Origin of the sequence: Staphylococcus cohnii species complex 1663, from assembly GCF_041008415.1 — a bacterium.
GTDB classification, from domain to species: Bacteria; Bacillota; Bacilli; order Staphylococcales; family Staphylococcaceae; genus Staphylococcus; species Staphylococcus ureilyticus.
Genome location: NZ_JBFDVL010000006.1, coordinates 115,343 through 230,685 on the forward strand (window position 1 = coordinate 115,343; position 115,343 = coordinate 230,685).

106 protein-coding genes, 1 pseudogene and 1 riboswitch (2 of these 108 running past the window's edge) are annotated in these 115,343 nt (G+C 33.0%); of the genes and pseudogenes, 70 read left to right on the plus strand and 37 right to left on the minus strand.

All coding sequences use genetic code 11. The features are described from left to right. The 4 genes from AB1J10_RS09005 to AB1J10_RS09020 all read left to right on the plus strand — a co-directional run. On the plus strand, positions 1 to 990 hold the 3' portion of the coding sequence (locus AB1J10_RS09005; RefSeq protein ID WP_107365282.1) for a BglG family transcription antiterminator. It extends 873 nt beyond the left edge of the window; 990 of the gene's 1,863 nt are visible here — the last part of the coding sequence; the start codon falls outside the window, past its left edge; it ends in the stop codon at positions 988 to 990. Positions 991 to 1,068: 78 nt separating this feature from the next. Then, entirely contained in the window at positions 1,069 to 3,018 is a 1,950-nt protein-coding gene (locus AB1J10_RS09010; protein ID WP_107365283.1) for a fructose-specific PTS transporter subunit EIIC, read from the plus strand. Between the two features lie 16 nt (positions 3,019 to 3,034). After that, positions 3,035 to 3,970, plus strand: a complete 936-nt coding sequence (gene manA / locus AB1J10_RS09015; RefSeq protein WP_107365284.1) for a mannose-6-phosphate isomerase, class I — start codon at positions 3,035 to 3,037, stop codon at positions 3,968 to 3,970. Positions 3,971 to 4,076: 106 nt separating this feature from the next. Next, positions 4,077 to 4,973: an ROK family protein gene (locus AB1J10_RS09020; RefSeq protein ID WP_064209203.1), complete on the plus strand. Its 897-nt coding sequence runs from the start codon at positions 4,077 to 4,079 to the stop codon at positions 4,971 to 4,973. 100 nt (positions 4,974 to 5,073) lie between these two features. On the opposite strand, the gene AB1J10_RS09025 is transcribed toward AB1J10_RS09020, so the two are convergent. From AB1J10_RS09025 to AB1J10_RS09045, 5 genes are all read right to left on the minus strand, one after another. Beyond that, positions 5,074 to 5,532, minus strand: coding sequence for a threonine/serine exporter family protein (locus AB1J10_RS09025; protein ID WP_046206676.1), 459 nt, complete (start codon positions 5,530 to 5,532; stop codon positions 5,074 to 5,076). A gap of 11 nt (positions 5,533 to 5,543) precedes the next feature. After that, complete coding sequence (locus AB1J10_RS09030) at positions 5,544 to 6,296, minus strand: threonine/serine exporter family protein (protein WP_064209204.1); 753 nt, start codon at positions 6,294 to 6,296, stop codon at positions 5,544 to 5,546. 481 nt (positions 6,297 to 6,777) lie between these two features. Next, positions 6,778 to 8,058 (minus strand): homocysteine synthase, encoded by a 1,281-nt coding sequence (locus tag AB1J10_RS09035; protein ID WP_107365285.1) that lies wholly within the window; start codon positions 8,056 to 8,058, stop codon positions 6,778 to 6,780. A gap of 221 nt (positions 8,059 to 8,279) precedes the next feature. Next, positions 8,280 to 9,524, minus strand: a complete 1,245-nt coding sequence (locus tag AB1J10_RS09040; protein WP_046206679.1) for an MFS transporter — start codon at positions 9,522 to 9,524, stop codon at positions 8,280 to 8,282. A 100-nt stretch (positions 9,525 to 9,624) separates the two neighbouring features. Continuing rightward, entirely contained in the window at positions 9,625 to 10,182 is a 558-nt protein-coding gene (locus AB1J10_RS09045; protein WP_019468982.1) for a TetR/AcrR family transcriptional regulator, read from the minus strand. Between the two features lie 171 nt (positions 10,183 to 10,353). On the opposite strand from AB1J10_RS09045, the gene AB1J10_RS09050 reads away from it, so the two are divergent. From AB1J10_RS09050 to AB1J10_RS09060, 3 genes are read left to right on the plus strand one after another with little or no spacing between them, the layout of a single operon-like run. Continuing rightward, positions 10,354 to 11,058: an ABC transporter ATP-binding protein gene (locus AB1J10_RS09050; RefSeq protein WP_107365287.1), complete on the plus strand. Its 705-nt coding sequence runs from the start codon at positions 10,354 to 10,356 to the stop codon at positions 11,056 to 11,058. A 2-nt stretch (positions 11,059 to 11,060) separates the two neighbouring features. Further along, positions 11,061 to 12,206: an ABC transporter permease gene (locus AB1J10_RS09055; RefSeq protein ID WP_107391250.1), complete on the plus strand. Its 1,146-nt coding sequence runs from the start codon at positions 11,061 to 11,063 to the stop codon at positions 12,204 to 12,206. Between the two features lie 18 nt (positions 12,207 to 12,224). Further along, a complete protein-coding gene (locus tag AB1J10_RS09060; protein WP_046206683.1) occupies positions 12,225 to 12,872 on the plus strand; it encodes a TetR/AcrR family transcriptional regulator in 648 nt (215 codons plus the stop codon). 76 nt (positions 12,873 to 12,948) lie between these two features. Here the strand turns inward: AB1J10_RS09060 and AB1J10_RS09065 are convergent, their stop codons facing one another. After that, a complete protein-coding gene (locus tag AB1J10_RS09065; protein ID WP_046206684.1) occupies positions 12,949 to 13,419 on the minus strand; it encodes a thioesterase family protein in 471 nt (156 codons plus the stop codon). A gap of 441 nt (positions 13,420 to 13,860) precedes the next feature. Here AB1J10_RS09065 and AB1J10_RS09070 point away from each other — a divergent pair, with 441 nt between their 5' ends. Together AB1J10_RS09070 and AB1J10_RS09075 are read left to right on the plus strand one after the other, a co-directional pair. Beyond that, complete coding sequence (locus tag AB1J10_RS09070; protein WP_046206685.1) at positions 13,861 to 14,952, plus strand: YkvI family membrane protein; 1,092 nt, start codon at positions 13,861 to 13,863, stop codon at positions 14,950 to 14,952. Positions 14,953 to 15,056: 104 nt separating this feature from the next. Continuing rightward, positions 15,057 to 15,263: a hypothetical protein gene (locus AB1J10_RS09075; RefSeq protein ID WP_046206686.1), complete on the plus strand. Its 207-nt coding sequence runs from the start codon at positions 15,057 to 15,059 to the stop codon at positions 15,261 to 15,263. 324 nt (positions 15,264 to 15,587) lie between these two features. On the opposite strand, the gene AB1J10_RS09080 is transcribed toward AB1J10_RS09075, so the two are convergent. From AB1J10_RS09080 to AB1J10_RS09110, 7 genes are read right to left on the minus strand one after another with little or no spacing between them, the layout of a single operon-like run. Then, positions 15,588 to 16,430, minus strand: a complete 843-nt coding sequence (locus tag AB1J10_RS09080; protein ID WP_107365290.1) for an urease accessory protein UreD — start codon at positions 16,428 to 16,430, stop codon at positions 15,588 to 15,590. Then, a complete protein-coding gene (gene ureG, locus AB1J10_RS09085) occupies positions 16,430 to 17,044 on the minus strand; it encodes an urease accessory protein UreG (RefSeq protein WP_046206688.1) in 615 nt (204 codons plus the stop codon). The genes AB1J10_RS09080 and ureG overlap by 1 nt, the downstream gene beginning before the upstream one ends. Before the next feature lie 13 nt (positions 17,045 to 17,057). Beyond that, positions 17,058 to 17,747, minus strand: a complete 690-nt coding sequence (locus tag AB1J10_RS09090; RefSeq protein WP_046206689.1) for an urease accessory protein UreF — start codon at positions 17,745 to 17,747, stop codon at positions 17,058 to 17,060. Then, on the minus strand, positions 17,740 to 18,192 hold the full coding sequence (gene ureE / locus AB1J10_RS09095) for an urease accessory protein UreE (protein ID WP_064209209.1): 453 nt from the start codon (positions 18,190 to 18,192) through the stop codon (positions 17,740 to 17,742). Before ureE ends, AB1J10_RS09090 begins: the two co-directional genes overlap by 8 nt. Before the next feature lie 11 nt (positions 18,193 to 18,203). Further along, positions 18,204 to 19,919, minus strand: coding sequence for an urease subunit alpha (gene ureC, locus AB1J10_RS09100; protein WP_369003104.1), 1,716 nt, complete (start codon positions 19,917 to 19,919; stop codon positions 18,204 to 18,206). Then, positions 19,916 to 20,329, minus strand: a complete 414-nt coding sequence (locus AB1J10_RS09105; RefSeq protein ID WP_070658020.1) for an urease subunit beta — start codon at positions 20,327 to 20,329, stop codon at positions 19,916 to 19,918. Before AB1J10_RS09105 ends, ureC begins: the two co-directional genes overlap by 4 nt. Positions 20,330 to 20,342: 13 nt before the next feature. After that, positions 20,343 to 20,645 carry an urease subunit gamma gene (locus AB1J10_RS09110; RefSeq protein WP_046206693.1) on the minus strand — a complete coding sequence of 101 codons (303 nt, stop codon included), beginning with the start codon at positions 20,643 to 20,645 and terminating at the stop codon, positions 20,343 to 20,345. A gap of 211 nt (positions 20,646 to 20,856) precedes the next feature. On the opposite strand from AB1J10_RS09110, the gene yut reads away from it, so the two are divergent. From yut to AB1J10_RS09160, 10 genes are all read left to right on the plus strand, one after another. Beyond that, a complete protein-coding gene (gene yut, locus AB1J10_RS09115; RefSeq protein ID WP_064209211.1) occupies positions 20,857 to 21,756 on the plus strand; it encodes an urea transporter in 900 nt (299 codons plus the stop codon). 114 nt (positions 21,757 to 21,870) lie between these two features. Then, the gene (gene nikA, locus AB1J10_RS09120; RefSeq protein WP_107365293.1) at positions 21,871 to 23,349 is read left to right on the plus strand and encodes a nickel ABC transporter substrate-binding protein; all 1,479 of its coding nucleotides are present in this window, start codon (positions 21,871 to 21,873) and stop codon (positions 23,347 to 23,349) included. Continuing rightward, entirely contained in the window at positions 23,346 to 24,326 is a 981-nt protein-coding gene (gene nikB, locus AB1J10_RS09125; RefSeq protein WP_107365294.1) for a nickel ABC transporter permease, read from the plus strand. The genes nikA and nikB overlap by 4 nt, the downstream gene beginning before the upstream one ends. Continuing rightward, complete coding sequence (gene nikC, locus AB1J10_RS09130) at positions 24,323 to 25,144, plus strand: nickel transporter permease (RefSeq protein WP_046206697.1); 822 nt, start codon at positions 24,323 to 24,325, stop codon at positions 25,142 to 25,144. Before nikB ends, nikC begins: the two co-directional genes overlap by 4 nt. Then, positions 25,137 to 25,922: an ATP-binding cassette domain-containing protein gene (locus AB1J10_RS09135; protein ID WP_107365295.1), complete on the plus strand. Its 786-nt coding sequence runs from the start codon at positions 25,137 to 25,139 to the stop codon at positions 25,920 to 25,922. The genes nikC and AB1J10_RS09135 overlap by 8 nt, the downstream gene beginning before the upstream one ends. Beyond that, the gene (locus tag AB1J10_RS09140) at positions 25,915 to 26,607 is read left to right on the plus strand and encodes an ABC transporter ATP-binding protein (RefSeq protein ID WP_064209216.1); all 693 of its coding nucleotides are present in this window, start codon (positions 25,915 to 25,917) and stop codon (positions 26,605 to 26,607) included. Before AB1J10_RS09135 ends, AB1J10_RS09140 begins: the two co-directional genes overlap by 8 nt. A 119-nt stretch (positions 26,608 to 26,726) precedes the next feature. Further along, a complete protein-coding gene (locus tag AB1J10_RS09145) occupies positions 26,727 to 27,641 on the plus strand; it encodes an ABC transporter substrate-binding protein (protein WP_046206700.1) in 915 nt (304 codons plus the stop codon). Positions 27,642 to 28,136: 495 nt separating this feature from the next. Then, positions 28,137 to 28,550: a MarR family winged helix-turn-helix transcriptional regulator gene (locus AB1J10_RS09150; protein WP_064209217.1), complete on the plus strand. Its 414-nt coding sequence runs from the start codon at positions 28,137 to 28,139 to the stop codon at positions 28,548 to 28,550. A 139-nt stretch (positions 28,551 to 28,689) separates the two neighbouring features. Then, positions 28,690 to 29,070 (plus strand): VOC family protein, encoded by a 381-nt coding sequence (locus AB1J10_RS09155; protein WP_064209218.1) that lies wholly within the window; start codon positions 28,690 to 28,692, stop codon positions 29,068 to 29,070. Between the two features lie 58 nt (positions 29,071 to 29,128). Next, a complete protein-coding gene (locus AB1J10_RS09160; RefSeq protein ID WP_107391249.1) occupies positions 29,129 to 29,950 on the plus strand; it encodes a Cof-type HAD-IIB family hydrolase in 822 nt (273 codons plus the stop codon). 89 nt (positions 29,951 to 30,039) lie between these two features. On the opposite strand, the gene AB1J10_RS09165 is transcribed toward AB1J10_RS09160, so the two are convergent. Together AB1J10_RS09165 and AB1J10_RS09170 are read right to left on the minus strand one after the other, a co-directional pair. Continuing rightward, complete coding sequence (locus tag AB1J10_RS09165) at positions 30,040 to 30,462, minus strand: universal stress protein (RefSeq protein WP_070037261.1); 423 nt, start codon at positions 30,460 to 30,462, stop codon at positions 30,040 to 30,042. Positions 30,463 to 30,568: 106 nt separating this feature from the next. Further along, positions 30,569 to 31,633 (minus strand): quinone-dependent dihydroorotate dehydrogenase, encoded by a 1,065-nt coding sequence (locus AB1J10_RS09170; RefSeq protein ID WP_107365297.1) that lies wholly within the window; start codon positions 31,631 to 31,633, stop codon positions 30,569 to 30,571. A 205-nt stretch (positions 31,634 to 31,838) separates the two neighbouring features. Here AB1J10_RS09170 and AB1J10_RS09175 point away from each other — a divergent pair, with 205 nt between their 5' ends. Continuing rightward, complete coding sequence (locus tag AB1J10_RS09175; RefSeq protein ID WP_070658013.1) at positions 31,839 to 32,696, plus strand: fructosamine kinase family protein; 858 nt, start codon at positions 31,839 to 31,841, stop codon at positions 32,694 to 32,696. Positions 32,697 to 32,907: 211 nt separating this feature from the next. On the opposite strand, the gene AB1J10_RS09180 is transcribed toward AB1J10_RS09175, so the two are convergent. Together AB1J10_RS09180 and AB1J10_RS09185 are read right to left on the minus strand one after the other, a co-directional pair. Further along, positions 32,908 to 33,141, minus strand: coding sequence for a DUF896 domain-containing protein (locus AB1J10_RS09180; protein WP_046206707.1), 234 nt, complete (start codon positions 33,139 to 33,141; stop codon positions 32,908 to 32,910). Further along, positions 33,125 to 34,096: an LLM class oxidoreductase gene (locus AB1J10_RS09185; protein ID WP_046206708.1), complete on the minus strand. Its 972-nt coding sequence runs from the start codon at positions 34,094 to 34,096 to the stop codon at positions 33,125 to 33,127. Before AB1J10_RS09185 ends, AB1J10_RS09180 begins: the two co-directional genes overlap by 17 nt. A gap of 303 nt (positions 34,097 to 34,399) precedes the next feature. On the opposite strand from AB1J10_RS09185, the gene AB1J10_RS09190 reads away from it, so the two are divergent. Further along, positions 34,400 to 35,167, plus strand: a complete 768-nt coding sequence (locus AB1J10_RS09190) for a trypsin-like serine peptidase (RefSeq protein ID WP_080937841.1) — start codon at positions 34,400 to 34,402, stop codon at positions 35,165 to 35,167. A 125-nt stretch (positions 35,168 to 35,292) separates the two neighbouring features. On the opposite strand, the gene AB1J10_RS09195 is transcribed toward AB1J10_RS09190, so the two are convergent. From AB1J10_RS09195 to AB1J10_RS09205, 3 genes are all read right to left on the minus strand, one after another. Continuing rightward, positions 35,293 to 35,862 (minus strand): TetR/AcrR family transcriptional regulator, encoded by a 570-nt coding sequence (locus AB1J10_RS09195; RefSeq protein WP_103161494.1) that lies wholly within the window; start codon positions 35,860 to 35,862, stop codon positions 35,293 to 35,295. A gap of 88 nt (positions 35,863 to 35,950) precedes the next feature. Continuing rightward, positions 35,951 to 36,487, minus strand: a complete 537-nt coding sequence (locus AB1J10_RS09200) for a multidrug resistance efflux transporter family protein (protein WP_239991574.1) — start codon at positions 36,485 to 36,487, stop codon at positions 35,951 to 35,953. Between the two features lie 14 nt (positions 36,488 to 36,501). Then, positions 36,502 to 36,915, minus strand: a complete 414-nt coding sequence (locus AB1J10_RS09205) for a multidrug resistance efflux transporter family protein (RefSeq protein ID WP_239991575.1) — start codon at positions 36,913 to 36,915, stop codon at positions 36,502 to 36,504. Positions 36,916 to 37,221: 306 nt separating this feature from the next. On the opposite strand from AB1J10_RS09205, the gene AB1J10_RS09210 reads away from it, so the two are divergent. Beyond that, on the plus strand, positions 37,222 to 38,160 hold the full coding sequence (locus tag AB1J10_RS09210) for a nucleoside hydrolase (RefSeq protein ID WP_204985094.1): 939 nt from the start codon (positions 37,222 to 37,224) through the stop codon (positions 38,158 to 38,160). A 391-nt stretch (positions 38,161 to 38,551) separates the two neighbouring features. Continuing rightward, the gene (locus AB1J10_RS09215) at positions 38,552 to 39,109 is read left to right on the plus strand and encodes a M23 family metallopeptidase (RefSeq protein ID WP_369003106.1); all 558 of its coding nucleotides are present in this window, start codon (positions 38,552 to 38,554) and stop codon (positions 39,107 to 39,109) included. A 139-nt stretch (positions 39,110 to 39,248) separates the two neighbouring features. Here AB1J10_RS09215 and AB1J10_RS09220 read toward each other — a convergent pair whose 3' ends face one another. Next, complete coding sequence (locus tag AB1J10_RS09220; protein ID WP_046206712.1) at positions 39,249 to 39,914, minus strand: DNA-3-methyladenine glycosylase family protein; 666 nt, start codon at positions 39,912 to 39,914, stop codon at positions 39,249 to 39,251. A 12-nt stretch (positions 39,915 to 39,926) separates the two neighbouring features. Further along, positions 39,927 to 40,280, minus strand: coding sequence for a DUF488 domain-containing protein (locus tag AB1J10_RS09225; RefSeq protein ID WP_107365370.1), 354 nt, complete (start codon positions 40,278 to 40,280; stop codon positions 39,927 to 39,929). A 142-nt stretch (positions 40,281 to 40,422) separates the two neighbouring features. On the opposite strand from AB1J10_RS09225, the gene AB1J10_RS09230 reads away from it, so the two are divergent. From AB1J10_RS09230 to AB1J10_RS09250, 5 genes are all read left to right on the plus strand, one after another. After that, on the plus strand, positions 40,423 to 40,854 hold the full coding sequence (locus AB1J10_RS09230) for a 6-pyruvoyl trahydropterin synthase family protein (protein ID WP_046206714.1): 432 nt from the start codon (positions 40,423 to 40,425) through the stop codon (positions 40,852 to 40,854). A 315-nt stretch (positions 40,855 to 41,169) separates the two neighbouring features. Beyond that, on the plus strand, positions 41,170 to 42,213 hold the full coding sequence (locus AB1J10_RS09235) for a PTS transporter subunit IIC (RefSeq protein ID WP_046206715.1): 1,044 nt from the start codon (positions 41,170 to 41,172) through the stop codon (positions 42,211 to 42,213). A 512-nt stretch (positions 42,214 to 42,725) separates the two neighbouring features. After that, complete coding sequence (locus AB1J10_RS09240) at positions 42,726 to 43,466, plus strand: hypothetical protein (RefSeq protein WP_064209228.1); 741 nt, start codon at positions 42,726 to 42,728, stop codon at positions 43,464 to 43,466. Positions 43,467 to 43,592: 126 nt separating this feature from the next. Next, positions 43,593 to 43,705: riboswitch (SAM riboswitch) on the plus strand. Between the two features lie 62 nt (positions 43,706 to 43,767). Continuing rightward, positions 43,768 to 44,931, plus strand: coding sequence for an aminotransferase class I/II-fold pyridoxal phosphate-dependent enzyme (locus tag AB1J10_RS09245; RefSeq protein WP_070658009.1), 1,164 nt, complete (start codon positions 43,768 to 43,770; stop codon positions 44,929 to 44,931). 14 nt (positions 44,932 to 44,945) lie between these two features. Next, on the plus strand, positions 44,946 to 45,944 hold the full coding sequence (locus AB1J10_RS09250) for a D-lactate dehydrogenase (protein WP_046206718.1): 999 nt from the start codon (positions 44,946 to 44,948) through the stop codon (positions 45,942 to 45,944). Between the two features lie 68 nt (positions 45,945 to 46,012). On the opposite strand, the gene copZ is transcribed toward AB1J10_RS09250, so the two are convergent. The 3 genes from copZ to AB1J10_RS09265 form a co-directional block, all read right to left on the minus strand. Beyond that, positions 46,013 to 46,219 carry a copper chaperone CopZ gene (copZ, locus tag AB1J10_RS09255; protein ID WP_046206719.1) on the minus strand — a complete coding sequence of 69 codons (207 nt, stop codon included), beginning with the start codon at positions 46,217 to 46,219 and terminating at the stop codon, positions 46,013 to 46,015. A 56-nt stretch (positions 46,220 to 46,275) separates the two neighbouring features. Next, a complete protein-coding gene (locus AB1J10_RS09260) occupies positions 46,276 to 48,660 on the minus strand; it encodes a heavy metal translocating P-type ATPase (RefSeq protein WP_107365372.1) in 2,385 nt (794 codons plus the stop codon). Positions 48,661 to 48,836: 176 nt separating this feature from the next. Continuing rightward, entirely contained in the window at positions 48,837 to 50,291 is a 1,455-nt protein-coding gene (locus tag AB1J10_RS09265) for a SulP family inorganic anion transporter (RefSeq protein WP_107365373.1), read from the minus strand. A gap of 235 nt (positions 50,292 to 50,526) precedes the next feature. Here AB1J10_RS09265 and AB1J10_RS09270 point away from each other — a divergent pair, with 235 nt between their 5' ends. From AB1J10_RS09270 to AB1J10_RS09280, 3 genes are all read left to right on the plus strand, one after another. Further along, a complete protein-coding gene (locus AB1J10_RS09270) occupies positions 50,527 to 51,288 on the plus strand; it encodes an ABC transporter ATP-binding protein (RefSeq protein ID WP_046206722.1) in 762 nt (253 codons plus the stop codon). Further along, positions 51,278 to 53,164 carry an FtsX-like permease family protein gene (locus tag AB1J10_RS09275; protein ID WP_107365374.1) on the plus strand — a complete coding sequence of 629 codons (1,887 nt, stop codon included), beginning with the start codon at positions 51,278 to 51,280 and terminating at the stop codon, positions 53,162 to 53,164. The genes AB1J10_RS09270 and AB1J10_RS09275 overlap by 11 nt, the downstream gene beginning before the upstream one ends. Positions 53,165 to 53,337: 173 nt before the next feature. Further along, a complete protein-coding gene (locus AB1J10_RS09280; RefSeq protein WP_046206724.1) occupies positions 53,338 to 54,207 on the plus strand; it encodes an SDR family oxidoreductase in 870 nt (289 codons plus the stop codon). Positions 54,208 to 54,693: 486 nt separating this feature from the next. On the opposite strand, the gene AB1J10_RS09285 is transcribed toward AB1J10_RS09280, so the two are convergent. Together AB1J10_RS09285 and AB1J10_RS09290 are read right to left on the minus strand one after the other, a co-directional pair. Further along, entirely contained in the window at positions 54,694 to 54,900 is a 207-nt protein-coding gene (locus AB1J10_RS09285) for a hypothetical protein (protein WP_019469992.1), read from the minus strand. A gap of 151 nt (positions 54,901 to 55,051) precedes the next feature. Then, positions 55,052 to 56,473: an SLC13 family permease gene (locus AB1J10_RS09290; RefSeq protein ID WP_064209234.1), complete on the minus strand. Its 1,422-nt coding sequence runs from the start codon at positions 56,471 to 56,473 to the stop codon at positions 55,052 to 55,054. 152 nt (positions 56,474 to 56,625) lie between these two features. Between AB1J10_RS09290 and AB1J10_RS09295 the strand changes: the two genes are divergently transcribed. From AB1J10_RS09295 to AB1J10_RS09305, 3 genes are all read left to right on the plus strand, one after another. Beyond that, entirely contained in the window at positions 56,626 to 57,822 is a 1,197-nt protein-coding gene (locus AB1J10_RS09295; RefSeq protein ID WP_064209235.1) for a DUF819 family protein, read from the plus strand. Positions 57,823 to 57,905: 83 nt separating this feature from the next. Then, positions 57,906 to 58,478, plus strand: coding sequence for a sugar O-acetyltransferase (locus AB1J10_RS09300; RefSeq protein ID WP_107365375.1), 573 nt, complete (start codon positions 57,906 to 57,908; stop codon positions 58,476 to 58,478). Positions 58,479 to 58,855: 377 nt separating this feature from the next. Beyond that, positions 58,856 to 59,872: a PTS sugar transporter subunit IIC gene (locus AB1J10_RS09305; protein ID WP_064209237.1), complete on the plus strand. Its 1,017-nt coding sequence runs from the start codon at positions 58,856 to 58,858 to the stop codon at positions 59,870 to 59,872. Between the two features lie 190 nt (positions 59,873 to 60,062). Here the strand turns inward: AB1J10_RS09305 and AB1J10_RS09310 are convergent, their stop codons facing one another. Together AB1J10_RS09310 and AB1J10_RS09315 are read right to left on the minus strand one after the other, a co-directional pair. After that, positions 60,063 to 60,848: a putative hydro-lyase gene (locus tag AB1J10_RS09310; RefSeq protein WP_070658003.1), complete on the minus strand. Its 786-nt coding sequence runs from the start codon at positions 60,846 to 60,848 to the stop codon at positions 60,063 to 60,065. Positions 60,849 to 61,072: 224 nt separating this feature from the next. Continuing rightward, a complete protein-coding gene (locus tag AB1J10_RS09315) occupies positions 61,073 to 62,764 on the minus strand; it encodes a BCCT family transporter (RefSeq protein ID WP_107365376.1) in 1,692 nt (563 codons plus the stop codon). Between the two features lie 172 nt (positions 62,765 to 62,936). On the opposite strand from AB1J10_RS09315, the gene AB1J10_RS09320 reads away from it, so the two are divergent. Continuing rightward, complete coding sequence (locus tag AB1J10_RS09320) at positions 62,937 to 63,374, plus strand: DUF4064 domain-containing protein (RefSeq protein WP_046206732.1); 438 nt, start codon at positions 62,937 to 62,939, stop codon at positions 63,372 to 63,374. A gap of 336 nt (positions 63,375 to 63,710) precedes the next feature. After that, positions 63,711 to 65,255, plus strand: a complete 1,545-nt coding sequence (pruA, locus tag AB1J10_RS09325) for an L-glutamate gamma-semialdehyde dehydrogenase (protein ID WP_046206733.1) — start codon at positions 63,711 to 63,713, stop codon at positions 65,253 to 65,255. Positions 65,256 to 65,363: 108 nt separating this feature from the next. On the opposite strand, the gene AB1J10_RS09330 is transcribed toward pruA, so the two are convergent. Further along, the gene (locus AB1J10_RS09330; RefSeq protein ID WP_107365377.1) at positions 65,364 to 65,918 is read right to left on the minus strand and encodes a TetR/AcrR family transcriptional regulator; all 555 of its coding nucleotides are present in this window, start codon (positions 65,916 to 65,918) and stop codon (positions 65,364 to 65,366) included. A 148-nt stretch (positions 65,919 to 66,066) separates the two neighbouring features. Here AB1J10_RS09330 and AB1J10_RS09335 point away from each other — a divergent pair, with 148 nt between their 5' ends. From AB1J10_RS09335 to AB1J10_RS09375, 9 genes are all read left to right on the plus strand, one after another. Further along, positions 66,067 to 68,604 carry an MMPL family transporter gene (locus AB1J10_RS09335; protein WP_107365378.1) on the plus strand — a complete coding sequence of 846 codons (2,538 nt, stop codon included), beginning with the start codon at positions 66,067 to 66,069 and terminating at the stop codon, positions 68,602 to 68,604. 356 nt (positions 68,605 to 68,960) lie between these two features. Continuing rightward, a complete protein-coding gene (gene aryK / locus AB1J10_RS09340) occupies positions 68,961 to 71,243 on the plus strand; it encodes a transcriptional regulator AryK (RefSeq protein WP_107391247.1) in 2,283 nt (760 codons plus the stop codon). A 335-nt stretch (positions 71,244 to 71,578) separates the two neighbouring features. Continuing rightward, positions 71,579 to 72,976, plus strand: coding sequence for an MFS transporter (locus tag AB1J10_RS09345; protein ID WP_064209245.1), 1,398 nt, complete (start codon positions 71,579 to 71,581; stop codon positions 72,974 to 72,976). 76 nt (positions 72,977 to 73,052) lie between these two features. Continuing rightward, the gene (locus AB1J10_RS09350) at positions 73,053 to 74,228 is read left to right on the plus strand and encodes a M20 family metallopeptidase (RefSeq protein ID WP_064209399.1); all 1,176 of its coding nucleotides are present in this window, start codon (positions 73,053 to 73,055) and stop codon (positions 74,226 to 74,228) included. Positions 74,229 to 74,552: 324 nt separating this feature from the next. Beyond that, positions 74,553 to 75,017 (plus strand): hypothetical protein, encoded by a 465-nt coding sequence (locus tag AB1J10_RS09355; protein WP_064209246.1) that lies wholly within the window; start codon positions 74,553 to 74,555, stop codon positions 75,015 to 75,017. 45 nt (positions 75,018 to 75,062) lie between these two features. Beyond that, on the plus strand, positions 75,063 to 75,755 hold the full coding sequence (locus AB1J10_RS09360; RefSeq protein WP_107365916.1) for an alpha/beta hydrolase: 693 nt from the start codon (positions 75,063 to 75,065) through the stop codon (positions 75,753 to 75,755). 214 nt (positions 75,756 to 75,969) lie between these two features. Then, positions 75,970 to 77,355, plus strand: coding sequence for an MFS transporter (locus tag AB1J10_RS09365; protein ID WP_046206740.1), 1,386 nt, complete (start codon positions 75,970 to 75,972; stop codon positions 77,353 to 77,355). Between the two features lie 271 nt (positions 77,356 to 77,626). Continuing rightward, a complete protein-coding gene (locus AB1J10_RS09370; RefSeq protein ID WP_107365914.1) occupies positions 77,627 to 78,160 on the plus strand; it encodes a methylated-DNA--[protein]-cysteine S-methyltransferase in 534 nt (177 codons plus the stop codon). A 165-nt stretch (positions 78,161 to 78,325) separates the two neighbouring features. Next, the gene (locus tag AB1J10_RS09375) at positions 78,326 to 79,885 is read left to right on the plus strand and encodes a BCCT family transporter (protein WP_046206742.1); all 1,560 of its coding nucleotides are present in this window, start codon (positions 78,326 to 78,328) and stop codon (positions 79,883 to 79,885) included. Between the two features lie 236 nt (positions 79,886 to 80,121). On the opposite strand, the gene AB1J10_RS09380 is transcribed toward AB1J10_RS09375, so the two are convergent. Further along, on the minus strand, positions 80,122 to 81,294 hold the full coding sequence (locus AB1J10_RS09380) for a hydroxymethylglutaryl-CoA synthase (RefSeq protein WP_046206743.1): 1,173 nt from the start codon (positions 81,292 to 81,294) through the stop codon (positions 80,122 to 80,124). A gap of 102 nt (positions 81,295 to 81,396) precedes the next feature. On the opposite strand from AB1J10_RS09380, the gene AB1J10_RS09385 reads away from it, so the two are divergent. The 15 genes from AB1J10_RS09385 (at position 81,397) to AB1J10_RS09455 (ending at position 97,876) form a co-directional block, all read left to right on the plus strand. After that, the gene (locus AB1J10_RS09385) at positions 81,397 to 82,551 is read left to right on the plus strand and encodes a thiolase family protein (protein ID WP_046206744.1); all 1,155 of its coding nucleotides are present in this window, start codon (positions 81,397 to 81,399) and stop codon (positions 82,549 to 82,551) included. Then, on the plus strand, positions 82,551 to 83,831 hold the full coding sequence (locus tag AB1J10_RS09390; RefSeq protein ID WP_046206745.1) for a hydroxymethylglutaryl-CoA reductase, degradative: 1,281 nt from the start codon (positions 82,551 to 82,553) through the stop codon (positions 83,829 to 83,831). The genes AB1J10_RS09385 and AB1J10_RS09390 overlap by 1 nt, the downstream gene beginning before the upstream one ends. A 196-nt stretch (positions 83,832 to 84,027) precedes the next feature. Next, positions 84,028 to 85,002, plus strand: a complete 975-nt coding sequence (locus AB1J10_RS09395) for an SMP-30/gluconolactonase/LRE family protein (protein WP_107365785.1) — start codon at positions 84,028 to 84,030, stop codon at positions 85,000 to 85,002. A 426-nt stretch (positions 85,003 to 85,428) separates the two neighbouring features. Beyond that, on the plus strand, positions 85,429 to 86,889 hold the full coding sequence (gene nhaC / locus AB1J10_RS09400; RefSeq protein WP_081338766.1) for a Na+/H+ antiporter NhaC: 1,461 nt from the start codon (positions 85,429 to 85,431) through the stop codon (positions 86,887 to 86,889). 246 nt (positions 86,890 to 87,135) lie between these two features. Continuing rightward, positions 87,136 to 88,011, plus strand: a complete 876-nt coding sequence (gene cidR, locus AB1J10_RS09405; protein WP_046206747.1) for a cidABC operon transcriptional activator CidR — start codon at positions 87,136 to 87,138, stop codon at positions 88,009 to 88,011. A gap of 422 nt (positions 88,012 to 88,433) precedes the next feature. After that, complete coding sequence (locus AB1J10_RS09410) at positions 88,434 to 88,820, plus strand: CidA/LrgA family protein (protein WP_046206748.1); 387 nt, start codon at positions 88,434 to 88,436, stop codon at positions 88,818 to 88,820. Then, positions 88,821 to 89,507 carry an LrgB family protein gene (locus AB1J10_RS09415; RefSeq protein WP_046206749.1) on the plus strand — a complete coding sequence of 229 codons (687 nt, stop codon included), beginning with the start codon at positions 88,821 to 88,823 and terminating at the stop codon, positions 89,505 to 89,507. An 81-nt stretch (positions 89,508 to 89,588) separates the two neighbouring features. Next, positions 89,589 to 91,331, plus strand: coding sequence for a pyruvate oxidase (locus AB1J10_RS09420; protein ID WP_046206750.1), 1,743 nt, complete (start codon positions 89,589 to 89,591; stop codon positions 91,329 to 91,331). 464 nt (positions 91,332 to 91,795) lie between these two features. After that, entirely contained in the window at positions 91,796 to 93,190 is a 1,395-nt protein-coding gene (locus AB1J10_RS09425; protein ID WP_070037329.1) for a YfcC family protein, read from the plus strand. A 184-nt stretch (positions 93,191 to 93,374) separates the two neighbouring features. Then, a complete protein-coding gene (locus AB1J10_RS09430; protein ID WP_070037332.1) occupies positions 93,375 to 93,938 on the plus strand; it encodes a GNAT family N-acetyltransferase in 564 nt (187 codons plus the stop codon). A 145-nt stretch (positions 93,939 to 94,083) separates the two neighbouring features. After that, a complete protein-coding gene (locus tag AB1J10_RS09435; RefSeq protein WP_046206753.1) occupies positions 94,084 to 94,599 on the plus strand; it encodes a VOC family protein in 516 nt (171 codons plus the stop codon). 28 nt (positions 94,600 to 94,627) lie between these two features. Then, positions 94,628 to 95,611 carry a D-cysteine desulfhydrase family protein gene (locus AB1J10_RS09440; protein WP_107365442.1) on the plus strand — a complete coding sequence of 328 codons (984 nt, stop codon included), beginning with the start codon at positions 94,628 to 94,630 and terminating at the stop codon, positions 95,609 to 95,611. 115 nt (positions 95,612 to 95,726) lie between these two features. Continuing rightward, positions 95,727 to 96,056: a thioredoxin family protein gene (locus AB1J10_RS09445; protein WP_073344240.1), complete on the plus strand. Its 330-nt coding sequence runs from the start codon at positions 95,727 to 95,729 to the stop codon at positions 96,054 to 96,056. A gap of 225 nt (positions 96,057 to 96,281) precedes the next feature. Next, positions 96,282 to 96,803 carry a GNAT family N-acetyltransferase gene (locus AB1J10_RS09450; RefSeq protein ID WP_046206756.1) on the plus strand — a complete coding sequence of 174 codons (522 nt, stop codon included), beginning with the start codon at positions 96,282 to 96,284 and terminating at the stop codon, positions 96,801 to 96,803. Positions 96,804 to 96,907: 104 nt separating this feature from the next. Then, positions 96,908 to 97,876, plus strand: coding sequence for an alpha/beta hydrolase fold domain-containing protein (locus AB1J10_RS09455; RefSeq protein WP_107365443.1), 969 nt, complete (start codon positions 96,908 to 96,910; stop codon positions 97,874 to 97,876). A 10-nt stretch (positions 97,877 to 97,886) separates the two neighbouring features. Here the strand turns inward: AB1J10_RS09455 and AB1J10_RS12640 are convergent. The 3 genes and pseudogenes from AB1J10_RS12640 to AB1J10_RS09465 all read right to left on the minus strand — a co-directional run. Continuing rightward, positions 97,887 to 98,072: pseudogene (locus tag AB1J10_RS12640) on the minus strand (IS5/IS1182 family transposase); the annotation flags it as partial. A 324-nt stretch (positions 98,073 to 98,396) separates the two neighbouring features. Beyond that, positions 98,397 to 99,554 carry an ArgE/DapE family deacylase gene (locus AB1J10_RS09460; RefSeq protein WP_064209257.1) on the minus strand — a complete coding sequence of 386 codons (1,158 nt, stop codon included), beginning with the start codon at positions 99,552 to 99,554 and terminating at the stop codon, positions 98,397 to 98,399. Positions 99,555 to 99,696: 142 nt separating this feature from the next. Next, a complete protein-coding gene (locus AB1J10_RS09465) occupies positions 99,697 to 100,029 on the minus strand; it encodes a hypothetical protein (protein WP_107365444.1) in 333 nt (110 codons plus the stop codon). A gap of 425 nt (positions 100,030 to 100,454) precedes the next feature. Between AB1J10_RS09465 and pgsB the strand changes: the two genes are divergently transcribed. Genes pgsB through AB1J10_RS09490 form a run of 5 tightly spaced genes read left to right on the plus strand, consistent with a single transcriptional unit; the run spans position 100,455 to position 104,894 of the window. After that, positions 100,455 to 101,612, plus strand: a complete 1,158-nt coding sequence (gene pgsB / locus AB1J10_RS09470) for a poly-gamma-glutamate synthase PgsB (protein ID WP_046206760.1) — start codon at positions 100,455 to 100,457, stop codon at positions 101,610 to 101,612. A 1-nt stretch (position 101,613) separates the two neighbouring features. After that, complete coding sequence (gene pgsC / locus AB1J10_RS09475; protein ID WP_046206761.1) at positions 101,614 to 102,066, plus strand: poly-gamma-glutamate biosynthesis protein PgsC; 453 nt, start codon at positions 101,614 to 101,616, stop codon at positions 102,064 to 102,066. Between the two features lie 14 nt (positions 102,067 to 102,080). After that, positions 102,081 to 103,151, plus strand: a complete 1,071-nt coding sequence (locus AB1J10_RS09480) for a CapA family protein (RefSeq protein WP_064209259.1) — start codon at positions 102,081 to 102,083, stop codon at positions 103,149 to 103,151. Continuing rightward, positions 103,141 to 103,299, plus strand: a complete 159-nt coding sequence (locus tag AB1J10_RS09485) for a hypothetical protein (RefSeq protein ID WP_019470031.1) — start codon at positions 103,141 to 103,143, stop codon at positions 103,297 to 103,299. Before AB1J10_RS09480 ends, AB1J10_RS09485 begins: the two co-directional genes overlap by 11 nt. Positions 103,300 to 103,301: 2 nt before the next feature. Continuing rightward, positions 103,302 to 104,894, plus strand: a complete 1,593-nt coding sequence (locus AB1J10_RS09490; protein ID WP_107365445.1) for a gamma-glutamyltransferase — start codon at positions 103,302 to 103,304, stop codon at positions 104,892 to 104,894. 82 nt (positions 104,895 to 104,976) lie between these two features. On the opposite strand, the gene AB1J10_RS09495 is transcribed toward AB1J10_RS09490, so the two are convergent. Further along, positions 104,977 to 106,068 (minus strand): YkvI family membrane protein, encoded by a 1,092-nt coding sequence (locus tag AB1J10_RS09495; protein ID WP_225309904.1) that lies wholly within the window; start codon positions 106,066 to 106,068, stop codon positions 104,977 to 104,979. 14 nt (positions 106,069 to 106,082) lie between these two features. Further along, positions 106,083 to 107,420 carry an aspartate aminotransferase family protein gene (locus AB1J10_RS09500; protein WP_064209400.1) on the minus strand — a complete coding sequence of 446 codons (1,338 nt, stop codon included), beginning with the start codon at positions 107,418 to 107,420 and terminating at the stop codon, positions 106,083 to 106,085. Between the two features lie 559 nt (positions 107,421 to 107,979). On the opposite strand from AB1J10_RS09500, the gene AB1J10_RS09505 reads away from it, so the two are divergent. The 3 genes from AB1J10_RS09505 to AB1J10_RS09515 are packed head-to-tail and all read left to right on the plus strand — an operon-like array spanning position 107,980 to position 110,755. Further along, entirely contained in the window at positions 107,980 to 108,564 is a 585-nt protein-coding gene (locus AB1J10_RS09505; RefSeq protein ID WP_046206765.1) for an MptD family putative ECF transporter S component, read from the plus strand. A 1-nt stretch (position 108,565) separates the two neighbouring features. Next, a complete protein-coding gene (locus AB1J10_RS09510; RefSeq protein WP_046206766.1) occupies positions 108,566 to 109,285 on the plus strand; it encodes an energy-coupling factor transporter transmembrane component T in 720 nt (239 codons plus the stop codon). A 9-nt stretch (positions 109,286 to 109,294) separates the two neighbouring features. Next, positions 109,295 to 110,755, plus strand: coding sequence for an ABC transporter ATP-binding protein (locus tag AB1J10_RS09515; RefSeq protein ID WP_107365446.1), 1,461 nt, complete (start codon positions 109,295 to 109,297; stop codon positions 110,753 to 110,755). Between the two features lie 85 nt (positions 110,756 to 110,840). Here the strand turns inward: AB1J10_RS09515 and AB1J10_RS09520 are convergent, their stop codons facing one another. Then, the gene (locus AB1J10_RS09520; protein WP_369003105.1) at positions 110,841 to 112,820 is read right to left on the minus strand and encodes a helix-turn-helix domain-containing protein; all 1,980 of its coding nucleotides are present in this window, start codon (positions 112,818 to 112,820) and stop codon (positions 110,841 to 110,843) included. Between the two features lie 462 nt (positions 112,821 to 113,282). Between AB1J10_RS09520 and AB1J10_RS09525 the strand changes: the two genes are divergently transcribed. After that, on the plus strand, positions 113,283 to 114,308 hold the full coding sequence (locus tag AB1J10_RS09525) for a LacI family DNA-binding transcriptional regulator (RefSeq protein WP_019470039.1): 1,026 nt from the start codon (positions 113,283 to 113,285) through the stop codon (positions 114,306 to 114,308). Between the two features lie 199 nt (positions 114,309 to 114,507). Next, positions 114,508 to 115,343: the 5' portion of an MFS transporter gene (locus tag AB1J10_RS09530; protein ID WP_226857780.1), read on the plus strand. The gene runs 460 nt beyond the window's last position; 836 of the gene's 1,296 nt are visible here — the first part of the coding sequence; its start codon is at positions 114,508 to 114,510; its stop codon lies off the right edge, out of view.

The following is a 115,343-nucleotide window of genomic DNA, read 5'->3' on the forward strand; positions in this document are numbered from 1 at the left end:
AAAATAGTTGGTATCAATTTTACCCAAGACAATATTTTACGTGAAAACATTCAAGTACATTTTAGCAGAGCGTATTTGCGTATCGCTAAAAATGTATATATCAATAATCCATTAACGGATGAAATCAAAAAATACTATCCTTTTGTTTTTAATGCATTGTATGAAACTGTAAAATACTTGGCTAAAGATTCAAATTTAAGCTTAGTAGAAGATGAAATTGCTTTTTTAGCATTACATTTTCAATCATCTATTGATCGTAATAAAAAAGACGAAGTTAACATTGTGATAACCTGTTATTATGGTTTAGGAATATCTAGTTTGTTGGAAGTGAAAATTGCGAATCTAGATAGTCATATAAATATTGTTGATACTTTAAAATTAGAGAGACTGTCTCATTACAATTTTTCAAATATTGATATGTTGATTACCACGCATCCCATTGACACTGCTGATTTACCAAATACATTACACGTGATAGAGGTATCCCCTTTGCTTTCGGATAATGATATAAATCACATTAAATCATTTATCAATAATAAAAGAAACCCTGTGTTGAAACAGGATGAAATATCTGCAATTCAATTTGATGTTCAAACGATGACAGATGAGGAAACTGCAACCCATGTTTTTGAAAACGCACAGTCAATGCTGATGAAACAACATGCTATTACGGAAAGTTATATGAAGAGTGCATTGGAACGTGAAAAATTTGCTTCAACATATATAGGGAATGGTATTAGTATGCCACATGGTGATCCTGCGAAAGTGTTGCGTTCACATGTTATTATATTTAAATGCCCTCATGGCTTACTATGGAAACAAAATAAAGTTAAATTAGTGTTCTTTTTAGCCATCGCAAATTCTGATACCTCAGCAATGAAGAAAATCATACATGTGATAGCTGGATTAAACGAGTATGATGTCGATCAACTTATGACTATGGATGCACAACATCTAAAACAGTATATGATTAAACTAATCAAAACATAATTGCCGTTGATAACGGCAATTATGTTTTTTTATCAATATTAGAAAGCGTTTACAATTGAATGTGAGGAGGATGAAATGATGAAAATATTAGCGATTACATCGTGCCCAAATGGTATAGCGCATACATATATGGCACAAGAAAAGTTAGAACAAGCTGCTCAAGAAATGGGCGTCAATATAAAAGTAGAAACTCAAGGTGGTGTAGGGGCAGAAAATGTTTTAACATCAAAAGAAATTAAAGAAGCGGATGGCATTATCATTGCAGCCGATAGACAAGTAGATTTGTCACGTTTTGATGGGAAATTAATTATAAATGAAAGTGTTCGTGAAGGCATTCATAAACCAAAAGAATTAATTCAACGTGTCATTGATAAAGATGGACATATTCATCATGATCGTAATGGGAATACGAATCAAAAAGATGATGATCAAGAGCAAAAAAGTGGGATGCAAATGGTCTATCAACATTTAATGAATGGTGTATCATTTATGGTACCTTTCATTGTAGTTGGTGGATTATTGATGGCTATTGCTCTAACTTTAGGTGGTGAGGCTTCATCAAAAGGTTTAGTTATACCAGATGATTCTTTTTGGAAATCAATTGAAAATATTGGTTCTCTAGCATTTAGTTTTATGGTTCCAATATTGGCTGGGTATATTGCAGTGAGTATTGCAGATAAACCTGGTTTGGTACCTGGTATGATTGGAGGCGCAATCGCAGCTGACGGTAGCTTTTATGGTAGTGATGCAGGCGCTGGGTTTTTAGGTGGTATTGTTGCAGGATTTATCGCAGGTTATATTGCAAAATGGATAAAAAATATTAAAGTACCTAAAGCGATGGCACCTATTATGCCAATCATTATTATTCCAATCATCTCTTCATTGATTGTAGGATTAATTTTTATCTTCTTGATTGGCGCACCAATTGCGAGTATTTTTGAAGGATTAACAACTTGGTTAAAGAGTATGCAAGGGACAAATATTATTATTTTAGCATTAATAGTTGGTGCTATGATTGCTTTTGATATGGGTGGACCAGTAAACAAAGTAGCATTTTTATTTGGTTCAGCATTAATCGCGGAGGGTAACTATGCTGTTATGGGAATGGTTGCAGTTGCAGTATGTACACCTCCTATTGGTTTAGGATTGGCTACATTTATCAATAAACGTAAGTTTAATAAAGGTGAAATTGAAATGGGCAAAGCATCATTTACCATGGGATTGTTCGGTATTACGGAAGGTGCTATACCATTTGCTGCACAAGATCCGTTTAGAATTATACCATCTAATATGATTGGTGCGATGGTAGCTGCCGTTATTGCTGCAATTGGTGGTGTAGGTGACAGAGTTGCACACGGAGGCCCAATAGTTGCAGTGCTAGGCGGAATTGATCAAATATTGTGGTTTTTTATTGCAGTAATCATTGGTAGTATCGTTACAATGAGTGTGGTTTTAATTTTAAGAAGACAAACGCCATCACTTGCAGTTGATACGAATAATATTGAAATGGGTATGGATCAATCAGTAAATGAGATAGAAACAGAAAAAAATAGTGTTTCAACGATGGATAATCAAGCATTAGAAGAACAAAGTGTATTTAGTGAACAAGTTATTCATATTTCAAAACAAACTTTATCTAGAGATGAAGCAATAGACCAGTTAATAGAAAATTTAAATGAACAAGGGTATATTACAGATCAATCACAATTAAAATCCGATGTCTTAAAGAGAGAGATGGAATCAACGACAGCGATTGGAATGAACGTAGCCATTCCTCATGCAAAATCGGATGCGGTTAAAGCACCTATCGTAGCAGTCATGAATAATAAGCACGGCGTGAAATGGGAAAGTTTAGATGGAACGTTACCTCAATTGATATTCTTAATTACTGTACCAAGTGATAGCAGTGACACACATCTCAAATTATTACAAAGATTATCAAGAACATTGATGGATAATGAAACTAGGCAAAATTTAATAAATGCAACAAATAGTAAGCAGATTTATAATATATTAAAAGATATTTAAATGGAGGTATCATGCAATGCCATTATTTTTAAAACCTGTATTTCAAGAACGGATATGGGGTGGAACAGCTCTAAAAACATTTAATTATGATATTCCAAGTGATTATACAGGAGAATGTTGGGCGATTTCGGCGCATCCAAATGGTACAAATACAATAGAAAATGGAAGGCATCAAGGTAAAACTTTAGAAGAAGTGTGGAATGAGGATAAAGCACTTTTTGGTGTTTCAGGTGATGTTAAATTTCCATTGCTAACTAAAATTTTAGATGCAAAAGATAAATTATCAGTACAAGTCCATCCAGATAATGACTATGCCCAAAAGTATGAGGGTGAATACGGTAAAACAGAGTGTTGGTATATATTAGACGCACAAGAAGATGCTGAAATTATTTACGGTGTAAACGCTGAAAATCAAGATGAACTGAATGATATGATAGATCAACAACAATTTGATAAGTTATTTCATAAAGTTAAAGTGAAGGCGGGAGATTTTTTCTATGTGCCTGCTGGTACAGTACATGCTATCGGAGAAGGTATTTTAATATTAGAAACACAACAATCTTCCGATACAACATACAGAATCTATGATTATGAGCGCACTGACAACAAAGGTAACCAACGTGAACTACATTTAGCGCAGAGTAAAGCTGTGATTAATCTTGCTGCGACTTCGCCCAATACAACACCCAAAAACGAGGTGAGACAAGGGCAAACATATACGCAATTTGTTTCAAATGATTTCTTCACGGTCGAACGCTGGATGATCAATGGTGCATTAAATTATGAAAAACCAAGCGCATATTGTCTTGTATCCATAGTTAAGGGTAATGGTAATGTAGAAACGAATGATGAAGTTTATAAAATAGAAAAAGGAACACATTTTATATTAACGACAGAAGATAAAAACATAGCATTTAACGGTGATATGACAATGATTATAAGTTATGTATAATGTTTAAGAGGTGAGGGCATGGATTTGCGTTAAGGCAGATTCATTTAACCTACACCTCTTTTTATCCAAAATTGAAGTAATAATATGAGTGATGAGGTGTATGGATATGCTTAAAATTTGCGCAGATATAGGTGGCACGAAAACCATTGTAGGGGTTATAGACCAAGACTTATCAGTGATTGACAGTCAAAAATTCGAGACAGATGTAGATCATCCGGAAGCAGAATTTACAAAAATTATTAATATAGCAAATGAATTCAGCAAAAAATATAATAATGTAGCGCAAAGTACATTGAATATCGCGATGCCAGGACCTTGTGATTATACTGAAGGATTGTTTTTGAATCCTCCTAATTTACAGAAATATGTAGGCTTTAATGCTGGTGATTTTATAAAGGCGCAAAGTGCATTTCAACCACATTTTGTAAATGATACTGATGCAGCGATATTAGCGGAATATCAATATTTAAATTCAGATGTAGAAGATGTCATATACTTAACAATTAGCACAGGTATTGGTATGGCATATATAAGAAATGGTCAACTCGTTACTGGCATTGATGGTAATTTTGGAGAAATTGGTCATACTATCATAAAAAATAATAGCGATTATCAATGTCCGGTGTGTCACCAATTTGGATGTGTTGAAAATGAACTGTCAGGTTTAGCGATCAGTCGTAAAGCGAGTGATATTTTACAAAAAGTGGTGAGTACTAGAGAAGCAATCGACATCTACATGAATAATGACAATGAAAATATCAGTCGTATGATGAATGAAGTAGTGTTACTAACACAACAACTATGTACGAATTTATTTAATATCTTTAATGTATATCATATTATTCTTGGTGGTGGTGTTACACAAAGTGCATTACCATATAAAGCAAACATTGAAGCGTATGCGCAAAAGCACCATTTGATTCAAAACAAACCATTTCATATTAAAGTAAGTAATTTGGCAGAAAATGTGCTTACTGGTCTTTATTATGTAAATGAACAATAAAAACAGTTTGCACATTCATAAAGATAGCGAGCATCTGAAATGATTTAATGGAAATTTCAGATGCTCGCTATTTTTTGATGTCTAAAATGCTTAAGTTGATTTATAGTCTGTTGCGCTTAATCAAAATATATTTTCTTATGTTTAATGTTTTAGATAGTTGGTCAGAAAGTAATAATCCTAATGCAATTGAACCTGCAATTAAAATCGCTCGTATAAAGGTATTGGTTGCATCTGTGAAATTTAAAGTCACCAATTGCTGTGTCGCTCTAAAAGCAATACTACCTGGGACAAGTGGAATGATGCCAGGAATCATAAAAAGTACAACGGGCGCTTTGAAAATACGACTCATAATATGGGCAAGCAAACCTAATGTTAAACTACCAAGCAAGCTAGAATATATACTATCCATTTCAAATGATTGTTCTAAAATGTAGCTGACAAAATAGCCCATTGAGCCAGCAAACCCAGCTGGAAAAAATAATTTTTTAGGGGCATCGTAAATCACATTAAAAAAGTATGATGCGCTAAAGCTACATAAAAAAGTAAATAAAATTGTCATTATGTGACCTCCTAAAAAATTAAGTAAGCAATCGCAATACCTGAGCCAATTGCGAAGGCAATGACGAGTGCTTCTAAAAATTTTGCTGTAAACATTAACATGTGTCTACTAAATAAATCTTGTATCGCAGTCGTTATTAGTACACCAGGTACAATTGGCATAACGGAGGCAATCATAGCTGGTCCGAAAGATTGATTGACTTGAAACAGTTCTGAACCAAATATAACGGTCGTACCCAAGATAAATGAACCTACAAATTCAGGTATAAACATGGTGAGTGATTTACTTTGCATATACTCAACGATTAAAAATCCTATAGCACCAGCAATAATTGTAGTAATTGCATCAGACCAAGTACCGCCTTGTAAGTATAAAAAACTTAACGATATAATACCTGCCGCAATCACTTTTTTCCATAGTGGAATACTTAAATTGGATCTATCAATATTTTTCAGCGCTTCAAAAGCTTCTTCTATAGCAAGTTGATTGTCTGTAAGTTTACGGGAAATATTATTGACTTGAAATATTTTAAGTAAATTAGTACTGTTTTTATCAATACGCAAAATTCGAGTATCGTGTTCTTCACTTAATGAAAAATTGATAAATACATTAATGACATATCCTTGGCTATTATAATAACCCATACAAATGGCGATTCGTCTCATTGTATCTTCAACACGAGAAACCTCAGCGCCAGATGACAATAAAATTTTACCAGCAAGTAATATCACATTCATCGTAACTTTATCTTTGTAGTTATCCAAAAGCGTACCTCCGACTTGATAAATAATTATCATTATTATCCCAATATTATTATGTAATTTCAAAAAGAATTTACTAAATGTAAAAAGCATAAACAATATGCATTGCTGACGTTAGCCTTCGGGTTGTCTGCGGTTACGTTGCGAGGTGTCTTAAGTAATGATTAGACGTTATCGTTTCAGCAAAATGAAATTTAAAGGTTTTAAAAAGTTAAATCAATAAAATTCAAGTATAAAAACATGTCTTATTTTTATCGATGCGACGTCTACATAGACAATTAGATATTATACTGCTGATAAAAGTTAATTGTTTCAGCCTTTAACATTTAATTAGCAATTAAAGTCCCACTTCTCAAATGATTTGAGTCAGTGGGACTTAATGTAAGCTTATTCGCTCAAGTTTTAGCCATTCTATTGCAGACCGTCATAATCATTTTGAATGAATTAGATTTTTATCAAATGACTTAAAGACATGCAGACGTTTTTATAATATTTGTAAGCCTTGTTCAAGATCTGAAATAATATCATCAATATTTTCAGTACCAATTGATAATCTTACTAATTCTGGTAAGACACCAGATGATTGTTGTTCTTCAGGTGAAAGTTGTAAATGAGTCGTACTAGCTGGATGAATAACTAATGATTTTGAATCGCCTACATTTGCTAAATGTGAGAATAAATTTAAAGATTCAACAAATTTGGCAATATCTTCAACTGAACCATCCACACCAAAGGTTAAAATTGCGCCTTGGCCATTAGGTAAATATTTTTTAGCAAGATTATGATATGCATTACTTTTCAAGCCAGGGTAATTCACCCAAGAAACTTTAGGATGTTCTTCAAGAAACTGTGCGACTTTAAGTGCATTTTCTGAATGACGTTCTAAACGAAGATGTAACGTTTCTAAGCCAATTAGAAATTCATGTACATTAAACGGTGAAACAGCAGAACCAAGATCACGTAATAATTGTACGCGTGCTTTTGTAATATAAGCAGCTTCGCCTACATCATTTGCATATGAAACACCATGATAACTTGGATCCGGTTCGACTAAACCAGGGAACTTTCCATTATCCCAATTAAATTTACCACTATCGACGATGATGCCACCAATGGAAGTCCCATGGCCTCCTATAAATTTTGTGGCTGAGTGTATCACAATATCAGCGCCATACTCAAATGGACGTAATAAATACGGAGTTGGGAAAGTGTTATCAACAATTAAAGGTATCTCGTGGTCATGCGCAATATGAGCAACTTTTTCAATATCTAAGACGTCTATTCTAGGATTACCAATTGTTTCGGCATAAACTGCTTTGGTTTTATCCGTTAAGGCTGCTTTGAAATTTTCGGGATTACTTGGATCCACAAAGTGTACTTTAATGCCTAGTTTTTTGAAAGTGACATTAAATAAGTTGTAGGTACCACCATAAAGATTTGAAGATGCTACAATTTCATCGCCGCTTTCAACAATATTTAATAAAGCTAAGTGAATTGCAGCTTGTCCAGAAGATGTGGCTAGTGCACCGACACCACCTTCAAGTGCAGCAATGCGTTCTTCAAAAACGTTTTGTGTAGGATTCATAATTCTGGTGTAAATGTTTCCGGGTTCTTCTAGTGAAAAAAGTTTTCTTGCATGTTCTGTATCATCGAACACGTAACTTGAGGTCTGATAAATCGGTACTGCTCGTGATTTTGAGAATGCGTCTACCTCTTGACCCGCATGAATTGATAAAGTATCTAAATGCCAATGATTTTGAGACATACATTGTCCCTCCTATATATTTGAATTTTCTGATAATTATTACTATACAAGAGCACTTTTTTATTTTCAAGTATCCTTACTAAGAAAGTAAGGATTAATTTTATGTTTATAAAAATAATATGTCCCCACGAATATTAATATGTAACAATATTCATGGGGAACTTTATAGGCAAAATCTGTTCATTCGATTAGGATCATTATTTCCTAGGCAATTTTATATATTAGTAATGTTGATCATGCGCATATTGATCGTGTGTATCATCCATATTTTCATGATTTAAAACTTCAGCGTTTTGCTGTTGTAGCTGACTGTAATCTCCTTCTGGTAATTTGCTCTCGAGAGCTTCAACTTTAGGATAAATAAATAGGGGAATAAAACCAATTAAACCGTATATCATAAATGTAAACATAAAATTAAACGTATCTATAAATAATCCTGCAAAAGTAGATCCAATCACTTGTCCAATAGCCAACATTAAGAAGGGTATGCCTATACCTAAAGAGGCATTTTTAACAAATATTTTAATTCCCCAAACTAAAAGTACGCCAGTTAAGAATATATAACTCATACCAAATAGTGCAGCAGATACAAAGGGAATAATCCAAATTTTGGGTGTGAAAGCAAGGGCGATTGTTGCGATGGCAAGTGCTATAACACCTAAATTAAATGCATAACGAAGTCCGCGTTTATCAATAATTGCACCTGATATGCCACCTATCATGCCGAATAATCCTATCAAAATCCAAAAGAGTGAAAGTGCAATATCAGAATAATTACCAGTATTTTGAACAAATGATTTGGAAAATGTCCAAAAGGTTGCAGTAGATACACCTAATAATATAGAAGCAGTCGTGATACGTGTACTAGCTGAAATATCACGAATGTTAAATGAACCTGTATGAATTTTAATATTTTGCTTTAATGATGGAATGATGAGATAGTTCCAAAGTAAAACGATAAGTGCCAATATCGCATAGATAAAATAAGTTTGTCGCCAATCTATAAAAGTGAACATGGCTGTTATACCCGTAAACATAAGGCCAATACTTGTGCCAGAATTAATCCAAGTATTTGCTTTTCCTTGTTCATGCACTTTAATCCATAAAGAAATGGTGTAGCCATATGGAGGTGAAATGAGTCCAGTACTCGCACCGGCAAAGATGACACCGATAGATAAAACGATTGCGCTTGTTGAAATGCCTATCCCTAATAAACCTATTAGTACAGAGATTCCTGCTAATATAATCATACGTTTAGGGCCAATTTTATCAGTTTGTAATGTTGAAAAGATAATTGTAAAACAATAGGATAAATAAAATAATGAGGAAATAATCCCTGATTGTGATGCAGATAAATGTAAATCAGTGGTTACTTCAGGTAAAAACAAACCAAAACTAAAACGTCCTAAACCATAGGTTGTTGCTATCATAGCTATACCAGGAAATACAAGTTTAGAAAATTTCACTATAAATTTCTCCTTTAGTAGATAGAATGTTCATTCTATTTTAATTTTAAAAAAATACGAGATGAGTATATAAAGTAAGATGCTCATGCTCGTTTAAGAATTAAATTTCTTTGTGTGCTTCGTTAAGTAGTAAATCAGCCATAGTTATGGCGTGCGATGTAGCTTTTTTTGAACCTAGTAATGCTGTCATTGAGGTTGTTCCTTCAAGTAATAGTGTGAACTGAATTGCCAAATCCAATCCATTGACGATACCAGCATTATTTGCCAATTGCTCTAAGTAATTTAACAACTTTTGTTTATGTCCTCTAGCAATATTTTCAATTTCGTTATCTGTATTAGCATAATCTTCGATAGCCCTCATAAACATATCACCCTTATAAGAATGATCATTAAGCCACTGACAATGTGCTTTGACTGCAGAAATAAAAGGTTGGTGTGGTTGTTTTTCAACATAAGTGTCTAAATAATGCCAATATCTAGATTCACGTTGTTTTAACACCGCCTCAACTAAATTGTCTTTAGATTCAAAATGATTATATAAAGTCATCGTAGCTACATTGGCTTCTTGTATAATTTGCTTTAAGCCGATACCACGAAACCCATATTCATAAAATAACCTTTCAGCAGTTGATAATATATCTTGTCGCTTTTGTGACAATCGTCTCACACTTTCTTCTTAGTAGAATGACCGTTCTATTTAAAGTTAACAGCTAAATAGCAAAATGTCAAAGTAATATCAACATATTATGATTTTGACATTTTATATTTAGAAGTGTAATATAACAACAAAGTGAGTGTATACTCACTATTTGTGAAGTGGGGTGTAGAAATGATTGAAGTGAATAATTTAAGTAAATCTTTTAGTAATAAACAAGTATTAGAAGATATAAATGTTGCTTTTGAAAAAGGTGAAATCGTTGGATTAATTGGTCCGTCTGGAACTGGAAAAACAACGCTAATCCAATGCATGTTAGGAATGGAACGTATTGATGTAGGTTGGGTAACGATAAATGGAGTTGAAATGCCCAATAGAAAAATTTTAGGTGACATTGGATATATGGCTCAAAGTGATGCACTTTACACAGATTTGACGGGGAGAGAAAACCTAGAATTTTTTGGAAGTATATATATAAAAAAAAGAAAAGACATCAAAAAACGCGTGAAAATTTGTAGTGATATGGTAAAACTTCAAGAAGCATTAGATAAAAAGGTATCTACCTATTCTGGCGGCATGAAACGTAGGTTGTCTTTGGCTATTAGTTTTCTACAAGATCCACAAATATTGATACTAGATGAACCAACTGTTGGAATTGATCCTAAACTTAGACAAGCGGTATGGAGGGATTTGGATGCAGCCAAAAAAGAAGGGAAAAGTATTCTAATCACAACTCACGTATTAGATGAAGCAACACGTTGTGACAGACTATTACTTATGAATCATGGTGAAATTATTGCAATAGGATCACCACAAGATATTAAAACGCAATATCAAGCTGAATCAATTGAAGATGTGTTTTTGAAAATGGAGGACTAAATATGAATGCATTTTATATTACTAAACGAATTTTCAAACAAACAATCAGAGACATACGTACGTTAATGTTATTACTAGTAGCACCTTTGCTAATATTAACATTACTGTATTATATATTTACAGTTTCAGATAACTCGAATGGTGTGAAAGTAGGCGTTCATGATATTCCTGCATCACTGAAGGATGAATTACAGTCACAAGATATTACGATAGAAAATTTTAAGGACCATAAAAATATAGATGATAAAATAAAAGAAGATCAATTGACTGGTTTTATGTATATGCAAAATAATGAGTTAGAAGTCACTTTTGCTAATGATAATCCAACTGATAAGGGCATCATGGCTTCTACAAACCAAAAATGGTTAACCAATCATAATATGACTCAAATGAAAGAAAATACAGAATCATTAAAAAAGGCACTTGAGGAAGTTCAATCGCAAATGCCTGATAATGCTAATTCAGGTCAAAGTATGACAGATAATCAGCAAAATATCAGCAAGCCAACAAAAGTTAATACACATTATTTTTATGGGGATAAAGATGCTACATATTTTGATACAATTAATCCCATTTTAATAGGATTTTTCGTATTCTTCTTCACTTTTTTAATTTCTGGCATCGGTTTATTAAAAGAGAGAACTTCAGGGACGTTGGAACGGTTGTTGTCTTCACCAATTAAGCGCAGTCATATTATTTATGGTTATATAATGGGTTATGGTATTTTTAGCGTGATACAAACCTTTGTAGTAGTTATATATGCCATATATGTGTTAAATATAGCTGTTGCAGGTTCGATTTGGCTTGTCTTAGCTACAACGGTATTAACGGCCCTCGTAGCTTTAACTTTCGGTATACTGCTGTCTACTTTTGCATCATCAGAATTTCAAATGATCCAATTTATACCACTTGTAATTGTACCGCAAGTGCTATTTGCAGGATTAATACCAATATCGTCGATGAATATGGGATTGCAATACTTTGCACATTTGATGCCACTATTCTATACGGGACAAGCTATGCAAGATGTCATGATTAAAGGATTTGGTATACAAGATATTTATATCAATTTATGTATATTATTTGGTATTTTTGTAGTGCTCTTGATATTGAATATTTTAGGAATGAAGCGTTATAGAAAAGTTTAAATATAGGTGGTATCAAAAATGAATCGAAATATTAAAGATATTGTGGAAGAAATTGTACCTAAGTTAGAACATTTAACTGAAAAGCAACGTTCAGTGATTGAAAGTGCCCTCGTACTCTTTAGTGAAAAAGGCTATAATCAAACAAGTACAAGTGATATTGCGAAGCGGGCAGGTGTTGCTGAAGGTACAGTATACAAACAGTTTAAAAATAAAGAAGCATTGCTATATGCAGGTTTAGTGCCTATCATAAAAGATAATATAGCGCCAACTGTAGCAGAAGAATTCTTAAGTGAATTGAATCGTGCAAGCAACTTGGAAATATTTATAAATACATTTGTGGACAATCGTTCTCAATTTATTTATGAAAATAGAATGCTGATAAAGATATTCTTTAATGAGGCTATGACAAGTAAAACATTTCAATCAGTTTTATTAGAAATATTTAATAAGCGTTTAGTTGCTCATTTAAAGCCGATAATCAATAAGATGATACGTTGTGGTGAAATGCGAGATGTCGAAGCGGAGTTTTTTGTACGTAGTTTAATTGCTCAAACAATCAATTTAAATATAAGTTGTTTAATTGATTTGAATTATCAATGTGACGAAGCGTATGAAAAACATTTACTTTATACAAAAGAAAGTCTTTACTACATGTTTAAAGCCTAACAATATAATAGCTTATTTAAAATAAAGAAAGTAGAACAGAAATGGAAGTTAGCATCTCCGTTCTACTTTTCTTTTTTTATTTTCTAGGTATACCAATAACGTGTCCTAGTTGTGATGGCGGATTAAACGGCGTTTGCATATTAAAAGCTGCTTGTATTTTCTCTAGTATAGGTTGAGGGAACGCCATGCTCCGACGTGTAACTTTACTAACACCTATCATGATAACTTCATATGTAGCAATACGCTCATCATTGTCATTATACATTGTCAGGAATAAATGTACTCTTTTCGCATCATAATCATAAATATGTACTTTAACATAAAAGGCATCATCTAACACAAGTTCTTTTAAAAATGAAATATGTGCCTCCAAACTAAAAATGGTAATTTCATGTGTTTGTCGATAAGAAACATATAAGTCGACTGATTCAAAAAAGCCAACGACAACATCACTGAAAATGGAATAATATTGTGCATCATGCATATGGTTATTATTATCTATCCAAGATGGTTGCACGGTGTTTTTATAAATGTATTCCTCTGCCACAAAATCACTCCTCGAGTAAAAATTAATAGTAACCTATATTATTGTAACAACATTAAACAGTTTAAGTTAGTATTTTGATTGAATCTAAGCATAATTCAGCATTAATTATTAAAAATGCGAGCATTGATAAACAAATGTAAGTAAGTTATTATAAAAAATGTAAACGCTTGCATTTTGAATGTTTTAAGTTTATATCAGTATTTATAAATTTAAAATAAAAGATATAAAAATTTTGAATTTAAACAGAATTCGGTAGGTAACAAAGGTTTGGGTGACTAGGAAAAACGGGTACAGACTTAAGGTTCTGTGAAAACCACAAACATATTTTAAGCTCGTTCATCCTATATCAAGATCAAAGATGCAAGCGAGCAAAGTAGTGTTATAGACATTTGTAAATGTTTATAAATGACATTTAATGTAACTTTAGCGAAGGGGATTTATATGAAAAGGATATTTTTAATAGGTAGTGCATTCATTGGTATCATCGTGGGTGCAGGGTTTGCCTCAGGTCAAGAAATACTACAGTATTTTACTAGCTTTGGAACGTTAGGTATACTCGCAGGAATTGTTTCTACCGTGTTATTCGCTTACGTAGGTATGATGTTAGTTTGGCTAGGTAGTATATTTAAAGCTGAAGGACATAACGACGTGATACATAAATTGACTGGTGGTACAATGTTTGGCAAAGTGATTGCATGGTTAGTAGACATTGTGCTCATTATTGCCTTATTTGGATTTGGTGTCGTTATGCTTGCAGGTGGAGGTTCGAATTTTGAACAACAATTTGGCATACCAGCTGTGTACGGTACCGCTCTTATGGTTATCTTAGTACTTGTATTTGGAATGTTACGTGTGGATAACGTTGTAAAAGTGATTGGTAACATTACGCCGCTATTGATTATCTGTATTGTTATCGTTGCGATATATTGTTTATTTACGATGTCAGGTTCATTTAGTGAATTGGATACATTGGCTAAAAGTCATACCTCAGCTGTCCCACATTGGTTTATCGCAGGTGTGAATTATGTCTCACTTAATGTAGGATTAGGTGCATCAATGTCAATTGTCATGGGAGGCAATGAGAAAAATAGTAAAATAGCGGCATGGGGCGGTTTAGTTGGCGGTATAGTATTAGGTTTAATGATTATGATTAGCCATTTGGCAATTTTTTCTAAGATTGAAACAGTTGGGCACTTGCCGTTACCAATGTTAGGATTAGTCAATGATATTTCACCTATATTAGGCGTATTCATGTCAATCGTTATTTATTTAATGATTTTTAACACATGCCTAGGTATGTTTTACTCATTAGCTACACGTTTCACTGAAATTGAAACGAAACAATTTAAAATATTTTATACGATATTCACTTTAATCGGTTTTGCAATTAGTTTTGCAGGTTTTACAGATTTAATGACATTTTTCTATCCAGTAATTGGTTATATGGGAATCATTATTATAATCGTATTAATTTATGCACCATTTAAGGTGAGACGAATAAAAAAACAAGGTAAATCATTGCAAGATTTGTAAAATATCATATGAAAATAGGTATATATTTTTATAGTGTAAATGTTAAGCTAGCAGGTACGTATAAGAAATGATAACTATTGAAATCCGAAAGGAGCCAATCGTAAATGGTTTATGTGGCATTGTTGTTACTGATAATAGCGATTATATTATTGATTTATTCTATTGCACTGCTGATGGGGAAAGATGGATCATTATTTAGCTTGTTTACACATGAAGAAAAATCATTAAAAAAAGGACAAAAGCTAGCGATTTACATTGCGACAATTATATTGTTAGTAATTAGTATTGTATGGTTGCTAAATATAGTTTAAATGAATGGTAAAAAAGCTATTTAAGCATTACGTGTTGATAAGCTATCACAAATAGCTGACTCAAACACAAAATTTTAGATGTGCAATAGAGGAGGCTGGAACGGAGCGCTTTGTCTCAGCCTCTGATTGTTAAATTAGCAGAAACTGACTGGCTCTGATGATATAAATGATAGCCTCAGTCAGGCACGGTCAAAATCAATATGTTGTATAAAAAGAGAACTAATCCATCTTTTGTATGGATTAGTTCTCTTTTGTATAAGTTAATTTGTAAGTCTTATTATTTTTGACGTGAAGGTGGTTGTTTGATATTTGGCACAATGAAAATTAATATTTTCTTAAGAAATTGACTTCTCTATCAAAGATTTGATGTACAACATACGTTTGAACTGTATTTAAAATGCGCTCAATAATTTGTGTTTTATTTGATAGAATTCGAATACTGAAACCATGTGTTGGCAGTTGCGTAATGCCAAAACGGCAATTATATACTTTTTGATAATGCTTGATGTGATCAAATACATCATCAATAAAGGATTGATTTACTTCAGGATGTATGAAATAACATGAGCCTAAATGTGTATAGTCTTCCATATATCCTAGGCCATCAACCTTATTTTTAGTTGGATCAAGTAACAAATTATCAAAAGTTACGAGTTCATTATCAACATAAATTTCATTAAGCAGATGCATATATGTGTATGTGAAGGCTTTGTCTTCTTTTGAATAACCAGGTGTCAGTATATCTGTATAGAACAGTGAACCGCTAGCACTTAAATTAAACGTATTTTGTTGGAAAAATTTGGCGTTTTCAAATGCAATTATAGGATCGCCGACATATTCAATATAACCATTATCTTTAATGGTAAAATTTTGATATTGTTCGACATGATCATTTAATGTTTTATAAATTTTTGTCGCACCTTGTGAAGTTAGCGTCACATGTGCATTTTCTTCTGCTGTAAAATCCATCTTGTAACGGTCACCATCTAAATAACCACCGCCTACATTTACAATATAAAATGTAGGTATATCTGAGCCGTTTAAGTAGACTGGGCGTATGACTTTTAATGCTTTTTCAAAAAAGATATTACGAGCTACAGATTTTCTACCATTATTAAAAATGGTTAAATCTAATATGCCAGTCCATTTTTGTTGTGCATCGGCCATTAAGCTAAACCTTTAAGAAAGACGTCTTGATCTATCCATTCGATAACCTTATCTAAGCCTTCATCTGTTTTAAGATTGGTAAATGCAAATGGTCTTTTGCCTCGGAATGTTTCTGTATCTTCGGCCATACGTTCTAATGAAGCACCAACATATGGAGCTAAATCGGTTTTGTTAATTACAAAGAAATCAGATTTAATCATGCCTTGTCCGCCTTTACGAGGAATTTTTTCCCCTTGGGCAACGTCGATAATATAAATAGAAAAATCGACTAACTCTGGGCTGAAGGTCGCAGCAAGGTTGTCACCGCCAGATTCGATAAAGATTAAATCGATATCGTCATTGCGCTCTTTTAATTCATCGATTGCAGCAAAGTTCATTGAAGCATCTTCACGAATTGCTGTATGTGGGCAGCCGCCTGTTTCGACACCGATAATGCGGTCTGCAGGTAACACACCGGAATTAACTAAAATCTTTTCATCTTCTTTTGTATAAATATCGTTAGTAATGACTCCGATACTAAATTCTTTAGATAATTGTTTTACTAATTTTTCGATAAGTTGTGTTTTCCCTGCACCTACAGGGCCACCGACACCTATCTTAACTGTCTCTGTCATTTTAAATGCCCTCCTAAGATATAAATATTCTTACGTTTACGTTTTCATGTTCCATCTGGTTGATTTCTAATCCGGGTGCAGTGATACCTAGTTGTGATTCATCTAATGTCATAATATGATTTCTCGTATTTTTCATAAATGGAATCATATCATGCACGATTCTTTGACCAGCAGTTTGTCCTAAAGGAATTGCACGAACGGCGTTTTGTGTTAAACTCGAAACATTTTGGTATAAATAGTAATCGATAATCATTTCAATATCGACACCCAAATGGTGACCGAGCATCGTAAAACAAATCGCAGGATGCAATTTTGCATTTTTATTTTTGTTTTGCGTTTGATACCACTTTAACCATTCACTATCATAAAGTTCTGCTGCTAATTTGACCATGCGGTTACCCATTTGTTTTGAACCTTGTCTGGTTTCTTTAGGTAGGTTTTGTACAAAAAGTATTTTATCTAAATACAAGATTTTTTCTGTGTTCTGATGATTGAGTGCATCATAGACGAGACGCATCGTTAAACCATCAGCAAACGAAAGTTGTTCATTTAAGAATAATTCAAGCCATTGTTTAAATGATGCTTCATCATGAACAATATCTCTTTGGATATATGTCTCAAGTCCGAATGAGTGACTGAAAGCGCCTGTTGGAAATTGAGAATCACAAAATTGAAAAAGGCGCAAATGTGCATGATCAATCATGTGAATGACCTATATGTCTGAATGCTTGATTTACTTTTCTATCTTCGTGGCTATAGGGTATGCCTAATTCTTTCAGTAAATCCTCTACAAGATAGTCATATTGTACAAGCATCTCTGTTTCTGTGAATTGTGCTGGCAAATGTCGATTACCTAATTGATGTGCAATGTCACCCATTTCTTGTAATGTGCGTGGTTTGATAACTAATAAATCTTCTGAATTGACGTCTATAATAATCATATTTGTATCGTCTTGATATAAAATATCACCATATTGTAAATCGATTGGCTGTTTTAAACGAATACCAATTTCATTACCATGATCTGTTGTAACGCGTTGAATACGTTTCACTAAGTCAGAATTTTCAAGGTAAACTTTTTCAACATGTTTGTTTTTTTCATTTTGCGTAAGATTTGCAATATTACCTTTAATTTCTTCGATGATCATACTTTATCCTCCTAAAATAAGAAATAACGTTGTGTTAGTGGCAATTCAGTAGCTGGTTCACTTGTTATTTTCTCGCCGTCGACAAATACTTCATAAGTTTGTGGATCCACATCTAGTTTAGGTGTAGCGTTATTATTTTTCATATCTGCTTTAGATAAATTACGAATGTTTTTAACTGGTCTTAATTTACGTTTTAAGCCTAAACTTTTACCAATATCATTTTCGTAAGCTGTAGACGAAACGAAAGTGATGGCAGTACTTTGCATATTACCACCTAATTGGCCGTACATATTACGGTATTTGAGCGGTTCAGAAATTGGAATAGAACCATTAGCATCACCGTTGATTGCTGTACTAATCATACCACCCTTAAGTACTACTTCAGGTTTAACACCGAAGAACGCTGGGTCCCACATCACAATATCTGCGAGTTTACCTTCATCAATAGACCCAACATATTCTGAAATACCATGCGTGATTGCAGGATTAATTGTGTACTTCGCAATATAACGTTTGATTCGATTATTATCGTTATATTCACCGTCTCCTTCAAGTGCGCCACGCTGTTCTTTCATGCGATGAGCCACTTGCCATGTACGTGTAATTACTTCACCCACACGTCCCATAGCTTGAGAGTCTGAACTAACCATACTAAATACCCCTAAGTCTTGTAATACGTCTTCTGCAGCAATCGTTTCTTTACGAATACGTGAGTCAGCAAAAGCGACATCTTCAGGGATGGAAGCGTTAAGATGGTGTGTGATCATAACCATGTCTAAATGTTCATCAATGGTATTGTGTGTGTAAGGCAAGGTAGGGTTAGTGGATGATGGTAAAATATTTGAGTATGAAGCTGACTTAATCAAGTCAGGTGCGTGCCCGCCACCAGCGCCTTCTGTATGGTACATGTGTAACACACGGTCTTTAACTGCAGCCATTGTTTCTTCCATAAAGCCGGCTTCATTTAAAGTATCTGTGTGTAAGGCTACTTGAATGTCATAGTCGTCTGCGACTTGTAGAGCATGATCTAAGGCAGATGGTGTTGCACCCCAGTCTTCATGGACTTTAAGGCCAATGGCACCCGCATGTATTTGTTCTACGAGAGCCGTATGATTAACGGCTTGTCCTTTGCCAGTAAAGCCAACGTTTAATGGAATTTGTTCTGCCGCTTCTAACATGCGATGAATATACCAAGGACCTGGTGTAACGGTTGTTGCTTTTGAGCCTTCAGAAGCACCTGTACCTCCGCCAATCAATGTCGTTGTACCACTTTCTAGTGCAACGAGTGATTGTTCTGGGTTAATGAAGTGGACGTGTGTATCAAGTGCACCCGCAGTTATGATTTTACCTTCTGCAGCAATAACATCAGTTGTTGCTCCAATAACAATATCAACATTATCCATAATATCAGGGTTGCCTGCTTTACCAATTTTCATAATATACCCATTTTTCACACCGATATCTGCTTTGATTACTTTGTCATAATCTAAGATTAACGCATTAGTAATCACTAAATCTGCAACTTTTTTATCGTCTCTTGTTACGTTAGGGTTTTGAGCCATACCGTCTCGGATGGACTTACCGCCACCGAAAGTAGCTTCGTCACCATAAGTAGCAAAATCTTTTTCGACTTTGGCGAATAAATTTGTATCACCGAGTCTAACTGAATCACCAATCGTTGGGCCATAAAGACTTGTATATTGAGATTGCGTCATTTTAAAACTCATTTTTTATACCCACTTTCTTTATTAGCATTATCTTCAGATAAATTAGCTTCATCGATAATTTCTGAGTCTTTAGTATAATCATCAGGTTTAACTACACGGGTTTCGTCTATCGGACCATTTACTTTGCCATGGAAACCATAAATATTACGTTTTCCTTTATATTCTACTAATTGAATTTCTTTTTCATCACCTGGCTCAAAACGAACTGCAGCACCTGCGGGTATATCTAAACGTTTGCCATATGCGTGTTCACGATTGAAATCTAAAGCAGGATTCACTTCGTAAAAGTGAAAGTGAGAACCAACTTGTATAGGTCGATCACCTGTGTTTTTTACTGTGATGACTGTGGCATGAAGCCCTTTGTTAACATCGATTTCTGTACGCTTAACAATAATTTCACCTGGTTTCATCAAGTATCCTCCTTTAGACTATCGGATGATGGACAGTAATTAATTTTGTACCATCAGGGAATGTTGCTTCAATTTCTAAATCAGTTAACATATCTGCAACACCTTCCATGACATCATCTTCACTTAATATTTGTTTTCCATAACTCATGAGTTCTGCGACTGATTTCCCATCGCGTGCGCCTTCTAATAATTCAAAACTAATGATAGCAGCTGCTTCAGGATAGTTTAATTTTAATCCTCTTTGTTGACGTCTACGTGCTAAATCGGATGCAATGACTAACATTAATTTATCTTGCTCACGTTGTGTAAAATGCACGTTGTTCACTCCCTTTCCGAAACTGTTGAAAACCACACTTATGTATAAGTGTCTACATTTTTATAATAAAGGGTTGCTAGGCTAACTACAAGAATTACACATTAGTGAAAAATGCAAAAATAACAAATTCAGTAAAATTTGAAAGACTTTTAATTATAGGTTGTATGATATAAGATAAAGAACGTAAATTTTATAGAAATCAGGTGACATTGTGAATGCGATTCAAATATTATTAAAAAATATCGCGCAGGTTTTGTTGTTGAACAATGCATGGACAGGTTTATTTATCTTAATAGGCCTATTTGTAGGTAGTTGGAAAGTCGGTTTAATGGCACTTATTGCTAGTTTAATATCGTTATTATTAGCTAAACATACGAATTATTCAGAGGAAGAGATTAATAGTGGTTTAGCAGGGTTCAATCCAGTATTGACAGCAATTGCATTAACGTTATTTTTAGTACCTGAATGGTACAGCCTATTGATAGTCTTAGTTGCAATAGTCATAACAATGCCATTAGGATCTGCATTCAGGGAATTTTTCAAACCTTTTGGTGTACCAATGTTAACGATGCCATATGTGTTTGTAAGCTGGGTCGTTTTATTGATGTCTTTCCAATTCAAATTTGTAAATGCAGATGTAAAGATATTGCCTAACACAGTCAAAGAAATTACATTTTCGGGACATCAAATCGATTTTATCAGTGCCTTTTTATCAGGTTTTAGTGAAGTTTTTTTATTGAAAAGTGTTTTGGCAGGTACATTCATTTTAATTGGAATTTTTATTGCTTCCAGAAAAGCAGGATGCTACGCAATGATTGCTAATGTTATTGGCTTTGCAGCAGTTACAATACTCGGTGCAAATCATGATCAGATTAATGACGGTTTATTTGGTTATAATGTCATTCTTACAGTTTTAGCGTTAGGCGTGGCATTTAAAACTAGAATTCCAAGGTATATGAGTATTGTACTGGGTGTTTTACTAACAGTGGTTATACATGCAGGCATGATTACATTGCTAACACCATTTGGATTACCTGTCTTTACCTTACCGTTTATTATTGCTACATGGATTATGTTATTCGCAGGCAATAGTATGCGTGTACAAAAATAAGTAACCACTGAGGCATGCGGTTTAATTAAATGTACAAACTAAGTATAATGAAAGAGGATGAACTTTGATTATGCGTTTATTATTTAATGAAAATTGTTGAAAAGAGGTATATTTATGAAAAAAATCATCACAGTATTAGCTTCTGCAGCAGTGATTTTGGCTGGTTGTAGTGGCTCTAACAGCGAGTCTAAAGGCAAAACTTTAGATGTAGAGTTACCTTTGAAAACGACATCTATCGCACCATATGAAACGGATGTGCCTGTGAAAATAGGTGCTGCAGAATCATTGTTTAAAGCGACATCTGATGGCAAAGTTCAAAAGTTGTTAGTTAAATCTTATGATCAAACATCACCGACTCAATTAGATTTAACATTAAAAGATAATATTAAATTCCAAAACGGCAAAAAGGTGACAGGCGAAGCGGTTAAAGCTAGTTTGGAAGAAAGTATTCAAAAAAGTGATTTAGTCAAAGGTTCACTACCAATCAAAGATATCAAAGTGAATGGACAAAAGTTGCAAATCACAACTAAATCCGCATATCCTGAGCTCATTTCAGAATTAGCTAGCCCATTCTCAGCTATTTATGATACTAAAGCCAAAGGAGATATCAATAAAACCCCTGTAGGCACTGGTCCATATCAAATCAAAGATTATAAACAATCACAGAAAATTCAATTGGACCGAAATAAAGATTATTGGCAAGGCAAACCTAAACTAGACCACGTCAATGTTACATATCAAGAAGACGGCAATGCCCGCACGAGTGATTTAGATTCTGGAAAAGCAGATGTTATTACAGATGTACCAGTTGAAAAAGTTAAATCATTAAAAGAGAGTGATAAGACAAAAATTTCATCTGTCTCTGGTTTTAGAACTGGATTATTATTATATAATCACACGAGTGACAAAATGACAAAGCAGGTTCGTGAAGCCTTAGATAAAGTCATTGATCGCAAGCGTATTACAGATAATGTTTCAAAAGGTTATGCAACACCAGCGACTGGACCGTTCAACAATAAACTCGACTTTATAGAAAATAAAGATGTGCAAAAACAAGATATTGCGCAAGCTAAGAAAGTAATGAAAGATGCTGGATACAGTGAAGCACACCCATTAAAGCTGACGATATCTACGTATAATGGTCGTCCCGAATTACCTAAAATTGCACAAGTGATTCAGTCAGATGCTAAAAAGGCAAATATTGATATCAAATTACGCAATGTGGATGACATACAGGGGTATTTAAAAGATAAAGAACAATGGGATGCCTCACTTTACAGCTTCGGTACAATCCCTAGAGGAGATACAGGTTATTTCTTTAACCAAGCTTATAAACCAAAAGGTGCAATTAATGCAGGGGGTTATGATAATCATAAGGTCGCAGCATTAATAGATGAGTTAAATAAAACAGTGGATAAAGAAGAACGAAATCGCATTACCAATCAAATCATTGATATTACAAATGATGACATCGCAAACAGTTATATTTCTTACAATGACAATATTGTTGGAATGAATAAGGATGTAGAAAATTTAACTTCAACACCAGAAGGTATTTACCTTATTGATTATAAGGTTGATAAAAAAGAATGATATTAAAACAGATACTTTCTAGAATTGGACAAATGATCATTGTATTGTTTGTCCTTTCTACTATTACTTTTATATTAATGAAACTTACACCCGGAGACCCAGTTGACAAGGTTTTGCACTTAGATGTAGCGAATGTTTCGAGTGATCAAATTGAAGCTACGAAAGAGCGATTAGGGCTTAATCAATCCCCGATAATGCAATATTTTCAATGGTTAGGTCAAATAATACAATTGAACTTTGGTACCAGTTATCAAACTGGTGAACCTGTGATTAAGGAATTGATTTTCTATACACCTCCAACCTTAACGATTGCAATATTAACGATAGTTATCGTATTTCTAGTTGCCATTCCTTTGGGTATGTTAGCAGCTAAGCGTTATCATTCTTGGGTAGATACATGGATAAGAATACTGACTTCATTTACAGTAAGTGTGCCTTCCTTCTTTTTAGGAACGATATTAATTTATATATTTGCACAACGATTAAATATACTTCCTTCATCAGGTTTAGATTCCATTGCTGGTTATATATTACCTGTCATTGCATTGAGTGTTGGAATGAGTGCATATTATGTAAGATTGATGCGTTCGACTTTAGTTGAATTGTATCAATCTAAAGAAGTTGAAGCGGCTAGATTAAGAGGGATGTCAGAACAATATATATTATGGAAAGATTTATTTAAGCCAGCTATTATTCCCGTGATTACTGTATTAGGAATGTCTGTTGGGAGTTTAATTGGTGGTACGGTAGTGATTGAAAATTTATTTGGTATACCGGGCCTAGGTCACTTTCTTGTGGATAGTATTAGAGCGAGGGACTATCCGGTAGTACAAGGTGCCGTTATCATGATTGGATGCTTTGTGGTGTTAGCCAATACGATTAGTGATTTGTTACTTTTATGGATCGATCCTAAACGTCGTTTTAATAAAATCAATGATAAATTAAAACGCCACGGTCAGGATGGTGATATGGAATGAAAGACATGAATAAAAGCAGTTTTATCTTTTACGTGTTTGGTATATACGTATTGTTGCTCATCATTGCTCAATTTTTTATTTCAACAGATAGTGCTTTGGAGGTACATTTGAATCATACACTAGAGCTTCCTAGTAGTTCACATTGGTTAGGTACAGATGATTATGGTCGCGATTTACTAGCAAGAGTAATCATAGGTGCTAGATATACATTAATCATCAGTTTAATCACATTGTTAATTACTGTAATAATCGGTGTACCATTGGGGCTTTTAGCAGGTTATAAAAAAGGCTTTGTTGATACTGTAATTATGCGTGTTATTGACATAGGATTAAGTATCCCAGAGTTTGTGTTAATGATTGCTATGGCAAGTTTCTTTAAACCTAGTATTTGGAATTTAGTGATAGCAATTACGATTATAAAATGGATGACATACACGCGACTGACACGTTCGATTGTAAGTAGTGAAATAGGGAAACCATATATTCAAATGGCTAAACTATTTAATGTACCAACACATCGTATTATTATTAAACATTTTTTCCCGCAAGTGATGCCATCTGTGATTGTTTTAATGACCGTAGACTTTGGGAAGATTATACTTTATATTTCTTCACTCTCATTTCTAGGTTTAGGTGCACAACCACCTTCACCAGAGTGGGGGGCAATGTTAAATGCAGGTAGAGATTATATCAGTTCATATCCTTTACTATTGATTGTACCAGCATTTCTGATCACATTAACTATTTTATTGTTTAATTTAACTGGTGATGCATTGAGAGATAAACTTTTAAAAAGAAAGCGTGATGTAGATGGCTAATAGTAACCTTTTAGCAATAGCGAACTTAACCATCACAGATAACAGCGGACAAAGACTTGTAGATCAACTTGATTTAGCATTACGAAAAAGTAAAGTGAATGTTTTGGTGGGTGAAAGCGGTTCTGGAAAAAGTTTAACTGCAAAAGCACTTGTGCAACAAGTTCCTAATATGCTAACCACACATTTTGATTCACTAGTTTACAAAGGGAAATCCATCACAGGTGTGCGTAATTTACTAGGAAAAGAAATTGGATTTATATCTCAGGATTATACACATAGTTTTAATGATCATACAAAATTAGGTAAGCAATTACTTGCGATTTATAAAATGCATTATAAGGTAGACAAAACAACGGCTAATAAGTTTGTAAAACAAGCACTTAAATGGGTGGATTTAGATCCAGAAACAGTGATGCCGCGTTATAGATTTAACTTGTCAGGAGGTCAACTTGCAAGGGTGCAAATCGCCAGTGTTTTAATGTTAAAGCCAAGTGTTATTATCGCTGATGAACCTACAGCATCATTAGATGCAATCACTGGTTATAATGTGATGCATTTAATCAAGCACTTAGCGGAAGTCCATAAGGTGACTTTATTGATGATTACACATAATTTATCTCATGTGCTCGATTTTAGTGACTGGATTAGTGTTATTCAACATGGTAAGGTCATAGACTTTAACCATGTACAAGCATTTAAAGATGGGAATGTAAAACCATATAGTCTTAAATTATTTGATGCGCGTAGTCAGTTAAGGAAGGATGGCATAAATGATTAAGTTGAAACAGGTTAACTTTGCTTATAAAAATGCGCCTATTTTAAAAAATATTAACTTAACTATATCTCCAAATGAAAAACTAGGTATTGTTGGTGAAAGCGGTTCTGGTAAGACGACTTTGGCCCATATCATGCTAGGATTATTAACTGATTACCAAGGTTATTATTCAACACAAGGATTAAGTATGCTTCCAATATTCCAACATGCATATGACAGCTTTAATCCCAAATTCAAAATACAAACCGCGCTTGAAGAGCCATTACGATATTACAAAGGTTCACAATCAACATCAGATATTCGCTCAAATCTTAAATATTTAATGTCATACATGCAGTTAGAAGAAGCATTATTACAAAAATTTCCAGACGAGTTAAGTGGTGGTCAGTTACAACGATTTAACACCATACGCACGTTAATGCTAGAACCTGATATGTTAATCTGTGATGAAATAACAGCGAGCTTAGATGTCATCGCTGAACAAAGAATGATAAAAGTTTTGAAAGATTACTGTGATCAAACAAACAACGGCATCATTATGATTTCTCATGATATCGCATTTTTAAATCAATTTGTTGAGCGTATTGTTGTTATGAAAGATGGAGAAATTGTCGATGATTTTATGATTACTGATTTATTTTCTGAAGATCGCCATCATTATACGAAAGCGCTACTTTCTCTATATTAAGCTGGGCAATAATTAAAGTACAATCAACAAATTTTTGTGGTTTGCTCAATATAAATGAAGTATAATATATAATTAAGCTCAGTTTAAATTGTAATTATATGAAAAGGGGATATTTAGAAATGAAAAAATTATTATTACCATTACTTGCACTTATTTTGGTATTAGCAGCATGTGGTAATCAATCAAATAATGAATCATCCAAAAGTAAGAAAGAAACAAAGACGTATGTTCAAGATTCAGGGGATAAAGTGAAAATTCCTAAAAAACCTAAACGCATTGTCGTACTGGGGGCTACTTATGCAGGTGGCTTAAAACAACTTGATGGGAACATAGTAGGTGTAGCTAACATCGTGAATGATAGCAAAGTGTTAAAAGATAAATTTAAAGATGTCAAAAAAGTAGATGCAGAGAATGTGGAAAGTGTCGCAAAATTAAAACCAGATTTAATTATTACTTACAATACAGATAAAAATTTAAAAAAATTAAATAAAGTTGCTCCTACAATTGCTTTTGATTATTTGAAACATGATTACAAAGAGCAACACCAAGAATTAGGGAAAATTATAGGTAAGGAAAAACAAGCGAATGCATGGATTGATAAGTGGGATAAAAAAACAAAAAATGATGGTAAAACAATAAAAGAAGCTATTGGTGAAAACACAACAGTTTCAATTATTAAAGATTTTGATAAAAAAGTGTATGCACTCGGTAAGACATACGGTCATGGTAGTGAAGTGTTGTATGATGCATTTGGCTTAAAAATGCCAGAGAATGTTGAAAAAGCTACTAAGAAAAATGATTTAGCTGATATCTCTGAAGAGGAAATTCCAGATATGGCGGGTGATTACGTGGTTACACCTGTCGCTAAAGGAACTAAATTATCTTTTGAAAATAAAGATCTATGGAAAAGTACCGAGGCTGTCAAAAATGGACATACAATTAAAGTAGACGAGGGTATTTATTGGCTAAATGATCCTTACTCTTTAGAATATGAACGTAAAGATTTGAAAGATCAATTATTGAAAAAGCAATAAATATAAACCGGATTAATTTTATAAATTAAAACCATTTTAGTTACTATTAACAGTTTAAACACTAATAGAATTGAACTTATTTTATTAGTAGTTGTTGTTAGTACACTAAAATGGTTTTTGTATTATGCTCAATGATAAATAATGTCCTAATTATATAGGGTTGATGAAAGCATATATAATTTTTAAAATGTTTTAAAATGAATGTAGGCAAATGGTTTAGAAAATAACAAAATGATTAGCTGTATATAGTAAGGGTTGTGAGTATCTAGTCTTTAACTCGATATTTTTATCCTTTAAACTAGAAAGAAAATGCTAAAATGTTGAGTATATTGAATGATATAGATTGCCAAATTTATTGTTGATGCCAAGTATTTATATAGGTAGTGTTAGACAAAACTCAGAAGCTAGAATTAATATTTTTTGTACAACATCATTTAAAAATTAATTAATGAACTAAAGAAACTTTCAAATGTATGGTTAGTGGGGAGATATATCATGAAAAAAGAACAAAAAGTGGATAACTGGATTAAAATGACGAAATATATACATTATATTGAAGCGATGATCGAGAGGAAATTGAAAGAACAATACCATCTAAGTATTAAAGAGTTTTATGTATTATATGAAATTTATAAGTCAAAAAATAAAAAATACAAGATCAATGATTTGATAAAAGTGGTTGATTTAAGTCAAAGTGCGATGTCTAGACTTATTGTAAGGATGGAAAATACAGAGACTGCGCTTGTATATAGACAAGAGTGTGTAGAAGATCAACGAGCCATGTATATTTACTTAACTAGTAATGGAGAAAAAGTAACCCAAAAAGCACTTCATACTTACGACCAATTATTAAAGCAAGTGAATTTAAAGAGTATTAGAACACTAGCAAAAATGGATGATAGTGATTAATGTTTGTCGTATGAAATAAAAATTTTAAAACTTTACGCTATTGAAATGTAAAAATGATTAAGTCATGCGTTCTAATGTATTTTATGTTTTACTATAAGTGTGTAATACATTGAAAAATTTGAAAAGGGAGAGAATGCTGATGGAAATTAACGCTGCATGGCTCAATTTACCAGTACAAGATTTGGAAGCAAGTGAAAAATTTTATGATACGATTGGGTTTACAATCAAAAAACATAAAGACATGATGAATAAAATGCGAGGTATTCAAACGAAAGATGGCCAAATCATTATGCTGATAGAAAAAGAACAATTTGAAAATGTTTCTAGACTTTCATCTATAGGTAGTAATGAAGCATTAGTATCACTTTCAGTTTCAACAAAACCTGAAGTTGATACGTTGGTTTCATTGGTTGAACAGGCAGGTGGAAAAGTACTCGAAACAGGCACAGAACATGAAGGGTATTATGGGGCGTTATTTAGTGATATAGATGGCCATTTGTTCAATGTTATTGTAATGTAATGACTTACAAGACAATCTCATCTTTGAATGATTTGTACAGGAATGGAAGGTGTAACATTTGATAAAAGCAATAGCGGTAGATAAAGATGGTACTTTTTTTAAATCTGATAATACCTTTGATGAAGCTTATTTCAATAAAATTTTTAAAAGCATGATGGACAGGGATATGAAATTTATCATTGCTAGTGGAAACCAATATGCGCAATTGCGTTCGTTTTTTCCTGACAAAGATCATCAGATAGCATATATAGCCGAAAATGGTGCAGTGACGTATCAAAATAACAAGTTAGAAGCGGCTGAATATTTTGATCAACAATTGGTATTTGACGTTTTGAATTTGATCATTAATCATTATCATATTGAAGATATTGTGTTAAGCGGGGTTAAAACGGCTTATGTATTAGAAAGTGTGAGTAACGACTTTTTATCATTTTTATATAAATATTATTTTAATATAACAAAAGTTACAGACTTTAACACAATTAATCAAGATAAACTTGTTAAAATTGCGCTTAGAATTAAAGACCCACTACTTTTAGATGAAGTGATGAGAGGCTTGACTGAACAATACGGAGAAGAAATAAAGCCAGTAACGAGTGGAAATGATAGTCTAGATTTAATATTACCTAAAGTGAATAAAGGTGTGGCGATTAAAACACTTTTAGATAAATGGAAGATTCAACCTCATGAATTGATGGCTTTTGGAGATGCAAATAATGATATAGAAATGTTAGCTATGACGCCAAATAGTTATGCAATGGCTGAATGTAGTCCAGAAGTGGCTGAAGTCGCAAATTACAAAGCACCATCTAATGATGAATCAGGTGTGTTGCAAGTCATTGAACGATATTTAAAACAAGCTAACAATATGACAAACTAAAACAACGACAAAAAACTCATTATTCCATTACGACATATCCTTACGAGAGATTTGTTAACAGAATAATGAGTTTTATTAATGGTGTAACATTATTTTATAATAAGTACAGGAATATTTGCGCTATTAGCGATTTTATGAGTAACATTACCTAGTACATTTTTTATGTCTGGTTTGGCACGTTTATTACTCATAACGACGATATCATAGTTGTTTTCTTCGATTTCATTTAATATTTCTTGTTTAATGTAGCCAGAACGAAACTTCACTTGGATTTTTAAGCCGAGTGATTCTAGTTTTTCTACAAAAGGTGATATCTCTTTGCCTTTTTCTTCAGCTAATTCTTCAAAATGTTTGCCATCATAGCGAACTGAGGTTTGTAAATCACCTTCAGGTATCACGTTGAAAATAGTGATTTTTGCATTATCAACACCAGTAGTTAAATTTTGTAATTCTTGGGGAACATTATTAAAAGAATTATCAAAGTCATATGCTAACAATATATTTTTATACATTTTAGCGCCTCCTTCAGTAATTATTTACCCTATATAATAAAAAATTATCATAATTTCACTATTAATATTTTACAATAAATAATTCGATTAGAAAAACTAAAATATTTTACACATCTAATCCTATGATATCACTGACATGATTATATCCATTGTTTTGCAAATATTGTACGAGTTGTTTGTTCATCTTTTTAGTTAATCCGGGGCCTTCAAATACGAGAGAACTATAAATTTGCACCAATGTTGCACCATGACGTAACATTTTGATGACATCATTCACTGTAGAAATACCGCCCGTACCAATGATTAAAAACTGCCCCTGCGTTTCCCTATATGCTTGTGCAATAAGTTTTAAATTACGTTCGAATAAAGGTTTACCACTTAACCCACCGGTTTCTTTTTGATTAATGGAGTGTAACTGTTCACGTTTTTGCGTAGTGTTAGCTAAAATGATGCCATCAAACGTTTGTGTGATGGGTTTAAGCATTTGTGATAAACCTTCTGGACTAAGATCAGATGTTAATTTAATGAAAATAGGTACATCTAGTTCATGCTGGATTTTGTAATTTTGTATAGCAGAACATAATTGAGAAAATTCATTTTTATCATGAAAACTTTGTAAGTTTTCCGTGTTAGGCGAACTGATATTAACAGTGAAAAATGTAACGTCATTTTTAAATGTGTCGATGACTTTTATATAATCTTGATAACGTGATTCATATGGTGTTGTTTTATTTACACCTACATTTATACCAATAGGTGTATGGTAACTAAATTTTCTTAAGTTGCTCAATGCTTTGTTCATACCTAAATTGTTGAATCCCATACGATTGATCAGAGCATGGTCCTCTACTAAACGATACATGCGTGGTTTAGCATTGCCAGGTTGTGGTTTAGGTGTTATTCCGCCTAATTCTAAAGCACCAAAACCTACTTTATCTAATGCTTTAGGAACTTCACAAGATTTATCAAATCCTGCAGCTAATCCAATTGGATTTTCAAAATGAATCCCTTTCATATTTTGCGATAATATCGGATGTTGATAATGAAATAATTTTTCAAGTATCGGCAACAATTTAGTATGCTTTTGTGGGATTTTAAGAGCATTTATCGTCATGCCATGCGCCTTTTCAGGGTCTAATTGAAATAATATAGGTTTAATTAACTTGTACATGTTGTCATCGCTCCATTTGTTTAAATTAGTAGTAGATGAAATGATTTGTCTTTAATAGACTAGCATTTTAGCATTCATATGCCTAGTGTAAATAAGTAATGTTAATACAACCTTCAAATTATTGGGGAAGACATTGATTTTGATTAAATTTTATATTAAACGGTAATAGTATAATTGTGTGATGGAATGATGGAGGGATAATATTATGAAAACACAATGGCAATCACAACTACCATTAGACAACATACGGTCTATCGTACCAGTAAGTGGTGGAGACGTTAACGAAGCATATAGAGTAGAAACATCTCAATCACCATATTTTTTATTAGTACAGCGTCAGAGAAGTAAAGATTTTTTTGCTGCAGAAGTCGCTGGGCTCAATTTGTTTGAGAAATCTGGCATCACTGCGCCAATCGTTATTGATAGTGGTGAAATCGATGGTGATGCCTATCTGTTGCTAAGCTTTTTAAATGAAGGAACACAAGGAAGCCAAGCCGAGCTTGGAGCCTTGGTGGCTAAAATGCATCAACAACAGCAGCCAGATGGTAAGTTTGGCTTTGATTTACCATATGAAGGTGGTGATGTATCGTTTAATAATAATTGGTCAGACAGTTGGATGACTATATTTGTTGAACGACGTTTAGATCATTTAAAAGATAGATTGGTAGATCAAGGTCTATGGATAGAGGATGATGTAAAAACTTATCATAAAGTGAGAGAAAAAATTGTAAGTTCATTAAGGGATCATACGAGTAAACCATCATTATTGCACGGTGATTTATGGGGTGGTAACTATATGTTCTTAGAAAATGGCCAACCTGCATTGTTTGATCCGGCGCCACTATATGGTGATAGAGAGTTTGATTTAGGTATAACCACTGTGTTCGGTGGTTTTACTCAAACTTTTTATGATGCTTATAATAAGCATTATCCTTTAAGTAAAGGTGCGAATCAGCGATTAGAATTTTATCGTTTATATTTATTAATGGTGCATTTATTAAAATTTGGAAGTATGTATGCAGGCAGTGTAGATCGCTCCATGGAAAACATATTAAATGGTTAAACATGATAAAGATGATTTTCTATTGTTATAAAGTGATGTGGCACATTGTATTCACGATGAATATACAATTTTTAAAAATGAAATAGACGGTAATAGTCATTTAGAATGATGAGATATAAAATTAAATATGATGAACTGAATCATTAGTATATTTCAATCTAATTGATATAAAGAAAACCCGTTAAGCATTTGCTGCTTGACGGGTTTCTTATTAATCCAAATTTAGCGTGCCCATTTCTTCACGCAATTTATAAACTTTATCAGGCGTAACATCTTCACCTAAAGGATCCACAACTTTTAAAGTGGAAAATGTGTTAACGACTTGGCCACGAATCATTTGAAGATATTCTTGTCTTAATACTTGCTGTTCTTGTTTTTCTTCTACAGTCAAAGGCTGTACTTTTTCTTTATTTGCTAATTGGTTAATTCTATCTAGTAGTTTCATAAATTTTGTCCTCCTGTAAATGTCGAGGTGGAAAGTGTGGGATTATTTCATTGCCGACCTCTGTTAATATATCTTTATAAGTTCTGTCGTTGGTTATAAACTGCAACATGATATGATTGGTTCCGATGCGTTCGTACGCTTTTAGGATGTTTAACAAAGTGTTTCTTCCTAAGCGATAACCACCTTTAACTGGTTTTACAAGTTCATTTGGATTCGCTGATAAATCAATGACTAAAGGATGCATAAATGGTTTGAATGTTTCATTTTGATGCCATTGCTGTAATAATGCCTTTTGTTGTTGGAATGGTTGAGGATAAAATAGCCACCCATCCAAATGCGTTTTTAACCAATCTATATGCTGTTTGGCGTATCCTGTTGCGAAAATTGGAATATGCTTATGCTTTGGTAATACTTGTAGACCAGAATCTTCATACAGTTCAAATAAATGATTTGACGTTTGTGGTGATGATGATTGCCATAGTTCTTTTAAAGATGATACAGCTGATTGAAAATGTTGACTTAGCTCATTCGGATTGATTTTAAAAGTTGGAAATTCAAATTGCCGATCTCCAGTAGCAATCCCTAATAATAATCGCTCGTTTGATATTAAATCAAGAGAAGCAGATGCTTTAGCTATATGCACAGGATGACGTAATGTTGCAACAATACTAGATGTTCCGAGAGCGATTTTGGATGTGTTGGCAGCGATAAAAGTTAAAAATACAAACGGATCGTAGTTTGTCGTTACATTACCAAGATGCGGACTATATAAAGGACTATCTCGCACAAATAAGCTTGTGAATCCAAGTCTTTCAGCATATTGAACTAATGCTATTTGTTGATCAAACGGCAATGCGATATTTTCAGAATCGTCAAAGGGTAACATTAATCCTAAGGTTAAATGTTCCTGTTGAAAAGTTCGTTTGAAACCATTGTGTGTTTGAATTGTTGTCACGTCTATCCCTCCTCTTCAATCATATTAAACAACGATTGTAAACTAAGAAACATCTGTTGTTTAGATTGATTATATGTCACGACTTATTATAATGCAAACAACATGTTTATAGATTCATTGTATAAACAACAACGTGAGCAATATGTTGTTTAAGTTATTTAGTTAATGTCCCAATGATTGTTGAATTTGTGAATGAATATTAACGATTTATAAAATCATAATGAAACATTAATGATTATTGATTAAAATCTTAAAATTCTGTAAATTTAAAAAGTAATATCTTTTAAATAGGAGGTACTTTTGTTGAAAAATATTTTAGTTAGCATCGTTATAGGTGTTCTATTATTTTTATCAAGCGCTATCAATGATGAGACGCAAGCACAAACGCAAAATGGAACTTTGCCAGATTCACAACAGAGTAATGAACACAACCAAATAGGTACTGCCACGCCAAGGGTAATGCTACCAGGTGAAAATAGACATCAAATTAAAAATACTCGAACGAGTCATTACCAATCAATTGGCTACATAGAAAAAGGAGAAATGATTGCTACCGGTGTGGTTATTGGTAAAAATACAGTGCTGACGAATAAACATGTAGCGGATAACAATAATGCAAATCTGTCGTTTGCGCCCGCTGCTGAAAATGAAAATAGTTTTCCGTACGGTACTTTTAAGGCAAAAGAAGTGATAGCATATCCTGGTGATGCTGACTTAGTAGTTATTCATTTTAATAAAAACAGTGAAGGACAATCGGTTGGTGATGTTGTGACACCTGCCACTATTGGAGAATCTACCACTGTGTCGAGCAATGAGCCAATAACAGTTACTGGTTATCCAGGTGACAAACCTTTAGCAACGATGTGGGAAAGTTCCGGTAAAGTCAAAAGTAATAATGATAACATATTGACGTATAGTGCTAGCACATTTGGTGGGAATTCAGGCTCACCTGTCTTTAATGATAATAATGAACTAATCGGCCTACATTACGGAGGAGTGGAAGGAGAAAGCAATAATGCAGTGGCGATAACAGGTGAAGTATTAGAATTTATCAAGAAACACAATGTTTAAACAATTGTTGTACTCAAATATATTATCCCCCTCGTGATAATAAAGTTATGGTAACTGATGGTTTAACGAGGGGGTGAATGTTTACAGAACAACTATTTTCATTGTCTAAACTCATTGTATGTGAATTATTTTTGTTTTGAAAGTTGTGATGTAATGAAGGGTAATGACTTGTTGATATACGTTTCAGCAGGCAATTTACTTGAATGAAACCAATGTTTGGCAATGCCGTATAACCCCCATGAAAGAAAACGTGCACTTGTAGCAAGCGTTTCTCTATCTATATCTTTGTGTTCATCAGACATTAATTTTAAAAAAATATCTTCTAATTCTTCTTTAATTCTTTTTTCGACAATTTCACCATATGCTTCACTGTTTAGACGGCACTCTTCGTGCGTATCTTGAATATAGCTAGTGATTGTAATAAAACATTGACACAATGCATTTTCATTTAATTCTGCAACCATACTGAGTGATTGATTTAAATTTTTTAAGATTGTTTCAGACAATGTATAATCCATAATGTCATATTTATCGTAAAAATGAGCATAAAAAGTAGCGCGATTGACAGTAGCACGTTCGGTGATATCTTTAACTGTAATCGATACTAACTTTTTTTCTTTTGCAATTTCACGAAAAGCATCCATTAATAATTTCTTTGTTCTTATAATACGGGGATCTATATGAGTATGATTCAATTGATTACACCTCTATATTTGTTATTAGCATCAGACAAATTATCTTGCTTTACGCACAAGTTGTCAATAAACATAACTGACTATAACATTATTTTATTTCTATTTTACGATTATTTATTTTACTATTTAAAAAACAATAGATAATGATACCAAATGTGATGATCATAATACCAACGATACTCAATATATTTGGTAACGCTAAACCTAAAAGTAACATTTCACCAATTAATGTAAAAACGATTTCCATCGCTTGTGTTGCTTCAACTGCAGCTAACTTAGTTTGATTGTGTTTTACCATATTTGTAGCATAGAAGAATAATGTTGTTGCGATAATACCAGAGAAAATTGCAACTAAGAAAGTTTGCATGATTTGATTTGAAGATGGCGGTCCTTGCCTAGCCAATCCAATGAGAAAGATGAGCAACCATAATGGTAAGGTGACTAAGGTCATACCATAAATCCGTTCAATCGTATTTAAGTCATTGCCAACAAGCACCATCATTTTACGATTGCCTAATGGATAACAAAATGCCGCAACGATTAACGGTAAAACCGATAATAAAAATATATGCAAGTCTATATTTGAAATGTGTGGTTTTTGTACAATAATAACACCTAGAATCATAATGCTCGATGTAATTAACGGGCGCCATGCGATTCGTTCTCGCACTTTAATTGTAGCTGTATCTTGTTGTATGTGTAGAAAAAAGGAGCAGTGAGAAGGCCGCAAATAATAGTTAATTGCCATGTTGCAGAAATAAGCCAGCCCGGGCTATAATTTGATACAAAAGTTATAGGCACATAGAAAAAGACAAAGGCAAGAGAACTCCACAATAGCCACGCGAAAAAATGTTGTTTAATATGCAACAGAACAACATGATGGCGGGTTTTATGCTTCCCAATAACCATTATTAATAAAAACGGAAACATAAAAATAAAACGTAGTGACGCACTAAAAAGCCAACTTCCGCCGTCGTTAGACATTGCATGGTTTAATATGAATGTAATAGAAAAAAAGAAAGCAGCTAATATACCAATTAAAATTGCTCCCATTTAAGACCACCTCAAGTTGTTTAATGATACTAACTTACCAGTTTTTTTAATTACAGCAAACATAATTCGTACAAATAAGATGATATTTTATAAAAATAAGTGAATTTTCGGAAAAATAAAAAGCGGATGCAATGGAAAAGTAGTATGATAGATTTAACAGTAGTATAAAAAGACAGAGCAATATAATTGAAAGCATGTTGTTGCGATTTAGGTAGTTGTGTTTAATAATAAAATATTAACTTCAAAATGATACTTAGATAAAGTTAGTACAATTTATATTTATATAAGAAGATTGGAGTGTGTTAAATGACTAAAAAAATAATCATGGATTGTGACCCAGGTCATGATGATGCGATAGCATTGATTCTTGCAGGTGCGAAACATAGCACGCTTGATATACTAGCAGTGACCACTGTAGCTGGAAATCAAGCAGTTGAAAAAAACACCAAAAATGCACTTAATGTATTAGAAGTTATGGGAAGACGAGATATCGAAGTATCAGTAGGTGCTTCACGTCCGCTCATAAAACCTGCTTCGTTTGCTTCTGAAATTCACGGAGATTCTGGATTAGATGGACCTAAATTACCAGAAGTACCATCGTTGAAACCAACACAATATCACGCTGCAGATGTAATCATTAAAACATTGAAACAAAGCACTGACCCTGTAACAATTGTAGCAACGGGGCCGCTTACTAACGTTGCTACCGCATTAATTAAAGATCCTAGTATTGCTCAATACATTGATTCTATTACTATCATGGGGGGCGGTACTTTCGGAAATTGGACACCTACTGCTGAATTTAATATCTGGGTAGATGCAGAAGCTGCTACACGTGTATTTGAAAGTGGTATTAACATTAATGTTTTTGGGCTAGACGTGACACATCAAGTTTTAGCAACAGATGAAGTTATTCAAAGATTTAGTGCTATTGATAATAAAATATCCAAATTTGTTGTTGAACTACTAAAATTTTTCAAATCTACGTATAAAACGCATTTTAATATGGATGGCGGTCCTATTCATGATGCGTGTACAATTTTATACTTATTGCAGCCAGACTTATTTACCATGCAACAGACACATATCGACATAGAACATCAAAGTTCACTCACTTACGGTACAATGTCAGTCGACTTAAATAATGTTACAAACAAAGAAAAAAATGCATATTTTGCTACATCAGTAGATGTTGAACGCGTTTGGACTTTGATGGAACATATGTTAGAAAGTTATAACGTGTAATTTAAATGAATAGGTATTGCTTCATAAATTTTGAAGATATTAATATACATCACTTGTAAGAATGTGCGCATTAGCATTTCTTAAATTTTATTAAAATAATAGAAAAGCATAGAGCTTAAATATTTGTCACTGAAAATAAACGTCGGTTTCTAGTAAAATAAATTAGAAATTGACGTTTATTTTACATTAATGGTATCAAGAGATTTTCATATCTGAATTCAATGGATATATGTTTACTAAAAGTGTTTTGATATTTTTGTGCCATTCATTTAGTACGAAAGTATGAGAAGATTTTAAGTTGAATAATTAGCAAAATATAGATGAAAGCATTTATTATGATATTAATATCATAATTTAAAAGGTGAATCAGATAGTGAAAAATACATTTAAAATGATACTATTATTAATTATTGTGTTAGTGCCGTTAATACTATTATTAACAAATATAGATACGGTACAACGATATATAAGAGAAAATTTAGTGCAACAAAATGATGGAAATAAAGATGAAAAAGAAACAGATAGAAGTATTTTTAATATTAGTAGAGAGACAGAATCTTTTGGTGATTATGAATATAATGACTTTGATGGTAAAAACTATGGCATCGACTATGGTATAGCTAAAAACACACCAGTAACTGCCGCAACAGATGGTAAGGTAACTAGGACTTTTGAAAATGAGTTAGGTGGTAAGGTAGTGCAAATTAGGGAAGAAAATGGTGTATACCATCAATGGTATATGCATTTAAATGAATTTAAAGTGGAACCTGGAGACAAAGTTGAAGCTGGAAAAATCATCGCACTTTCTGGTAATACTGGTTCTCAAACTTCAGGACCGCATCTACATTTCCAAAGAATGAAAGGTGGCGTTGGCAACGATTATGCGGAAAACCCAAGAAAATTTATAGAATCATTGCCAAAAGGTGAAAAAAGTTTGTATAAGCAATAAATGTCTAGAAAATATTTTAGCCTATCACGGCACAATTTACCAAATAATGTAATGATAACAATGTGGTAGAACAAAATTATTTTATATAATTTTGTTCTACCATATTGAAGGCATAGTTAGGAACTATAAAATTAACTTATTAAGAAGTTGATTTATCTATAACTGAGTCAATAGAATCGTAATTTAATAAATTTCGATGAATTGCTTCCCACAAGTAAAATGCTCCATATGAAGCATATGGATGCCATTGTTTTGCACAGAGAGTGAGCTGTTTTTTTCTTTCTGCGGTTGAGGTTTGATATAGCCATTGTGCAGCTCTCTGTAAACCTACATCAAAAATGGGCAATATATTTTCGCGTTTTAATGTAAAAATTAAAAATATTTCTGATGTCCAACGACCAATCCCTTTGACCTGTGTTAAAACTTGTTTTACAGTTTTATCATCTAATTCATGTAAATTAGCAAAATCCAATTTATTTTGTTCTATATATGCAAGCAAATTTTGAATATAGTTGATTTTAGTTTTTGAAAGACCAATATGTTTCATTTGTGTTTCCTTCAAACTTAAAATCGATTCAAGGGTCCATTGATTGTGTATAGCATCTGAAAATTTTTGGAAAATTGCTGAAGCGGCAGTATTGGTAATTTGCTGTCCAATGATAGAACGAATTAACGATTTTAGCGGATTGGTACGTAGTGTTATTTCTATGTTGCCAATTTGCTTTATAAGTTTTGCAAGTGTCTCATCTTGATTCATAAGTGTTTGTACAGCCGGATCATTTATATCAATTTGCCACTGAGTCATCGTACTCACACCTTATTGTAATAATTGTTGCAACACAATTGCTTGGTTATGTTGCTCATCTTTTGCACCATATAGCAAAATGACATCTTGCTTACTGTTAGCAATAATATCTTGCAATTCATTAAAAGCTTCTTGTTGTTCCTCATTTTCACGTAATTCTTTCTCGTATTTTTCTTTAAATGCAGCATAAAGTTGAGGATCGTGATTAAACCATTTTCTTAACTCGGCTGTAGGTGCAATATTTTTTAGCCAATGGTCTAAATTGGCCTGATCTTTTGATATACCTCTTGGCCAAACACGGTCTACAAGTACACGAACGCCTTCTTTAAGTGGTTTTTCATAAATGCGTTGTATTTGAATAGTCATAAAATACTCCTTTAATTTGAATTATTTCAATTATTTTTCTATAGCCTAAAATTTAATATTAAAAACATCAGAGGTCTCAGAGGTCATATATTCTACCTTAAAGGGTATAGATAAATATAATGCTGAAAAGGAGATTTTAACTATGACGAATTTTGATCAAGTACAACCACCCGAACAATTTAAATACCGTAGTAATGCAGTGCTTATTAAAAATTATTATGAATTCACTTGTGATAATCGAATATATTTCAGTCAAACAGCACACAAAGATTTAGCAAATCAACATTATAAGTTCGATATTGAAATTTTATCTGAAATAGACGATACCGGATTGGCATTAGATTTTAATGAAGTAGATAAAATATATAATCAAAAAATCGCAACTTATTTGGATGGTCAACTCGTTAATGAAACATTGCCATCAATGAATACAACTGCTGAAAATATTGCCTTTTGGATATGGGAACAATTTGAGCAACACTTGCCAGAGCAAAATACACTACAAAAGCTAGAATTTTTTGAGAATGCAACACAAGGTTTAGTATTGACGCGTGAATTCATGGACGAAAAATAAGGTATGTTAATAACACGGTTTCATCAATAATACGCATGTACTAGAGTATGTTAAATTTTAGCGACAACAAGGTTCAATATCGTTTTGAATAGCAACCAAAGTATACGGATAGACAAGTTCATGCAATAGATATGAATGTCTGTCCGTATTTTGTGTGCAATTTTTGTGATTTGTAAGCATACTGTAGAGTTGGAAAATTTTGAGAATATACTTAACTACATTTTTAATTTGAAATGGAAAATTTTACATAAATAAATATTCTGAAAATTGCGATAATATGGTATATTTTATTTATCACAACATAGGAGGCACACAATGATTAAAGTAAGTCCGAAACAATTTATTAATAATGTATTATCTGGAGTAGCAATTGCAATTGTTGCTGGGCTCATACCTAATGCTATTTTAGGTGAGGTGTTTAAGCTTTTAGCGCCGAAACATGCCATTTTTGAATCTTTACTACAGGTTGTTTTAGGTATTCAATTTACAGTTCCACTATTGGTAGGTGCTTTGATTGCAATGCGCTTTAGTTTAACGCCTTTAGCGACCGCTGTAGTTGCTAGTTCAGCTTTTGTTGGCAGTGGTGTTGCGCAATTTAAAGATGGCGTATGGGTACTTGCTGGAGTAGGAGACTTAATTAATACAATGATTACAGCAGCAATTGCAGTATTTTTTATATTGGTAATTGGTGAACGTTTTGGTAGTCTCACATTGATTATTTTACCAACCATCGTTGGTGTAATTTCAGGTTTGATTGGTTTGACGTTATTACCATACATACAATTAATTACGACTGGTATCGGTAACTTAGTTAATACATTTACAGAATTACAACCTATCATAATGTCAATGCTTATTGCACTTGTCTTTAGTTTCATCATCATTTCACCAATTTCTACAGTGGCTACAGCATTAGCTATTGGTATTAGTGGTTTAGCAGCAGGTTCAGCCTCATTAGGTATCGTAGCATGTGAAGGAGTTCTCGTGGCAGGTACGATGAAAATAAATCGATCAGGTGTACCTATCACAATATTTTTAGGTGGTGTAAAAATGATGATTCCTAATATGGTTCGACATCCTATCATTTTATTACCTATCTTTACCAATGCGCTAATCACTGGTTTTTTTGGTGCATTGCTAGGTATTGCAGGTACCAAAGAATCTGCAGGTTTTGGTATCATTGGACTCGTTGGGCCAATCAGTGCATTTAGACATATGGAAGCGCCGTTACTACTTAATCTATTATATGTATTTATCGCTTTTTTTGTCGTTCCGTTTATGATAGGTTTCTTAATCCATATGTTCTATATGAAAGTTTTGAAATTATATAATAAGGAAGTATTTAAATTTTTAGCATAAAATAAGCAGATATATGCTTGATTAATGTAATATATTGAAAATACGTATAGTTAAAATGTAAGAGAAAACATTAAAAAAGGCCTCAAATCAAAGGTCTTTTTTAATTTTGTACAAAAAAATTTGCAAGTTTGACCCCAATATATAAAAAATATATCGAAATATATTATTACAGTTATGTAACAAAACGGTTGTTTGTAATTTTTCAGACAATATAAAAAATGAAGTGATTCAAGTGAAAACACTTTTTTATGCCAGTATCTATAAATCATACGAGCAATAATAATTATTTGAGAACGTTGTATAAAATGATTACAAAAGATTGCAATGTTACAAATCAGAATAATTTTTGTAAAGTTTTGTTATGTAAGTGTAATATGTTTGATAAAAATATGTGGTATATTAACTATGGTCAAAAAACAAAACATAAAATTTAAAGAATTTTAGCAAATACGACAAAAAAGTTATCGAAAATATATTTTATTAGAAATTAAATTTGGAGGATTTATTTTATTATGAAAAAATCAATTTTAGCTTCATCATTAGCAGTAGCATTAGGCGTAACAGGATATGCAGCAGCATCTGACAACAATCAAGCTCACGCTTCAGAACAAAACATCGACAAAGCACATTTAGCAGAATTAGCATTAAATGATTCAGCTGAATTAAATCAAAAACCATTACACGCTGGTGCGTATAACTATAATTTTGTACTAGATGGTAACGAGTTTACTTTTACATCAGACGGTAATACATGGTCATGGGAATACCATGCAGTTGGTGCACAAGCTTCAACACCTAACACTACACAAGATGTAAGTTCAGAAGTTAGTGTTAATACAAATGAAAAATCTGCAAGTGAAGTACGTTCACAACAATCATACACTGCTCCAGCAGCAGTAGAAGCACCCAAAGCTTCAGCAACTACAAATGTTAGAACAGCACAAACAAGTGCAGCTACGCAAACATATAAAACAGCTCAAGCATCAGCAGCTTCAACTGGTGGATCAGTTAAAGCACAATTCTTAGCGGCTGGTGGATCAGAAGCTATGTGGAATTCAATTGTAATGCCTGAATCAAGTGGTAATCCAAATGCGGTTAACCCAGCAGGATATAGAGGTTTAGGCCAAACTAAAGAATCATGGGGTACTGGTTCAGTAGCAGATCAAACTAAAGGTATGTTAAACTATGCTAAACAACGTTACGGTTCTGAAGCAGCAGCATTAGAATTCCGTAAAAACCACGGTTGGTGGTAAAATCTATAACGCTGAACGAGTTCTGTTTGGTGATATAGATAAAGAGTGACTCAAGCGAGTCACTCTTTTTTTATATTGACATGTTAGAATATTCTGATAAAATTAATATTAATTTAATTATAAAGTAACTTATCCAGAGAAGTGGAGGGACTTGACCCGTTGAAACTTCAGCAACAGACTTATCTATTATCATAAGTACTGTGCTACATTCAACAAGTAAAATACTTGATAGATAAGTGTCATGTGAGAGCTATATGTCACTTAAGGGGCATATAGTTTTTTATTTTAAGGAGGACTTTTAATGGTAATATCAGATCGATTATCACAAATTCCGGATAGTTACTTTGGCAAAACGATGGGGCGTAAAATAGAGCCTGGTCCTTTGCCATTGATTAATATGGCAGTAGGTATACCTGATGGTGCAACGCCTAAAGGTATTCTTGATTGTTACGCAGAAGCCATCTATAAACCAGAAAATCAAAAATATGTCGCTTTTCATGGGAAAGAAACATTTAAGCAAGCAATCGTGGATTTTTATAAAAGACAATATGAGGTTGAATTAGATAAGGATGAAGAAGTTTGTATCTTATATGGTACGAAAAACGGCTTAGTCGCTTTGCCTACATGCATCGTTAATCCAGGGGAAAATGTGCTGCTTCCTGATCCAGGTTATACAGATTATTTAGCAGGTGTATTATTGGCAGATGCTAAGCCACAACCACTTGTGTTAAAGCCACCTTATTATTTGCCACAATGGCATACGATAGATAAAGATGTCTTATTGAATACGCGCTTAGTTTATCTAACTTATCCAAATAATCCTACAGGTTCAGTTGCTACAAAAGATGTGTTTGATAAAGCAATTAAACAATTTCAAGGCACAAAAACTAAAATTGTTCATGATTTTGCCTACAGTGCATTTGGTTTTGATTATAAAAATCCAAGTATTTTACAATCAAAGGGTGCTAAAAACTTAGCAATAGAAGTTTTCTCTTTATCAAAAGGATATAATATGTCAGGTTTTAGAGTTGGTTTTGCTGTAGGAAACAAAGATATGATACAAGCATTGAAAAAATATCAAACACATACGCACGCTGGTATGTTTGGTGCACTGCAAGATGCGGCTACCTTTGCTTTAAATCACTATGATGATTTCCTCTTGAGTCAAAATGAAATATTTAAAGTTCGTAGAGATAAGTTCACTGCTAAATTGAATGCAGTGGGAATCCCTTTTGAACCCATGAATGGTGGCATATTTTTATGGTTGAAAACCCCTAAACATTATGATGGTGAAACATTTGAAACGTATTTATTAAAAGAAAAATCCATTTTGGTTGCGCCAGGTGTTCCATTTGGTGAACATGGGCGGCACTATGTACGTATTTCATTAGCAGTGGATGATGATAGCTTAATGGAAGCCGCAGAACGCATTCAATCATTAAAACATTTATATGAAGCAGATTAGGAGTGAAACGATTAATGAAAAGCATTAAACTTTTTGGTGTCAGAGAAGAAGATATCCCTTTTATTAATGAATGGTCAGAAAAAAATCAGGTTTTAGTAGATTTAGATAGTGACATTTTATCTTTGGAAACGGTAGATCGTGTCAAAGGTTTTGATGGGGTGTCATTGTCACAACAAATTGAATTAGATGAAACAGTATATAAAAAATTACATGATTATGGCATTAAGCAAATTGCTCAGAGAAGTGCTGGATTTGATAGTTACAATCTTGAGTTAGCTAAGCAATATGAACTAGTTATAACCAACGTACCTTCATATTCTCCAAATTCAATCGCTGAATATACCGTATCCCAAGCATTAAATTTAATTAGAAATTTTAATGATATACAAAATAAAACTGCAACATATGATTTTAGATGGCAACCAAGTATTTTGTCACGTTCTATAAAAGATTTAAAAGTTGCAGTTATTGGTACAGGTCGTATTGGTTCCATTGTTGGTAAAATTTTTGCAGAAGGTTTTGGTTCAGAAGTAGTAGCATATGATATTGAACCTCAAATTTCATGCGAAGCGTATTTGACATATCAGGAAAGCATGAGTGAAGCAATTAAAGACGCAGATATTGTCACTGTACATATCCCAGCGACAAAGGATAATACATATTTGTTTAATGAGACAGTATTTACAGAAATGAAAACTGGTGCCGTATTTATTAATTGTGCGCGCGGTACGATTGTTGATACAAAAGCGCTTATAGATGCATTGAATAGTGGGAAATTAAAAGGAGCAGCATTAGACACTTATGAAGGTGAGAAAGGCTTATTCCCAAGTGATCAACGCAATACACAATTGGATGATGCAGTATTAGTTGAATTGATAGAGCGACAAGATGTCATTCTATCTCCACATATTGCTTTTTATACAGATGCAGCTGTGAAAAATCTTATTGTGGATGCGCTAGATGCAACATTAGAGGTAATATATACAGGGGATAGTAAACTTCGCGTTAATTAAATAGGTAATATAAAAACAGGGCTAAGACGTTTGATTTCGTCTCAGCCCTTATTTTATAAATGTACAGGTTATTTAGCATCATAGCCTTGATCTTCGATAGCATCTTTCATGCTTGTCATTGTAACTTTATTGTCGTCAAAATTGACTTCAACATTACCAGCCTCAAGGTTTACATCAGCTGTTGATACGCCATTTAGATTCGTCAGCGCAGATTCTACTGCATGCTTACAATGATCGCAGCTCATGCCATCAACTTTAATTGTTTCTGTTGCCATAAGAATCACCTCCTTAAATTAAGGATATTTATTATTAGTATTATTACAAAATTGAGTTATAATTTCATTCGTTTTAATCTAAGCGAATTGGTTACTACACTTACGGAGCTTAATGCCATAGCTGCGCCAGCTACCCATGGTGCAAGTAAACCTAAAGCGGCAATAGGGATACCGGCAACGTTATAGCCGAACGCCCAAAATAAGTTTTGTCTGATATTGCTTATCGTTGAATTACTAGCTTTGATTGCTTTAGGAATTAATAATAATTCTCCGCCTAAAATAGTGACATCCGCTGCTTCTATTGCTACTTCTGTACCTGTACCAATAGCAATACCAATATCGGCTTGAACTAATGCTGGTGCGTCATTAACGCCATCTCCAACCATAGCAACAATTTTATTATTATCTTGTAGTTCAGCGATTTTTGAAGCTTTTTCTTCTGGTAATACTTCTGAAATTACAGCGTCTATACCTACTTGTTTAGCAATCGCTTGTGCTGTTCGTGCATTATCTCCTGTAAGCATTGTTACGGAAATACCTAATTCGTGTAGTTGTTGTATTGCTTCCTCGGCAGAGTCTTTGACTGTATCAGCGACTGCAATCACACCTTGCAGTGTTTGATTAATAGCAATGAGCATAGCCGTTTTACCTTCGTATTCATATTTAACTAAATTATCTTCATACATTGAAACATCTATATGCGCATCTTTCATGAATTTACGTGTGCCAACAAATACGTCTTGGTTATGAATCATTGCTTGAATACCGTGTCCAGGTACGGCTTCAAAAGCAGATGTTTCTAATAAGTCGATGTTTTTTTCATTTGCATAATTGACGATTGCTTCAGCTAATGGGTGTTCAGAATCTTTTTCCGCGCTAGCTAATAGTTGTAGGGTTTCATTATTACCCTCAAAATCAGTCACAATTGGTTTACCGTTTGTGATTGTTCCTGTTTTATCTAGAACAACTGTATCGACTTGGTGTGTACGTTCTATGTGCTCGCCGCCTTTAAATAAAATACCATTTTCAGCAGCCTTACCAGTACCCACCATAATTGAAGTGGGTGTTGCGAGGCCCAATGCACATGGGCAAGCGATCACTAATACAGCGATTGCTGCTACAAGCGCAGGTTCAAATTGGCCCGTTTGAACAAAAGCAATCCAAATGATAAATGTGAGTATAGCAATGCCTACGACAATAGGAACAAAGTAACCAGAAATCGTATCAGCTAAACGTTGTATAGGCGCTTTTGAACCTTGAGCGTCTTCAACTACTTTAATAATAGAAGATAAAGCAGTGTCTTTTCCTACTTTTGTTGCTTCTATTGTAATCGTACCGTTTTTATTCATTGTTGATCCTATCACATTATCGTTTAATGTTTTTTCAACAGGGATAGATTCACCGGTTAACATAGATTCATCTATCGCAGTCATACCTTTAATTATTTGACCATCAACTGGTATTTTTTCTCCTGGTTTTACTTGTATATAATCTCCCACAACAACTTCACTGAGTGGCACCATCTGTGTTTTACCATTTCTGATTATACGTGCTTCTTTGGCTTGTAAGCTTAACAATTCACTTAAAGCATTGGTAGTTTGTGTTTTGGCACGACTTTCTAAATATTTACCAAATAAGATAAGTGTTATTAATACGGCACTCGTTTCAAAATACAAATGAGGTGTATCATTTGTATTGCTCAACCATTTTATCATTTCATAAATACTGTAAAAGAATGCTGCGCTCGTACCTAAAGCAACTAATACGTCCATATTGGCTGAGCCATTTCGTAGATTTTTATAAGCGCCTACATAAAATTGCCAACCAATTATAAATTGAACAGGTGTAGCTAATATGAATTGAAACCAGGGATTCATTAAGAAACTCGGTAATGGTAGTCCGAATAAATGGACAAACATCGTCAATAATAAAGGTAAAGAAAGGATGGCTGAAATGATTAATTTGTTTCGTTTCCCTTTTAATTCTTGAGCTTTGCGTGAATTCTTTTCTGAAGGAGCTGCTTTGGTTTTTGCATCATAGCCGATGTTTTGTATTTTCTTTATCAATTCATCTATAGATGTCACTTCTGGATTATAATTTATCGTTGCATTTTCGGTTGTGAGATTGACGTTGGCTTGTTCAACACCGTCAGTGCGATTAAGAACTTTTTCAATACGATTTGAACATGCAGCGCAAGTCATACCGATGACATCTAAATCAGCTTTTTCAGTGACAACATCATAACCTGTATCTTTAATTTTTTGAGTTAAAGCATCGATTGAAGTATGATCTGAATTATATTCAATCGTTGCTTTCTCGGTTGTGACATTGACATTTGCTGTGACATCTTCCATTTTATTTAAATTCTTTTCGATACGGTTTGCACACGCGGCACAAGTCATGCCCGTAATGCCTAGTGTCGTTTTTTTGTTGTTACTCATCTCAGTGACTGCCTCCTTTTGTTTTATAGATTTATAACGAAACGCTATTTGTATGTCATCTGTTAAATTTAATATACCCCCTATAGGTATAAAAGTCAATGTGTTTGTTTGAAACAAAATAAGCTAACATCAGTATGTATGTAACAAGTGATGTTAGCTTATGATTTAAATCAAAGTTATATTAGATGTTGCTGCTGATTGACTTTGCTGAGTTCAGAAACAATTTTACGGCTGTCTTTATTAAGATGTTTTACATAAATCATATTATTTTTCTTTTTATAATTTTCTATTAAAGTATCTATTGCATTGACAGCTGAATCATCCCATAGATGTGCTTGGCTAAAATCGAGATAAATTGTTTGATCTCTTATTTCTAAATCTAATTGATTCATTAAAGAATCGATAGAGACAAAGAAAATTTGTCCTTTAACTTTATAATAGACGTGATGATTTTGTTCCTCATATTGGACAGAAACATTGGATATCTTTGTAGCAAAACATAATGCACTGATGATAACACCAACAATGACGCCAAGCGCTAGATTACTTGTGAACAAAACGATAACGACCGTTAATATCATCACAAATGCATCAGAACGTGGGGCTTTTTGAATAAATTTAAATGATCCCCAGTTAAATGTACCTACCGAAACCATCACCATGATGCCTGCTAAAATTGGCATTGGAATTTCAACAACCCAGTCACCAAAGACCATAATTAAGATAATTAAAAATACACCCGCTGTAAATGTGGAAAGTCGTGTGGTTGCACCTGAGCGCACATTAATAACCGACTGTCCAATCATAGCACAACCTCCCATTGCACCGAAAAAGCCTGTGATAAAGTTTGCGATACCTTGTCCACGAGCTTCTTGATTCTTGTTGCTATAACTATCGGTTGCCTGATCGACGATGCGTGAGGTTAATAAGCTTTCTACAAGACCTACGATTGCCATTGATATGGCATAGGGAAATATAATTTTAAAAGTCTCCATATTAAATGGTACATTTGGGATTATTAATTGCGGTAAGCTTTTTTTAATTTCGCCTAAATCTCCAACCGTTTTAACGTCTGCCCCGGTAACTAAATATGCGATTGTTAATACGACGATAGCAATTAATGGTGCAGGTATACGATTGAACACACGAGGTAATAAATAAATGATTAATAGTGTGATAATGACAAATAAGTATGTAGGCATGGAGATACCAAAGATATGTTTAAGTTGTGTCATAAATATCATTATAGCTAATGCGTTCACAAACCCAATCATTACAGAATTTGGAATAAATTTCATAAGTCTACCTATTTTTAACAACCCAAAGATGATTTGAATGATTCCCATTAAAATGGTGGCAGCAAGTAAATATTGAATACCATGATCTCGAACTAATGGCACAATAACTAAAGCAACAGCACCAGTAGCAGCTGATATCATTGCGGGTCTACCCCCAACTAATGAAATGACAACAGCGATGATAAACGAGGCATATAATCCAACCATTGGATCTACACCTGCAATGATAGAGAATGAGATTGCTTCAGGAATTAACGCAAGTGCTACAACAATACCTGCTAATATATTTGTACCTGGTGCAGTGAACCATTCTTTCTTTAATTTATTTAGCATAAACTGTGCTCCTTTATTAAAAGTCAATTTTAATAGTATAGCACATAGCATAAAAAAAGTTTATAGTACTTTATGACAAAAAAATTTTAAAAAATATAATTTATTACGAAATAAACATGTGACAGTTTTGTAATTTGAAAATATGTATTTGTTAGTAAAATCAAACGAGAAAATAAAGTGAATTCGCTATGATACAAATATAAATAAAAGTAAAGTGATTGAAGGAGTGTAACACATGTCTATTCTTAAAGTAGAAGGATTAACTAAAAATTATGGTAATAAACATAGAAAACAAGAAGTACTCAAAGGCATAGATTTTGCAATAGAAAAAGGTGAATTTGTGACGATTATGGGGCCATCAGGCTCTGGAAAAACGACATTGCTTAATGTGATTAGTTCCATAGATTATATAACGAGTGGTACTGTTGAAATTAATGGTCATCAAATTAATAAAATGAGTAATAAAGCATTAGCAGACTTTCGTAAAAAAGAAATAGGTTTTATTTTCCAAAATTATAGTGTGCTTAATACATTAACTGTTAAAGAAAATATAATGTTACCACTATCTATTCAAAAATTATCTAAACAAGAAAAAGAGCAAAATTATAACGAAGTCACGCAAGCATTAGGTATTAGTCAACTGGGCCATAAATATCCAAATGAGATATCTGGAGGACAACAACAACGTACTGCTGCGGCAAGGGCTTCAGTACACAAACCTGCTATTATTTTTGCAGATGAACCAACGGGTGCCTTAGATTCAAAAAGTGCACAAGACTTACTAAACCGTTTGGAAGAGTTAAATCAAAAGACGAATGCTACCATCGTAATGGTCACTCACGACCCCGTTGCAGCTAGTTATTCAAATCGTGTCATTATGCTAAAAGATGGTGATATACATTCAGAAATATATCAAGGTGAGGATAGTAATCAAGCATTTTATAAAAACATCATTCACATGCAAACTGCCTTAGGTGGTGTGGCAAATGAATTTTAATCAAATCGTTATCAAGAATTTAAGGAAAAACGTTAGACATTATGCCATGTATTTATTTTCCTTAATTGTCAGTATCGTTTTATATTTTAGTTTTGTAACTTTAAAATATACAAATAGTATTAATAATGAGCAATCATTAAAGACAATTCAAAAAGGTTCAGAAATTGGCGCAGTATTTTTATTCTTTATAATTGTTATATTTTTAATGTATGCAAACCAACTATTTATTAAGCGTAGAACGCGTGAATTTGCGCTGTATCAATTGATTGGTTTAACAAGAAACAACATCATGAGAATGTTAGTCATTGAGCAAGCGATGATGCTTTTATTAACTGGCGTTATCGGCATGATTATCGGCATATTTGGTTCGAAATTGCTGCTGATGATCGTGCTCAAAATATTAGACATCAATATGAGCGTATCGTTATCGTTCCAATTGCCAGCAGTCATACAAACATTGATGCTTATTATGGTGTCATTTGTACTCATACTCATACAAAGCTTTATCTTTTTACGTAAGCGTAGTATTTTAATGATGATGAATGACAATGCACGCACAGAAGCAACCAAATCTCAAATCACTGTGATCGAAGTGATCTTCGGTGTGTTAGGTATTGTGATGATTGGTGTAGGATATTATATCTCAACAGAAATGTTTGGTAAGTTTCTCAATATGGTTATCTATTCACCATTTATCATTTTATTTTTAACGGTGTTAGGGGCATATTTATTTTTCCGTAGTTCCGTTTCGCTTATATTTAAAACGTTAAAACGTTCAAAAAAAGGCAATGTGTCAATCACTGACGTTGTGTTTACATCATCTATCATGCACAGAATGAAGAAAAATGCATTATCATTAACAATCATTGCAACTATTTCAGCGGTAACCGTAACGGTATTATGTTTTGGTGCAATTAGTAAATCAACGATGGATGAAAATACAAAGTTAATGGCACCTCATGACTTAAATTTTAAAGATAGTAAACAAGCAAAACAATTTGAAAGTAAATTACAAAAAGCACACATTGAAGTAAAGAAAGACTATAAAGAAGTGACACGTGGCGATATATTAAATGATCAAGTATTTCAAAAATCAAATATGGGTAATATGAAAACCTTGTTTGTTACGAGCAATCAATACTTTAATGATAAAGCAGTTTCTGGAAATAAAGCTAAATTGATTAACTTAGCAGCTGGTTCTGGAATAGTAAAATATGATTTAAATAAAGAGATTCAGTTAAAAAATAGTCATACGGAAACATTCAAGGTGATTGGCGACAGTAATAAAGCGACATTTATGAGCGAAGTAAGTTATGGTGGTCCAGTATTATTAGTCAGCTCGGATAAATATGAGCAAATCAAGCAAGAAGGTAAAGAAACGAATAAACAATACGGTTATGATTTGAAACATCATACAGATTTGACAAAAGCAACGAAAATTGCACAATCTATTGAACCGAGTATCCAATCACAAGGTATGATAAAACAAGAAATGAATGAAAGTGTCGGCATTTTATTATTTGTCACTTCATTTTTAGGTTTGGCATTTTTAGTGGCAGCAGGATGTATTATTTATATTAAACAAATGGATGAGACTGAAGATGAAATCCCGAACTTTCGCATTTTAAGAAAAATTGGTTATACTCATCAGGATATGTTGAAAGGACTAGGGTTAAAAGTAATTTTCAACTTTGGCTTACCTTTAGTTGTGTCACTGATGCATGCTTACTTTGCAGCAAAAGCTTTTATGGGGATTTATAATGCGACAAGTATGACACCAGTTTATGTTGTCATGATAGTATATTCAATTGTGTATTGTATATTTGCAATTATGTCTTTTATACATTCAAGCCGAATTGTAAAACATTCAATTTAAAAAATAAAACATTCTATTAATAAGCTTAAATAAAATGCTGTGAATGAAGTTATAAACATATAACATGATTCACAGCATTTTTAGTTTATGTATCGGGTTTTTTTAATATGTTTGTCGTTGTCTATTCGTGGTATGTAGTACACGACACAATGATTACACATGGGGGTATAATGATGAATTTATTAGAATTTCATAAGCAAATTAAAGGTTATACACAAAACAAACAACCAGGTATTCAAAAAGAGATGAATCCACAGCCTATAACAGAGATGGAAGGTTATAAAAGCGGTGGCAAATTAACGGGCAAGGTTGCTCTGATTACTGGCGGTGATTCTGGCATTGGGTGTTCTGTAGCGATGCTATTTGCAAGAGAAGGTGCAAATGTTGCTATTGGCTATTATGATGAACATGAAGATGCTCAAAAAGTAGTGGATGATTTGAAAGGAATAGGTGTAAAAGCTAAAGCCTATGCACATGATTTAAAGGTAGTGTCAGACGCTCAAGCATTAATTGATAAAGTGGTTAAAGACTTTGGAGGTTTAAACATTTTAGTAAATAATGGTGGCGTTCAATTTCCACAGGATAGTTTTCAAGAAATTACGCCAGAGCAAGTGAAAGAAACGTTTGAAACTAATATTTTTGGCATGATGTTTTTATCTCAAGCAGCAGCGCCACATTTAGCAGACGGTGATGCCATTATCAATACTACAAGTGTAACAGCATATAGAGGATCAGCGCATCTTATTGATTATTCAGCAACCAAAGGGGCAATTGTAGCGTTTACAAGATCTTTAGCGACAAGTTTGATAGAACGGGGCGTACGTGTAAATGCTGTTGCACCTGGTCCGATATATACACCTTTAATACCTGCTACATTTTCAGAAGAAAAAGTAGCACATCAAGGTGGAGAAACGCCAATGGGGCGTCGAGGACAACCCGCAGAACTAGCACCGTCGTATGTATTTTTAGCGTCTTATGCAGATAGTTCTTACATTACAGGACAAGTCATTCATGTAAATGGCGGTGATTATATTACTTCTTAAGTATAGTGTGTAGCTTGATTATTATGGACTAACGAAATAACAACTTACTGCAACTTTGATAGTAAAACTTACTCTATAAAATTAGTAATGAATGTAGGGTGTGTCTTGTTTTAAAGTTAATTGAAATATTTGATTTAGCATTATCATTTTGTAGCCCTTAAGGGGATAGACTTTGATAATACCTTCTATATTAAGTAGTAGTAAAAAACACTTTCATATCAATTCATGCAAAAGCATGAATTGAACGAAAGTGTTTTGTTATATTTTATAGCAATTGTAAAATCCTTTGAAAGATGAAAGTACTTTTGTAATGTTTGTAAAGTTTTCTAAAGTTGAGCGTGTATTGTTAATATGATATTTAACATAGAAATGTTAATGATCTAGTTTTGAATTGAGAGATGCTAGGTTGCATGTACATCTATATCTAAAAAGTATGTTAATCATTTATAACTAAGGCGTCAAGTTTGATGCATACGTTTTAAAATGCTAAAAGAAATCTGAAGGAATGAAATCATCGACATTGATATTTTTTAAAGAGTCAAAGTTAACATTTTCAATATTTTGTAGTATTTCTCCTTCTTTAAATTGTTGATAATAATTTGTAGTTTCTGCTACGATATCGTGATCTTGAAATGTTTTTACGACACCTAAGATTAAGAGGACTGCTATTGCACCTTTGATGATTGTTTTCATAAGTAATGACTCCTTTTAATGATAATACATATATTATAAATGAAAATTTAGTCTGTGACATGCGTCCAGAGTATTTACATACTATCGTACCTTAGTTGTATACGACGTGCTTATGAAAATATATGGTTATCAATTCTAATTAAAGTTTCAATTAGAGACCAAAAGCAATTGGTAACCAGAAATAAGCAAATAGTGATATGACAATAATGGTGAATATATTTAATATAAAACCAGCTTTTACCATATCTTTCATTTCTAATTCATCAGAACTAAATACCGCTGCATTTGGTGGTGTTGAAATGGGCAACATGAAAGCACATGTTGATGATACTGCTACAATACCCATAATTATGAAAGGGTCTTGGCTGATAGCTGCAGCAAATCCAATACTGATTGGCATTAACATATTTGATACGGCTGTATTAGACATCACTTCGGTAAGGAATAAAATGCCAGTCGTAAGCACGATAACAATTAAAATGAGTGGCAACGGTTTTACAACGCCTAGCATACCCCCAAACCACTTTGTTAAACCAGAGTCTTCAAAAGCAGCAGCTAACGAAAGACCGCCACCAAACAATAGTAATATACCCCAAGGGAGTTTGCTCATATCATCCCAAACAAGTAAACCACCTTTGTGGGATTTAGCTGGAATTAAAAATAAAAGCACTGCACCTATCATTGCAATAACTGTATCTGATAAGTGGAGAGAAGATGGAAGCAGGCTACCACAAATCCATAATATACTGACAAATAGAAATACAATACCTGTTAATTTTTCTTCTAGACTCATAGGTCCTAAATCACGTAATGATTTTTTAGCAAAATCAGAAGATATTTGATCTGCATCTTCAATTTTAAAGAGCCATTTTGTCATTAACAAATATAATATGATAAGTAATATAATTGTTAATGGTAATGCAAAAATCATCCATTGTGCAAAAGAAACTGTTCTATTTAAGCTTGAAGAAGCGATTGCAGCAAAAACTGCATTTGGCACTGAGCCAATTAATGTTGCGAGACCACCTATAGAAGCGGAATAAGCGACCGTAAGTAATAAAGCTTTACTGAACTTATGTGCTGACTCAGGCTTTAAAAATTGTGCGTTTTGGATTTCATGTATTAAAGCCAATGCAATCGGTAACATCATTAAGGCTGTTGCAGCATTTGAAATCCACATCGATATAAATGCCGTTGCAATCATGGTACCTAAAATAATCCTATTGCTATTAGAACCCATCATAGCGATAATCGTCATAGCGATACGTTTATGTAAGTTCCATTTTTCAATTGCCAAGGCAATAATGAAGCCCCCCATATACATAAAGACGATCGGATCAGCATAAGCACTTGCAGCTACTTGTTCGTCTGTGCCTCCACTTAAAGGTAGTAGAATAAGTGGTATGAGTGAAGTAGCCGGAATAGGAATCGCTTCTGTAATCCACCACGTGGCGACAAAAAGTGTTACAGCAAGTACGGCCCTAGGAGCGTCATCTAGCCCAGTAATCTCAGGAATAAAATAAAAAGTAAGAAAAAGCAACGGTCCTAGTATCAAACCAATTTTTTGTTTCATAAAAATCCCCCTTGTTTGTACCCTTGCATTAGTAAGAATATCAAGTTGGAAAAGTAATGACAATTTATTTTTCAGAAAATTGTAAAAAAACAACTGTTTTATTGTTAGAATAAATTTAATCTTATGCATGCAAAATAAAGGGGAGTGATTTTATGGTTTTGGGTACACTAGTAGGAAAAGATGATACATGGGTATTATGGGCGATTATTATAGTTTGGGCCACAATAAGTATCTTTTTAGAACAACGATATCAATGGGCAAGTACGATTTCAGGAGCGATTATTGCATTGGTAGGAGCGATGTTACTTTCTAACTTTAAAGTTATCCCAACGAGTGCACCAGTTTATGATACCGTGTGGGATTATATTGTTCCTTTATCTATACCGTTGCTACTTTTTAGTTCAAATATATTAAAAATTTGGAAAGAAAGTCGGCGATTGTTATTTATTTTTTTAATTGCGTCAATAGGGACCATGATAGGGACAACTGTAGCTTTTATTATATTAAATCATTCAGTGCCTTATTTATCAAAAATAGGGGCGATGATGACTGGAAGTTACATTGGTGGGGGTGTGAATTTTGCGGCATTAAGTTCCAAATTAAAAACGCCTGGAGAAATGGTTTCATCCACAGTTGTTGCAGATAATAGTGTCATGGCATTATATTTTCTGTTATTAATTGCTATACCATCCATTCCGTTTATTAAAAAACACTTTAAAACACATTATCATAGTGATCATACACCGGCAACACAACAATCATTTTGGCAACCAAAAAAAATTCAATTATTAGATATCGCATTTTCAATCGCTGCAGCAATAGCAATCGTTGCAATCAGTTTTAAACTTTCTGAATTAATACAACATGTTGTACCTCAAAGTAATTTGCTCTTAACTATACTTGTGTCATTTTTTGGGGATTTCTATCTCTTACTTACAACTTTAACACTTGTCATCGTTGCAATTTGGGGAGACTTCTTTGAAAAATTAGCAGGTGCCTCTGAAATTGGAACATTCTTAATTTATATTTTCTTTGTTGTCATAGGTACACCAGCCTCGTTTGTTACGATTGTAAAAACGGCACCGTTGTTATTTATTTTTGTTATGATAATTTTAATATTTAACTTGGGTTTGAGCTTGTTGTTAGGAAAATTATTGAAATTCAACATTGAAGAGATATTACTTGCAAGTAATGCAACTGCTGGAGGTCCTACTACTGCAGCTGCATTAGCTATTGGTAAAGGTTGGACTGATTTAGTCGGACCTATATTAATTGTAGGTACATTAGGTTATGTGATTGGCAATTATGCAGGTACATTAATGTATCAATGGTTATCTTATATTGCATAGTGGTAAGACAATTATTTAGAAATATCATGACGCGATGATATAGTTAATCTGGTGAATTATTATAGATGAGTGAGGGATGTAATATGAGGGAAAAAGAAAAAATGTTAGCTGGACAATGGTATGACGCAAATTACGATGAAAATTTGAATAAAGAAAGAAATATAGCTAAAGACTTATGCTTTGAATTAAATCAAACGAAACCTAGCAATAAAGCAAAGCGTCAAACTATTTTGAAGGCATTGTTACATGCTGAACCAAATAATTTGGAATTATTAAGTCCATTTTATGTCGATTATGGTTATAACCTTTTTTTAGGTGAACAGGTGTTTATCAATCATGATTGTTATTTTATGGATGGTGGTAAAATTTTTGTGGGCAATCATGTGTTTATTGGACCAAAATGTGGATTTTACACTGCGATACATCCATTAGCATATCAAGATAGAAATCAAGGATTGGAACAAGCGTTACCGATAAAAATAGGAGATAACGTATGGATTGGCGCAAATGTCATAGTCTTACCTGGAGTAACAATAGGTAATGGCTCTGTAATTGGTGCGGGAAGTGTTGTATCTAAGGATATTCCTGAGAATGTAGTTGCAGTTGGTTCTCCGGCAAAACCAATAAAAACGATTGAAAACAACGCATCGACATGATGATATTAAATATTGAACTTTTTCGATAAGAGTTAGTGACATGATTCAACGTTTGCAACGGATCATGTTACGACTCTTTTTTATTTTTTAATAGGATAAATAAAATATTATTGCGTGAAATTTTAAAATAAATTAAATTTGTTTTAAAAAATGTTCCGCGGAGCTTAATTAGAAATTAATAAAATTGTTCGGAATATAATAAAAAATTATGTTAGAATATATAAATATGGAAATTGAAAAGTTTATATTTTGTGATTTTCAAATATTTTAATATTTATTTTTTGCAAGTAGCTTTGCCATCCATATTTAGAAAGGATTGAACGATTTATTGCACAAATTTATTGTGTGAGCAGTTCAAAGAAAGAGGAGAATGATTCATGGATATTTTAATAGGGACCTTGTTTTTAATCGTTGTACTAGTGTTATTTACATTATTTACATATCGTGCCCCTAATGGCATGCGTGCAATGGGAGCATTAGCTAATGCAGCGATAGCAACATTTTTAGTGGAAGCTTTTCATAAGTATGTTGGTGGAGATCTGTTTGGTATTAAATTTTTAGGAGATCTTGGTGATGCTGCTGGTGGACTTGGCGGTGTGGCAGCTGCAGGTTTGGTAGCTTTAGCAATCGGGGTTTCGCCTGTGTATGCTTTAGTGATTGCAGCAGCTTGTGGCGGTTTAGATTTAATACCAGGATTTGTTGCTGGTTATGCAATTGGTTATTTAATGAAGTTTGCAGAACATAAAGTGCCGGACGGCGTAGATTTAATAGTGGGTATTTTGATTATAGCGCCACTAGCAAGATTAGTAGCTACTGTAATTACGCCATTAGTAAATAATTCATTATTGAAAATTGGGGATATTATTCAAAGTTCCACAGAAATTAACCCGATTATTATGGGTCTTATACTTGGTGGCGTCATTACAGTTGTTGGAACGGCACCATTAAGTTCCATGGCATTGACTGCGTTATTAGGTTTAACTGGGATGCCAATGGCAATTGCAGCCATGGTTTCATTTGCATCATCTTTCATTAACGGTACGATGTTTAATAAACTTAAACTAGGAGATCGTAAATCTAGAATTGCAGTTTGTATTGAACCATTATCACAAGCAGATGTTGTGTCAGCCAATCCAGTACCCGTCTATACCGCTAACTTTATTGGTGGTGCTTTAGCAGGTGCGGTGATAGCATCATCAGGTATGATTAATGATGCGACAGGTACAGCTACCCCGCTCGCAGGTTTTCTTGTTATGTTCGGTTTCAATAACCCGATAAAAATAATTATTTATGGCGCCATTGTAGGTGTTATAGGTTTAATCGTAGGATATGTATGTTCAGTTTGGTTTAAAAATTATCCAGTCGTTTCGAAAGAAGAGATAGAAGCACGATAATGCTACGTTATAAGTAAATGATGTAAATGTTAATCTTAAAATAGTCAACCGTGTTTCATACTGATCATAAAAACCATTATAAAAATGAAAAGCAGCATATAGCAGCCATTTAGTATTTGTGGATGCTATCATGCTGCTTTTTAAATTTCCATCATTAAAATTAGTGTGTAAAAATGTGTATCATGTGAAATTAATCGCTTAACTGACTATCTGGGACGTCAGTGATAAACATATGTCCTGGTGCATGTGTAATCATCAATTCTGGTTTAGCATCTAACGCAACAGATTGAGGCGTAACACCACAGCCCCAAAATACTGGTACTTCATTTTCTTTAATCGTGACAGGTTCGCCAAAATCAGGATTTGTTATGTTTTCGATGCCAATTGTTGATGGATCTCCTATATGTATTGGCGTACCATGAACATTTTTAAAGTGTGTCGTAATTTCTGTTGCTTTTATAGCTTGTTGCATAGTCATCGGTCTCATACTAACAGTGATATTTCCTGAGAAATGGCCACTTGGTGCGGCTGGAATATTTGTTATATACATTGGAACATTATGTTCTTCTTCAATGTGACGTATTGGTAGACCCGCCTCCAACAAAGCATGCTCAAAAGTGAAGCTGCAGCCAATCAAAAAACTGACCATGTCATCATTAAATAAATGAGATATGTCAGTAGGAGATTCTACTAATTCGCCATAACGGTATACTTTATATTGTGCTACTTCATTTGTGATGTTAGCTTCTTTACCATAAGTAGGAAAAGAGGTTGAACCAATTTCTGAAACATCTAAAAGTGGGCATGTTTTTGGATTTCTGAAACAGAATTTTAAAAAATCATATGCATAAATAGAGGGTAATATAACTACATTAGCTTGGACATAACCTTTAGCCATTCCGCTTGTATGACCTGTAAGTTCATTTTTACTAATCATTTTTCTTAATATACTTGGGTGTTGGTTTTGTAAATTCATTAAGTGTTCATCCCCTTAAATTTAACGTCTTAGCTACATTTTAGCAAAAAGTAGCATATAAGTTGTATAAAATGTTCAGAATCTTTTGGAAAATATAAATAGACATCGTATTGAAATTAAAGTACATTTGGATTTCAATACGATGTCCGTTTGTGATATTTAATACTCAATTAAACAATGGTAATTTATTGGGTCAGCTGGATGAGTTTAAACAGTATGATAGATTAATCATCTTTGTTTTTGGTATCTTTATCATGGTTTTTGCCATTATCGTTATGATTACTTGGTTCATTTTCTTCTATCGGGGAATCCTCATCGGTTTCTAAATGATTTGTTTCGCGTTCTTCTAGTGGTATAGAATAATCTTTATCATCATTGATGTAGGTCATTTTAAAGTGTTCTGTTGGTTCTCTTCTCAATGCACGCATTAAAGAAAAAATCATGAGTAATAAAATAATTGAAAATGGTAGACCTGTTACAACTGAGGCAGTTTGTAAACTCGTTAAACCACCTGCAATTGTCATAGAAACAGATATAGCACCAATTAATATGCCCCAAATAATTTTATGTTTGATTTTAGGATTAGCAATACCACCAGTTGCCATACCCGCAACAATATGTGTAGTAGAATCAGCACTTGTAATGATAAATATAAAGATAAGTGCGATTGCTAATGCACTTGTGATGTCAGCGATAGGAAATTTGGATAATAATTCAAAAAGAGCAACAGTATAATCCTTGTCGACAATATTAGCGATATTGTCGTTACCATTCAATGCTATTTTAACAGCTGTACCACCAAATCCAGCTATCCAAGTAAATGAAATTAAAGGTGGGATAATTAATACACCAATAACAAATTCTCTAATCGTTCTACCGCGAGAGACACGAGCTACGAAACCACCAATAAATGGTGACCAAGATATAACCCATGCCCAATAGAAAACAGTCCATTGTTGTATCCAACTGTTATCGCCTGTATATGGGCTGATGCGTAAACTATATTCAATGAAATGACGTAGATAATCACCGATTGCTAATGTATAAGATTCTAAAATAAATTTAAAATCACCAAAAATAAACATGAAGATAAGTAATATTGCGCCTAAGCCAATATTGATATTACTTAACCATTTTACACCTCTATTTAAACCAGTAATCGCTGATGTTAAAAAAATACCTACCATTAAAATAGTGATTGATATTTTGGTAACATTATTGTTAGGAACGTTAAAGACATGTTGTAGCCCACCACTAATTTGCATAATACCTAAACCAATAGATGTGGCAATCCCCATTACTGTAGCTATAATGGCTAATACATCTATCACATTTCGATATGGTCGTTTATAAGATTCACCAAATACAGGTTCCATCGCCGTTGAAATGAGACCATCACGTTTTTTTCTAAATTGGAAGTACGCCACTGTTAAACCGGCAATTGCGAAGATAGACCATTGAGAAATACCCCAATGAAAAAAAGTATAGCCCATAGCAACACGCGCTGATTCTGATGAAGCGTCTGGCGTTTTTCCAGGAAATGGAGAATGTAAATAATGCGTTAATGGTTCTGCTACACCCCAAAATACAATGCCGACACCCAAACCTGCAGAAAAGAGCATCCCAATCCAAGACATCATAGAAAATTCAGGAGCTTCATTATCATCACCCAATTTAAAGCGACCATAACGTGAAATGGCTAACGCAATTAAAAATATATCTAAAATAAAAATAATTACTAAAAACAGCCATCCAAAACTATTTGCTATATAATCGTAGACTTGTTGTGCGTGATTACCAAAACTTTTAGGGAAAATACCTGCAATTAATGTTATAAGCACAATAATTGCAACAGATATCATATAAACAAGATTTCTATGTTTCTTCTTTCTGTCGTGTGCATTTTTGTCACTCATAATAGTGTTAAATCATCCCTTTGTTTTCATTTATATTAAGAAATTACCCTAATACAATGACACTATTCATTGAAAATGCTAGCGAATATTATAATATGGATGACGTTGCATGATTCATATTTTTGTGGGTATAGAACATATGAAAAATTATAAATTGCAAAGGAGGTTGCATATGAAACGTACTTTGGAAAAAGTACTAATTTGGCTAGGAATTTTCATACAATTTGTACTGATTTTTTTAATGGCTATTGCTGCACCATTTTTAAACGATCGGAGTTTTAAACGTTCCTTAATGGGTTCTTTTAAAAATCAAGATGCTATTAGCGATAATTTAACTCAAACAGAAACATCACAATTATTAGATAGTATTAGTCAATTATTTATCGTTGCTTTAGGCTTAGTTATTGTAACGACAATCTTAGCATTAATATTTGTTTTATTAATCAAGAAGATACCAAAAACTGCAGGTGTTGTATTTATATTACTTGCAATTGTCTGTGTGTTTACATTAAATATATTTACAGCATTGTTATGGCTAATTGCAGGCATCATACTGTTAGTTAAAAAACCACATAAACATAATAAAAGTCAAAAAGTACATAAAAATTAAATATTGTTTGTTGACTTGATAAATGTCATTATTCAACGATGGTTGAATTGAATGGACGTTGTAACAATTTTAATGTGACATTATACGAATTAAACACTTTCTTTAAGTTCATAAATGTAAAAAATTTAAAGATAGTGTTTTTGGAAGTCACTTGAACGATATAAATCAAGCGCAATACAGTTTTTAAAAGTAAAAGTTAGACATAAAATACGATTTATTTTTATAAAAGTTATTGTAAGCGATTGCATTTGTTGTGTGATACCTATACAATAAAAATAAGAATGGAATTTTTCCATTTTAGTTTTCTATTTACAAACTTACATGGGGGTAGAAAAAATGGTTGTCAACTATACAAATGAACCAGGCATTGACTTTACTGATAATAGCAATGTCGAATCATTCAAAGAAGCATTAAAGAAAGTTAAAGGTGAATTAAATCAAAAACTTCCGTTAGTGATTAATGGGGAGAAAATTTTTACTAAGGATACATTTCAGTCTATCAATCCTGCGAACACTTCTGAAGTTATTGCTGAAGTATCAAAAGCTACAACAAAAGAAGTAGATAAAGCTTTTGATGCAGCTAATGAAGCTTATAAATCTTGGAAACGTTGGACGCACAGAGATCGTGCTGAATTTTTAATTAGAGTTGCAGCTATTATTAGACGACGCAAAGAAGAAATATCAGCAGTGATGGTGTATGAAGCTGGTAAACCATGGGATGAAGCAGTTGGTGACGCAGCTGAAGGTATTGATTTTATCGAATATTATGCTAGATCAATGATGGAATTAGCAGACGGTAAACCAGTATTAGATAGAGAAGGCGAACACAATAAATATTTTTATAAACCAATTGGTACTGGGGTAACAATCCCACCATGGAACTTCCCATTTGCAATTATGGCGGGTACTACTTTAGCGCCAGTTGTTGCTGGTAATACAGTTCTTTTAAAACCTGCAGAAGATACCCCGTTAACAGCGTATAAGTTAATGGAAGTATTAGAAGAAGCAGGTTTACCAAAAGGTGTTGTGAATTTTGTACCTGGTGATCCAAAAGAAATTGGCGACTATCTTGTTGATAGTGTTCATACGCACTTTGTTACGTTTACAGGTTCACGCGCAACAGGTACACGAATCTTTGAAAGAGCTGCAAAAGTTCAAGAAGGACAACAATTTTTAAAACGTGTTATCGCTGAGATGGGCGGTAAAGATGCGATTGTTGTTGATAAAGAGATCGATACAGACTTGGCAGCAGAATCTATTGTTTCATCAGCGTTTGGCTTCTCAGGTCAAAAATGTTCTGCTTGTTCACGTGCGATCGTTCATCAAGATGTGTATGATGAAGTATTAGAAAAAGCAGTTAAACTTACACAAGATTTAACTTTAGGAAATACAGAAAATAACACTTCAATGGGACCAGTTATTAACCAAAAACAATTTGATAAAATTAAAAATTATATCGAAATTGGTAAAAAAGAAGGTAAGTTAGAACAAGGTGGCGGTACAGATGGTGCTACTGGTTACTTTGTTGAACCTACGATTTTCTCTGGTCTTAAATCAAGCGATCAAATCATGCAAGAAGAAATCTTTGGACCTGTTGTTGGTTTTGTAAAAGGAAAAGATTTTAATGAGTTATTAGAAATCGCTAATGACACAGATTATGGATTAACAGGTGCAGTTATTACTAATAATCGCGAAAACTGGATTGAAGCTGTTAAAGAATATGACGTTGGTAACTTATACCTAAATCGTGGTTGTACTGCAGCAGTCGTTGGCTACCATCCTTTCGGTGGCTTTAAAATGTCTGGTACAGATGCAAAAACAGGTAGCCCAGATTATCTATTACATTTCTTAGAACAAAAAGTTGTTTCAGAAATGTTTTAATTGTTAACAATCGGCTAGGATAACATATCTAGTAATATAAAGATTCTGGGATAAATCCCAGAAAAATAGCACTCAGATGATTTATTCAATTCATCTGAGTGCTTCTTTTTATTCATCATTAACTTGAATATTAATCATTTTATGAAAAAGTGCATCAATGGCTTCATACGACATATTACTATTATGTTCACGCATCCATTCCATAAAACCGTATAAAGTCGCACCGTAAACATAAAATACTAAATCTATTGGAACGCTTTGGTCAACCGTTATCCGATGTTCGTTTGCTTTAATATCATTTTGCAGTATACGGATAAAATGATTTTCAACTGTACGTTCAAATTCTTTATCGTCTTCTTGTTTATGCTTTATTTTACTAAAATCGTCAATGTGTGTGACGGATTGTTCCATGCTAGTAAAAGGGTTATTGATACGATCTTTAATATCTGTGGAAAAGTAATCTTTGGTTAAGAAGGTCATTAAATAAATAAGTAAATCGTATTTATCATAGAAATGCTTATAGAAGGTTGTACGATGAACTAACGCTTCATTGCAAATTTGATTAACAGAAATAGTTGAAAACGCATATTTTTCTAATAGTACATATAAGCTTTGAGATAATGCCCGTTTTGTTTTGATTACACGCAAATCTTTTTCATTCATTCTACAATTCTCCTAATCTGTAGTTTAAATATACGAAATTGGATATTTAGTTCTTTTTTAAATAGGGTAAATCATTATAAGATGTCAATAGAAATAATCTACAGTATATGTATAAACTATAACGTTGATTAATTAAGGAGGCAATAGTTTGGCGAAATTTTTATACAAATTAGGTTCATTTGTTGCAAAGCACAAATGGTGGAGTGTTGTTGCTTGGGTGATTATTCTTGCAGCAATTATTATACCGCTTACAATAAGTTCACCTAAGTTTGATAATGATATAACTATGAATGGATTACAGTCATTAGATACGAATGACAAAATAGAAGACGAATTTGGGCAAGACAGTGAGAAAGCTCAAATTAGAGCAGTCTTTAAAAGTGATTCAGATAATGGCATAGTGAAGCAAGATATGACTAAAGATATCAAAGATACATTGAAAGATATTAAAGATGATGATGGAGATATTAAAAATATCTCAGACCCTTATGACAATAAACAAATCAGTGAGGATAAATCGACAGCCATCGCAGATATTAATTATGATGTGTCTGCAACGTCATTAAAAGAAGATTCAAAAGATAAAGTGAAAGACCAAGTTGAAAAATTAGAAGATGAGCATAATGTACAAGTAGAACTGATGGGTACAGGTATGGAATCGACTGAAATTGGCGGTTCTTCTGAATTAATCGGAGTGATTGTCGCATTTGTTGTACTTCTAATTACGTTTGGATCGTTTATTGCAGCAGGTATGCCAATCATTAGTGCTTTACTTGGTTTAGGCACGGGTGTAGGTATCATATCGTTATTGACGTATGCATTTGATATTCCAAATGTTACTTTAACATTAGCGGTTATGATTGGTTTAGCAGTAGGTATCGATTATGCACTATTTATTTTATTTAGATATCGTCAAATTGTTAAAAGCGAACCAAATCATATTAAAGCAATAGGTTTAGCTGTAGGAACTGCAGGTAGTGCAGTCATCTTTGCAGGTGTTACAGTCATTATTGCTGTTTGTGGATTATCACTTGTTGGTATAGATTTCCTAGCCGTAATGGGCTTCGCTTCTGCAATTAGTGTATTTGTCGCAGTGATTAGTGCATTAACTTTATTACCAGCATTGATTAGTATTTTCCATAAGCAAATTCATCCTAAACAAACGAAAACTGAGTTTGAGGGAGATGTAGATACGAAATGGTCCAAATTTGTAGTTGGAAAACCACTTGCAGCAGTGCTTATTGGACTTATTATCTTAGTTGTAGCTGCTATACCGATTAATGATATGCGTTTAGGTATACCTGATGATGGTATGAAACCAGCGGATACAACTCAGAAAAAAGCATATGATATTGTATCTGATAAGTTTGGAGAAGGATATAATGGTCAAATTGCAATGCTTGTCAATGTGAAAGATCAAAATGATAATCCTGAAGCGTTGCAAAAAGACTTACAAAGCTTGAGCAAAGATATTAAAGATATGGATAATGTGAAAATGGTTGCACCGCCACAATTAAGCAAAAATAAAGATTATGCATTAGTAGCGGTAATTCCTGATAAAGGTCCAAATGCTAAATCTACCAATGATTTAGTTCATGATTTGAGAGATTATAATGATGATGCGAGAGACAAATATAATTTCAAAACTGAAGTATCTGGACAAAGTGTAATTAATATAGATATGTCGCAAAAACTAAATGAAGCTATCCCATTATTTGCTGGCGTAATCGTAGCATTAGCGTTCGTACTATTAATGGTTGTCTTCCGTTCTATCATTATTCCACTAAAAGCAGTTCTAGGTTTCGTCCTTTCTTTAGTGGCAACATTAGGCTTTACGACTTTAATAATGCAAGAAGGATTTATGTCTGAACTGTTTGGCGTAGATACAACGGGACCATTACTAGCTTTCTTACCGGTTATTACAATTGGCTTGCTCTTTGGTCTGGCTATGGATTACGAAGTATTTCTTATGTCTCGTATTCATGAAGAGTACAGTAAAACAGGTAATAATGAGCACGCGATTAAAGTAGGTATTAAAGAAAGTGGTCCAGTCGTTGTTGCGGCAGCACTTATTATGTTCAGTGTGTTTATTGCATTCGTCTTCCAAGATGATGTAATGATTAAATCTATGGGATTATCACTTGCATTTGGTATATTGTTTGATGCATTTATCGTACGTTTATTATTGATTCCTGCGTTGACACAATTATTTGGAAAAGCGTCTTGGTATATGCCTGCATGGTTAAATAGAATATTACCTCACGTAGATATTGAAGGGCATGCTTTACAAGGCGAGATGCCTGCATCTAATTATTCACGTATCAATCAGTCTGCTGGTAATGATAGTTATGATCGTACATTTAGCATTCGCAAACAACAAAACGCGTACAATGGAGAAACTAATACGATATCCGTAGATCAAAAAACAAAAAGGCTATATAACGAAATTGCACAACAAACAACACAACAGGCATTCTTATATGAAGCTTTAAAATCATATAAAGAAGATTTAACACAGTTGCAAAATAATAGTGATCAATCAACATCCTTCGCTACACACGTAGAGAATAAAAACGAAAGTACGCGTGGCCATGAAGATGATGAAATTGTTAAGCTATTAGCACAACAAAGTGAAAACATTCGACATTTAAATGAACTAATTGAAAAAACAATTAATAAAAAGTAAAAATTCCGGGAATTAACACTGTTCTCAGAAAAATACTAATCCGTTGTGTACGGATTAGTATTTTTTTATTTATAATATTCCTAGAGCTAAAGTTTTTTTAGAAGTCTGTTGGAGTATCGTTCGATTCTGTATCTACTTCACTTGAAGTGTTAAAGCATACCAGTTTAACACACTTTAACATCGTTTTAGCATATCCATAAATTAGCAAGATATATTAAGCACATAAATGACCGTCAACAAAATCAGAGACTTTATTTGAAGATAGGTAGATTTTTGTCCAATTAACGACAAATTAAAATCAAAATAGCAAATATGCACTTATTTTATTAAAATATATTTTAATAAAGAGGTGTGTTATGGAAAAATTTTATGATATCGAATTTAATCCAAGCAATAATTCAGTATTTAATTTTAATGATGGTGTACGTATCGTTCTCGTATTAAAAAATAAATTAAAATTTGTCAGTGGGACTAGTATTCATAAATTTCAAGCAGGTGATGTTTTTATTATCAATCATCGAGAGCGTTATCGACTGATTGAGGAGGATGACACTTTATATACCGCTATTCATTTGAAAGCATCGTATTTAAAACAATATATCAGTGATTATAATGATAAAGTATATATTTTAAATTCCCAGACATTGCAAAACGTCATTTATCAACAAATTCTGAATGTTGTGGCTAAGATAGGTGTCGTCTATATTCGAAAAGGTAAATTTTATAGATTATATATGGAACAACTGTTAATTGACTTAATGTTTATGATTGTAAGATATTTACCAGCTTATGAAAATATAAATCATGAACATCATGTCAATGATCATCGTCTAGCATTTGTATGTAAATATATTGAAAGAAATTTCACCAAACCAATCACATTAAGTGAAGTAGCTGAAAAGGTGCATTTAAGTCACACATATTTGTCTAAATTATTTACAAAACATATGGGTATCGGTTTCAATCACTATGTTAACCATATTAGAATTGAACATTGTAAAAATGACTTAATACAAACAGATGATGCTATCACTCAAATTGCTTTTAAAAATGGCTTTAGTAACTCTAATATGCTGTTGAAATATTTTAAATTAGACACAGCATTAACGCCTTCGCAATATAGAAAAAAATATCAGGTAGAAGATATAGTGAGCACCGCCGATAAACCCACTGAGTCAGAAAACTATCAAATGTATCTATACTATTTAAATTCTTATATACAACAAACGCTAGGTACTATGATCCAATCCCCCTATAATCAAAAAGTTATTGATATTACATTGAATTACGATCAAACACACGATTTATCAGATTATAACCATGTGATTCAAATTGGTAGTTTTGATACATTGCGCCTTCAAAGATACAGAAAACAACTGATAGAAGTTCAACAATTTTTAGGCTTGGATCATGTTTTGATTAATGATCCTATTTTAAAAGGCTACATTGATCATAAAGTTATTGAAAGTGATGAACTTATTCCTACTATGCATCCTTATATGAAAGTAGATGAATGCTTAAGTTTTTTATTTGAACATCACATAGGTTTAGGAATTGAAATTGATCCTCCAACATTACCATCCCAATTTGCGGAATATACAAAAGAATTAAGATTTTTATTAGAGCATATTTATAATACTGTGCCGAATAGACAACAATTCAAATTAGTCATTTACTTGAAGGGCAAAAAAGCCAATATGCTATTAAAAATAATAATGTTATTTAAGGAATACTTTGAACATACTCAGATTATACTTAATACGGATATCACTGATATTAATGAAGTGACAACTGCCCAACAAATCTTGGATAGTTCCAGTGAAAATGTTGATAGTATAGCGTTTAGCGCAAACCAAAATGATATTATTAATTTCAAATCAATTGAAAGTCAACAGTATGATTTAGCTAAAAGACATATCATAGAACAGTATAATAAGATCACTGAACGATTTAATATAAAAGGAAAAGATGTTTCAATTGTCCTACTTAATTGGAACACTTTAACAGGTAATACAAGCCTTACAAATGGTGAATATTTTAGAGCAGGTATCATATTTGAGCAATTGATTGATATGAATCATCAAATTAACGCAATTGGCTATTGGCTCAATCACGAATTACACCATCAATATAATTCAAATGAGGTTACTTCTGAATTAAATGGTATTGATTTATATCATCAGTTTGATGGAAAAAGACCTGCATTTTTTACAAGTATGTTTTTTAAAAAATTATTTAATCAAGTACTTTTTAAAAATGAAGACTGTATGGTTGTAGGACAGAGTGATCATTTTCAAATCGTAATATGGGATGCAGAACATTACAATCCATATTATATGACGAATGAACAAACAGATTATTTAAGTCATAAAGAGTATCAACTCAATATATTAAATGCTACTACTGGATCATATAAAATAAAACATTTAACACTAGATAAAAATAATGGTGCGCTTTATCAAGTTTGGCAACAGTACAATACACAACATGGTATGGATATAGAAACAATTAATTATGTGAATAGAATCTCTTACCCTAAATTAGATGTCAGTGAAGTTGATGTCGTAGATACGATATCTTACCATTTGAAATTACAAACCAACGCCATACAGATAATTGAATTTAAAAAATACTTTTAATTATATTTATAGAGAAAAAATACAATATGATTCGCTGAGTAGTATGTTTGACGATAAAATGGTCATCAAATTTGTTTAATGTTAAATGCAAAATGACAAAAATAGCATAGTCCATTTTTGTCATTTAAAACCACAAATGCTATTTAGAAAATAATCGATACTAAAACCACAATTATTATATATTTTAGCAAAATATATCCGACTACTATATTTTATAGAGAGGATAGCAAGTATCATTTATTGATTTATTGAAAATGTCGAGAGATAAGTACATTTTCCAACTAAGCTAATCTTCCCTATTTGTCATTTTAAAAATATTTTAGGAGGATGAACAAATGACGCAACAGGGAAATACGAAGAGTTATCAAGGTGACAACAAATTAATATTAGGTATTGTATTAGGGGTTGTCACTTTTTGGTTATTTGCGCAATCTTTATTAAACGTAGTTCCTACGTTACAACAATCATTTAATAGTAATATTGGTACAATCAGTATTGCTGTTAGTATTACAGCATTATTCTCAGGGATGTTTGTTGTTGGTGCAGGAAGTCTAGCGGATAAAGTAGGACGTGTGAGAATAACATATTTTGGTTTATGGTTAAGTATCATTGGTTCTTTATTGATTATAATTAGTAATCTACCAATACTACTTATCATAGGAAGGGTAATTCAAGGTTTATCAGCAGCAGCAATCATGCCTTCAACTTTAGCAATTATGAAGACATATTTTGAAGGTAAAGATAGACAGCGTGCACTGAGTTATTGGTCGATTGGTTCATGGGGTGGCTCAGGTTTAGCATCCTTATTCGGTGGTATGGTTTCAACTTTTATTGGTTGGAGATGGATTTTTATTTTATCTATCATTGTTGCACTAATTGCAATGTTATTAATAAAAGGGACACCGGAAACGAAATCTGATAGTACAACAAACTTGAAATTTGATTTTACTGGGCTAATTCTTTTTGTAGTTATGATGTTAAGTATTAATGTCGTGATTACGCAAAGTGGTACATTTGGCATGCTTTCACCTATAATAATAGGATTGCTTATTGTATTTATTATCACAACTATAGCTTTTGTCATAGTTGAAAACAAAAAGCATAATCCATTAATTGATTTTAAATTATTTAAAAATAAAGCTTATACAGGCGCGACATTATCCAATTTCTTACTTAATGGTGTTGCAGGTGCCTTGCTGGTAGCCAATACATTCGTTCAAAAAGGTATAGGTTTCAACGCATTCCAAACAGGACTTTTATCGATTACATATTTGGTTACTGTATTGTTGATGATTAGAGTCGGTGAAAAAGTTTTACAAAAAGTGGGTGCTAAAAAACCGATGTTGTTAGGTACAACATTTAATATGGTTGGTATTATTTTAATATCATTTACATTTTTGCCAAGCGCACTATATGTCGTAGTATGTATCATAGGTTATTTACTATATGGATTAGGTTTAGGTTTTTATGCGACACCTTCTACAGATATGGCGATATCTAATTCTCCTGAAGATAAAGTTGGTGTAGCTTCGGGTATTTATAAAATGGCTTCCTCATTAGGTGGTGCGTTTGGTATAGCTTTATCAGGAGCATTATATGGCGTTGTTACAGAAGCTACAAATGTGAAATTTGGAGCGATGGCTGGTTTATGGCTAAATGTATTAATGGCATTGCTTTCATTCGTTATTATTCTTTTAGCTGTGCCATCATTTAAGAAACAAAATAAAGCATAATTCAATATTACAACGTTGTCATTTGAAAAGTATATAATGACATTAAGGTATCGTATATTTCATTGGAGGAATGATTATCATGAAACAACTGATTGAAAAATTGAAAGAAAAAGAAGCACGTATGATTGAGATACGTCGATACTTACATCAACACCCAGAACTATCATTTTGTGAAAAAGAAACACCTAAGTATATAGAGTCGTTTTATGAAGGTAAAGATTGTAAGGTTGAAACGAATGTAGGACCAAATGGTTTGAAAGTTATTATAGATAGCGGTAAACCAGGTAAGACAATCGCAATTCGTGCTGACTTCGATGCTTTACCAATTCAAGAAGATACGGGTCTAGCATTTTCTTCTAAAAATGATGGTGTGATGCACGCATGTGGGCATGATGCACATACTGCATATATGTTGATTCTTGCAGAGACACTTATTGAAATGAAAGACCAATTTAATGGTAAAGTGGTTGTTATACATCAACCTGCCGAAGAAGTACCTCCTGGTGGTGCTCAGTCAATGATTAAAGATGGTGTTTTAGATGGTGTTGATCACGTACTAGGTGTTCACGTCATGAGTCATATGCCTGCAGGTAATATCTATTATCGAGAAGGAAATGTACAAACTGGGCGTGACTTCTTTAAGCTTAAAGTCAATGGTCAAGGCGGACATGGCTCTTCGCCACATACAGCAAATGATAGTATTGTAGCAGGTGCATATTTTGTAAATGCTTTACAGACCGTTGTTTCCAGACGCTTAAATCCATTTGAAACAGGTGTTGTTACCATAGGTTCATTTGATGGTAAAGGACAATTCAATGTGATTAAAGATAGTGTTGAAATAGAAGGTGACGTACGTGCGTTAACAGATGATACTAAAAACACAATTAAAAAAGAAGTGACGCGTTTGTCAGATGGATTGGAAGCGATGTTTGGTGTCAAATGTGAATTAGACTACCATGATGATTACCCAGCATTGTACAATGATCCTGAGTTTACAAAATTTGTTGTAGACACAATAAAAGAAGCGGATACTGATGCCATTAAAAATGTTGAAAGATGTGAACCACAACCGCCTTCAGAAGATTTTGCTTACTATGCAAAAACAATTCCAGGCACATTTATTTATGCTGGTGCTGCACCAGAAAATGGTGAAATCCATCCCCACCATCATCCTAAATTTAATATCAGTGAAAGTTCAATGCGAGTTTCTGCAGAAGCAGTAGGATTAACAGTATTAAATTATCTTAAATAATACAATTACTTATGAAAGCTACCATACATTTCTATTGCCGTAGAATGCATGATTTACGATAGTAGAATATTGATTAGTATGATAAACCTAATTAATATTTATGATTAAAAAACGGGCGCATACGAGGTTTATTACTTGATAAACCATACGTATACACCTGTTTTTTTGTTGTATAAATCACACGTTGATATAGGACAAAAATAAAATTACATTAAATAACTAATGAGGTTTTTCGCTAATTAAAAATTGATCATGATAACAAAAGGTTTAATATTAGGTCATTTAGTGTATATGTAAATTGAAAAAAAGAAAGGAATGATTACATTGAATGGCGAGAAAAAAATAAACGCCCTGTTAGATGATTATCAAAAGCAATTAAAGAAATTATTTAAGTATGATAAAGCAAACGCACTGAGTTTTGATAATGAAAGTAGAAGTAAAGTCGCAGAACAAAAAGGTGTTTTTGTAATTTTTGAAAATAAAAAACCAATATTTGTTGGGCAAGCTGGTGGATTTATGACTGGCTTTAAATTTACACAAAAAGATTTATCTGACAAATTAGGCCAATTTAATTCAGCTTCAGACGCTGGTACTGCAAAATTTAGAAAAGCGTATTTAGCGCATCATGGTTTAGATGAAGCAGAAATGAAAAATATTAAGGCAAGTGAAAAAAATTTAAAGTTTCAATACATTAAGGTTAAAGATAATTTAGCTTTTATCAATATTTTAGAAATTTTAGCATTAGAATATGCTAAGAAAAATAAAATAAACTTATTTAATTTTTCTTAGTTAAAATCTATGTGTATTTGAACTGCTGAGAAAGTGGTGATTAAAATGAATATTGGAACATTTAAAATTCATTTTCAACAACATGATATTTTTGTGAAATTGCCCAAAGCATACGATGAAGCAAAAGAAAGTGGTTATTCACTTATGTTAGTGCAAGATGGAGACGAGTTATTTAAAGATATTGAGCGAGATATGATATTGGTTGGAGTACAGTCCAACAATAGAAATCAGGATTATAGCCCATGGGAAACGGTTGTAGATGGGGTTCATTATAAAGGGGAAGCGGATGCTTATATTTTATGGATGACTAAGCATTTGCTTCCTTATTTAAGAAAATGTTTTAATATATCACAAAGAAACGAAGATATCTGTATAGCTGGCGCTTCACTAGGTGGATTACTTGCTTTGTATACATTATTTAAAAGTCCAGAAAATTTTGGCAGCTACATATTAATATCACCTTCTGTGTGGTACCCAGGATTTGTACAGTTTATGAAACAACAAACCGTTATTAAAGATGACAAACAAATTTATTGGTATGTCGGAGCGCTCGAAGGACAACAACAATTTAGCATGAAACAAGAGATGTTTGTTCGAACAGAATTCGCTGTAGATATATTAAGTGAATTACTGTTTTCTGACAAAGGAATATTTTATTATACTACTAATAGGAACGGTAAACACAATGTATTGTATTTTAAAAGCTATTTTGCTAAAGCAATTAAGAAATTATTTTGATATTGTCAATTTTAAGAAAAAATTAAGTATTTAGTTTAAATTATCAGAAAATTCATAATAATCTGTGGTCAATATCCCCCTTTTCAATAAAACAATGGTAATATTTTAGTTATATGTATTTTTATAAATTGTATTATCACTGATTGCAATTTTCAGATTTGTAAAATACATGAATGAATATATCGTTATTAACATTGAAATAGGGGATGTTTTTATGACAGTGAAAATAGAAAAAGTTTCAGGTAGTAAGTTATTAACTGGCATTGTTTTATCTATATTAACATACTGGTTATTTGCCCAAGCATTTTTAAATATTGGACCTAAAATACAAACTACTTTTGATGCGAGTCCGGATATCGTAAATATTTCAGTGAGTCTAACCTCATTTGTAACAGGTGTATTTATGGTAGTAGCTGGGAATATATCAGATAAATTTGGTAAAGTGAAATTGACGAGAATTGCTTTAGTGTTAAGTATTGTTGGTTCTTTGATGTTGATTGCTTCAGGAAATGTTGTAATGCTACTACTTGGTCGTATTGTACAGGGACTTTCTGCAGCGATTATCATGCCAGCCACAATTTCTATAGTGAACGATTTTTTTGATGGTGATGATAGACAAAAAGCACTCAGTTTTTGGTCAATCGGTGCATTTGGTGGTACTGGGTTATCTTCCTTTTTTGCAGGAGCACTGGCTACATTTATTTTTTGGCAGTCTATTTTTATATTATCGATCATATTATCAATTGTAGCTTTAGTTTTACTGCGCAAATTACCAGAAAGTCGTATTAATAAAGCAGAAACGAGCCCGTTTGATTATATCGGTTTAATCATTTTTATTATTATGATTGGTAGCATTAGTTTTGTCATCACGCAAGGCTATAAAATAGGTTGGTTAAATGCTGTAACAGTAATCTTATTTGTCATATTTTTAATTTGTATATACATATTTTTCAAAGTAGAACGTGTCAAAAAGGTGCCGTTTATCGATTTAGATTTATTTAAAAATAGGCCTTATATTGGTGCCGTTTTAGCTAACTTTTTATTGAATACCGGTGTAGGTGTGATTGCTTTATTAAATATGTACGTACAATCCGGCTTGAAATTAACAGCTTTCCAAGCAGGATTGTTAACTTTACCTTATTTAATTTCATTATTGCTAGTCATTCGCTTAGGTGAGAAGAGTATTAAAAGATTTGGTGCAAAACGCGCAATGATTATTGGCCCAATATTTACTGGCTTAGGTGTATTAATGTTCAGTTTGACATTTTTTGATACTACGCTTTATGTTGTTGTAGCGCTAATTGGTGCTATATGTTTTGGTGGCGGTACAGGATTATTTGCGACACCAGCTTTAAGTACGGCGGTTTCTACGACTCCACCGGAAAAAGTAGGTGTTGCTTCAGGGATTTTTAAAATGGGATCTACATTAGGCGGTGCATTCGGTATAGCAATTATGACTTCTATTTTTACTGGTATAATTCAAAGTGGTCATAGCATACACATTGCAGCGGGTGTAGGTTTTATCATGGGGACTTGTTTAGTATTATGTGGTGTATTAGCAAGTGCACTTGTTATACCAACACGGAAAGTGAGTCAGTGAAGGGTATTTCGTTTATTAATCGCTAGGTTGAGTCTGATATTATGATTCGTTCCACGCCTTTTTTTACTAAACATGTGAAATGGAGTGATTATGAGGAATATATATCATGACAAAATGTTGTTAATAAGTATAACTAATCTTGTTGCTACACAATGACTTAAAGCGCGATTACCGTGTTTTTCTATCATGACTTGTATCAACTGTATCTATTTTACATTAAAATATAAAAGGATTATGATAATCACAAAATATACTAGAAAGAAGTGGTATGATGCACTATAAAACATATTATGAGTCACCGATTGGTCGGATTGCACTTACGTCAGATGGTGAAGCAATTACCGGCTTGTGGTTACCGAAACACGAAGATTTCGAATCAAATTATGACGAGGCATTAACAGAAGCGGAATTACCAGTTTTTGAAAAAGTTATTAGTTGGCTCGATAAATATTTTTCAGGAAATAACCCGAAAATTGATTTTGCACTGAAACCTATAGGAACCGAATTTAGAGAGCAAGTTTGGGATGTTTTATTGAAAATACCATATGGAGAGACTGTTACTTATGGTGAAATTGCTAAAGAAATAGGTATTAAAAGAAATAAGCCAAATATGTCTTCACAAGCAGTTGGTGGTGCGGTTGGTACAAATCCAATTTCTATTATAATTCCATGTCATAGAGTCGTTGGAAAAAACGGTAGTCTTACTGGATACGGTGGTGGCATTGATACAAAAATAGAGTTGTTGAAGTTGGAAAAAGTAGATATGCAACCGCTTTACAGACCAAAATATAGTACGAAACCTTAAGCGTAAATTTGCGCATGACTAAAAATTATTGTAAATAAATATTATTATCTTATACATTTTGTATTTTTTATCAATAAAATTTTCTGAAAATATAAAGTTGTTTCTCTTGCTCAGTGTGTTATCCTATAAAACGTCTTTTTTATTATTATTAGAGGGGTGGAAAATTTGGATAATACAAAAAAGTCGTTTTCTAGTGTGTTTATTTATTCAGCACTAGTCGTAGGCTTATTAGTAGTTATTGGAGCTATTTTTCCAGCTAAATTTGGAGAAATTACTGGTGTTATTTCTTCTTGGGTGACGAAAACGTTTGGTTGGTATTATATGTTACTGTATACAGTAATTTTAGGTTTTTGTGTATTTTTAGTATTCAGTCCTATTGGAAAATTGAAATTAGGCAAACCGACAGATAAACCGGAATTTCATACAGTATCTTGGTTAGCGATGTTATTCAGTGCAGGTATGGGCATAGGTTTAGTGTTTTATGGTTCTTCAGAACCGATATCACATTATTTAGCACCGCCAACAGCAGATCCTGAAACGAAAGAAGCGATGGCACAAGCCTTTCGGTCTTCATTTATTGATTATGGATTTCATCCTTGGGCAGTTTATGGCGTAGTGGCATTAGGTTTGGCATATTCTCAATTTCGTAAAGGAGAAAATGGCTTAATTTCTAGAACGCTAAGACCAGTGTTGGGCGATAGAGTAGATGGCCCAATTGGTGTCATTGTTGATGTTTTAGCGGTATTTGCAACTATTATTGGTGTTGCGGTTTCTTTAGGTGTAGGGGCAATACAGATAAACGGTGGTTTAAATTATTTATTTGGTGTGCCGAATAACTCTGTTGTTCAAGGAATTATTATTGCTGTAGTTACCGTATTATTTTTATATAGTGCATGGAGTGGCTTGAGTAAAGGTATCCAATATTTAAGTAATTTAAATATGTTTTTAGCAGCATTGTTGCTTATTGTTATCTTTATTGTAGGACCAACCGTATTGATATTAAATATGATGACAAGCGGCACTGGTGATTACCTTAATTCACTGATTTTTAATAGTTTAGATGTAGCACCATTAAATGAACAAAAAGCTGAGTGGTTGAAAAGTTGGACGATTTATTATTGGGGCTGGTGGATGAGTTGGAGTCCATTCGTGGGTATATTTATTGCGAGAATCTCAAAAGGTCGTAGTATTCGCGAATTTGTAATTGCCGTATTAGGCGTACCCGTTGTGATTAGTATTATTTGGTTTAGTGCTTTTGGTGTAACTGGCATAGATGTTGGACAAGCTCATAGCGAGATATTTAAAATGCCACCAGAAACGCAATTGTTCGGTATTTTTAATGAGTTACCATTTGGTTTTGTATTATCAATTATTGCGTTAGCATTAATTGCTTCATTCTTTATCACCTCTGCAGACTCTGCAACCTTTGTGCTAGGTATGCAAACTGCATATGGTACTTTGAATCCTTCAGGATTTATCAAAATTGTATGGGGACTTGCATTAGCAGCTATCGCTTACGTATTATTATTAGCTGGTGGTGATACTGGACTAGATGCATTACAATCAGCGGCAATTATTTCTGCTTTACCGTTTAGTTTTGTCGTTATATTAATGATGATTTCCTTATATAAAGATGGAAATGAAGAGCGTAAATATTTAGGGTTATCGTTACAACCCAAAAGAGAGATTGAAACACAAGATTTAAACGAAACAAATCGTGATTAATTCTTATAGGAAATTTCAACATAGTGACTTTAATATGATAAAAGAGGATGCCTTTATGTAAGTGAAGTAAAAGGCATCCTCTTTCTTTTATATAAAAAGACCCGTAAGTGAATATTAAAAATTCATTTACGGGTTTATAAATAATCTTTGATGTTAGATAAAGTTATTCAGATATAGACATTTTTATGTCATTAATCATTCTGAATAAAGTGAGATAAGATTAAGTGAATTGAAACTTAATTTAATGTATTATAATTACGAATATGATCATTGATACTTTCGAGATAGAAAATACCTTTTGTTTCATTTGCTAGCTCAACATCATGGTCAAATTCAAGGTTGTCGAAACGTTTGAAAAATGTTTCATATGTGTCAACAGAGATTTCTGTACGATGATTTAATAGATTTTTATGTTTTTCTATATCAAGCGCATCTTGATAACCTTCCACTAATTTACCGCTAAAGAATTCACCAACAGAGCCTGAACCATAGCTGAATAGACCAATTGTATCACCAGCGTTTAATTCGGTATGTGTTTCTAATAATGAAATCAAGCTTAAGTACAATGACCCAGTATAAATATTACCTACATAACGGTTGTAATAAGTTGCCGCGTCATATCCAGAAGTTAATCGTTCTTTAGTTTCTGTGTTGATATCTTCAGTTAAGATAGAATCAAGTGCTTTTTTACCCATTTTAGTAAATGGCACGTGGAAACATAATGATTTAAATGTATCTAGTGTAGTATTATATCTACGTGCATATTCATTCCAACTTTCTTGAAATGAGTGGATATAGGCATCTTTTGATAATGCACCATCCACAAGTGGATACGGTTGTCCACTTGGACGCCAAAAATCGTATACATCTTCTGTAAATGCAACTGCGTCATCATTTAGTTCAAGAATACGTGGGTTTTGTGTTATCATCATAGCAACTGCACCTGCACCTTGCGTTGGCTCACCGCCAGATTCTAGGCCGTAGCGCGCAGTGTCACTAGCAATAACTAAAACTTTTTCATTGGGACGGCTAGCGATATAATCTTTCGCTAATTGAATTGCAGGCGTGGCAGCGTAGCAAGCTTCTTTCATTTCAATACAACGTGCGAATGGTTGAATACCTAAAAGATTATGTATTTGAACTGCAGATGCTTTAGCAGAATCTATAGCAGATTCAGTTGCAACAATAACCATGCTAATTTGTTTTTTATCATCTTCAGAGATGATTTCTTTGGCAGCATTGGCACCCATAGATACAATATCTTGGCTCATTGGGCTGACTGCCATTTCATTTTGCCCAATACCAATAAGAAATTTATTTGGGTCAACTTGACGAGATTCGGCAAGTTTAGCCATGTCTACATAAAAATTTGGAACATAAAAATTGATTTGATCAATACCAACTGTCATAAAGTGTATCGACACCTTTCTTTAATAAATAAGCAATTGTATCATATCAAATCACATGTATAAAATACAATGATTTACCACATGTTCAGAAGGAGAATAATAATGAAAAAAATAGCAATCGTAAGTGCCAAGCGGACACCTATAGGAAAATTCAGAGGAAAATTAAGTAATTATACTGCAGTAGAATTAGGTACAAAATCGTTAGAAGCTGCAATGTCAGCAATTAATCTCAAACCTGAAATGATAGAGCAGGTCATTTATGGCAATGTACTTCAAGCTGGAAATGGTCAAAATCCTGCGCGACAAGTTAGTATCAACGCAGGTGTACCTAATACTACACCTGCGATGACTATTAATGAAGTCTGTGGTTCAGGATTGAAATCGATTATATTAGGCAAACAACAAATTCAATTAGGTGAAGCAAAAGTAGTAGCAGTAGGCGGCATTGAAAGTATGACCAATGCTCCCCAAATATTACTTAATGAAGATGTAGCGCCAGTAGAAAGTTTTATGCATGACGGTTTAACTGATGCATTTCTAAATGTACCAATGGGCATTACTGCAGAGAAAATAGCAGAAAAATATAATGTTACACGAGCACAACAAGATGAATTTGCGAATGACTCGCAACATAAAGCGGCACAAGCTTCCAGCTCAGGTAAATTTGATAATGAAATTGTTCCCTTAACAGATAGTGAAGGCCAATTAATGACAGCAGATGAAGGTATTCGTGGAAATAGCAGTGTTGAAAAATTAAGCACATTAAAAACAATATTTAAAGAAGATGGTACTGTCACAGGAGGGAATGCTTCAAGTATCAACGATGGCGCATCAACAATTATTTTGATGGATGTAGATTATGCAAAACAAGAAGGATTTGAAATTATTGCAACATTAGGTGAACACGCGGAAATTGGCTGTGATCCTGCCTATATGGGGTACGCACCGTACCATGCAGTGACGGAATTATTAGCAAAAGCTAAGAAAGATATAAATGATATTGAAGTTGTAGAAATGACAGAAGCATTTGCTGCTCAAAGTATACCGGTTAAAAATAATTTGGGGATACATCCTGATAAGCTTAACTTATACGGTGGTGCTATTGCTATAGGTCATCCTATAGGTGCGAGTGGAACGCGGTTGGTGACAACTTTAGTGAATATCTTATCGCAAGAAAATAAACAAAATGGTATTGCAACTGCATGTATTGGTGGCGGTTTAGGTATTGCATTATATGTAGAAAAGGGGGATGCATGATGTTACCATTAGGCAAAGATTTTCGTCATTTATCACGTGAAGAAAAGTTAAACTGTCTAGTCGAATATGGTTGGTTGAATAAAGAAAATCAGGATATGTTATTAACACATCCTTTAATTCCAGAAGAAATAGCTAACAGTTTAATTGAAAATGTGATCGGTCAAGGTGCATTACCTGTCGGATTACTACCTGAAATTATTGTAGATGACAAATCATATGTTGTTCCAATGATGGTTGAAGAACCTTCTGTTGTTGCAGCTGCAAGCTATGGTGCAAAATTAGTTAATGAAACAGGAGGTTTTCATGTCATCGCTAGTGAGCGGTTAATGATTGGACAAATTGTTTTTGATAACGTAAAGGATACCCAACGGTTATCTCAAAATATTAAAAATCTTGAACCAAAAATTAAGCAAATTGCAGATGAGTCTTATCCCAGTATTATTAAAAGAGGTGGCGGTTATCGTCGAGTTGAAATAGATACTTTTCCTGAAGCACAGTTCGTATCACTCAAAGTATTTGTAGATACGAAAGATGCAATGGGCGCTAACATGTTAAATACAATATTAGAGGGGATTTCTGCATATTTAAAAACAGAAATTGAAGATGTAGATATATTGATGAGTATTCTTTCTAACCATGCCACTGCTTCTGTGGTTAAAGTACAAGGCGAGATAGATGTCCAATCACTATCGAAAGATGGACGTGACGGGGCCAAAGTAGCACATAGAATGGAAAGGGCATCTGTGTTAGCGCAAGTAGATATTCATCGTGCAGCAACACATAACAAAGGTGTTATGAATGGTATTCACGCAGTTGTCTTAGCTACAGGTAATGATACACGCGGCGCCGAAGCCAGTGCTCATGCTTATGCGAGTAAAGATGGACAGTATCGAGGCATAGCTACTTGGCAATATGATGCATCACGTCAAAAATTAGTTGGTACGATTGAGGTTCCAATGACATTGGCAACAGTTGGTGGAGGGACACGTGTATTACCTATTGCACGTGCTGCCTTAGATTTAATGAAAGTTGACTCGGCACAAGAACTTGGTCATGTTGTAGCTGCAGTTGGTTTAGCTCAGAACTTCGCTGCATGTCGTGCACTTGTTTCAGAAGGTATTCAAAAAGGTCATATGAGTTTACAATATAAATCATTAGCAATTGTCGTAGGTGCTCAAGGTGACGAAATTACGAAAGTCGCTGAATTGTTAAAAGAAAAGCCGAGCGCAAATGCGGCTATGGCAGAACAGATTCTCAATCAAATGAGAGAAGCACATTAGTAATTAAATGATGTTTTTATAATAGGTGTAATCGTGTCTTTAAAACATTTTATATGAAAGGCGGAGTGATGATACATTGTTTTCATTACTCCGTCTTTTTGTACAATCAATCATTATGAATTAAACTATAAATATTTTATTTTGGGATTTGAGTTCAATATAATATAAATGAAAAGTTTAAAAGAAATGAGGGAATATGATGGGCAATAATATACCGGCATTATCATATGATCACACGAATCATTCTGTGGTGCCACTTTTAGCATCGGAACAAAGCCTACAAACAATTACTGCAGAACCGTGGCTGGAAATTTCAGATGAAGGATTACAATTAGAAGGGTTATGCTTTAATAGAAATGGAGATTTAACACTTTGTGAAGTATTTGGTGGAACTATCTTTCACGTGACTTTACCAGACAAAAAAGTCACTCAGCTTTTTAAATCACATAAAGAAAATCCTGCAGCTGTTAAAATCCATAAAGATGGAAGACTATTTATTTGTTATTTGGGTGATTTCGAACGTTCGGGTGGCGTGTTTGCGGTTAATGCTGAAGGAAAAGCAGAAGAAACGATTGTGTCAGACATTGATACAGAATACTGTGTGGACGATTTAGTGTTTGATAGTAAAGGTGGATTTTATTTCACTGATTTTAGAGGATACTCTACAAATCCTAAAGGTGGTGTATATTATGTTGCGCCAGATTATAAATCCATAACGCCTGTGATTCAAAATTTAGCAGTTGCTAATGGCATAGCTTTAAGTACTGACGAAAAAACACTATGGGTAACTGAAACAAATGCGAATCGATTACATCGCATTGATTTACGAGAAGATGGCGTAACCATTGCACCATTTGGCGCTTCTATACCTTATCATTTTACTGGCCATGAAGGGCCAGATTCATGTTGTATAGACAGTGATGATAATTTATATGTTGCAATGTACGGACAAGGCAGAGTGTTAGTGTTTAATAAAAAAGGTTATCCTATTGGACAAATTTTAATACCAGGACGCGATCAAGGGCATATGCTTCGTTCAACACATCCTGCATTTATTCCAGGTACGGATCAATTAGTGATTTGTGCCAATGATATTGAACAAGGTGGCGGTTCTTGGATTTATACAGCAAAGGGATTTGCAAAAGGTCATCATAGCTACCAGTTTCATTAAAGTAAGATAAAAAAGCGTTTTAAGTCATTGAGTGGGACAAGAATCTCGATTTCTTAAAAAGGTTTCGTCATCTCATCGCGACAAGAACAACAAGCATTAAACAAAGCATAAAGTGATTAACTGAGCAAAAGTACATGTTTAACTCCTACTAACTTAATGACTGACAATGTGAAAGTCTGGGACGAATCAACGTCGTCCCAGGCTTTTTCAGTATACACTACCTTTGTTAGTAGTTTTTATATTAATTATGTAGAAATCATAGCATTAAATTGTTAATTGAAGTTTATAAACACGATCGTAAGGCGAGGTGTTTTGTTAATTTTAAGTATAACAATAAATTAATTGAGATAAAATTCATTAAAAATTTATAAATACACTATTGAAAGCGCATACATTTTTAAGTATGATATAAATTAACAAAGGTAGGTGTTTGCTATTTTAAAGTCAAAAGATAAGCATAATGATGAAAAACAGGATTTAAAGAAGCCGTTAGGAGTTACGTCGGCAGTTGTTACATTGTCAATTATGATTATTACTATGTTAATAACTGTGGCGGTATTAGAAAAAGAACCTCATATACCATTAATGATAGGTACTGCGGTAGCGATTATTGTGACAATGCTACATGGTTATGAATTTAGTGAAGTAGAAGAAATGATGTACAAGGGTATACGGCATGCGTTGCCAGCGATTGTTATTATTATACTTGTAGGTTTAGTTATTGGTTCATGGATTGGTAGTGGTGTTGTAGCAACGATGATATATTATGGACTACAATTAATAGATCCGCGGTATTTTTTAGCAGTTGTAGTTATATTATGTGGTGTCGTAGCGTTAGCGATTGGAAGTAGTTGGTCTACAATGGCGACTGTTGGTGTAGCTTCAATGGGGATTGGAGTTAGTATGGGGATTTCTCCTGGTATGGTTGCTGGTGCAGTCATTTGTGGTGCTTATTTTGGGGATAAGATGAGCCCATTATCGGATACAACAAATCTTGCTTCAGGCTTATCTGGCGTTGAATTATTTGAACATATTAAGCATATGTTCTATACAACTATTCCGGCAGTAATTATTGCATTAATTGCATTTTTCTTTATTGGTATGCAGTATGGCAATAAAAATTTTGATACGAAACGCATCGATGCAATTCTTAGCACTATGCAAGATAATTTTGTAATTTCACCATGGTTGCTGTTAGTACCTTTAGTAGTTATTGTATTGGTCACGTTCAAAGTCCCAGCGATACCAGCCATTTGCGTCGGTATTATATTTGGTTTTTTTGCTCAAATTTTTGTGCAAGGTGGAACAATAACAGAAGCGCTGACAGCTTTGCAAACAGGATATACGATTGAATCAGGTAATAAACTTGTAGATGAATTATTTAATCGAGGCGGATTAGAATCAATGTTTTATACGATTTCATTGACCTTAGTAGCGATGACTTTTGGTGGTGTGCTGGAATACTCAGGCATGTTATCTGCATTGATTTCAGTGATTTTAAAAGTAGCGAGAACAACTGGTTCATTGATTGCATCAGTCATTGTTTCTTGTATTGGTACTAATTTTACATGTTCAGAACAATACATATCTATCATTGTACCTTCTAGAATGTATGCGAGTGCTTTTAAAGACAAGGGTTTACATCCTAAAAACTTATCTAGGGCATTAGAAGATGGTGGAACGTTGACGTCAGTATTCGTTCCTTGGAACACGTGTGGCGTATTTATTGCATCAACGCTAGGCGTATCGGTAATGGAATATGCACCATTTGCTATTGTGAATTACACTGTTCCTATAATTTCAGTCATTTTTGGCTACATTGGGTTTAAAATAATTAAATTAAAAGATTCAGATAAGGCGCATACAGATAATACTAACTTAGCTTAATTTTTTGAATTTTATAAAAATTAACCATTTAATCTAAACAGAGGAGAAAACAAGTGAAACTTACTTGTTTTCTCCTTTTATAGTGAAATTTAGCACAAAAATTTGATCACTCAAGTTACTTTGGCTTGTCAACGTACTAATCATGCTAATGTTCCAAATGATGAATTGATTTAAAAGATTGAAAAAAAGTTATTTAACCGTATACTAGGATATACAAATTGAAGTTTAATATAGAGGAGCATATATATGGATATTAAACATATGAAGTATTTTGTGGAAGTCGTAAATCAACATGGTATGACAAATGCATCTAAATCATTATATATCGCCCAACCAACAATAAGTAAAGCGATTAAAGACATTGAAAAAGAATTGGATATGCCACTGTTTGATCGAAGCAAACGCCAACTTGTACTAACAGATGCTGGCTCAGTTTTTTATCATAAAAGTAAAGAAATCCTATCTTTATACAAAGATTTACCTAAAGAAATTAATAGTCTACTAGGTTTAGAAACAGGTCATATTAGTATTGGTTTGTCTGCAGTCATGAATATGAATAAATTTATACATATTTTAGGTGAATTCCATCAACAATATCCTAATGTAACTTATAATTTAGTGGAAAATGGTGGCAAAATGATTGAACATCAATTAATTAATGATGAAATTGACATCGGTATTACAACTTTACCAGTAGACCAGTCTATTTTCCATTCGTTGCCGTTATATCAAGAAGAGTTGAAATTAGTTTTGAATAAAGAACATCGTCTTGCGCAATATCAACAAGTGAAAATGAGCATGTTAAAAGACGAAGACTTTATCCTTTTTAATGAAGATTTTTACTTGAATGATAAAATTATTGAAGCAGCAAAGAATGCCGGTTATATACCTAATACAATATCTAAGATTTCACAATGGAACTTTATTGAAAATCTGTTAAATGCTCATCTAGGTGTCAGTATTTTACCGGAAAACATCGTAGGTTTATTAGACAGTGACTTTAAAAATATAACACTTGAAGATCCAGGCATGAGTTGGGAATTAGGTGTGATATGGAAACGAGATAAATATTTAAGTTATGCAACCAGGCAGTGGATAGATTTTATGAAACAACGTTTATAAAAGAAGTAGATAGGCGCTACGTACTTATCTAAGGGTATGAGCAACATTTGAATAGAATGATTAGCTCAATAATGCGTTAATAATCGTGTAAATGTTAATCATGATGTTAAATAATCCGTATATTTGTGGGAGTAGTTTGGGAATCAAAAGAATGTTTTGTTTTCAAACCTATTCCCGCTATTTTTTTGCTGTAAAAACCGATACTTAAAAAGTCATTTGAAAAGATACATCGAAAAATAGTCGATCAAATTAATAGGTTATAGCTATTTGGAATATGTAAAATCGCTTTCATAGAAAATAGTAATAGGTATTATGAAAAAACAATATTTTTATTATATTTAATGGCGCGTTATACTTAGTCATGTAATCAACAAAGTAGTTAAAAGTCAGCAGTTCAAAAGTATTAAAAAGGGTGATGAGTATTGCAGGTAGCGCTAAAGATTGTCAAAATTATGTTTCAAGCATTAATTATTATGGGTATTACTTTTATTGGTAATAAAATTCAAATGATTTTTGATATTCCGATTGCAGGCAGTATTGTTGGATTAATTTTATTTTTCTTATTACTGCAATTTAAAATTATTCCGACAAAATGGGTAGAAGAAGGCTCTAAATTTTTCTTAGCTACCATGGTATTTTTCTTTGTTCCATCTGTCGTAGGTATTATGGATGTCGCTAGTATGATTAATATTAATTTTGTTTTATTCTTTATCATGATTGTTCTAGGTACATGTTGTGTTGCTTTAATTTCAGGTTTTATTGCTGAAAAAATGGTTAAAGCTGAACAATACGGGAATGGTCAAGATTAGATGGTACTTCTAAAAGCATTGTTAATGATACTATTGACAGTTTGTATGTACGTTGGAGCAAAAAAATTACAATTTCAATACCGGAGCCCATTTTTAAACCCTGCCCTTATATCATCGATTGGAATTATCGTTGTATTATTATTATTTAACTTAGATTATCAACAGTACATGGTCGGTGGTAAGTGGATACACCAACTATTAAATTGTACAGTTGTAACATTAGCATATCCACTATATCAAAATCGTCATAAAATATTAGCTAATGGTAAAATTATATTTAGCAGTGTAATTACAGCAGTAATTTTGAACTTTGCATTTGTTTATGTCATATTAAAAATGTTTGGTTATTCAAAAGAAGTTATTGTTACGATGTTGCCAAGATCAATTACAGCTGCAGTAGGTATTCAGGTATCTCACCAAATGGGTGGTGTTGATGCCATAGCAGTGTTATTTATCGTTGCAACTGGTTTAATCGGGAGCATTTTAGGTGCATATTTGATTAAGTTCGGAAGATTTAAAACTTCTATTGCAAAAGGCCTAACTTTTGGTAATGCATCACATGCTTTTGGTACAGCTCAAGCACTTGATATTGATTTAGAAGCAGGCGCGTTTAGTTCAATTGGAATGATTTTGACTGCATTATTAAGTTCAATCGTTCTCCCGATACTCATAATCTTTTTATATTAAGCAATCGTGTTAAAGCACAGTATTAACTATTTTAAGGGATAATAAATAAATCGTTAAAATTTGGAAGGAGCAATTTTTACAATGGCAAAAATTAAAGCAAATGAAGCATTAGTAAAAGCATTACAAGCATGGGAAATAGATCATTTATATGGTATTCCAGGAGATTCTATAGATGCAGTAGTAGATAGTTTAAGAACTGAAAGAGATAATATTGAATTTGTTCATGTGCGTCATGAAGAAGTAGCAAGTTTAGCAGCTGCCAGTCATACAAAATTAACTGGTAAAATTGGTGTTGCATTAAGTATCGGTGGACCAGGTGTCGTTCATTTACTTAATGGTATGTATGATGCCAAAATGGACAATGTGCCTCAACTTATTTTAGCAGGACAAACAGATAGTACAGCACTAGGAACAAAAGCATTCCAAGAAACAGATATCAGTAAAATGGTAGACGATGTGGCAGTCTATAATCGTCAAATCTCTGAAAATGATAAAGATATATTTGGTATTGTTAATGAAGCTATTCGTACAGCTTATGAGAAAAAAGGTGTTGCAGTTTTAATTCTGCCAAATAACCTATTGACAAACAAAGTGAAAGATACAACAAATACACCAGTGGACACTGCGCCACCAGCACGTATTGCACCAAAACCACGTAGCATCAAAAAAGCTACTAAGTTGATCAACAAAAGTAAACGTCCAGTTATGATTATTGGTACTGGTGCTAAACATGCTAAAGATGAAGTGAAAGAATTTATTGAAGCGGTTAAAATTCCTTCAATCATTACTTTACCAGCAAAAGGTATCTTAGCTGATGCACACCCATATAATTTAGGTAACTTAGGTAAAATTGGTACTAAAGTATCTTATCAAACGATTCAAGATGCTGATTTACTAATAATGGTAGGTACAAACTATCCTTATGTTGACTATTTACCTAAGAAAAATATCAAAGCAATTCAAATCGATACAAATCCAGAAAATATTGGACATCGTTTTGACGTAAATGCTGGTATTATTGGTGATAGTAAATTAGCATTGCAACAATTAACAGATAGTGCTAAACATGTGAAAAATCGTGACTTCTTAAATAAAACATTAGAAAGAAAAGCGACTTGGGATTCTTGGATGGATAAAGATAAAGCAGATGAAAGTTCACCAATTCGTCCAGAACGTCTAATGGATGCAATCAACCAAGTAAAAACAGATGACGCGATTTTCTCAATCGATGTCGGTACATCTACTGTTTGGTCAACACGTTATTTAGATCTAACAGTGAATAATAAGTTTATCGTTTCTAGTTGGTTAGGTACGATGGGCTGTGCGCTACCAGGTGCATTGGCAGCAAAACGTGCTTATCCTAATCGTCAAGTAGTTGGTATAGCAGGCGACGGTGCATTTGAAATGGTAATGCAAGACTTTGCAACAGCAGTTCAATATGATTTACCAATGACTATATTTGTTTTAAACAACCAAGAATTATCATTTATTAAATATGAACAACAAGCTGCTGGAGAGTTAGAATATGCAATTAACTTCACTGACATAGACTTAGCGCAATTTGCTGAAAGTTGTGGTGGTGTTGGTTATACACTTAAAGATCCAAATAGAATTGATGAAGTCGTAGAAGAAGCAATGGCTCAAGATAGACCAACTATTGTCAATGTTTATGTTGATCCAAATGCTGCACCATTACCTGGTAAAATTGTAAAAGATGAAGCTATTAACTATGGTAAATGGGCATACAGATCTATTACAGAAGATAAAAAATTAGATTTAGATGAAATTCCACCAATGTCAACAGCTGTCAAACGTTTCTTCTAAATCATTATAAATAAAAGATTCAGAGACTTTAATTTCTCAGACTAAGATTAAACGCCAATTCCTATTGAAATATGATAGGAATTGGCGTTTTTTGCTTTGTAAAGTTTTGTATCAAGTTGCGGCCGGATAGAAATCTAATAAATACAAAGTGATTTTGTAGCGTGTTGACGCCTAGGGAAAAGTTATGAGTGAGAGACTACAGGCTCGAATCATATTCCCAGGCAAGCATGCACGGACAAAATCACAATATTTTAATTATCAAGAGATTAATAATACACTTTTTAAAACTTTTTCAAAAAGATGATTTGATGATTTAATTTAAGATATTTAAAAATAGATTGAAAATTCAGCATAATATCTATAAAGTGTATTATTATAATAGTTATTTATTAAATTGATTTATCAGGTCAGTTTTAAGTCACAGTATTTTTCAATTAAAAACAATTTAATGGGGGATATTTAAAATGTTCAAATCAATTTTCAAAAGGATAACATTTAAAACGCCGCATACATATGCATTGTTGTTATTTATCATTGTTGTAGCAAGTCTCCTCACATATATAATACCAGCAGGGGAATATGCACGTGAAAAAAAAGACGGACAAACATTGGTTATATCAGGTTCATATCAAGAAGTATCACAACATGGCGTTTCGTTTTTTGATATATTTCGGGCGATTCCGGAAGGGTTATTGAGTGGAGGAGAAATTGTATTTTACATTTTCTTAGTAGGTGGCGCATTCGGTATTGTCCATAAAACAGGAGCCTTTGAAAATGGTGTGAATAAAGCTATGAGCACACTAGGTTCTTATAAAGTATTGATGATTCCTTTGACTATGACGATATTTTCTATATTAGGATTTTCAATTGGATTAGCAGAAGAAACAATTATCTTTGTTCCTATTGGGATTATTATAGCGAGAACATTAGGATATGATGCGTTGACAGGAGCTGCAATGGTTATACTTGGAGCAGCAAGTGGTTTTATTGGTGGTATGTTAAATCCATTTACTGTTGGTGTCGCGCAATCTGTAGCGGAGTTGCCACTATTTTCAGGATGGGGACTGCGTTCGATTATTTATATTTTTATTTTATTGGCAGCTATAACAACAGTAATGATATATGCGCGTAAAGTGAAACAAGATATGTCGAAAAGTATTGTTTACGAACTGGAACAAGCTGAAGGACAGTCAACGGCAACGATGGATACACCACGCTTTACAAAGCGACAAAAAGTAGGTTTATTACTCATTGTTGCAGCGATTATATTAAATGTGTTTGGTATTTTTAATTATGGTTGGTCCTTTAACGAAATGAGTGCTAATTTCTTATTAGCAGGTTTACTTGCAGGTGTCATTGGTGGATTGGGCATCAATGGGACTTTTGAAGCTATGATAGAAGGTATGAAAGATATTTTATTTGGCGCAATGATTGTTGGTTTTGCTAAAGGTATTATTGTTATTTTAGAAGATGGGCAGGTAATAGATACTATCGTCCATGGTATGACTACCTTGCTTACAGATGTCCCTTCGTCGGCAGTAATTATCGCGATGTTTATCTTACAATTCTTTTTAAATTTCTTTATACCATCAGGTTCTGGACAAGCATTAACTACTATGCCACTCATGGTGCCAATTTCCGACTTGTTACATATCAATAGACAAATTACTGTACTTGCATTCCAATATGGTGATTCAATCAGTAACGTCTTATTTCCAACTTCTGCAATTTTAATGGGTGCTTTAGCTGTCGGAAAGATATCCTATACACAGTGGCTTAAATTTGCTTGGAAATTAATTTTAGTGTGGGTCATTATATGTTGCATTGGTATGTCAATAGCCCTGATGATAGGTTATTAATCAATATGGATTAAGTTATACAATTAAGTTGAAATTTATGTTGTTAGGCGTAGTATCTGATATTAAAGTATGAATTGAATATTGGATATACGCCTATTTTTATATTATTAATTATTAAAATGTTGAAATATTCAGAAATTACAAATAAGATATGAGATAAGACACTAGTAAAGAAGGTGAGGCAATGCAATATAGACCATTTATAGAAATACTGCCAAAAGTTACATTGAGACCGCCAGATCTTAAAATGGCCGAGGCATTATTTGAAACCATTCAAGAAAATTTCGCGCATTTATCTCGATTTTTAGATTTTATTACAGAGGATCTCACTGTAGATGCAGAAAAATCATATTTAAAAATGATGATACAACATCAAGCTGAAAGTAAAGGTCAATTATTTCTAATCTATTACGAAGATAAATTGATTGGCACAATAGATTTACATAAAATAGATTTAAAAAACAGCAAAGCAGAAATAGGTTACTGGCTAGCGAAAGGCTATACAGGTAAACGAATTGCGACAGAAAGTGTTGCATTTATATGTGGCTATGCATTTAAAATTTTAGGACTGAATAAACTCACGATTATTGCTGATGTGCGAAATATTGCTAGCAATAAAGTTGCTGAAAATGCAGGTTTTCATTTTGTCGCTACTGACGTTCAAGACATGAATGATGGTGAAAATTTTCAAGATATGAATCGCTATATTTTATTAAGAGATCATTATGATTTGGCAGAAAATAATTAAACGTAAGATTGAGTGTCTATATCAAGCATGCTTAATTGTATCTGGTGTATCCAATACTCAAGCAATTGTTAAATTATTGAAATGACCCATATTTACTTTGGCAATACGCTGACAAAAAGATGATAAAAAGGGGGTTACGGACTTGATGGCTAGAGGCATTAATCATATTGGTTTAACTGTACCTGATATTGAAATAGCAACAGCTTTCTTCAAGGAAGGTTTAGGTGGTCGTATTGCTTATGATAGCCAAACTAAAATGGATGAACCTAGAGGAGGTCAATTTGTTGAACATGTATTAGGATTGGAGAATGGGGCTGAAATTGTAAAAAAAAGAATGATGGTGTTTAATGATGGTCCTAATATAGAGATGTTTGAATTTGTACAAGCCAACCAAAAAAGCGCCGTAAATTTACAAGATATTGGTTATACACATATTTCGTTTTACGTGGATGACTTTGAAACATCGCTTAATAAAATTAAACAAGCTGGGGGACGACCTATCTCTGAACCTCATAGTAATACAAAATATGAAGATACAGATGGTAATCGTACTGTATATGTGAAAACACCATGGGGAAGTTTGATTGAATTACAAACAATACCAAATGGTTATTACTATCCTAAAGATAGCGAGGCAAGCGTATTTATTCCAGACGTGTAAGAAATATTGACACAGGAGGTCAAAAGTAATGTTAAGCAAAAAATTAGATGTCGCCAACTTACCCACACCTATTCATAAGTTAGAGCACTTAAGTCAACGTTTAGGCAAAGAAATTTATATTAAAAGAGATGATTATACTGGCACAGAAATATCAGGGAATAAAGTAAGAAAGTTAGAGTATACGATACAATATGTAATTGATCATGGATACGATACGATTATTACAACCGGTGCAATCACATCTAATCATGCTAGAGCAACAGCAGCACTATGTGCAAAGTATCAAATTGAATGTCATCTCGTACTAAAAGGCACCATGAAAGCTTTTGAAGGTAATTTATTTTTAGACGCTATGTTTGGCGCACATATACATGTGATCGCCGACAATCAGTCTAGAGAAATAGCGATGACTCAATTGAGACATACACTAGAAGGCAAAAATAAAACACCTTTTATGATACCAACGGGTGCATCAGATTGGATAGGCACGCATGGTTATATCAATGCCTTTGAAGAAATTTTAAGACAAGAAGCCGAATTAGGTTGTCACTTTGACTCTATTAATGTCGCCGTAGGTTCAGGTGGCACATATGCAGGTTTATGGTTTGGTAAGCACAGTAATAAACTTGATACTAAGATAATTGGCTATGCAGTCAATGAAAATGCAGCGACCTTTAAAAATAAAGTGCAAACAATCATTAATCATTTAGATGAAAGCATAGACACATTCGATACAATCACCATTAACGACTGTTATATTGGATTAGGTTATGCGCAAGCAACAGATGAAGAATTAGCATTTTATATTGACATTGCACAACTAGAAGGTATTGTATTAGACCCAACTTATACAGGGAAAGCTTTTAGAGGTATGGTTAAAGAAATTCAAGCAGGAAAATATGATGATCAACAAGCAATTTTGTTTATTCATACGGGTGGTTTACAAGGTTATACAGAAGAAACAAGAACACGTATTCAACAATTGCTGCCACATTTCGATAATAATTTATAATAAATTGAGATTGAGGATTATGATAACTTTTTGTAGTCTAAAGCAAATAAATTGCTAAAAAGACTGTATATAGTGCATAATATTAAACACTTTATAATTAAGGAGGGTGTTCTAAATGACGCAAACATTAACTTCTATGGATGAATATCATTCATTTATTAACAAATATCCGCTCGTAGTCGTTCACGTAATGAGAGAAAATTGTAGTGTTTGTCACGCGGTATTGCCACAAATTGAAGACTTGATGCGCGAATTTCCAGACATACCGTTAGGCGTGATTAATCAAAGTAATGTAGAAGCAATTGCTGGTGAATTATCAATATTTACTGTACCAGTTGATTTAATCTTTCTCAACGGTAAAGAAATGCATCGCCAAGGCAGATTTATTGATATGCAACAGTTAGAACACCAATTATCCATGATGCATGAAAGTTTAAAATCATAAGTGAAAGTGAAATAGATAAAAATTGTATATTATAAGTGCTTAGACATCCTGTTGTTAGTGTATTAACATAAAAGTAATACTAATAATAGGATGTTTCAATTTAAAAGGATTATATTTAAAAATAAATTGCCTAAAATAAAAAAGAGGTAAATTAAAACACAAGTATCATATATAATAAAAATAATGTATGATAAGATTAATCTATTGAATTGAGGAGGAGTATTTATGCGCATAGAAAGAATATGTCCGAATGAAGCTGAAGCGCTGTATACTTGCATGAAAAAGATTGATCAAGAGACACAATACATGCTTTATTTACCTGATGAAAGAAGTTTTAATAAAGATAGCCTGGTTGATGATATTAAACATAATTTTTATATTGGTGTTAAAACAGATGAAAATGATATTTTAGGATATTTATCTGTACATATTAGTAGGTTAGCTAAAATTAAACATATCGGTTACATCGTGACAGGCGTGTTAAATGAACAACATCATCAAGGATTAGCTACAAAGATGTTTCAAGAAACAATAAAGTGGGCAGAGCGGAAAGGGTTAAGAAGACTTGAATTAACGGTCATTACAACCAATACTCCGGCAGTAAAATTTTATGAAAAATTAGGCTTTAAAATTGAAGGTATTAAACATGAATCTATTTATATGGATCATCATTTTTATGATGAACTATATATGTCAATGATGATAAATCAATCATTTTCAATAGATTCAGCTATACTCGAACGTTAACTTAATATAAGTTATCAATACATATTAATATTTTGAGTGACCTATCTAATAATTGAGCTTAATCTTCTAGTCATAAATCAATCGTTTATTGGAGGTAGTATAAGATGCTAAAAAAAATATTAACCTTTGCAAGTGTTAGCGTGATAGCTTCATACTTATTTGCCAAGCTTATAGAAAAACGTAGTTATCAAAGCTTTTTGTATGAAATAATGATTAGAGCGACAAAGATGAAACAGCCATTTGAAAAGAAAATAAACGCACAAAAGGCGCTTGCGTCTGTAAAAGCACAAACGCAAGGCGAGTATGCAGGCACGGATTATAATTTTGACAATGCCGTTTATACTAAAAAATTGCACGATATAACCAATTATGTTGTGAATGATAGAGAAGATCATCAACAAAAAGTAGTGATATACATTCATGGTGGTGCATGGTTCCAAGATCCGCTGCCATATCATTTCGAATATATAGATATGTTGGCAACAGCATTTGACGCAAAAGTAATCATGCCAATATATCCAAAAATTCCACACGCAACTTATAAGGAAACTTTCGAATTACTAGAAGAAATTTATAGATATGAATTAGATCAAAAGATGAGTTCTGAGCGTATTGTTATTATGGGCGATTCGGCTGGAGGTCAAATAGCATTATCTTTCGCACAATATTTGAAAACGTTGGACTTACCACAGCCAAGTGATATTGTGATGATTTCACCTGTGCTAGATGGTACATTTAGTCATCCAGAAATTCATAGCTATGAAAAAATTGATCCTATGTTAGGTGTTGAAGGAAGCAAATATTTAATTAGCTTATGGGCTGACAAACTGTCATTAAAGGATTGGAGAGTATCGCCAATATATGGAACGTTCAATGGATTAGGAAGAATGACTATTTCAATAGGTACCAAAGAAACACTTTATCCAGATGCTGTTAAGCTATCGCGAATGTTAAATGCTCAAGGTATTCACCATAACTTTATCCCAGGATACCAACTATTTCATATTCATCCTATTTTCCCAATTCCTGAAAGAGCACAATTTATCAAAAAGTTAAAAAAGATTATAGACTAACATAATCACATATTAACACGGTAAACATTTTGGGTTGATATGATAAAACACCACGATGAGGTTTGAATTCATTGAATATATATTTAGAGGTTTTTCAACAATTTCATTCACATGTCTTTGATATATTATTTGTGGGAATAAGTACTGAAGTTTCCATTGGTAGTGTATGTTGAGCCATGTTATAACCATTATACATAAGTTACCTTGATAATTTAGTATAGTTAGTGTTTATTAAATTATCAAAGTGACTTGTTTTTAAGTGTTTTAATGTAAAATTACATATGGATGCGTTGTATTTTGGCGAGATGCTTGAGGGAACAGGATAAGTTGAAGACGACAGGCTGAAGCTGTCCCCATAAAAGAGCGAGCCAACAATACGAAGTATTGAGTAACAAAAAAGCACGCAGATGAATTGATTTAAATCATTTGCGTGTTTTTTTCTAGGATTTATGTACCAAATTCTATTATGTTTTTATAAGATTATATCAAAAGCGTAATGATGACCGATTTATAATCATGCTTATTTTGAGTTATTTAAATAAGTAGAGAAGAAATCTGTAAATAAATCAACAAATGTTAGATATACATCTTTTTCCACATGCTCATCTACTTGGTGTGCTTGGTTAACAGCACCGGGACCATACATAATAAATGAAAAGTTTTCATCTTTGTCTACCAGTAAATCAGACGCGTCGGTAACACCAGGTGAAGCTTCAGTTGGTAATGTAGTATTTAAATATTTTTCTCCCATTTCAACAGCAAGTTCAGTCAATTTATTTTCTCCTGTAGTATAAACAGGTGGTCTAGACATGTATGTGTCAATATCAATATCCGTTTGTTCAGTTTCGACTTGCTTTAAGATTTCATTGAAATATGAGATGAATTGTTCGTTATCATGCTCAGGGATTGTACGAATATTAAATTCAGATTCAGCATGTTCTGGAATTGAATTTACCTGGTTACCACCGTTGAAAATTGTGGCATTCATAATTGCATTGCCTAACAAATCATTGCTTTTAGTGAATTTTTCAAAGCCCTCATCAGCTTTATAAACAAATTTTACTAATGGTGAAATTGCATTGAAACCTAGCTGTGGCATGGAACTATGTGAAGCTTTGCCACGGGAAGTGACACGAATGTCCATAGAGCCTTTGTGTGCATAGATAATTCGATCTTGAGAAGGCTCAGCAATCACAAGTGCATCGACATCATTCATGTATCCTTTATCTTGAAAAGTTTTTGCACCTTCACCTACAATTTCTTCACCAGCAGTTGCCAATAAACGAATTTTCCCATGTTGTAATAAGTTTTGATCATGAATATCTATCATACTGATGACTAATGCTGCTAAACCTGATTTCATATCAGCTGAACCACGACCATACAGTTTGCCATCAACTTCAGTAAGTTTGAATGGATCATATGTCCATTTACTTTCATCACCAGCAGAAACAACATCCATATGACCAGAAATGCCCAATATTGGGCCATCTTTACCGATTTCAGCCACTAAGTTTGCACGACTGTCGTTAATTTTAATGATGTCGGAATTTATGTCATGTTCTGCTAATAACTTTTGCAGATATTCACAAACTTCGATTTCATTGTTATTAACGGATTTAATGCTAATCAAGTCTTCTAAGATTTGAATTTTCTCTTGATCAGTAAACTTACTCATAATAAAAACCCCATTTCAGATATAATAAGAAAACTAACACCATAATTATATCTGAAAATTCAGACTGTTTGAAATTAAACCCCTCCGTAAAAAAGCATAATAATGAGAATTTGAACAAATTGTCAAAAATAAGTTACAAAAATTAAACATGGTTTTTAGATGCGTCATTATCTAAAGACCATGCTTTTATCGTTTTATATTGGTTGATTGTTGGTTGACCTATGTGTTTAGATTGCAAATGTTTAGGGGTAGAACGATTTTCTTGTGTAGATGAAGTAGATGGTTCGGAAGATTTTGTGGTGTTGTTAGTCTCATCTACATTTTCAATATGTCTCGTATTATCTGTATCAAGTACTGCACCACGCATATCATTGCCTTGGAAACTGCCTACTAAAATCATGATTAAATAACCACAAGTTATAAGCGCAACAATAATGAGATAGAGTGAAACAGTTAACTTTACAGGTTTGCTCATGTCCATCCTCCTAGAATATCTTTAATTCCTTTCACCCTTAAGATAACATTCGAATTTTAATAATGTGTAAATTTCAAGTAAATATTATATTTCGTATTTTTAACTTTAATTAGTAATTGATGAAAAATTTTTATATTATTTTTTGCTTAAAATTTTTAACTGAAGAAAAAGCATTATCGTTGATATGAAAGTATTTAATATAATCTTTAATATAATTTTACATTAAATGTAAATGTGTATTTACATTCAATTAACAGTTAATTTATAGACTTTATATAAAATCAACAACTACGTGGTAGCATGTCATTATTGAAAGGTATAATGATTAGATTATAAATTTAAGATCATTTTTGTAATGTTTTTTTGCTAAATTAATGATTTTAGCATGTAATTAATAAATACGCTGATGAAAAGAGGGACAGAGTTTGCTACTAATCATAATTTGTGTAGGCGTTATTCTATGGTTAGGAATTGTCGAGAAACGAAGACATTCTGACAGATTAGAAAAGATTCCTATACGTATTAATATAAATGGTATTAGAGGTAAATCAACGATTACACGCTTGATTTACAGTATTTTGCGGGAAGATAAATACCGCGTGATTGGTAAAACAACTGGTACAGATGCACGTATGATGTACTGGTTTACACCAAGAGAATATCCAGTATATAGGAAACCTCAGGGTGCAAATATCGGCGAACAACGAGATATCGTCAGAAAAGTTGTGAAACAAAGAGCTAACGCATTAGTCAATGAGTGTATGGCAGTTAATCCAGACTATCAAATTACATTCCAAAAAGATTTAGTGAAAGCGAACATTGGTGTCATTGTTAATGTGATGGAAGACCATATGGATGTGTTAGGGCCAACTTTAGACGAAGTTGCTCAAGCATTTACAGCAACCATTCCATATAAAGGACATCTCGTGGTAATGAAGGATGACTATACTAAATTTTTTGCTAAAGTAGCTAAACGGCGTAAAACAAAATTAATTGTAGTCGATAAAGAAGAAGTACCAGAATCATATTTACGAGAATTTGGATATATTGTCTTTCCGGATAATGTAGCAATTGCAATGGGAGTTGCTGAAGCATTAGGCATCGACAGAGACACTGCCTTAAGAGGTATGTTAAACGCACCACCAGATGTAGGCGCTGTTGAAGTTAAATACTTTAATGCAAACAATACAACGAATGTTTATGTGAATGCCTTTGCAGCAAATGAGCCACAATCTACTAAAGCAATTTTAAATAAAGTAGAATCATATAATTACCCATATCAAAGAATTGTTATAATCTTAAATTGTCGCTCAGATAGGGTAGATAGAACCCGACAATTTGTAGAAAATTTCATAAAAGATGTACCGTTCGATACATTAATTTGTACTGGAAAAAGTACCCAAATGGTATCGGAAGTGATGAGAGAATTACCCGATAAAAAATATTTGAATTTTGAAGGTAAAAATATAAGTGAAGTTGAACGTGCGCTTTATGCAGAATCACATAATGCTTTGATATTCTGTGTTGGTAATATTCATGGACCAGGAAAAGAAATCGCACAATATATAGAAGGGATACATTAATATGATAGGTTCAGAGTTATATTTTTCATTATTCGTGGGGATTGTTTTAAGCCTCATATTTGCCGAGAAATTCGGCATTAGTCCTGCTGGATTAGTTGTTCCAGGATATCTAGCGCTGATTTTCGATCAACCAATCATGCTGCTATCTGTACTAATCATTAGTTGCATTACATATTTTATTGTGAACCATGGTATTAGCCGCTTTGTTATTCTTTATGGGCGTAGGAAATTTGCTGCAATGATATTAACTGGAATGGTTTTAAAATTTATATTTGATTTAATTTATCCATTAACGCCATTTGAGATGGTAGAAATGTCCGGTATTGGTGTTGTAATACCAGGTATCATCGCAAATACTATACAAAAACAAGGTGTCGTAATAACTTTATCTACGTGTATGTTATTAACATGTATTACATACATTGTCTTATTCTTTTATAGCTTTATTAATTAGTAAGGAGCAGATATATGAAGCAATCTAAACGATTTTCTATCGATGAGCGTGTTTTGAAGTGGACAAAGCGCCATAAAAGAAGGAATTCCATATATACCGGCTTGATATTAATTATAGCGATCATTTTGTTAGTATTTGTATTAAAGCAACAGGATTTTGAACCTGTTAAAGCTATGAATAAAGGAAAAGATGAAATTAAGCTAACATATCTAGGTAATGTGGAATTAAACAATCATACAAGAAAAAACAATATTAATGATACTTTTAGTGCTGTCGAAAACATGTTGAAAGATAGTGATTATTCTACAGCAAGCTTGAATTTAACCAAGTTTTCAGATGATAGAAAAACAAATATTAATAAAAATTTAGAAAATGTAATGTTTTTAAAAAGCTTAAATATTAAAAGTTTAAATATTATAAATCAAGTTACTGATAACATTACAGCAAGAGATTTTAGTAAAGCTGTTGAGGCACAAAATGGATATAATTTTTTAACTGGTAATGGTTCTAATCCTATCAACAGTAAAACAGTACAACAAACAGTAAAAGGTAAAAAAGTAGCTAATGTTTCCTTTACAGACGTTGAGTCTGATTACACAGATCCTTTAAAAAACACTACATCCATTAGCTTGGAACCTAATATTTATGTTCCATTAATAAAAAAATTGAAAGAAAAAAATGATTATGTAGTCGTTAATGTGGACTGGGGTATAACCGATGAAAGGTCAGTAACAACAAGGCAAAAACAGTATGCACACTCACTCGTAGATGCAGGTGCTGATGTCATCGTCGGACATAACACAGTTGTTCAGGAAATTGAAAATTATAAAGATGCCAGCATTTTTTATAGTTTAGGTAATGTAACTTCAGAAGGTTTTTTATCAAAAAATAAACAAGGTTTAGCTGTACAACAGAATTGGAACGGGAAAAATTCTAAATTCATGATTACGCCTATCAAATCAGTAGGCGGTAAATTGACTAAATCTACACCTAACAAAATTGAAGAAACAAAATTATTAAATAATATTAAAGGTGACAATATAAATCTTAAAAAAGAGAATGGAGGTTATACGTATGAACATTAAAGATCATTGGGTAAGTATTACAATAATTGCAGTTGTGTTGATAATATTCTTACTAATTGTATTCGCTAGAGCGAACGAAGGTTTAGACCGTTATGAACAAAATGAACTTAAATCTTCACACCATCAATATTTATCTAAAGGAGCTTAGCTATGAGTATTTATAATAAAAAAACGCTCATCGTAATATTACTCCTTACTATTATCATATCCTTTGCATTTTATATGATTACAAAAAAGGATAATTATGATAAAGATGATTTATATGAAAATAAAATTGCGGATCATCAACAAGACATATCGGATAAAAATTACGGTGTAGCTTCAAATAATCCGATTGCTACACGTGTTGGAGAAAAAATATTGAAAGATGGTGGTAACGCAGTTGACGCGTCAATCGGAGTGTCATATGCCCTTGCTGTCACTGAACCACACTCTTCTGGCCTAGGCGGTGGAGGTGCGATGCTGGCTTACGATGGTCAAGAAAATGTTGCACCAAAACAATGGCAGTATAAAGATATTTCTTCTTTTAATTACAAGCAAAAAGATAAAATTGGTGTTCCAGGTTTCGTTCGAGGTCTTGAAGACGCTCATAAAGAGGCAGGAAAAATGGATAGAAAGAAAATCATGAACTATGTTATTCCTTTAGCTGAAGAAGGCTTTGAAGTCGATTCAGAATTAGAAAGAAGTTTGAAACTATATGGTTCAGATGTAGATAGAGATTCACCTTTCTTTGAAGGAGAGCAAACCAAAAGAGAAGGTGATGTCATTAAGCAACCAGCTTTAGCTAAAACATTAAAAGGTATTAGAGATAACGGTCCTAATTATTTCTATGATAAAGTTGGTAAAAGTATCACTAAGCAAACGGATGACAAACTAACCGAAAAAGATTTCCAAAGTTATAAAACAGAGAAAAAAGAGCCAGTAAGTACAGACTATTTAAATAATAAAGTTTATGCTGCATCTAATCCTTTAGGAGGATCACTGATGCTACAAGGTTTAGAAATTGATGAAGCTACTAATAATCAAGCAGCTCAAGGTGATCGTTTGGATTATATCACTGGTATTTTAAAATCTAGAGACTTGATGTACCGAAATAGGGATATTGTAAATGGACAAGATGAAGACTATGATGAATATCTTTCTCAAGATTACCTATTAGGTAGATTAAATGAAATTAATTTTGAAAGTAATTTCAATACAAATAACATCGATAATACGAGCACAACACACTTTGTGGTTGTTGATAAAGATGGACAGTTGACAAGTACAACGAATACGTTAGCAAGCTTCTTTGGTTCAGGGGAATATGTAAAAGAAGGATTCTATATGAATAATTCATTAAGTAACTTCTCTTCTAATCCATCTAGTCCAAATTATGGTGCTAAACATAAGCAACCACGCTCATTTACTTCACCGAGCATCGTAGTTGGACCTGATTATTACATGGGTATAGGAACGCCAGGTGGTAACAAAATTCCGACTACGCTCAATGAGGTTATTATTGATTACTTACGTAGCGATGGCACACTACAAGAATCTATTGATAAACCACGTTTTTATAACGATGGAGGAAAAATCTTTTACGAAAATGCCACAGATAAGCAAGATATAGACATTTTCAAAAGCTTAGGATTTGAAATTGAAGAAAAACGTAATGACCCTAACTTTGGTAGTGTACAAGCTGCACTATATAATAAAAATGATAAAACAGTAGAAATCGGTCATGATGTGGGTAACAGGTAGATTTTTTTAAAAAATGTATAAAAAAAGTCCAAGGCATCAAATGATGTCTTGGACTTTTTTATTGAGTTTTAATTTCTATCATTCATGTACTGTGCTTATTTGAGAAATTATTATATAACGTACGCGCAAAGATAATAACTACAACAATTGCACCTATGTAACCTACAAATGGGTATATAATGGAAACTAATTCTCCAAAAGGTAAAGTACCACAAATAATAAAAATAACACCTAACACAACTGTAACAGGCACGCTAAGTTTTGCTGGAAAAATTTTCATAAATTCATTTTTAACTAACCAATACATTGGTGCAGTTGTAGAATAAATGCCTAATAAAATACATACTGAAAATATAAATGCTATCAATGGCGCAATCGTATTACCTAAATAAAGTACAGGAACCTCTAATTCAAATACATGATCAGAATGCACTAATAGTGCAATAATCATTACAACCACAGTTAACATCAACACAGAGCCACCAACAATACCTGTAATGCCTGCTTCTTTTCTACTATTAGATTGTTGACCAAGCTGTGAAAAGAAAATACTTCCTGCTAAGATGTTATAACAGAAAAATAAACCGCCAGCTTGCCACCAATGTGTTGTTGGTTGTAAATTTTTAGCGCTTTCTGGTAAATAGAGCATATTAGATAAATTACCGATATTTGAGAAAAAGACAATTAGACAAATACCTATTGTCAAGATGACGATAATCGGACCTACAGTACCAATAATATCAACCAATTTTTTTAAACCTAAAATCACTGTAATCATTGCAATAATGCCCATACCTAGTACACCAACTAGATTGGGAAGATGGAATTGCTCTGCAACTACAGCTCCTGTACCAGCAATCATGATGACAACAATGCTAAAAATAAAAATAATTGTAAAGTATTCAATCATTGTTCCCAGGATATTGCCACAATAATACTTAAATATTCTGCCAGGTTGTTTTAATTGAAGATCAAATCCCTTCATCATTAAAGTTGAACCAAGTAAACAGAACAATAATGCGCTAACTAAAGCTCCGAATATACCATATATGCCAAAGGAAGCAAAAAATTGCATCACTTCTTGTCCTGTTGCAAAACCAGATCCTATGAGATAAGCGATGTAAGCACCGCTAAGTTTTATAATATTTGTGAGTTTAATTTGTTGTTGCATCATTGATTCCCCCAATTTTACCAACCTTGACCAGCAATGTCGTAATTATCTAATTTTCCAGATGCTAAATCTTCAATTGCAGATTCTAAGACATTTAATGCCGTATCAAGTTGGTTATACGTTATGACTAATGGAGGTTGGAAACGGAGTACATTTCCAGCTACTGCAATAATCACAACGCCATTATCAAAACAGCGATTACAAACTTTTAATGCCGCTTCCGCATCACGTGTTTTACTATCTTTATCAGCAACGATATCAATACCTATCGACAATCCTTTGCCTCTGACGTCCCCAACTGCTTCGAATCGTTCGATCCACGTATCCATGCGTTTGCGTACATATTCACCTTTTTCTGTACTCGCTTGAAGTAAATGCTCATCCTCAATCATACCAATTGTAGCCAAGGCCGCTTCACAGCTTACTGGGTTAGCTCCTGTTGTAAACAAATGTGCTGGCGCTTCTAATGTGTCCATGATTTCAGCACGTCCTATAATTGCAGACATAGGTAGTCCACCTGCTAATGATTTTCCAAAGGTAATCAAATCCGGTTCAATATGATAATGTGAAACTGAACTCCATTCGCCAGTTCGACCAAGACCTTGTTGGATATCATCCACTGCTAATAAAATGCCATGTGTCTTGCATAAATCTTGTAAAGCTTCAAAGTAGCCATCTATTGGCTCTAATAATCCCCCGTCACCTTGTATTGTTTCAATAACGATACAAGCTACTTCATCAGCAGGTACATACTTTTCAAACATTTCTTTAAGTGGCGCGAGGTATTCATCAACGGTGTTAGCGTTTGGACTACCAAACATGCCTCTGTAGCTATCAGGGAATGGAATATGATAAAAGCCTGGCAACATTGGACCATATTTTTTTCTCATGTTTAGACTTATTGCGGACATCGATAATGACCCATAAGTAGATCCGTGGTAAGCATTCACGAAACTGATGATATAAGGTCTTCCTGTATATGCTCTTGCAAGTTTTACGATACCGTCATTTGCATCTGAACCAGAAAGTCCGAAAAGAACACGTTTTTCGTAGTTTCCTGGTGCGATTTCACAGAGTTTCTTAGCAAGTTTAACTAAAGGCTCATGATACATATAAGCAGGCGTATAGTGTATGAATTTATCTACTTGTGATTTAATAGCATCTGACACTGGTTGGGGTGCATGCCCTACATTTTGTGAGCTAGCACTAGCAAGTAAATCGATATATGTATTGCCGTCCATATCAACAAGCGTTGCACCATAACCATGAGAAATAGCTAATGGATAATATTTTATTCGTCCTGGTTTAGCAAAATACTGACTATCTTCATTGATTAATTGAGTGGCTTTTTCCATTCTGTCCATAAATATCATTCCTCCCATGTATTACTCAATATAAATTGGTTTAAAAGTTATACAAATTCAATTCGCACCTTTAACTTCATATCCCGTTTTTTAAAGAGTGAGGTGTTATTAAATATGTTTTATATAATTTCATTAATATTCTTAAATATAATGAAATGGTGATACGTATGAATATACTAAGAAAATTCGGAATTGTAAATATATTCTGAAAATTTAAAGTTGAATAACACTTAAAATTTGTAATATGACACATATAATCTTGCGTAATGCGTTGTATGAAGACAAAATATGCATTTATTAAAATTTTATAGAAATGATGTATTGATAATTGAGCAAAACATAGGGAAGATGAAATATATAAAACGATGAAATGGATAGTTAGGTTTTGAGAAGTTTTTCATTTATAATATAAATGATATGAGCGATACAATTCGATGTAATTGATAATTGTTTTCAATTATAGTATCTTGAGTCTACACTAATGTTATAGCATAGTTATGTTTACTTGCATTAATAATATTTATCGTTATATGTAAAGAGGGAGTTTTAGATGAACAATAGTAAGATAGAAGTTAAAGATTTAATAAATATAGGACTCTTTACGGCTATATATTTTATTTTTATAGCACCTCCTGGCATTTTAGGTATTATACCTATATTCATGTTATTGCTTCCTGCAATGGTTGGTTTAGTAGGTGGCATACCTATTATATTACTAATATCAAAAGTTCAAAAATTTGGTGCATTGACAATATGCGGAACGATTGTAAGTCTTATTTTAGCTATTATGGGACATCCATGGATTGCGTTGGTATTTAGTATTCCTGTGATATTACTAGCTGATGGCTTAATGGCTATGAAACGTTATAAAAGTTGGAAACACAATTGTTTAGGGTACATTCTCTTTTCCTTTTGGCCCATTGGTACATTTATACCATTTTACTTTATGAGAAATTCATATTTATCCTTTATTCAAGATAAATACGGTATTGAATATGAGCAAACGGTCGCCACTTTATTTTCTGTAGAAATGATACCAGTTATTATTATTACTACAATCATTGGTGCATGGATCGGCGTTTATATAGCAAAATTAATTTTAAAAAAACATTTCAAACGTACAGGTATGATTTAACATGTATAGTCAAACGATCCCACAAAGCCACTTACTAAATTTAGATCCTAGAATTAAAATTGCGCTTATCTTGATGATATCACTCGTTGCATTAACAGGCGGCGTTACAGGTGTTGAAGTGTATTTAAGGGCAGTAATCATACTTGTGCCAGCATTATTATTATTATGTATTAAAAAATATACTATAGGGCTAGTCATCTTGATATTAACTGTGATGGCGTGGTATGGAGAAGCGTTTGTAACGATTGATGGTAACCAAGTTGCTACATTGTTAATTTTTGTACCGGCAGGCATCATAACACGTTTTTTACCATCCCTCGCAATGGGCTATTATATATTTAAAACCACACAAATTGAAGTGCTAATAACAGGTTTAGAACGAATGAAATTGTCTAGAAAAATCACGATTCCAATTGCCGTTATGTTTAGGTTTTTACCGACAATTAGAGAAGAATCGGCTGCTATAAAGGATGCTATGAAGATGAGAGGTATATCTTTGAAAATTGCTTTTATACATCCAATACAATATGTTGAATATCGAGTTGTTCCATTACTAAACAGTGTTGTGAAAATTGGTAACGAATTAACTATTGCTTCAATTACACGTGGGTTGAATTTAACGCATAGACGTACATCAATCATTTCGCTTAAAATACGTTGGTTAGATTGGTTGTTGTTAGTGTTAATACTGTTCCTTTGTATCATTTATTATGTAATGTGAGGGTAGGATATGATTCAATTTAAAGACGTATCTTTTAAATACGATGAAAGCAAAAGTAAAATATTAAATAATATTAACCTTACTATTGATGATGGTGAGGTTATTTGTTTAACAGGAACTTCAGGTTGTGGAAAAACAACTTTAACAAGATTGCTAAATGGTATTATTCCTAATTTTTATAAAGGACAGATAGAAGGTCAAATTTTAATAAATCATAAAGATGCACAGCAACAAGATGTTTATGAGTTAACACAGCAAAGTGGTTCAGTTTTCCAAAATCCAAGATCACAATTTTTTTGTTTGAATACGACAAGTGAACTGGCATTTGAACTTGAAAATTATGGTGTATCAGCTAGTCGGATTATGACACGAATCAAAGAAACCGCTGAACAGTTTAATTTTAAACACCTTTTAGATAGGGATATATTTAATTTGTCTGGCGGTGAAAAGCAATTGCTAGCTTGCAGTGCTATTCAAGTATATGGTCACGAATTGATTATTTTGGACGAGCCATCGTCAAATTTAGATTTTAATACAATGTTAAAGTTACAACAAATGATCGAAACTTGGAAAGATGAAGGTAAAACAATTATTATTGCTGAACATCGATTACACTATTTAACTAAAATAGCTGACCGTTTTATGATAATGGATGACGGAAAAATAAGTGCAATTTATGAAAATGAACAATTTAATAAGTTATCAAATAAACAATTAGCAAAGCTAGGATTAAGAGCTATTCATTTAGAACAATTGCAAGTAAAAACTAAAGTGAATAATAAAATGGGTTACTTAAGTTTACAAAATTACTATTTTAGATATAAAAGAAGGCAAAAATTAGCTTTAGATATAGATGATATCAGTATCAGTAAGGGAAAAGTGACAGCGATTATTGGCCATAATGGTTCAGGTAAATCAACATTTGCGCGCTGTTTAACTGGAGTCGAGAAAAAATTTAAAGGGACTATTAATACTGGAGAAAAGTGGGTAACACCACAACAAAGTCTTGCAGAAGCTTATTTGGTATTTCAAGATGTTAACAATCAATTATTTGCTGAAAGTGTGGAAGAAGAACTGAGGTTAAGTAATCCAACTTTAAATGATGAGACAATTAAGCGGTGTTTGCAAAACTATAGTATTTCTGAACATCTAGACAGACATCCTTTGTCACTATCTGGAGGTGAGAAGCAGCGTTTAGCTATTGCTAGTGCAGTAGAAACGAAAAGGGATATATTGATTTTTGATGAACCTTCTAGCGGTTTAGATGGTCACCATATGCGGGAAATGAGTACAATTATTAACCAATTGGCAAATGAAGGACACACAGTATTAGTTATAACTCATGATTATGAAATGTTACTCGCTTGTGCAGATGAAGTGCTTCATTTAGAAAAAGGAAAAGTAAAAAAGCAATATGAAATTAACAACGATACAATTGAATATTTACAATCATTTTTTAATATCATTTGAAAAATACAAGATGTAAATAATTAAACGAGATAGATATTATTGATATCTATCTCGTTTGTCATGTTTTTAATGTATTTTTGATAAATCAAGAATTAATCGGAAACATGATATATTTTATTTCTGATTTTGTAACTGTAATAGTTAGTAAATTATGATAACTATGCATCGTTAACTTAGAAAGTGGAGTATTAGCCTTGTTGATTTGTTCGAGAATTTTGGAATCAATAGCGCTTAAGTCCAGGTTATTTGGGATCAAATGTGAAATGATACCATGATTTTCGTTAAGCACTCGTGTGTAAACTGGAAAATCAGTGATGTAATTATGAACAATATTTGCAATTAGGTCAGATGTTGGTGTTGAATAGTTTAAACTATTAAATAATAGCATGTGAAAATGATGTTTAGATTTACCAATTAAACCATAAGGGAATTTAGCAATATGCAAATTTAAAAAAGGTTTTAATAAACTGAAAACGTGAACGATTGGCATGGTACTACAATTATGATTAATCAGCATAAATTGTTCATCATCTTCAGAAAAATATGGAAATGCAAAGCCACCAATTAATGTTTGAAAATCAATTAGCAAATGCATCAGTAAGATATGTGGCGAAATGGACATATCTTTATAATAATGTTTTAAATTGGAATGTGTGAGATTATTAAAAACCACTTTTTTGGCAATAGTTGGATGTAATTGGTTTAAAAATAACATAATGGTCTGATGGGTATCAAAAGCATTATCAGCGTTGAACCAGTTTCTTGATATAATGTTTTTTAGTAAATACCAATCTGTATCAATGAAATAAAAATCAGCATTTAATGAACTAATATTTTTTTGAAATCTTGAAAAGTTTCCACTGTTTTCCAAGATATGTCCAACATTAACCGCACATTTTATAGTGGGGAACTGTTGTTTAAAGTTATCAATTAATCTTTGGTCATTTTTAAATGTTTTATGGTTTGTTTCAATAAGTAAACTAACATTTGAAATATGTTCATTAAGCAGCGTTAATGAAGTCAATAGTTTTATAATTTGGTAATCAATTGATTGTGAAAAGGATGGATTATCAACTTTCAAAGTTATTTCAAAACCTTTGATAAGCAATTGTTTGATTGCTGCAAATACATTGTGATGGTCTAATTTGTTTAAATCATCGAAATTAGTGTGAAGTAAAATTAAATTTGGTTTTGAAATTAGCGATAGCATATTAATTGAAAAAGTAGATTGATTAAATGAGATTAACTTATGTAAATCATTAAACGTGATAAAAGTACGTGTCATATTAAATTTCTGAGTATACTTCAGTTTATTCAAGACGATTTGATTAGACGAAATATGTTGATTATGAGAAAAATTATATAATTTGTTGATAGGCTTGCTTAAGTTGGGAGTGCTTAACGAAACTTGGTATAGTGAATTTAAATCATTTTTTCTGAATTGATGAATATAGAATTTTGGCGGCATCTTTATATAGAATTTGAAATTTTTAGAATATGTACTAACATTAGTGAAACTATATTTTAATGCGACATCGTAAATGCTTTGTTCTTTCTCTAATAAATCAAATAAAGATAATGCAATTTTAAGAGAACTTGTATATTGTTTGAAGTTCATATTTAATATTTTGGAAAATAAAATAGATATATATGATTGTGATATATAAAAAGCATTAGATACTTGTTTTGTAGTTAAAGGTTCATTGATGTGTTTATGTATGTATTGAGTCAAACGTTGAACCAGAGGGTGTTTAGTATACAAAATAGGTAGATATTGATCGTCTAAATCAACTTTTGCTTCTTTAAGTAAAAACTCAATAATATTAGATATATAAAGATGCATACATTTTCTATTTTGAATATGATTCTGTAATTTTTGCAAAACTAAGTTTCGAAATTGCTCTATATATTTAATTTGTTTGATATCAAACAAAGCATTAGCGATGGATTTATCTTTTTCTATAAATAAAGGTAATGGAATCTTAAGTTCTATTAAATTATCAATATCGATATATTGATAAAGGTCTGCATTATTGATTATACAAGCGTGATCAATAGTTATCATCGATCCATTTAAATTTATTTTACATGATTTATTTATAGGAATTAAAATAATAATTTCATTTATGCATCTTGCCAACTCAGTCATATAATGATTTTTTATTGATAGAGAGCTTATCACAAAGATCACCTTTACTTTATTTTGTTACACTCACAATTAAATGATTAACGTTATTGTACAACTGACACAGACAAAATAGTTAGGTTACAAATAAAGTTTGTTAAAATGATATTAAGAATTAATAATTCGTATTTTGGATATGAGTATAGATAGAAAAATCACTATTTTGGAAAATAAAATGCCTTTTGAAGTAATAAAATGATAGGTTTCTATTTAATTTACTCGAAAATGAAAAAATCTCAATATTAATGATAGCGCTTGCATTTATTATGGTGAATATATATAATGAATCTAGCTGACATGAATAAGTCGAAGCAAATAACTTAAACGTTTAAGGTGAGTGGCATGGAAAAAAATAAACCTACACTTCATGATGTAGCAAAAGTTGCTGGGGTATCAATTGCGACCGTTTCCAATGTATTGAATAACAAAAGTACTGAATTAGGTAAAAAGACGAGGCAGAAAGTATTAGATGCAATTGATAAATTGCATTATGAACCGAATCAATTTGCAAGAAGTTTAAAAACAGGGCAGTCTAATTTAATTGTTTTTATTGTACCTGATCAAAATCCTTTTTTTACTGAGATACTGACAGAATTAAACAACGAATGTCAAAAACATCAATTGCATGTAGCTGTTGTGTCGTCTGAGGAAAACGAGTTAAGACAACAAGCGTTAATAGAAACATTTATCGCGCAAAATGTAAGCGCTATTATATTAGTTCCAGTGAAGTCTAAATTAAAATTTAAGAAAGAGTGGAGCCAAACACCTATCTTGACTATAGATAGGAAAGTAGATGGTACATATTTACCTTCTATAAGCGTGGATAACAAGAAAGCAGCGTTTGATGCAACTCAGAGAATTATTGATAGTACCTGTAAAAATATAGGGTTACTGTTAGCGAATCCTGATATAAGCACTACGTCAGAACGGAAATCTGGATATGAACAAGCGTTGAAAAAAAATAATATTAAGTTAGATGAGCAACTCATTTATTATAGCAATCAGCAATTGGGTACGGATGCACAAATTGACAGTGGGTATCATGCGACTAAATCATTAATTAACAAACAGGTTCAAGCTGTTGTGGCAACTAATCATTTATTGCTATTAGGTGCTTTACAAGCAATAAAAGAAAGTGGCAAAAAAATTTCTCAAGATATGATTATCATTGGTTTTGATGATAGTTACTGGAATGAAATTTATACTCCAAAATTATCTGTCATTTCACAACCTACAAAAGAGATAGGTCGTGTCGCAGGCGAAATGATCAATCATCTAATTCAAGGGGAAAATGTCTCTTCGATTGAACTAAATACAAAACTAATCATACGTGAATCTTGTTCATTTATAAAAGATAAGTCATTATGATAAAAACTAAAATGTATTCCAAGTCTGATACTTGTTGATTGTTGTTATGATTATATACATTGGAGTAGATATTGTATTATGAATTGTTTAAACAAGACGGGTTTTTGAAATCATTTGATTTTAATCCCGTTAACTTAATCGCTAAAACTTAAACGTTTAAGTTTATTTTAGTTATATTTTTAAATAAGGGGGAAATATTTTGAATAACATTACAATTTCTAAAGATAGTCCAAAAACATGGATGGGAATCCCGAAAATTATTTTTATTGCACTTATAGCTATATTTATTTTTATGACAGGAGATGGGATCGAACAGGCATTTTTATCAAAAAATATTGTTGATATCGGTTTTTCTAGTGGTCAAGCTTCCTTAGTGTTTACTGTATATGGCGTGATGGTAGTTGTGGGTTCTTGGTTAGCGGCTGTTTTATCTGATGTTTACGGTCCTAGGAAAATAATGGCTTTAGGAACAATAATATGGTTAATTTTCCACGTGCTTTTTTTAGTGTTTGGAATAGGAATGGAAAATTTGCCTATGATGTTAGTGTTATATGGTATTAGAGGATTAGGTTATCCTTTGTTTTTGTATGGTTTCTTAGTATGGGTAACCTATATCACTGATAAAGCAAGATTAGCCACAGCAATTGGTTGGTTTTGGGCAATGTTCTCAGTTGGAATGGGGGTAATTGGTACTTATTTACCTAGTTTCACTATTCCATTTATAGGTTTTAATGGAACACTATGGATGTCATTAATATGGATTTTTATAGGAGGTTTAATTGCATTTATCGTTGTAGGAAAACGGGATGTAAAGCCGAATATAACGCTTTCGGTTAAACAAAGATATACTAAAGTATTAAAAGATATCGGCGTAGTTTATAAGAATCCAGAAATTATTAAAGTCTTTATCGTACGCATCATTAATCAATTATCTTTGTTTGGGCTAGTTATTATCTTTCCAGTATTATTCACGGAAACTATTGGATTTTCAATGCAACAATGGTTATGGACATGGGGAACAATGCATGTGACGTG

Coding starts and splice junctions, on each gene's coding strand:
- AB1J10_RS09495 (WP_225309904.1), bottom strand. CDS start 106,068: ATGATGCAACAACAAATTAAACTCACAAATATTATAAAACTTAGCGGT.
- AB1J10_RS09235 (WP_046206715.1), top strand. CDS start 41,170: ATGATTAAAGTAAGTCCGAAACAATTTATTAATAATGTATTATCTGGA.
- AB1J10_RS09500 (WP_064209400.1), bottom strand. CDS start 107,420: ATGGAAAAAGCCACTCAATTAATCAATGAAGATAGTCAGTATTTTGCT.
- AB1J10_RS09295 (WP_064209235.1), top strand. CDS start 56,626: ATGGTTTTGGGTACACTAGTAGGAAAAGATGATACATGGGTATTATGG.
- AB1J10_RS09305 (WP_064209237.1), top strand. CDS start 58,856: ATGGATATTTTAATAGGGACCTTGTTTTTAATCGTTGTACTAGTGTTA.
- AB1J10_RS09080 (WP_107365290.1), bottom strand. CDS start 16,430: ATGGCCGATGCACAACAAAAATGGACTGGCATATTAGATTTAACCATT.
- AB1J10_RS09385 (WP_046206744.1), top strand. CDS start 81,397: ATGAAAAAAATAGCAATCGTAAGTGCCAAGCGGACACCTATAGGAAAA.
- AB1J10_RS09320 (WP_046206732.1), top strand. CDS start 62,937: ATGAAACGTACTTTGGAAAAAGTACTAATTTGGCTAGGAATTTTCATA.
- AB1J10_RS09265 (WP_107365373.1), bottom strand. CDS start 50,291: ATGCTAAATAAATTAAAGAAAGAATGGTTCACTGCACCAGGTACAAAT.
- AB1J10_RS09280 (WP_046206724.1), top strand. CDS start 53,338: ATGAATTTATTAGAATTTCATAAGCAAATTAAAGGTTATACACAAAAC.
- AB1J10_RS09260 (WP_107365372.1), bottom strand. CDS start 48,660: ATGAGTAACAACAAAAAAACGACACTAGGCATTACGGGCATGACTTGT.
- pruA (WP_046206733.1), top strand. CDS start 63,711: ATGGTTGTCAACTATACAAATGAACCAGGCATTGACTTTACTGATAAT.
- AB1J10_RS09060 (WP_046206683.1), top strand. CDS start 12,225: ATGAATCGAAATATTAAAGATATTGTGGAAGAAATTGTACCTAAGTTA.
- ureC (WP_369003104.1), bottom strand. CDS start 19,919: ATGAGTTTTAAAATGACGCAATCTCAATATACAAGTCTTTATGGCCCA.
- AB1J10_RS09240 (WP_064209228.1), top strand. CDS start 42,726: ATGAAAAAATCAATTTTAGCTTCATCATTAGCAGTAGCATTAGGCGTA.
- AB1J10_RS09155 (WP_064209218.1), top strand. CDS start 28,690: ATGGAAATTAACGCTGCATGGCTCAATTTACCAGTACAAGATTTGGAA.
- AB1J10_RS09515 (WP_107365446.1), top strand. CDS start 109,295: ATGATTCAATTTAAAGACGTATCTTTTAAATACGATGAAAGCAAAAGT.
- copZ (WP_046206719.1), bottom strand. CDS start 46,219: ATGGCAACAGAAACAATTAAAGTTGATGGCATGAGCTGCGATCATTGT.
- AB1J10_RS09465 (WP_107365444.1), bottom strand. CDS start 100,029: ATGAGCAAACCTGTAAAGTTAACTGTTTCACTCTATCTCATTATTGTT.
- AB1J10_RS09165 (WP_070037261.1), bottom strand. CDS start 30,462: ATGTATAAAAATATATTGTTAGCATATGACTTTGATAATTCTTTTAAT.
- AB1J10_RS09090 (WP_046206689.1), bottom strand. CDS start 17,747: ATGATTGATCATGCACATTTGCGCCTTTTTCAATTTTGTGATTCTCAA.
- AB1J10_RS09490 (WP_107365445.1), top strand. CDS start 103,302: ATGAGTATTTATAATAAAAAAACGCTCATCGTAATATTACTCCTTACT.
- AB1J10_RS09250 (WP_046206718.1), top strand. CDS start 44,946: ATGAAAAGCATTAAACTTTTTGGTGTCAGAGAAGAAGATATCCCTTTT.
- AB1J10_RS09480 (WP_064209259.1), top strand. CDS start 102,081: ATGAAGCAATCTAAACGATTTTCTATCGATGAGCGTGTTTTGAAGTGG.
- AB1J10_RS09315 (WP_107365376.1), bottom strand. CDS start 62,764: ATGAGTGACAAAAATGCACACGACAGAAAGAAGAAACATAGAAATCTT.
- AB1J10_RS09105 (WP_070658020.1), bottom strand. CDS start 20,329: ATGAAACCAGGTGAAATTATTGTTAAGCGTACAGAAATCGATGTTAAC.
- AB1J10_RS09445 (WP_073344240.1), top strand. CDS start 95,727: ATGACGCAAACATTAACTTCTATGGATGAATATCATTCATTTATTAAC.
- AB1J10_RS09435 (WP_046206753.1), top strand. CDS start 94,084: ATGGCTAGAGGCATTAATCATATTGGTTTAACTGTACCTGATATTGAA.
- AB1J10_RS09215 (WP_369003106.1), top strand. CDS start 38,552: ATGATACTATTATTAATTATTGTGTTAGTGCCGTTAATACTATTATTA.
- AB1J10_RS09425 (WP_070037329.1), top strand. CDS start 91,796: ATGTTCAAATCAATTTTCAAAAGGATAACATTTAAAACGCCGCATACA.
- AB1J10_RS09225 (WP_107365370.1), bottom strand. CDS start 40,280: ATGACTATTCAAATACAACGCATTTATGAAAAACCACTTAAAGAAGGC.
- ureG (WP_046206688.1), bottom strand. CDS start 17,044: ATGACAGAGACAGTTAAGATAGGTGTCGGTGGCCCTGTAGGTGCAGGG.
- AB1J10_RS09455 (WP_107365443.1), top strand. CDS start 96,908: ATGCTAAAAAAAATATTAACCTTTGCAAGTGTTAGCGTGATAGCTTCA.
- AB1J10_RS09395 (WP_107365785.1), top strand. CDS start 84,028: ATGATGGGCAATAATATACCGGCATTATCATATGATCACACGAATCAT.
- nikA (WP_107365293.1), top strand. CDS start 21,871: ATGAAAAAAATCATCACAGTATTAGCTTCTGCAGCAGTGATTTTGGCT.
- AB1J10_RS09025 (WP_046206676.1), bottom strand. CDS start 5,532: ATGACAATTTTATTTACTTTTTTATGTAGCTTTAGCGCATCATACTTT.
- AB1J10_RS09310 (WP_070658003.1), bottom strand. CDS start 60,848: ATGAATTTACAAAACCAACACCCAAGTATATTAAGAAAAATGATTAGT.
- AB1J10_RS09075 (WP_046206686.1), top strand. CDS start 15,057: ATGGTTTATGTGGCATTGTTGTTACTGATAATAGCGATTATATTATTG.
- cidR (WP_046206747.1), top strand. CDS start 87,136: ATGGATATTAAACATATGAAGTATTTTGTGGAAGTCGTAAATCAACAT.
- AB1J10_RS09135 (WP_107365295.1), top strand. CDS start 25,137: ATGGCTAATAGTAACCTTTTAGCAATAGCGAACTTAACCATCACAGAT.
- aryK (WP_107391247.1), top strand. CDS start 68,961: ATGGAAAAATTTTATGATATCGAATTTAATCCAAGCAATAATTCAGTA.
- AB1J10_RS09440 (WP_107365442.1), top strand. CDS start 94,628: ATGTTAAGCAAAAAATTAGATGTCGCCAACTTACCCACACCTATTCAT.
- AB1J10_RS09200 (WP_239991574.1), bottom strand. CDS start 36,487: ATGATTCTAGGTGTTATTATTGTACAAAAACCACACATTTCAAATATA.
- AB1J10_RS09525 (WP_019470039.1), top strand. CDS start 113,283: ATGGAAAAAAATAAACCTACACTTCATGATGTAGCAAAAGTTGCTGGG.
- AB1J10_RS09180 (WP_046206707.1), bottom strand. CDS start 33,141: ATGAAACTACTAGATAGAATTAACCAATTAGCAAATAAAGAAAAAGTA.
- nikB (WP_107365294.1), top strand. CDS start 23,346: ATGATATTAAAACAGATACTTTCTAGAATTGGACAAATGATCATTGTA.
- nikC (WP_046206697.1), top strand. CDS start 24,323: ATGAAAGACATGAATAAAAGCAGTTTTATCTTTTACGTGTTTGGTATA.
- AB1J10_RS09205 (WP_239991575.1), bottom strand. CDS start 36,915: ATGGGAGCAATTTTAATTGGTATATTAGCTGCTTTCTTTTTTTCTATT.
- AB1J10_RS09450 (WP_046206756.1), top strand. CDS start 96,282: ATGCGCATAGAAAGAATATGTCCGAATGAAGCTGAAGCGCTGTATACT.
- AB1J10_RS09055 (WP_107391250.1), top strand. CDS start 11,061: ATGAATGCATTTTATATTACTAAACGAATTTTCAAACAAACAATCAGA.
- AB1J10_RS09010 (WP_107365283.1), top strand. CDS start 1,069: ATGAAAATATTAGCGATTACATCGTGCCCAAATGGTATAGCGCATACA.
- manA (WP_107365284.1), top strand. CDS start 3,035: ATGCCATTATTTTTAAAACCTGTATTTCAAGAACGGATATGGGGTGGA.
- AB1J10_RS09370 (WP_107365914.1), top strand. CDS start 77,627: ATGCACTATAAAACATATTATGAGTCACCGATTGGTCGGATTGCACTT.
- AB1J10_RS09330 (WP_107365377.1), bottom strand. CDS start 65,918: ATGAATGAAAAAGATTTGCGTGTAATCAAAACAAAACGGGCATTATCT.
- AB1J10_RS09285 (WP_019469992.1), bottom strand. CDS start 54,900: ATGAAAACAATCATCAAAGGTGCAATAGCAGTCCTCTTAATCTTAGGT.
- AB1J10_RS09360 (WP_107365916.1), top strand. CDS start 75,063: ATGAATATTGGAACATTTAAAATTCATTTTCAACAACATGATATTTTT.
- AB1J10_RS09390 (WP_046206745.1), top strand. CDS start 82,551: ATGTTACCATTAGGCAAAGATTTTCGTCATTTATCACGTGAAGAAAAG.
- AB1J10_RS09035 (WP_107365285.1), bottom strand. CDS start 8,058: ATGTCTCAAAATCATTGGCATTTAGATACTTTATCAATTCATGCGGGT.
- AB1J10_RS09345 (WP_064209245.1), top strand. CDS start 71,579: ATGACGCAACAGGGAAATACGAAGAGTTATCAAGGTGACAACAAATTA.
- AB1J10_RS09510 (WP_046206766.1), top strand. CDS start 108,566: ATGTATAGTCAAACGATCCCACAAAGCCACTTACTAAATTTAGATCCT.
- AB1J10_RS09220 (WP_046206712.1), bottom strand. CDS start 39,914: ATGACTCAGTGGCAAATTGATATAAATGATCCGGCTGTACAAACACTT.
- AB1J10_RS09140 (WP_064209216.1), top strand. CDS start 25,915: ATGATTAAGTTGAAACAGGTTAACTTTGCTTATAAAAATGCGCCTATT.
- AB1J10_RS09170 (WP_107365297.1), bottom strand. CDS start 31,633: ATGTACAAGTTAATTAAACCTATATTATTTCAATTAGACCCTGAAAAG.
- AB1J10_RS09415 (WP_046206749.1), top strand. CDS start 88,821: ATGGTACTTCTAAAAGCATTGTTAATGATACTATTGACAGTTTGTATG.
- AB1J10_RS09430 (WP_070037332.1), top strand. CDS start 93,375: ATGCAATATAGACCATTTATAGAAATACTGCCAAAAGTTACATTGAGA.
- AB1J10_RS09485 (WP_019470031.1), top strand. CDS start 103,141: ATGAACATTAAAGATCATTGGGTAAGTATTACAATAATTGCAGTTGTG.
- AB1J10_RS09070 (WP_046206685.1), top strand. CDS start 13,861: ATGAAAAGGATATTTTTAATAGGTAGTGCATTCATTGGTATCATCGTG.
- AB1J10_RS09230 (WP_046206714.1), top strand. CDS start 40,423: ATGACGAATTTTGATCAAGTACAACCACCCGAACAATTTAAATACCGT.
- AB1J10_RS09275 (WP_107365374.1), top strand. CDS start 51,278: ATGAATTTTAATCAAATCGTTATCAAGAATTTAAGGAAAAACGTTAGA.
- AB1J10_RS09020 (WP_064209203.1), top strand. CDS start 4,077: ATGCTTAAAATTTGCGCAGATATAGGTGGCACGAAAACCATTGTAGGG.
- AB1J10_RS09245 (WP_070658009.1), top strand. CDS start 43,768: ATGGTAATATCAGATCGATTATCACAAATTCCGGATAGTTACTTTGGC.
- AB1J10_RS09380 (WP_046206743.1), bottom strand. CDS start 81,294: ATGACAGTTGGTATTGATCAAATCAATTTTTATGTTCCAAATTTTTAT.
- AB1J10_RS09290 (WP_064209234.1), bottom strand. CDS start 56,473: ATGAAACAAAAAATTGGTTTGATACTAGGACCGTTGCTTTTTCTTACT.
- AB1J10_RS09300 (WP_107365375.1), top strand. CDS start 57,906: ATGAGGGAAAAAGAAAAAATGTTAGCTGGACAATGGTATGACGCAAAT.
- AB1J10_RS09505 (WP_046206765.1), top strand. CDS start 107,980: ATGAACAATAGTAAGATAGAAGTTAAAGATTTAATAAATATAGGACTC.
- AB1J10_RS09270 (WP_046206722.1), top strand. CDS start 50,527: ATGTCTATTCTTAAAGTAGAAGGATTAACTAAAAATTATGGTAATAAA.
- AB1J10_RS09365 (WP_046206740.1), top strand. CDS start 75,970: ATGACAGTGAAAATAGAAAAAGTTTCAGGTAGTAAGTTATTAACTGGC.
- AB1J10_RS09175 (WP_070658013.1), top strand. CDS start 31,839: ATGAAAACACAATGGCAATCACAACTACCATTAGACAACATACGGTCT.
- AB1J10_RS09050 (WP_107365287.1), top strand. CDS start 10,354: ATGATTGAAGTGAATAATTTAAGTAAATCTTTTAGTAATAAACAAGTA.
- AB1J10_RS09210 (WP_204985094.1), top strand. CDS start 37,222: ATGACTAAAAAAATAATCATGGATTGTGACCCAGGTCATGATGATGCG.
- AB1J10_RS09520 (WP_369003105.1), bottom strand. CDS start 112,820: ATGATAACTATTGATCACGCTTGTATAATCAATAATGCAGACCTTTAT.
- AB1J10_RS09150 (WP_064209217.1), top strand. CDS start 28,137: ATGAAAAAAGAACAAAAAGTGGATAACTGGATTAAAATGACGAAATAT.
- AB1J10_RS09420 (WP_046206750.1), top strand. CDS start 89,589: ATGGCAAAAATTAAAGCAAATGAAGCATTAGTAAAAGCATTACAAGCA.
- pgsC (WP_046206761.1), top strand. CDS start 101,614: ATGATAGGTTCAGAGTTATATTTTTCATTATTCGTGGGGATTGTTTTA.
- ureE (WP_064209209.1), bottom strand. CDS start 18,192: ATGATCATCGAAGAAATTAAAGGTAATATTGCAAATCTTACGCAAAAT.
- AB1J10_RS09460 (WP_064209257.1), bottom strand. CDS start 99,554: ATGAGTAAGTTTACTGATCAAGAGAAAATTCAAATCTTAGAAGACTTG.
- AB1J10_RS09145 (WP_046206700.1), top strand. CDS start 26,727: ATGAAAAAATTATTATTACCATTACTTGCACTTATTTTGGTATTAGCA.